The sequence below is a fragment of the Shewanella sp. 3_MG-2023 genome (assembly GCF_030548765.1).
GTDB lineage: Bacteria > Pseudomonadota > Gammaproteobacteria > Enterobacterales > Shewanellaceae > Shewanella.
In genome coordinates, this window is sequence record NZ_JAUOSH010000014.1 from 1 (window position 1) to 108,500 (window position 108,500).

The 108,500-nt window shown below is 39.4% G+C and carries 84 protein-coding genes and 1 pseudogene; 34 read left to right on the forward strand and 51 right to left on the reverse strand.

All coding sequences use genetic code 11. The features are described 5' to 3' along the window. Positions 1–234: tyrosine-type recombinase/integrase (locus tag Q4591_RS09660; RefSeq protein ID WP_303460788.1), on the forward strand; the 234-nt coding region annotated here is incomplete at its 5' end. Between the two features lie 278 nt (positions 235–512). Here Q4591_RS09660 and Q4591_RS09665 read toward each other — a convergent pair. From Q4591_RS09665 to Q4591_RS09680, 4 genes are all read right to left on the reverse strand, one after another. Beyond that, positions 513–1,280 carry a ThuA domain-containing protein gene (locus Q4591_RS09665; protein ID WP_303460790.1) on the reverse strand — a complete coding sequence of 256 codons (768 nt, stop codon included), beginning with the start codon at positions 1,278–1,280 and terminating at the stop codon, positions 513–515. A 47-nt stretch (positions 1,281–1,327) separates the two neighbouring features. After that, the gene (locus Q4591_RS09670) at positions 1,328–3,040 is read right to left on the reverse strand and encodes a GMC oxidoreductase (protein ID WP_303460793.1); all 1,713 of its coding nucleotides are present in this window, start codon (positions 3,038–3,040) and stop codon (positions 1,328–1,330) included. A 25-nt stretch (positions 3,041–3,065) separates the two neighbouring features. After that, complete coding sequence (locus Q4591_RS09675) at positions 3,066–3,599, reverse strand: gluconate 2-dehydrogenase subunit 3 family protein (RefSeq protein ID WP_303460795.1); 534 nt, start codon at positions 3,597–3,599, stop codon at positions 3,066–3,068. Positions 3,600–3,743: 144 nt separating this feature from the next. After that, the gene (locus Q4591_RS09680) at positions 3,744–4,514 is read right to left on the reverse strand and encodes an IclR family transcriptional regulator (protein WP_303414159.1); all 771 of its coding nucleotides are present in this window, start codon (positions 4,512–4,514) and stop codon (positions 3,744–3,746) included. Positions 4,515–4,729: 215 nt separating this feature from the next. On the opposite strand from Q4591_RS09680, the gene Q4591_RS09685 reads away from it, so the two are divergent. Next, the gene (locus tag Q4591_RS09685; protein WP_102519611.1) at positions 4,730–5,485 is read left to right on the forward strand and encodes a phytanoyl-CoA dioxygenase family protein; all 756 of its coding nucleotides are present in this window, start codon (positions 4,730–4,732) and stop codon (positions 5,483–5,485) included. Between the two features lie 549 nt (positions 5,486–6,034). Here Q4591_RS09685 and Q4591_RS09690 read toward each other — a convergent pair. Both Q4591_RS09690 and Q4591_RS09695 read right to left on the reverse strand, forming a co-directional pair. Next, entirely contained in the window at positions 6,035–6,844 is an 810-nt protein-coding gene (locus tag Q4591_RS09690) for an alpha/beta hydrolase family protein (RefSeq protein ID WP_303460798.1), read from the reverse strand. 48 nt (positions 6,845–6,892) lie between these two features. After that, positions 6,893–8,002: an alcohol dehydrogenase catalytic domain-containing protein gene (locus Q4591_RS09695; RefSeq protein WP_303414164.1), complete on the reverse strand. Its 1,110-nt coding sequence runs from the start codon at positions 8,000–8,002 to the stop codon at positions 6,893–6,895. A gap of 35 nt (positions 8,003–8,037) precedes the next feature. On the opposite strand from Q4591_RS09695, the gene Q4591_RS09700 reads away from it, so the two are divergent. Then, entirely contained in the window at positions 8,038–8,889 is an 852-nt protein-coding gene (locus tag Q4591_RS09700; protein WP_198589992.1) for a helix-turn-helix transcriptional regulator, read from the forward strand. A gap of 35 nt (positions 8,890–8,924) precedes the next feature. Here Q4591_RS09700 and Q4591_RS09705 read toward each other — a convergent pair whose 3' ends face one another. The 9 genes from Q4591_RS09705 to Q4591_RS09745 form a co-directional block, all read right to left on the reverse strand. After that, positions 8,925–10,253, reverse strand: coding sequence for an NAD(P)/FAD-dependent oxidoreductase (locus tag Q4591_RS09705; RefSeq protein ID WP_303460806.1), 1,329 nt, complete (start codon positions 10,251–10,253; stop codon positions 8,925–8,927). A 21-nt stretch (positions 10,254–10,274) separates the two neighbouring features. Continuing rightward, entirely contained in the window at positions 10,275–10,583 is a 309-nt protein-coding gene (locus Q4591_RS09710; protein WP_303460809.1) for a 2Fe-2S iron-sulfur cluster-binding protein, read from the reverse strand. A gap of 244 nt (positions 10,584–10,827) precedes the next feature. After that, positions 10,828–12,018 (reverse strand): cytochrome P450, encoded by a 1,191-nt coding sequence (locus Q4591_RS09715; protein WP_303460812.1) that lies wholly within the window; start codon positions 12,016–12,018, stop codon positions 10,828–10,830. A gap of 197 nt (positions 12,019–12,215) precedes the next feature. Next, positions 12,216–14,567 carry an agarase gene (locus Q4591_RS09720; RefSeq protein WP_303460814.1) on the reverse strand — a complete coding sequence of 784 codons (2,352 nt, stop codon included), beginning with the start codon at positions 14,565–14,567 and terminating at the stop codon, positions 12,216–12,218. 104 nt (positions 14,568–14,671) lie between these two features. Further along, on the reverse strand, positions 14,672–18,133 hold the full coding sequence (locus Q4591_RS09725; RefSeq protein ID WP_303460817.1) for a TonB-dependent receptor: 3,462 nt from the start codon (positions 18,131–18,133) through the stop codon (positions 14,672–14,674). Positions 18,134–18,648: 515 nt separating this feature from the next. Then, on the reverse strand, positions 18,649–21,021 hold the full coding sequence (locus Q4591_RS09730) for an alkaline phosphatase D family protein (RefSeq protein WP_303460821.1): 2,373 nt from the start codon (positions 21,019–21,021) through the stop codon (positions 18,649–18,651). Positions 21,022–21,228: 207 nt separating this feature from the next. Beyond that, positions 21,229–22,347, reverse strand: a complete 1,119-nt coding sequence (locus Q4591_RS09735; protein ID WP_303460823.1) for a family 43 glycosylhydrolase — start codon at positions 22,345–22,347, stop codon at positions 21,229–21,231. A 122-nt stretch (positions 22,348–22,469) separates the two neighbouring features. Beyond that, entirely contained in the window at positions 22,470–23,411 is a 942-nt protein-coding gene (locus tag Q4591_RS09740) for a sugar kinase (protein WP_303460825.1), read from the reverse strand. Between the two features lie 2 nt (positions 23,412–23,413). Continuing rightward, entirely contained in the window at positions 23,414–25,018 is a 1,605-nt protein-coding gene (locus Q4591_RS09745; protein ID WP_102519600.1) for a sugar porter family MFS transporter, read from the reverse strand. A gap of 420 nt (positions 25,019–25,438) precedes the next feature. On the opposite strand from Q4591_RS09745, the gene Q4591_RS09750 reads away from it, so the two are divergent. The 4 genes from Q4591_RS09750 to Q4591_RS09765 all read left to right on the forward strand — a co-directional run bounded on the left by Q4591_RS09750 (position 25,439) and on the right by Q4591_RS09765 (position 33,346). Then, positions 25,439–27,799: a beta-galactosidase gene (locus Q4591_RS09750; protein WP_303460828.1), complete on the forward strand. Its 2,361-nt coding sequence runs from the start codon at positions 25,439–25,441 to the stop codon at positions 27,797–27,799. A 338-nt stretch (positions 27,800–28,137) separates the two neighbouring features. Then, positions 28,138–28,755, forward strand: a complete 618-nt coding sequence (locus tag Q4591_RS09755; protein ID WP_102435810.1) for a GntR family transcriptional regulator — start codon at positions 28,138–28,140, stop codon at positions 28,753–28,755. Positions 28,756–29,370: 615 nt separating this feature from the next. Next, a complete protein-coding gene (locus Q4591_RS09760; RefSeq protein ID WP_303460831.1) occupies positions 29,371–31,800 on the forward strand; it encodes an agarase in 2,430 nt (809 codons plus the stop codon). A 175-nt stretch (positions 31,801–31,975) separates the two neighbouring features. Then, positions 31,976–33,346, forward strand: coding sequence for an RICIN domain-containing protein (locus Q4591_RS09765; protein WP_303460833.1), 1,371 nt, complete (start codon positions 31,976–31,978; stop codon positions 33,344–33,346). Between the two features lie 157 nt (positions 33,347–33,503). On the opposite strand, the gene Q4591_RS09770 is transcribed toward Q4591_RS09765, so the two are convergent. The 8 genes from Q4591_RS09770 to Q4591_RS09805 all read right to left on the reverse strand — a co-directional run bounded on the left by Q4591_RS09770 (position 33,504) and on the right by Q4591_RS09805 (position 46,168). Next, the gene (locus Q4591_RS09770; RefSeq protein WP_303460834.1) at positions 33,504–34,298 is read right to left on the reverse strand and encodes a SapC family protein; all 795 of its coding nucleotides are present in this window, start codon (positions 34,296–34,298) and stop codon (positions 33,504–33,506) included. Between the two features lie 11 nt (positions 34,299–34,309). Then, positions 34,310–35,950: a tryptophan halogenase family protein gene (locus Q4591_RS09775; RefSeq protein ID WP_303460836.1), complete on the reverse strand. Its 1,641-nt coding sequence runs from the start codon at positions 35,948–35,950 to the stop codon at positions 34,310–34,312. Positions 35,951–36,055: 105 nt separating this feature from the next. Beyond that, positions 36,056–38,839, reverse strand: a complete 2,784-nt coding sequence (locus Q4591_RS09780; protein WP_303460915.1) for a TonB-dependent receptor — start codon at positions 38,837–38,839, stop codon at positions 36,056–36,058. 301 nt (positions 38,840–39,140) lie between these two features. Next, complete coding sequence (locus tag Q4591_RS09785) at positions 39,141–41,561, reverse strand: agarase (protein ID WP_303460838.1); 2,421 nt, start codon at positions 41,559–41,561, stop codon at positions 39,141–39,143. Between the two features lie 222 nt (positions 41,562–41,783). Then, positions 41,784–43,235, reverse strand: coding sequence for an aldehyde dehydrogenase (gene aldA, locus Q4591_RS09790; RefSeq protein ID WP_102519619.1), 1,452 nt, complete (start codon positions 43,233–43,235; stop codon positions 41,784–41,786). 4 nt (positions 43,236–43,239) lie between these two features. Further along, positions 43,240–44,004, reverse strand: a complete 765-nt coding sequence (locus Q4591_RS09795; RefSeq protein WP_102435830.1) for an SDR family NAD(P)-dependent oxidoreductase — start codon at positions 44,002–44,004, stop codon at positions 43,240–43,242. 12 nt (positions 44,005–44,016) lie between these two features. Next, a complete protein-coding gene (locus Q4591_RS09800; protein ID WP_102435832.1) occupies positions 44,017–45,048 on the reverse strand; it encodes a zinc-binding dehydrogenase in 1,032 nt (343 codons plus the stop codon). Between the two features lie 10 nt (positions 45,049–45,058). Continuing rightward, on the reverse strand, positions 45,059–46,168 hold the full coding sequence (locus Q4591_RS09805; RefSeq protein WP_102519592.1) for a mandelate racemase/muconate lactonizing enzyme family protein: 1,110 nt from the start codon (positions 46,166–46,168) through the stop codon (positions 45,059–45,061). 239 nt (positions 46,169–46,407) lie between these two features. On the opposite strand from Q4591_RS09805, the gene Q4591_RS09810 reads away from it, so the two are divergent. Beyond that, positions 46,408–48,402 carry a CRTAC1 family protein gene (locus tag Q4591_RS09810; protein ID WP_303460845.1) on the forward strand — a complete coding sequence of 665 codons (1,995 nt, stop codon included), beginning with the start codon at positions 46,408–46,410 and terminating at the stop codon, positions 48,400–48,402. Between the two features lie 102 nt (positions 48,403–48,504). Here Q4591_RS09810 and galK read toward each other — a convergent pair whose 3' ends face one another. After that, positions 48,505–49,662, reverse strand: coding sequence for a galactokinase (gene galK / locus Q4591_RS09815; RefSeq protein ID WP_303460847.1), 1,158 nt, complete (start codon positions 49,660–49,662; stop codon positions 48,505–48,507). A gap of 20 nt (positions 49,663–49,682) precedes the next feature. Further along, positions 49,683–50,732 carry a UDP-glucose--hexose-1-phosphate uridylyltransferase gene (locus tag Q4591_RS09820; protein ID WP_303460849.1) on the reverse strand — a complete coding sequence of 350 codons (1,050 nt, stop codon included), beginning with the start codon at positions 50,730–50,732 and terminating at the stop codon, positions 49,683–49,685. A gap of 297 nt (positions 50,733–51,029) precedes the next feature. Between Q4591_RS09820 and Q4591_RS09825 the strand changes: the two genes are divergently transcribed. From Q4591_RS09825 to Q4591_RS09840, 4 genes and pseudogenes are all read left to right on the forward strand, one after another. Then, a complete protein-coding gene (locus Q4591_RS09825) occupies positions 51,030–52,067 on the forward strand; it encodes an SMP-30/gluconolactonase/LRE family protein (protein ID WP_303460851.1) in 1,038 nt (345 codons plus the stop codon). Between the two features lie 2,947 nt (positions 52,068–55,014). Next, positions 55,015–56,031: a cytochrome-c peroxidase gene (locus Q4591_RS09830; RefSeq protein ID WP_303460853.1), complete on the forward strand. Its 1,017-nt coding sequence runs from the start codon at positions 55,015–55,017 to the stop codon at positions 56,029–56,031. Then, positions 56,021–58,333 (forward strand): response regulator, encoded by a 2,313-nt coding sequence (locus tag Q4591_RS09835; RefSeq protein ID WP_303460855.1) that lies wholly within the window; start codon positions 56,021–56,023, stop codon positions 58,331–58,333. Before Q4591_RS09830 ends, Q4591_RS09835 begins: the two co-directional genes overlap by 11 nt. 146 nt (positions 58,334–58,479) lie before the next feature. Then, a pseudogene (locus tag Q4591_RS09840) lies at positions 58,480–58,764 on the forward strand (NADH oxidase); the annotation flags it as partial. Between the two features lie 122 nt (positions 58,765–58,886). Here Q4591_RS09840 and Q4591_RS09845 read toward each other — a convergent pair. Next, positions 58,887–59,339 carry a PACE efflux transporter gene (locus Q4591_RS09845; RefSeq protein WP_102439293.1) on the reverse strand — a complete coding sequence of 151 codons (453 nt, stop codon included), beginning with the start codon at positions 59,337–59,339 and terminating at the stop codon, positions 58,887–58,889. A gap of 129 nt (positions 59,340–59,468) precedes the next feature. Here Q4591_RS09845 and Q4591_RS09850 point away from each other — a divergent pair, with 129 nt between their 5' ends. Further along, positions 59,469–60,371, forward strand: coding sequence for a LysR family transcriptional regulator (locus tag Q4591_RS09850; protein WP_303460859.1), 903 nt, complete (start codon positions 59,469–59,471; stop codon positions 60,369–60,371). A 62-nt stretch (positions 60,372–60,433) separates the two neighbouring features. Here Q4591_RS09850 and Q4591_RS09855 read toward each other — a convergent pair whose 3' ends face one another. Further along, on the reverse strand, positions 60,434–62,230 hold the full coding sequence (locus Q4591_RS09855; protein WP_303460861.1) for an acyl-CoA dehydrogenase C-terminal domain-containing protein: 1,797 nt from the start codon (positions 62,228–62,230) through the stop codon (positions 60,434–60,436). Positions 62,231–62,761: 531 nt separating this feature from the next. Between Q4591_RS09855 and Q4591_RS09860 the strand changes: the two genes are divergently transcribed. From Q4591_RS09860 to Q4591_RS09900, 9 genes are all read left to right on the forward strand, one after another. Then, on the forward strand, positions 62,762–65,209 hold the full coding sequence (locus tag Q4591_RS09860; RefSeq protein WP_303460863.1) for a TonB-dependent receptor: 2,448 nt from the start codon (positions 62,762–62,764) through the stop codon (positions 65,207–65,209). Between the two features lie 107 nt (positions 65,210–65,316). Continuing rightward, a complete protein-coding gene (locus Q4591_RS09865) occupies positions 65,317–65,979 on the forward strand; it encodes a nitroreductase (protein WP_102439297.1) in 663 nt (220 codons plus the stop codon). A gap of 36 nt (positions 65,980–66,015) precedes the next feature. Next, entirely contained in the window at positions 66,016–66,981 is a 966-nt protein-coding gene (locus Q4591_RS09870; RefSeq protein WP_303460865.1) for an alpha/beta fold hydrolase, read from the forward strand. A gap of 21 nt (positions 66,982–67,002) precedes the next feature. Continuing rightward, positions 67,003–68,133, forward strand: a complete 1,131-nt coding sequence (locus Q4591_RS09875) for a DUF2855 family protein (RefSeq protein ID WP_303460867.1) — start codon at positions 67,003–67,005, stop codon at positions 68,131–68,133. Positions 68,134–68,193: 60 nt separating this feature from the next. Then, the gene (locus tag Q4591_RS09880; protein WP_102439300.1) at positions 68,194–69,105 is read left to right on the forward strand and encodes a bile acid:sodium symporter family protein; all 912 of its coding nucleotides are present in this window, start codon (positions 68,194–68,196) and stop codon (positions 69,103–69,105) included. Positions 69,106–69,142: 37 nt separating this feature from the next. Beyond that, a complete protein-coding gene (locus tag Q4591_RS09885; protein ID WP_303460869.1) occupies positions 69,143–69,751 on the forward strand; it encodes a glutathione S-transferase family protein in 609 nt (202 codons plus the stop codon). A 103-nt stretch (positions 69,752–69,854) separates the two neighbouring features. Further along, a complete protein-coding gene (locus Q4591_RS09890; RefSeq protein WP_303460870.1) occupies positions 69,855–70,547 on the forward strand; it encodes a crotonase/enoyl-CoA hydratase family protein in 693 nt (230 codons plus the stop codon). Between the two features lie 10 nt (positions 70,548–70,557). Next, positions 70,558–71,412, forward strand: a complete 855-nt coding sequence (locus Q4591_RS09895) for a crotonase/enoyl-CoA hydratase family protein (protein ID WP_102439303.1) — start codon at positions 70,558–70,560, stop codon at positions 71,410–71,412. A gap of 138 nt (positions 71,413–71,550) precedes the next feature. Beyond that, positions 71,551–72,336, forward strand: coding sequence for an alpha/beta fold hydrolase (locus tag Q4591_RS09900; RefSeq protein WP_303460873.1), 786 nt, complete (start codon positions 71,551–71,553; stop codon positions 72,334–72,336). A gap of 208 nt (positions 72,337–72,544) precedes the next feature. On the opposite strand, the gene Q4591_RS09905 is transcribed toward Q4591_RS09900, so the two are convergent. The 19 genes from Q4591_RS09905 to Q4591_RS09995 all read right to left on the reverse strand — a co-directional run bounded on the left by Q4591_RS09905 (position 72,545) and on the right by Q4591_RS09995 (position 92,639). After that, entirely contained in the window at positions 72,545–73,192 is a 648-nt protein-coding gene (locus Q4591_RS09905) for a DUF4386 family protein (RefSeq protein ID WP_102476798.1), read from the reverse strand. Between the two features lie 38 nt (positions 73,193–73,230). Then, the gene (locus Q4591_RS09910; RefSeq protein WP_102476797.1) at positions 73,231–73,791 is read right to left on the reverse strand and encodes a hypothetical protein; all 561 of its coding nucleotides are present in this window, start codon (positions 73,789–73,791) and stop codon (positions 73,231–73,233) included. A gap of 105 nt (positions 73,792–73,896) precedes the next feature. After that, positions 73,897–75,069: a VWA domain-containing protein gene (locus tag Q4591_RS09915; protein WP_303460875.1), complete on the reverse strand. Its 1,173-nt coding sequence runs from the start codon at positions 75,067–75,069 to the stop codon at positions 73,897–73,899. A gap of 24 nt (positions 75,070–75,093) precedes the next feature. Then, the gene (locus Q4591_RS09920) at positions 75,094–75,927 is read right to left on the reverse strand and encodes a MoxR family ATPase (protein ID WP_303460877.1); all 834 of its coding nucleotides are present in this window, start codon (positions 75,925–75,927) and stop codon (positions 75,094–75,096) included. Between the two features lie 63 nt (positions 75,928–75,990). Then, positions 75,991–76,740 carry a DUF1295 domain-containing protein gene (locus Q4591_RS09925; RefSeq protein WP_303460917.1) on the reverse strand — a complete coding sequence of 250 codons (750 nt, stop codon included), beginning with the start codon at positions 76,738–76,740 and terminating at the stop codon, positions 75,991–75,993. 6 nt (positions 76,741–76,746) lie between these two features. Continuing rightward, positions 76,747–76,908, reverse strand: coding sequence for a hypothetical protein (locus Q4591_RS09930; protein ID WP_303460879.1), 162 nt, complete (start codon positions 76,906–76,908; stop codon positions 76,747–76,749). A 20-nt stretch (positions 76,909–76,928) separates the two neighbouring features. Next, complete coding sequence (locus Q4591_RS09935; protein WP_303460881.1) at positions 76,929–79,031, reverse strand: molybdopterin-dependent oxidoreductase; 2,103 nt, start codon at positions 79,029–79,031, stop codon at positions 76,929–76,931. Between the two features lie 87 nt (positions 79,032–79,118). After that, a complete protein-coding gene (locus tag Q4591_RS09940) occupies positions 79,119–79,778 on the reverse strand; it encodes a hypothetical protein (protein ID WP_241903547.1) in 660 nt (219 codons plus the stop codon). Positions 79,779–79,976: 198 nt separating this feature from the next. Beyond that, on the reverse strand, positions 79,977–81,635 hold the full coding sequence (locus tag Q4591_RS09945; RefSeq protein WP_303460885.1) for an AMP-binding protein: 1,659 nt from the start codon (positions 81,633–81,635) through the stop codon (positions 79,977–79,979). A 32-nt stretch (positions 81,636–81,667) separates the two neighbouring features. Next, positions 81,668–82,849, reverse strand: a complete 1,182-nt coding sequence (locus Q4591_RS09950; RefSeq protein ID WP_303460887.1) for an acetyl-CoA C-acyltransferase — start codon at positions 82,847–82,849, stop codon at positions 81,668–81,670. A 117-nt stretch (positions 82,850–82,966) separates the two neighbouring features. Next, on the reverse strand, positions 82,967–83,884 hold the full coding sequence (locus Q4591_RS09955) for an SDR family NAD(P)-dependent oxidoreductase (RefSeq protein ID WP_303460890.1): 918 nt from the start codon (positions 83,882–83,884) through the stop codon (positions 82,967–82,969). Positions 83,885–83,940: 56 nt separating this feature from the next. Further along, on the reverse strand, positions 83,941–84,402 hold the full coding sequence (locus Q4591_RS09960) for a MaoC family dehydratase (protein WP_303460892.1): 462 nt from the start codon (positions 84,400–84,402) through the stop codon (positions 83,941–83,943). A 272-nt stretch (positions 84,403–84,674) separates the two neighbouring features. Further along, positions 84,675–86,480: an acyl-CoA dehydrogenase gene (locus Q4591_RS09965; RefSeq protein ID WP_303460894.1), complete on the reverse strand. Its 1,806-nt coding sequence runs from the start codon at positions 86,478–86,480 to the stop codon at positions 84,675–84,677. A 95-nt stretch (positions 86,481–86,575) separates the two neighbouring features. After that, positions 86,576–87,337, reverse strand: a complete 762-nt coding sequence (locus Q4591_RS09970; RefSeq protein WP_102476789.1) for an SDR family NAD(P)-dependent oxidoreductase — start codon at positions 87,335–87,337, stop codon at positions 86,576–86,578. 54 nt (positions 87,338–87,391) lie between these two features. Continuing rightward, a complete protein-coding gene (locus Q4591_RS09975) occupies positions 87,392–88,423 on the reverse strand; it encodes a phosphotransferase family protein (protein ID WP_303460896.1) in 1,032 nt (343 codons plus the stop codon). Positions 88,424–88,527: 104 nt separating this feature from the next. Next, a complete protein-coding gene (locus Q4591_RS09980) occupies positions 88,528–89,739 on the reverse strand; it encodes an acyl-CoA dehydrogenase family protein (protein WP_102439462.1) in 1,212 nt (403 codons plus the stop codon). A 78-nt stretch (positions 89,740–89,817) separates the two neighbouring features. Continuing rightward, positions 89,818–90,996, reverse strand: coding sequence for an NADH:flavin oxidoreductase (locus tag Q4591_RS09985; RefSeq protein WP_241903548.1), 1,179 nt, complete (start codon positions 90,994–90,996; stop codon positions 89,818–89,820). A 98-nt stretch (positions 90,997–91,094) separates the two neighbouring features. Next, a complete protein-coding gene (locus Q4591_RS09990; protein ID WP_303460898.1) occupies positions 91,095–91,865 on the reverse strand; it encodes an SDR family oxidoreductase in 771 nt (256 codons plus the stop codon). A 39-nt stretch (positions 91,866–91,904) separates the two neighbouring features. Further along, positions 91,905–92,639 (reverse strand): histidine phosphatase family protein, encoded by a 735-nt coding sequence (locus Q4591_RS09995; protein WP_102439464.1) that lies wholly within the window; start codon positions 92,637–92,639, stop codon positions 91,905–91,907. Between the two features lie 323 nt (positions 92,640–92,962). Between Q4591_RS09995 and Q4591_RS10000 the strand changes: the two genes are divergently transcribed. Further along, positions 92,963–93,862, forward strand: a complete 900-nt coding sequence (locus tag Q4591_RS10000) for a LysR family transcriptional regulator (protein WP_102520578.1) — start codon at positions 92,963–92,965, stop codon at positions 93,860–93,862. Between the two features lie 219 nt (positions 93,863–94,081). Here Q4591_RS10000 and Q4591_RS10005 read toward each other — a convergent pair whose 3' ends face one another. Together Q4591_RS10005 and Q4591_RS10010 are read right to left on the reverse strand one after the other, a co-directional pair. Further along, positions 94,082–94,294 carry a hypothetical protein gene (locus Q4591_RS10005; RefSeq protein ID WP_102439466.1) on the reverse strand — a complete coding sequence of 71 codons (213 nt, stop codon included), beginning with the start codon at positions 94,292–94,294 and terminating at the stop codon, positions 94,082–94,084. A gap of 78 nt (positions 94,295–94,372) precedes the next feature. Then, the gene (locus Q4591_RS10010) at positions 94,373–94,831 is read right to left on the reverse strand and encodes a hypothetical protein (RefSeq protein ID WP_303460900.1); all 459 of its coding nucleotides are present in this window, start codon (positions 94,829–94,831) and stop codon (positions 94,373–94,375) included. Positions 94,832–95,102: 271 nt separating this feature from the next. Between Q4591_RS10010 and ccoN the strand changes: the two genes are divergently transcribed. The 11 genes from ccoN to ttcA all read left to right on the forward strand — a co-directional run bounded on the left by ccoN (position 95,103) and on the right by ttcA (position 104,990). After that, positions 95,103–96,536 carry a cytochrome-c oxidase, cbb3-type subunit I gene (gene ccoN, locus Q4591_RS10015; protein WP_102439468.1) on the forward strand — a complete coding sequence of 478 codons (1,434 nt, stop codon included), beginning with the start codon at positions 95,103–95,105 and terminating at the stop codon, positions 96,534–96,536. 11 nt (positions 96,537–96,547) lie between these two features. Continuing rightward, positions 96,548–97,162 (forward strand): cytochrome-c oxidase, cbb3-type subunit II, encoded by a 615-nt coding sequence (ccoO, locus tag Q4591_RS10020; RefSeq protein ID WP_303460902.1) that lies wholly within the window; start codon positions 96,548–96,550, stop codon positions 97,160–97,162. Between the two features lie 10 nt (positions 97,163–97,172). Continuing rightward, the gene (locus Q4591_RS10025; protein WP_102439470.1) at positions 97,173–97,349 is read left to right on the forward strand and encodes a cbb3-type cytochrome c oxidase subunit 3; all 177 of its coding nucleotides are present in this window, start codon (positions 97,173–97,175) and stop codon (positions 97,347–97,349) included. After that, the gene (ccoP, locus tag Q4591_RS10030; protein WP_102439471.1) at positions 97,349–98,305 is read left to right on the forward strand and encodes a cytochrome-c oxidase, cbb3-type subunit III; all 957 of its coding nucleotides are present in this window, start codon (positions 97,349–97,351) and stop codon (positions 98,303–98,305) included. The genes Q4591_RS10025 and ccoP overlap by 1 nt, the downstream gene beginning before the upstream one ends. A 116-nt stretch (positions 98,306–98,421) precedes the next feature. Then, positions 98,422–98,901 carry a FixH family protein gene (locus Q4591_RS10035; protein WP_076536711.1) on the forward strand — a complete coding sequence of 160 codons (480 nt, stop codon included), beginning with the start codon at positions 98,422–98,424 and terminating at the stop codon, positions 98,899–98,901. A gap of 8 nt (positions 98,902–98,909) precedes the next feature. Further along, positions 98,910–101,288: a heavy metal translocating P-type ATPase gene (locus Q4591_RS10040; protein WP_303460904.1), complete on the forward strand. Its 2,379-nt coding sequence runs from the start codon at positions 98,910–98,912 to the stop codon at positions 101,286–101,288. After that, a complete protein-coding gene (gene ccoS, locus Q4591_RS10045; RefSeq protein ID WP_102435391.1) occupies positions 101,285–101,458 on the forward strand; it encodes a cbb3-type cytochrome oxidase assembly protein CcoS in 174 nt (57 codons plus the stop codon). Before Q4591_RS10040 ends, ccoS begins: the two co-directional genes overlap by 4 nt. Then, complete coding sequence (locus Q4591_RS10050) at positions 101,455–102,144, forward strand: sulfite exporter TauE/SafE family protein (protein ID WP_303460906.1); 690 nt, start codon at positions 101,455–101,457, stop codon at positions 102,142–102,144. The genes ccoS and Q4591_RS10050 overlap by 4 nt, the downstream gene beginning before the upstream one ends. A gap of 55 nt (positions 102,145–102,199) precedes the next feature. After that, the gene (gene etrA / locus Q4591_RS10055) at positions 102,200–102,952 is read left to right on the forward strand and encodes an electron transport transcriptional regulator EtrA (RefSeq protein WP_102435395.1); all 753 of its coding nucleotides are present in this window, start codon (positions 102,200–102,202) and stop codon (positions 102,950–102,952) included. A gap of 99 nt (positions 102,953–103,051) precedes the next feature. Beyond that, positions 103,052–103,981 (forward strand): universal stress protein UspE, encoded by a 930-nt coding sequence (gene uspE, locus Q4591_RS10060; protein WP_303460908.1) that lies wholly within the window; start codon positions 103,052–103,054, stop codon positions 103,979–103,981. Between the two features lie 70 nt (positions 103,982–104,051). Beyond that, positions 104,052–104,990 (forward strand): tRNA 2-thiocytidine(32) synthetase TtcA, encoded by a 939-nt coding sequence (ttcA, locus tag Q4591_RS10065; RefSeq protein ID WP_198589347.1) that lies wholly within the window; start codon positions 104,052–104,054, stop codon positions 104,988–104,990. Between the two features lie 92 nt (positions 104,991–105,082). Here ttcA and Q4591_RS10070 read toward each other — a convergent pair whose 3' ends face one another. The 3 genes from Q4591_RS10070 to Q4591_RS10080 form a co-directional block, all read right to left on the reverse strand. Continuing rightward, complete coding sequence (locus Q4591_RS10070; RefSeq protein WP_303460910.1) at positions 105,083–105,718, reverse strand: DUF2987 domain-containing protein; 636 nt, start codon at positions 105,716–105,718, stop codon at positions 105,083–105,085. A 3-nt stretch (positions 105,719–105,721) separates the two neighbouring features. Beyond that, the gene (locus tag Q4591_RS10075; protein WP_303460912.1) at positions 105,722–106,528 is read right to left on the reverse strand and encodes a glucosaminidase domain-containing protein; all 807 of its coding nucleotides are present in this window, start codon (positions 106,526–106,528) and stop codon (positions 105,722–105,724) included. Positions 106,529–106,731: 203 nt separating this feature from the next. After that, a complete protein-coding gene (locus Q4591_RS10080) occupies positions 106,732–107,925 on the reverse strand; it encodes an amino acid aminotransferase (RefSeq protein ID WP_102435403.1) in 1,194 nt (397 codons plus the stop codon). Between the last annotated feature and the right edge of the window lie 575 nt (positions 107,926–108,500).

The window sequence follows — 108,500 nt, forward strand, 5'->3', positions numbered from 1 at the left end:
CTATTTGGCTCAGGCCTAAGATTAAAGGAAGCCCTAAAACTTAGGGTAAAAGATATTGATCTAACCACTAAATCTATTTTTGTGTACCGAGGTAAAGGGCAAAAAGATCGAGTTTGTATGCTTCCTAACGGATTGATTGATACTCTAAAGTCACAAATGAAACTGGTAAAAAAGCTCCACGAGACGGATTTGTCAGATGGCTTTGGACTTGCTTCATGCCCATCTCTCTCATAGCCAACTAGAATGGGTGGCCTTGTTATTGCTATTTAAAACTAAACAAATAGTGCCCTATTTAACAAGGGGATTCAGATACGGATTTGGTAGCCAAGCCAATAATCGATTCTAATATAAAGACCACATTTGCACATAAAAAGTGGAATGCCACATGAAAAAATATGTACATACAATGAAGTGTCAGTAATAACTTAAGATGGCCTGTGCTATTTATAAATTATAAGTTAATGATGACATAGGCCAACAATGTTAAACATATAAAATACCAACAGGCTTCTTTAAAAACCTTTGCCAGTGGCAGCCCAATAAATACCACCATAAAGATGATTCAAGAAAATTGCGTCTTGGTAAGTCGCAGGTAAATGACCTAATGCGGTATAAAATGAACGTCCACCATCAAACTCTTGATACCAAGACACCGGGTGAAAATCGCCCATACCACTGACCTTTACATTTCCCCATTGAGCCGCAGGCTCGTAAGTTGACTCATCAACGGTTAAAATATATTGCAAGTTTCTGGTGTAAGGCTCGCTAAAATGATAATACTCATCTGTCCATAAAAAGGAATTGGGTAAGATGGAGCTTCCTGGAAAATCGGTTTTAACAACATCCACCTTACCGGTTTGAATAGCTGGATGGATAACAAACATTCTCCCCACTAGTTGTTTGTACCACAGCCATTGATATTCAGTGTCAGAAGCTGAATGTACCCCGACAAAACCTTTACCAGATTGAATAAACTGCTCCATCGCCTTTTGCTGCTCATCATTAAGTACATCACCCGTAGTATTTAAGAAAACAATTGCGTCAAAACGTTCTAAATTTTTAGGGTTAAATTGATTAGCATCTTCATGCCATTCATAATCAAAGTGATGCTTTTCAGCCAACACCTTCATGGCATTCACTCCCTCTAAAATACTTTGGTGATGCCACCCGGCTGTTTTAGTAAATAACAAGACGTTAAATTGCTTGGCTGATAATGTATGGTTATTCAAAAGCATCAAGCTAAAGCCAATAATTAACAAAAAATAACGAGATAAAACCATACTACTTCCCACCCTAAATAATTCTATTAACCTCTTGTTTTAATAGCTTAAAGCAACCCAGCCTTTAACTGTTTATCTGCATAATCAACAGCTCTAGCAGTCATCGCCATAAAAGTAATAGAAGGATTAACACAAGACGTTGATGAAAATGCAGCGCCATCGGTCACAAACAAATTGGCCACTTCATGACATTGATTCCATTTATTAAGATAAGAGGTTTTAGCCTCTACCCCCATACAACATCCGCCCATTTCATGAATTGCACCACCTGGCGGTGCATATCCTTCAAATCCTTTAATATCTTCAAGACCCGCCGCGGTTAAAATTTCAACTGCCGTAGCGGTCATATCATCTACCATGTTTATTTCATTTTGCTGGTAAGTCACGTCTGTTACCAATAAAGGCAAGCCCCACAGGTCAGTTTTAGTCGGATGCAAAGTCACGCGATTCTCATAGCGTGGCAAGACTTCACCAAAGCCCCACATACTGAAATACCAATTACCCGGCTGGCTGACTTTCGCTTTAAAGTCAGCACCGATCCCTTGACCATTCTTAGCCCATTGCCAACCACTGCGACTGGCACCGCCTTGAAAACCATAACCACGTAAAAAACCGTTTTTAGTCTGGTTATTGGTAGATTTAGTAATTGATAACGTATTTTCAAGGTTTCTAAACCGCGGTATATATACCCCTCCTGGACGGCGACCTTTATAATAATCGTCTAAATAACCAGGTATTTTGCCGCTGGCGCCACCGCCGCCACAATGATCCATAATGTAACGTCCCAGAATGTCATATCGATTACCAATACCATTGGGAAATGTAGTCGATTTAGAATTGAGTAGGATTTGAATTGAGCCTAAGGTAGAAGCACACATAAATACGACTTTCGCATTGATACTGTGCGATTTTCCTGTTTTATTATCAACATAACGAACCCCTGTTGCTCTACGGTCTTCGTCATCATAGAGCACCTCTTGCACTTGAGCATTGGCGATAAGCGTTAGGTTTCCAGTCCGTTTTGCCGCAGGTAAGGCCGCCGAGTTAGAAGAGTAATAACCCCCAAAAGAACACCCTCTAGGGCACTCACTTCTGGCTTGACACTGCCCTCTCCCTAAGTCGGTATGAATCTTACTTGCTTGGGTTAAATTAGCCATTCGTGCAGGAATAAATTTCCGTTCAGGAAAGGCTTCCTCAACCTTGGCTTTCATATCTCGTTCAACCACATTTAAAGGCTGAGGCGGTAAAAATTTACCATCTGGTAGTTGAGGCAAATTTTCATAGCTACCTGAGATACCAACAAAAGGCTCTATATAGTCATACCAAGGGGCGATATCACGGTATCGTATAGGCCAATCTACACCATAACCATCTTGCTTATTTGCTTTAAAGTCCTGTTCGCACCAACGGTAACTCTGTCTACCCCAAATTAATGATTTACCTCCGACAGTGGCACTGCGATACCAAATAAATGGTTGTTTTTGGATATAAGGATTTTCAAGATCATTAATTAAATGGTGCTTGGTAAAGTCACTATAGATGTATATATTTTTCTGTATGTGCTGCTGTAATTTAAACTCTTGCAACACTTCCCCCCGAAAAGCCATTTGCCAAGGTGCTAACCCTTCCGTTTTATATTGACCATGTTCAATAGGTTCCCCCCGATCCAATACCAAAGTTTTATATCCTTTCTCACAAAACTCTTTTGCCGCAATTCCCCCAGACATTCCTGAGCCGACAACAATGACATCATAATTCATTAATTTTTCCTGATTTTGTCAGCAGTTAAAACCAAACGCCGCCAACTTGATTTAACTTAATTTCTTGATATGGCCCGGGAATGGGATCGAAGTTTAACGCCTGAGTAGCACCGATTTTTGAAGTGTAATAACCAATTACAATCAGTTGTTTAAGCTTACGATAGAATGTACTTTGCTCAGAACCTTGGTACATATCACCATCAATTGTTTCTATTAAGTTAACCTGTTGATTGGCTGACAGATCTAAGAAACTTGGATTAGCATTAAATAAATTATCAAACTGGCCAACAAATTTATTTTGTTCATCAGGGGTCATAAAATGATGAACGTAATAGTCAACATACAAGTGCGCATCGGCTTCGCTAGCGCTGGGTGTATCCGTATGAGGAATAATGATATCGCTTATTAACTTAATACATTCCAATTGCTTTTCAGTAAAACCTGCCTTCATTGTTTCACGATCAAACGCAGATGTAGCCGCAACAACCATGTTCTCGATTGAAACAACACTACAACCTAAAGCAACAGAAAGGTTGATTAAAAATTGTCGCCTATTCATATCAATACCATCCATGAAACACAGATAAGAATTCAGAAAGCGTTATCAGCTATCTAACAGCAACTCTTATAACCTAGTAAAATAATAATGTGATAATACCATAACGTTTAAATTGTTTATTGTCTACAATGTCGCAAGCGTGTTTTATTCCGCAATCAACCTAGTAATTTGACTGGCCGTTTTAAATAGTGATTCAAGCAGGTCATGCGAACGATTAACTTCATCAGTTTGCATTTCAAAAGTGGACATACTTAAAGCCGCAATGACTTTTGCATTTGGTTGGCCAATAAGTACGGAATAATCTTTTACTCCTGTCAGTAAACTGTTTGGCTGCACAATAAATCCAGATTGTCTTAAAGCTGCTAACTCTGTCGTTAAATAACTTCGTTCAGACGGGCCCCAGTGGCAAAATGTCGGATCATGCTCAATTAACATCGTCTGTACTTCTTCATTACTATTGGCTAGTAGTAATTTTCCCGCTGTTGATTGGCTAAGGCGAAACATTGCACCTTCTGCAATGCTTAAGTGAATAGCACTGGTGCTTCTAGCATAAACAATTACCATCGCTTGGCTTTGATACAGCATACTTAAATAACAAGACTGACCAGAACTTACAGCTAGATCTTCCATATACGGTAACGCCGATTGTCGAACTCTATCCATAGGCGAAATGTTTCTAGAGAGATGATACAACTTTAGCGATAATTCATATCGACCTGTTGTGGGGTGGCGTTGAACGTAACCACGCTTTTCCAATCTAACAAGTACTCTATAAATCTCATTTGGGCCACGCCCAACACCCGCCGCTATCTCACTTTGGTTGCAAGGCATAGCATGACTAACCAAAAACTCAAGTATATCCAACCCTTTATCTAATGCCGGTACTGCATATTTTTGGCTTGTTTTATCTTTCACTTTGGCTCCTTTAATCACATATTCTAATATGAACAAAAAAATATTTTCAGCACTAAGAAATAACAATAAACAAATAAAACAGTGACTTAATAGAACCATAAATATTCATATATAAATGTCATATTTTTATATAAATTCTAGTTGAAATCTTCAACATCATCCATGATTATTGTTAACAATAATCATTAACCACAATCAGTTATGGACAATAGCATATGACAATAACCGCCGAACAAATTACGCAATTTAATCAAAATGGATATTTGATTATGAAAGGCTACTATTCGCAGGAAGAAATTTCTCGATTACAACAAGCCGCATTTAACGATGAGTCATTGTATAAGCGAGCATGGGATAAAAAAGATGCACAAGGCGCTATCAGTAAAGTGTGTTTATGGCAAAAAACCGGCGACGATTTTTACAGCATGTTTTCTCGCGGCCGACGCTTAGTGGATGTATGTCAAACGTTAATAGGTGAAGAGGTTTACCACACTAGTACAAAAATTATGATGAAGGAGCCCTTTGTGGGCGGCGCATGGGAATGGCATCAAGACTTTGGTTACTGGCACCGCGACAACTTCATGCTTTATCCCAAAGCGATCAGTTGCATGATTGCTATTAATAAGGCAACCCAAGAAAATGGTTGCTTACAGGTACTAAAAGGCTCACATCACTTAGGTCGTTTAGACCACAACAAAACCGGTGACCAAAAAGGCGCGGCAATGGAATTCGTAGAAGAAGCGATGAAATATCATCCTCTTGTTAATGTCGAACTTGAACCTGGAGATGTATTATTCTTCCACTGTAATTTATTACATAAATCCAACCAAAACCGTTCAGCACAACCTCGCTGGAGCATGATTAGCGCTTACAATGCTATCAGTAATCAATCGTTTATTGAAAACGAAGCAGTCTACTACCCATTAAACCGAGTAGAAGATGATGCCATTTTGAATTGGCAAGCCAGTTAATCCATTTGTAGCCTTTCAGATAAATTAATCCAAACCGCTTAAAACATTATTTGAGCGGTTTTATCATAAGAATAAACCAAGACTGCAAACCAGACGCTTACTCAACATGCCATTCCCATTAATGGACTGGCCCTTCACGGCAAAATTATTGGTCACGGAGAGTTTACATTCTAGGTGGATGCACATTGGGGCAAGCTTAACCCAGCCCAATACCCAGTCTAATTTGTCATGGATATGCTATGGATGCCAAGGAGCGCCGCTTCATGATGTTTCATAACAACATCAATAATATCTGGGTATATAGTCCGCAAGGTGAATTACTCAATACATAATTGAGTATTACTATCAGTTCAGGGTCCATCAATATGATGTAGGCTAACATCCAGCCACACAGGACGAATATTCTGGTTAAACTCTAAGAGCATGGCCAATATCGGTTGACCACAACAAAAGGTAAAGGCAGCCCCTTGATTAAAGATCTCAAGGGTGACTGTTAGGAAAACTCGAGGGTAGCGGGTATGGAAACCTTAAGGGTGCCTGATATGAATTTCAAGCATTATTGCTTTTCTCTATATGGGCAAAAAATTCAAACGTCTTTACCACATGCTGATGCCAATACTCCCAACTATGTCCGCCATCAAATATTTCGAATGTATGGTCAATATTGGCCATAATAAGTTGCCTTACTAATCGGCTATTAGCAGTAAAAAGCGGGTCTTCTTTACCGCAATCTAACCTCAAAGGTGCTAATGTCGAGTGATTTTCATTTAATGTGGTGAATACATCTCCGCCATATATATCCGTGGTTTGTTGCAATGAATTTAATGTCTCACGGTCAACAAACTCAGTAAAATCTTCAATATTGGTAATTGATGAATGAGCCGATATACCACTAAACACTTTAGGATACTTCGCTCCTAGACGTAATGCGCCATACCCGCCCATTGATAAGCCACAAATATAAATTTTTGATTTATCAGAACACATAGGCAGAGTGTCAATAACAGCTGAAATGACATCTTCAACAATCCAAGCCTCATAATCCGCATGATTAAATGGTAAGTAACCACTGCCTTCATAGTGACCTCCGTCTGATGGCATCACCAGCACAAACTCACTCAAGCCTTTCTGCCGTAGGTTTGTATATACCTGCTCTACTCCACCTAGCTGGCTCCACACCCAATGACTTCCATACACCCCATGTAACAGTATGATAATAGAGACATTGGTACTCTTTGTTGTTTGGCGATAAACACTAATATCACCTCGGCCATTCAGGTGGCTGCTATAAGCCGTAATCGTGTCAAAATTATCACCGTAGAAATTAATGGGTGACACTTCTAAACGCTTGACAGTCATTAATCATTCCCTACATAAATAAATAATCCATTAACTAGATTGGCTAAGTTAATCATCAAACACGATAACGCCTTTGGCAATCCGTCCTGCCAACATGTCATCGAAACCTTGTTGTAATTCGGCTAATGAATAGGTTTTAGTGACCAACTCATCTAGCTTCATTTTACCTGCATCATACAATTGAATAATTTGACCAAAATCTAGCTTGGGATTGCACTGACCATACAGCGGATTAATGTAAATTTTGTCCCATTCAAACAACTCACAATCAAAATCAATTTTTTGCTCAATACCACTGACCTGTACAGCTACACCGGCACTTCTTATTAATGCTAATGGCGCTGAACCTAAAGCTGGAACAGCGGTACATTCAAAGCCATAATCTGCGCCACGACCTTGTGTTAAGGCTTTAACTTGAGCAACCATTTCAGTCAAGTTAGGGTCATCTTTACTGGCCACTATAATATCAGTTGCACCAAATTGCTTGGCTTGTTGCAAGCGAGACTCTATTAAATCAATGGCGATGATTTTAGCCGCCCCCGCAATAGCAGCAGCTTGAATAACATTTAAGCCCACTCCGCCACAGCCTAATACCGCAACAGTGGAACCCACTTTTACTTTTGCAGCATTAACCACTGAGCCATATCCGGTCATCACACCACAGCCAACAATACTGGCACTTGGAAACGGTATATTACTGTCAATTTTTATCACTGCGGCTGATTTGACTATGGTGTATTCACTCATGGTGCCTAAATGAAATGAGCGACTTAAACTATTACCATTATGTTGGCAACCTTGCTCATGGGCATGTCCGCATAAGCCATCACCCGTTACAGGACTATTAACCTCACAAATATGTAAGTTACCTTCTTGGCACTGAAAACATTCACCGCATGGAATTGCCCAATTTAAAATTACCTTATCGCCAATAGCTAAGCCAGTTACATTGTCACCAAGCTCAACTACGGTGCCCGCACCCTCGTGACCAATGATGAACTTTTTATTCCAAGTTTTAATAGAGTCCAAATCGGTATGGCAAATACCGGAGGCCTGTATTTTTATTTTTACTTCACCTGCCTTTGGCTTACCTAAGGTTACTGTGTCAAAAAAGAACCCCCCTTTACCGTCTGCAATTGCAGCCTTTGCCTTGTACATGTAAACTCCTAATTGTTAACAATAAGTATAAAGATATGAAAAAACCTACTATTTACTGCGAACCTTATTCCATAAAAGACGGTTATGACTTTGAAATTCATTACGTCAGTTATCTGCAACACGATAGCTACTCATGCTTTTTGCACTTTCATCAGGTTCACGAATTTATATTTTTTGAACACATTGACGGTAGCTATTTTTATCATCAAGGAGAGAGTAAGCTTTCAGACTATGAAGCGGTATTTACTCCGTCAATGGAAAGCCATAACTTCGAACTAAATCCTCGCCCTAAATCTTGGTATATAGTCCAATTTATGCCTGAATGCCTCAATGCCCCATCGATAAGTCAGTGTACTGAGATACTAAAAACCGGTTTGCATTTGCGATTTCCCACAGAAGTACAACAGAAAATCCATCAATTACTAGGCTGGTTATTGACTGAATTTAATGAAAATCCCCAAAGTCATACCTGTAAACAGTTGTTCAATAGTCTTGTGACCATAGTGTGCGAATATGGCAAAAGTAGCTTAACCAGCAAGCAAACTCCGCTAAATGTGTCGAACAGTTACCAAAAACTCGCTCCATTAATGGCTAAATTAACTCAACCCACGGGTGTAAATTTGTCATTAGAAGACGCAGCCAAACAATGTCACCTATCGCCGTCTTATTTTTCTAGAGTGTTTAAAAATCACTTTAGAGTGCCCTATTCCGACTATATGATCCGTCATAAACTGTATAATGCGGCCCGTTTGTTAAGCCAAACGACCACATCAGTAACAGATATTTCTTATGAATTAGGCTTTTCAAGCTCGTCGTATTTCATCAAGCAATTCAAACAGCATTTTAATATCACCCCACATCAATACCGCAAACAATTAACCAGCTAATCGATTGCAGTATCGACTAATCAGCAGAGTAAATGTTAGTTAGAGTCAGCTAAAAACAGGGTTTCTTTGGATAGCGCATCCCGGCTTTGCAATGCCGCCTTATCAACTAATAGATTTTGCTTTATCGCCTGCGTACCTAACACATAAGCTTTGGCATAATTAACTGCCTCAACACAAAGCAACTTATCCGCCTTAAAATACCAAACCGAAAACTGCTGGGCTGATTCTTGCTTCACAAGGAGCTCATCATAGCCTTTAGACAAGCCGACAATTTGTAATTTACAGTTATATTGATCTGACCAGAACCAAGGGACGGTTTGCTGAACAGGCTCACCTTGGGGTAATTTCCCCGTTAAAAACTGCGCGGCAATCTTGGCTTGATCAACGGCATTTTGAACTGACTCAAGCCGAATCCATCTTTGATAAAGTGAGCTAAATTGCTGGGTGCAATCACCAATGGCAAAAATGTCTTCATTAGATGTTTGGCAAGCCTCATTCACTTTAATGCCCTGCTCAACGTCAACACCTGCCTCAAGCGCTAATTGGGTATTTAGCCTAACGCCGACACCAACAATAATAAAATTGGCACAATATTCACTGCCGTCACTGCACACCACAACTTGCTTATGTTGGTATTGGTGAGGGGGTTGGTGAGGATATTGGTGACTGAGTTGCTTAACTTCAATAACGTCTTTATCTGTCAGTAATTCAACACCTTTACTAAGATGTAATTCAGTTAAAAAGTCTGACATCACGGCTGACGTCACTCGAGATAATATCTTCGGCTGTTTTTCAATCACAGTCACTTTGGCACCCATTGCAATCAAGGATGCGGCGCTTTCAAGGCCAATATAACCACCACCAATAATAACCACCTGCTTATCGCTGCTGTTATTCAGTGCGGCCTTAATGGCTGTCGTATCAGCATAAGTGCGCATAGTAAAGATTAAGCGTTTATCAAAGGAATCAATCACTTCTAATCCTAAAATAGGCGGGATAAAGGCTCGACACCCAGTCGCTAACATTAATTTGTTATAGTGAATGCATTGACCATCATTGAGAGTAATCTGCTTGGCTGATTGATTTACTGTAGTCACCTCATAACCAAGTTTTAAATCAATATTGTTATCGCTGTAGGCTTTTTCAGCCTTCAAAGGTGTCGACTTCAACTCTGCTGATTGCAACGTTTTTTTAGATAACGGTGGCCTGTGATACGGTAACTCGGGATCACGTTCTATTAAAGTTATGCAGCCAGCCCACCCTTGTTGGCGCAGATGAAATGCAAAATTAACCCCTGCATGACTGGCACCAATAATCACTACTGCCCCATTGTTAGAATGAAATTCTTCAGCTGGAAATTGCATGGTTTAACCCTTTAATTGATATTAGTTGGCGACAACAAAAGTCATTCCATCAATTTGTTCAGATACTTCAATTTGGCAACACAAACGACTATATTCAGTCACCTGGTCATCTAATTCCAACATATCAGCTTCCACTTCTTCAGCAGACCCTACTTCGTCAAAGTCGGCTGGGTCTATATAAATATGACAGGTGGCACATGAACACACTCCGCCACAGTCACCATCAATACCAGCAACACCATTTGCCACCGCTAACTCCATTAAAGAGCCGCTGTCGCCTTCCACTTCCACCGAGCCGTTGTTTTGAGTAACAAAGATGACTTTAGCCATTGTAATTCCTTTATTGTTGGTTTTAGTTTTATTGCGTTATTAGTTAACCTGAGCAGCGCATAACAACTTGCTTTCTAGAGGCAATTTTTACTGATAACGGCGTTAAACTTGTTTGCAATAGACTCGCTATTGACGCAAAAAATTGCCTTGTTCTAAGCAAAAATATCTCTCTAGAAATGTAATTTAAATTCAATCTTGAATAAATTAGTCTGTTAGCTAATCTCTTATCCGCAGCACAGGTTAGTTATTTAGCTGACAGACTGACCACTAGGTGGTTAAAGCCCACTTTGCGTGAAAACTCGCCTAACTGTTCAATGTTTTCATCAGCGCTAACAACGTTAATGTCAGCCACCTTATTTGCCAGTGTCAGCACCAGCTGCCTTAAAATTTGCCTTGCATGAGTCGCCCCTAAACAATTGTGGTGACTAAAGCCAAAACTAACATGAGGGTTCACTTTGCGGTCAAAGTCGACTGAGTTAGGGTGACTGAATACTTTTTCATCACGATTTGCAGATGCCCAGCACAATGAAACTCGGCTATCGGCTTTAATGGCATGTTCACAAACAGTAGTATCTTCAGTTGCTACACGACCCATTTGGGTTAAAGGAGAAAAATAACGCAATAACTCTTCAACCGCTTGGTTAACAATGTCTGGCTCGTTAGCAATTCGCTGTAAGTCATTGATGTTTTCACTAAAGTAAGCAATGGTGTTGGTAATGGCATTAATCACCGTATCTCGACCACCAGCAAAGGTTAAAATCATCACACCTTTGACTTGTTCCTTAGTCAGTTTTTTACCATCAACTTCCGCATTAAGCAGTACCGAATAGAGGTCTTCTGTGGCGGAATCATCGGGTCTTGCCTTAGCCATTGTTTTATCAATTTCAGCATCTATGTAGTTATATAAAACATTGGCTTTATCTGCATCTAAGTTACTGGATTCACTTCTAAATACATGTGTTCCCCAATCAATCCAGGTTTGCGCTTTATTTATTGAAGTATTTAACAATAAGGACAATGCTTTAGATTGAAGCGGTAAGGCGAATTCAGCCACAATATCAACTGAATCTTTTTCTAAAGCATGTGCAATTGTTTGATCTATTATTTGCTGTAACTTGACTTGATAAACGGCAGCTAATGGACGTTTGAACCAGGGGTTAAGTAATTCACGAAAACCACTGTGCTCAGGAGGGTCAAGCTCAAATGGAATTTGACGAGTTTGTCTAATGGCGACTTCTGAAGGAATAACAATACGCCCGGGGGTTGCGCCAGACTGAAAAGTAGCACTATCATGCGCCGCTTTTCGTAGTGCCTTTAAGCCTAAAATCATCTTTACCGGGTCATTTTGATCGTCCATCTGCCCCAAACTCGATGTTGAACGCTTGTCGGAAAACGCATCGTTAAACAGGCTAATACCTTTGATTTTGGCTGTCATTGCATACCTTTTTATGGCTAGACTTAAAAAATGTTAATACGAAGTAACATTCTAGCGTGGCAATTAGCTGTAAAATACACATATTAGGTGCAGAAATATCACTTTGATGTCATTTTGATGCTTTAGGGGTATTTGTCAGCCACAAAAAAGGGCTAATGCTACCAAGCCATTAGCCCTATCACTTCAATCGGTAAAGGTTATTTAGTGTCTAGCCTCTGCTGATACATGGTTGAAGTCACCTCTTTAACCGCATCAATTAGTTGCGGATAAGGCATATCTGTCACCGTCACAAACCCAATATTGGCATTCTCGCCGTCAAAGGCTCGCCCAGTTAGCGGTTCATCAACATATTGAAACCAATGTGCGCCAACCATATATGGTTTGTCTAACACGCTTTGCATGTAGTTTTTGTACTTATTGGCTCTATCCTGTTGACCACTGGCATGCACAATCCCTGGATTAAACAGGCCTGACCCCTCTGTGCTGCCAATATGGAACTCACCAATGACCACCGGCAAATCAACCTGCTCTAAAAACTGCCAAAAGTGAGGTTGCATTCCTTCTTCATAAATATTGAAACTCAGTACATCAGAATATTTCAGTGAGGCCTTAATAATTTCATCTGGCATGCCCCAATTCGCCATTCTGGCCCCCATGTATAAATGATTAGGCATTTTCTCCGCTAGGGTGTTATGCACCACCTTAAAGTATTGCTCACCTAATAACTCCAGTAAACTCGATAAATCAGCTACTTGTGATTCACTGTATTGGTTAAAGGTAACGCCTTGGTTGAGCGAATCCCAATCGATAATGTCAGTTTGCCAAGCAGCATTTAACTGCTCGATTTGGGTATACTTTTGATGTAAAAATTCACTAAAGGCTTTTTTAGCAGGGCTTTCAGTTATGTTTTTAGACAAGGCATCTAAAATGACTCCATAGCGCGATTCAATTGAGCCTTCTCGCTCACCCCAGCTTTTTTCATTATCAATGAAAATGCCAGCACACCAAGGCGAGTCTTTTACAGAGTCTGAAATCTCATCAATGGTTATCTTAGCTCGACGGGCAAACTCCGGGTCAAAGGGATCTGGCATTAAGCCCCAATGATTAACTGAGCCAGATAGGGTTTTAAAATCACCAATAATCCAACCATTGGCAAAATATGGCACTTGTTTAGCACTATAGAAAGCTGGGTCTACCCAGTTACCAAATGAAGTAAAGCCCCAGTCTTTCATTCGAGATAATGTTACTTCATGCCATTTGGTTAAGTATGCACCATCAGGTTGATTACCGTATTTACGCTGTAAATTCGCCTGATAAAAACTAAAGGTTTCTCCATAAGGCATTGCGCCTTTGTGGGTTGAACGGCGGTAGCTGTAATGCTTAGCTAGGGGATCTGAATATTCCGGCAACCACTCAAACATATTGTGCCGTAAAGATGACGCCACATATCGACTGTCTTTTATGGCTTGTGGGATTTGCACCGTTCCCATTGAGTCTTCAGGGGTGGTTTCATTCGGGTCACGATAACGCACAGCATCATCTTTATAATCAATTCCCGTTAATGTCGACATATTGGCCATTCTCACATTAGCAGGGCCATGTGAAAAAAACACATGACCTTGTGGGTCAACCATCCACCACTTACCATCAACTTTTTCAGTTCTAAAAAAACCTGTGGCTTTTAACTTAGGCCCTTTAGTGTATCCACCATATATCGAGCGATTAGGCATACCTGATGATGCGTTAAGTTGAGCCAACTCCTCGGCGGTTTGCAGTGCTAATTGCTCATCGGAGGTAATTTTTAGCGGGTAATCAATAAGGGCATTTTGACCATATTGATCCACAATCTTATTAAGCCATTGCGGATCGGGCTCTGGATTCGCCCTTATGCGAATATCTTTAATTTCAATTGAGCGGTTTTCTAACAGGCCAATAGTAAAAAAATTCAATGCAGCAATTTGAGTTAAATCTACGTTATCGGCACGCCATGAACGCCAAACCATTAATGAATCGTCGGTTTTCCAAGGCATAGCATCGCCCCAAAAACCAGCTTCAGTAACAGCTTCTTTACCATCTAGCGGGAAAAATACCGTGCCTTTATAATGAGGTGCAATACTGATTGAGCGGCTTTGGTACTCACCTTGCTGATTTTCAACGGATAAATAAAAATGCACTGATTTATCTTGAGGGTTAGCCACATCAAATGCCAAGTTATATCGACTTAGTGACGATAAGTCCCATGGCTGTTCAGGTTTGATGCTGACGGTTGAAATATTATGTTGAGCTAAAAAACCAATTTGTAGTTGGTTTTTTAGCAACTGAAATTTTGCAGAACGGCTTTGTAGCCAAGTTTGCTGCTCAGCAGAAGCGAAATCGACTAAAGTCATTAAACTTGTGGTCTGTTCGCGCACTAAACTAGTGGATTCGATTGATGGTGCAGAATTATCGGTTGAGTTTTTTTGTGATTCAGGTGAAGCGACAGGCTGACAACCCGCCAGTGTTAATACACTTAGCAATAAGGCATTAGGATAAACGCAAGTCAGTTTCATATTACACTCCTTGTCATGGATTAATGACACAGTAAATATGGGCAATTGATGTTAATTTAATAAAAAAAAGGGCCACTAAAGTGACCCTTAATTGAGAAGCTAGATTAGAAGTTCATTCGAGCATTAAGGCGGAATGTTCGACCTGTTTGATATTGATTAACGGTTCTAGAATCGGTCGCGTTACCACTGATTGGGCTACCTTCGTCTAAAACATCTCCATTAACATTAAGGAAGCGACTAGTGTAATACTGACGAACACCTTCATCCGTTAAATTAACCGCTTGAAAGGAGAAAGTCACCATATCATTTAGCTTGTAACTCGCCGAAAAATCTAATGTTTGACGCCCTTCTTCCCATAATGAACCCGACTCCCAAGAACGTTTAGCTAGCTGATCTGTATTACCTCGGTAGGATAAACGCAACTGATGACCATTTTTCTCCCAAAATGCAGTTAAGTTATAACTATGCTCAGGTGTATAGGCAACTTGTAACTCAGGTAGTTGAACAGTGTCATCTATTGACGATACTTCTTGGTCATATTTACTGTCTTGATAGGTATAATTAGTTTGAATACCTAAACCTGAAAGCCAACCGGGTAGCATGTCAAAAGTTTGAATATACTGCAGTTCAACCCCTTTAATGTTCGCACCTTTACCATTTTTGATACGAGTTGTTTTGAACTGAGCACACATTTGCTCCAAGTCACCTGAATACATCCAATCTTCACGGAATTCATCATTACCCTGGAAGCGTTTAGGCATACATTGTTCAAGACTGTCTTGGCCTGCTACCAATACTAAATCATCAGGATTATAACCTTCGCCTTCTGTTAAGCCGACATCTCGTAGGTCATCCATATAAGTCACAACAGTTTCAGATTCTTCGAAATTAGTCATGTCTTTATAGAATAGGCCTGCAGACAACATACCTGATTCGTTAAAGTACCATTCGTACGATAAATCTAAGTTAATTGATTCTAATGGGTCTAATTTAGGTGTTGTGAGGGTAATGGTGTTATTACGATTGTAACCGCCCCACTGGGTTTCACGCACTTTAAAACCAGGACGTAATGAATCAATTTGTGGGCGTGCCATCGTCTTAGATGCTGCAAAACGTAGTACCGAATCGTCAGTAAGCAGATAATTCAAGTTTAGACTGGGTAAGAAAACGTCATAATCATGAGTACCAGTTACAGCAAAGCTACGCTTACTTCTATCTTCAGTTGCAACAAGCTGACCATTTTCGTCAAGTTGTCTATCACCATAACCATAGAATTTTTCAGTAGATATATCACTGTGACGCCATAACCACCAACCACTTTCGTTTGGATTACCACGTACAGCATTAGCATCAAAACAAGCACCTTCATCTGGTCGAGCAATATCATCAGTTAAATCGTTAGTACCATTAGTATCGTAACCATTGCCATCAACACGAGCCCAACGAGTTTCTGCGTTCCAATCAGTACCGTAAAATGGAATACCACTACATTCAGGCAGACTTGAATCACGTAATTCAGCCAATTTGAAAGGGTCCATTAACCGGCCAACGTTACCAGGATCATAAGCAAATTGAACACCTGAGTAACCTGATGTTTCTACTTCTGTTTTAACATAACGAACACCAACATCACCAGATAAACGACCGTCAAAAAAATCAAAGTTGGCTTTCAAGTAGGTAGCGAAATTTTCAAGCTCTGCAGAACGTGTATTTGAATTATCAGGCTCGAAACCAACAGAAGGAGAACCTAAAGCAACATCAAATGCTTTAAATGCTGAAAAGGTTGTCCAACCATCCGTAATCGCATCGCGCCCATAGCCATTACTGTCCATGAAATCATCTACGGGAAAGCTTTCCCCAGTTGCAAATAGATCACCACTTAACGAATTCAAACCATCATTTAAAACCGTAGGTGCTCCTGTATAAGGGTTATTAATAACTACACCTTCGCCGACACTATTAAATGCATTTTGCTGGTTATCTACGTATTTTTCACGGTTAGAGTACTTAGCACCAAACTCAATACTTGATAATGGCCCAGCGTCGACTATCCAGTCAAAATCGACGAAAGCTGATTTTTGTTCATCTTCAACGGCAACAACTGAGCGATTCAAAAAGGTTAAATGCTGGGCATTGAGCTCATCAACGTTAAAGCCTGTTGTGCCGTAGTTATCCCAAACATTTAATGGATCGCCAAATTCGTTATTCTCGCCATAATCAATCAGACCAGAACCACCCACTAAAGTACATGGGCCATTAGTGCAGTCATAACCAACAGGCTCAATATCAGTTTCTGGAACATTTTTTAATAACCAGCGGTTAATATTGCTAAAGTTTTGCATCGCAATATAAACTTGGTTTTCAGGAATACGTTCAGACTTTGAGTAACCTAGACCGGCATTTAAAATAAGATTGTCAGTAATATCATGTCTAACATCGAATGAGATAACGGTGTTTTCTTCATCATATTTATTTTCAGACTGGCTTAAACCACCATCACCAAATCGGTTTAAGTATTTAGTAAATGTATTGGTTTTTAAATCAATGGTATGCCAATCTTGCTGTGGATCCGTCCACTGTGATGGGCCGCCGCCTAAACCAGGGTCAATCCCTTCAATCATATTACCTTGTTGACCACTACGAACTTGAACGCCATGCATTGAACTTTCAAAAGACTGTTTGGTGTAATTGGTATTGAGATTAAACTCTGTTGAATCAGTTGGTGTCCACTGTAATCCCAAATTAAAGTTCATACGGTCTACATCATTATTATACAACTCATACCGTGAATTCTTATTGGTGATGCCCCACACATCTTCAACAAGATTCCCTTCTGTATCAGAAGCTAAATGAGAAAATTCAGATACCCAATTATCAGCACTATATTGATCTTTACGGTAAGAGTTAGTTTCTTTTACAGCGGTAAAAATCACCCCAAAAGTATCATCAAACATTTTTTCGGATATCGTACCTGAAACCTTATAGTTTTCGTCATCTAATAAATCGTTATAGCGGCCTTCAACCGTTACCGTTCTAATTTGATAATTTAAATCTAATGGTTTGTTAGTTATCAGGTTAATGTTTGCACCTAATGCACCTTCTTCATGATCAGCACTGGGTGTTTTAACCACTTCAATTTTAGATAAAATATCAGATGAGTACTGCGATAAATTAACACTTTGACTAAAATCAGTCGAACCGAGTTGGACGCCATTCATACTGACATTATTTTGTTGTGAATTAGCACCACGTACCGTAATACGAGAACCTTCTCCATCAACTGACTGAACAGTAACACCAGTAACTCGTGATAAAGCATCTGCAATGTTTTGATCGGTTGATTTACCGATATCTTCAGCATTAATTGAATCAGTCAGGTTTTCTGAAAAACGTTTATCGTTGATTGACTTCTTTAAACTACTTTTTAAGCCTTTAACTTGAATTACTTCAATTTCTTCTGCAGCTTCATCGGTTGCCTTTTCTTCAGCAACGACCTGCATAGACATTGCTGTTAACAATGCGAGATATACAGAGCTGTACTTATATTTTAATGTCTTAATTGGCATATCTACTCCCCCAAGAGCGTTTGTGTTTCTGCCTAACCCGAATTGCAAAAGTTAATATAATGTTGCAACCCTGTTTACAGACATTACTAACCAAGGGGATAACTGTCAACATAATTTTGTTAACAATCTTCAATAAACTTAAATCGATTTATTTAACTAATTCGATGAAACTCTTTCTCGTCTTTATCGCATTGTACCTCAACCAACATACCGTTAACTATTGTTCTTTCGATTGTTTATCATTGATTTTAAAGAATTTTACGCCAACAATTATTTACACAGTTAAATTATCTGACATTGCCGAATCGGTAGAAGATAACACTTTAATAAGAATGAGAAGCTAGAGATATATACTGATTTCTGAGGTTAATTATAAAAAAAGTTCAAATGTGGCATTTGAAATGTTAACAGATATATTTTTACAGCATGCAAATTGTTAATTAAATCATCTAATAGATGCTTAACATAAAAAAGCCATCCGAGGATGGCTTTAAACAAAGTATGGGTTTAACTGATTAAGATTCAAATTTATGAATATATGGCCAACCAGCAAATTGTTTACCCTGAGTTGGATCGGTATCCCACTCCCAACATTCAAATTCAAATTGTTCGGCATGATGATTTACTTTTACAATACCGTAGCCTTCACTCTTTAAACTTCTGTCAGCTAAAAAGTTACTCCAAGAATTATTCGTTTGCTGTTTAAAATCATCATAGGTCACTTTTGGATTAGCTACCGCGAATACTCGCATCTTATTGCCAAAGGTATCAGTAAAATCACCAGTATTCGGATCATTTTTGAATTGATTATCGAGCTTATCTAATCCTTCAAACCAACGTTGCCAAAAAGCGGCGCCTGCAGGGCCGGCATAAAATAATGGTCCATCTTCAAAGGTGTCTAACCCTTGTTTAGCCACCATGGCTAAATGTTGATCACCGCAAATGACTACTGCGCCTGCGTCTTTAATCAATTTGACTGCGCGAGTTCTACCGTCAGGTGGATAGCCGTTTGAGTCGTAATCTAACAATGGTTCTAAATTACTTTTCGTCTGAGGCGATCCCCACATGGATGCAGCAATACAGATTTTAGGCAGCGCTTGATCCATATCTGCCCATTCGCGTAAAAACTGCTCTTGCCTATGACCCAATAACTCACCTTGGGCATAAATCGGATCAATATTGATATTACGGCGGGATTTAAACTTTCTATCTTCTACCATGGCAAAACTGACACCACCATAAACAAAGGCACCATAAGTCACAGGTATACCGTGTTCTATTGGTGTTGGATCGTATGCATCAGGATTATGACCATGTTGCATTCGATAAACCATTTTGACCAAGGCTTTGGTTTGCATATAGCCACCGTCTTCTTCGGTGCGTTTATCACCTTCTAATACAACGGGATCGCGGCCACCTACTCCCCATAAGTTACCTTGTAGTACGTCATGGTCATCCGCTAACAATATTGCTGGTTTATCTCGAATAGAGTCTTTAAATGTCCAATACCAAAGATACCAGCGATAAAGCATGTCTAAGTGTGAGTCAGGTCGATTACGCCATACTTGTGTTGGCGTTGCTTCATAGAATTGATCACCACAAAATACATACATATCTGGTTCGTGCTTGTCGCAATTATTCACCAGTTCTGTATGAGGAAACAAAATATTCTCAGGACTAAAACGACCTAATTGCTTTTCTTGTTTTAATCGGGTCTTGAAATGTTCAATATCTAATGACTGATTGGTGGCCACAAGGCAAGAATATAAAGCGATAGATAATGGCTTGGTTTTACCTGGATCTTTTAGCACTTGGCCTTGGTATAACACGTCCACCTGATCTGATGCGCTATCGGTAACCACTCGATAATTGTGTGTTTGGGTGTTATCCCAGTTATCGACACGGTATTGAATGATGTAACCGGGCTCCATTTGGGATGAAGGCGCAGAGACCCACTCTTTACTGCCGGCGATTTGATATTGTAACTTTGCAGTTTGATACTCATCGTCAGCAACTGGCATAAACTGAGCACTGAGTTTTAATACCGACTTATTGACACTGTGCATACAGCCCATAACAGGCCCAATGGCTTGTTGATCAAGCTTCGATAGTTTTTCACCGCCGGTTTGAATATCTGAAAATGCCCAGCGCGCCCCACTTTGCTTAGGTGGCGTTGAAGATAACAACATCACCCCGCCTAGTAATTCATCATTAGGAACGCCAGTTCTCACAATAAACCCAAGCTCTTTACCGGTTTTACTGTCAATGGCAACTAAACGGACATCAAATGACGTTTTTGATACAGGATCAATATGGCAATCTAAGATAATCTCACGATCATGAACAGCGCCAATATTAACGCTATTGGTTCTGACGATTTTTTCATAAGCCAATGGTTTTTGTTTGTTAGTGAAGTCATTAAAACTAAGTTCACCTTTTTCATTAATGACAGCCATAAAGCCGCCATTTTCACCTGATGCCCTTTGGATCAAAGCGCTGGCTCGATAATCTAAACTATCCGAACCCGCCCCCAATAAAAAACCACAAAAGCCAGCTTTGTTAGGCGTTAAGTTTGAAACTTTTGCTTTAATACGAGCAGACTTAATACTGTTATTAAGTTGTCGCGTTAATATCGACACCGTGCGCATTTCAAAGCCACGCCCGTTTCGAATGCATTCAATCTTACCTGCATTCAATTGCCAATCTTGCAGGCGATTACCCCAAAAGGCAGAACCAAGCCAAGGACGTTTACTATTACTGACCAATGATTCCACTAAAGAAACATCAGTAACAGATAATCTATTGGCTGCTGCTCTAGCTGCTTGAGATGGGAATAACAATCCACCCGTTGCTAAAGCCGAAAGTTTTATAAAACTGCGTCTATCCATACCTTCCTCAGTTTTGTTTACAAGAGTCCATTTGTACTCAATAAAGCGATTAAGTGATGACAACACCAGCCTTTAGCCGAACATTCACTGTTATAACGCAAAAGTAACGACGCCAAATCATTAAGGGGTCGAAACCATATACGATAAAATTAGCATCGGCTTCATGCCCTAACGATTAGCTACTTACTGCTAACGACCAGTCATTTGCTAGTTACTATTTTGAAAAGTTCCAGCATCTAACACTTGTCGTTTGATACTAAAGCGACAAATAAAATTCCAGTTCCAAGAAGCATCATATTGATGACAAAGCCCCCAACTTAGGCCTGGTCTTCGGCTGTCATTCACACCTACATTTGAGCTATTTGCTGCAACACTATTAGGCTTAGTTGGTCTAAATAAACCAATGGCTTCTGGCGCCCCTTTTATGTGGGCTTTAATTTCAAAATTTAGACCATCATCTGCAAACTGAATGGTATTTTTTTCAGGGCCATCGGTTGTTAATAATGAAGCAATGCCGCTTTCAAAATTCCACACAACCACTTCATGACCACTGTTTGAAATAGGGTTTAACTCAGACTTGATATACGGGCCTTCAATGTTGTCAGCAATCGCAACGCCGTGCTTAATTTCACGGCCACCAAAGTTCATTTCTTCGCCCATGGTTTCGCCTTTGTAGTAAAGGTAAAACTTATCATTAAAAAACAGTAGGCAAGGATCATGCACTTTGTGACTGTCAAAACTCCCCTTACTGTTCACATGAAAACGGTTGTCTTCATCCCCTCGCCACTGACCATCTTTACTTGGACTTAGGATTGGCGATGCAGACTTGAGCCACGGACCATAAGGGCTGTCAGAACTGGCTAGTGCAATTTCTTCAAACTGCCTATTGGTATAAGGCGTGGTGACGGTTTGATATACAAGGTAAAAGCGCCCATTGTGAGCCAACACTTCTGGGGTAAAAATGGCGCGATCGTCATATTGACCAGCTTGACCACGTTCAATCGCAACGCCTTGTTCTTTCCACGTTTCGCCATCATTCGATGTCGCGTGCCACACTTCAGTCAAATCCCATGGAAAGACTTTATCCTCAAGGTTATCTGACCCAAACCCTACGGTTTCCCCTTGGCCTTTGGTGTACCAGCAATGCAATACACCATCGACGTCAATTACTGATGATGGATCTCGTCTAATAACCCCTTCTTCAAAAGCAAAATCTCCTTTTAGCGGTTTTACATCAAACTCGACCATCCATTCGGCATTGTTATCATCATAACCACGTTCGATAGCGCGTTGACTCGCGAGGCTCAATGGTTTCTGTACACTCATAAACTGTTTTTCCCTTACAACTTAAGCAACTAGAAGTGTTTAATAAAAAGTAAATGTTTTCGAGTAAATTATGACAACTGCACTCATTACTGATGATTTCTAACTGAACACTAAATTTAAGACTAATTACGCTTAGCGTATGTATTTATTGCTGCATATACGTCAATGTCTAATATTGCGCCTTTATGTTGGACGACTTCCCTTGCAACACTGCAAGCATCAATAAGCGCTGTCTCAATATCACAACCGATATTACGTGCAGCTAAATAAGTACCAGCAAAAGAATCTCCTGCAGCTGTTGAATCAATTTGAACTGGGGCAGCGACAAACGCTTGATGCGCAATAAGTTCGCCACATTCATATACAAATGTGCCGTCATTACCGCACTTAACGATAATTTCTTTAGCGCCTAATGACTGACAATATTGCATGATTTTTATAGGTGAAGTATGACCAAGTAATAACTCATGTTCTTCTATTCCGGGTAAAGCGATATCACAGTGCTGATATGCTAACTCAAGCCAATGAATAGCATGTTCTGGGCCTTTCCACATTGCGGGTCGGTAATTAGGGTCGAAGGCTATTTTTGTGCCATTTTCTTGGAGCCTCTTGGTCAATTCAAGTAATAGCCCTTTATCTTCATCAGATAAAATACCCAATGAAATTCCACTAAAAAAAGCGATATCAGCATGGCCGATTTGGTTGATTAATTCTGGTAATGGCTTTAAACGCATCATTTGTGTCGCTGCTGATTGTGAGCGCCAATAACTGAAACTGCGTTCACCTGTATCATCTGTTGATATTGCGTAAATCCCAATTGTTGCAGATGTTGATACCAGAGCGCAGTCTGTATTCAAGTTATGTTTCTTCCACGCGGACAACATTGTTTTACTCGTAGCATCACCACCTACAGCAGTAAAATAACGACAATCGGTTTGTGGGTTATAGCGTTTTGCATAAACCAAAGCATTGTATGTATCACCAGCAAATGATCGGTTTAATAAGGAGTCAGATTTTTCAATTAACTCCATCATGCACTCACCTATAGCAAGTATTGATTTCATGGTTACGCTTCTCTTTTTAGCAAAGTAACGTTTTCAGGTTCAGATTCTCTTGCTAGTAACATTTCAATTTCTTCAATCGTTTTGTTCTTAGTTTCTGGCATAATTTTATACAAGAGCACAAAACCAATCGCACCGCAGATGGCATAGAATAAGAATATTTCATCTGCGCCAAATACACTGAGTTGCCAAGGGAAAAACTGTTGTACTAAATAGCTAACAAAGCTGGTTATGAAAGCAAATACCGGAATTGCCACACCGCGAATGTGAGTAGGGAATATCTCAGAAAATAGCACCCACATGATTGGACCAATTGAAAAATGAAACGCAGCAATAAAGCCAATAATGCCGCCAATGATCAAGTTTGCATTAATACTGGCTGCACTTTGTAATATCTGACTTTCATAGAGCTTGGCATCCGCCTCACCCATTATTTGAATAAGGGCATCTTTAAACTCGACATCACTTTGATATACCACATTAGCCATTGACGATAAGTCGCCAATATTAATTTCAGCAGCTAGTGCAATTAAAGCTTGATCGGTTAATGTATATGTCGCGCTGTGAAATCCCCAAAAACAAGCGAACAAGCTTACCGTAGCGGTTGCTAAACCCCAGATCACTAAAGGTCTTCGCCCTAATTTATCGATAAGTAAAATAGCAACAATCGTAAATACAATGCTCACTAAACCCACAACAACAGCTTGGAAGAAAGCAGCATCCGTTCCAATACCTAATTGTTCAAATACCGTTGGGGCATAAAACATGATGGCGTTAATTCCGGTAATTTGTTGAACAATACCAATGGTTAACGCAATAATCATTACCGATCTAACTTTGGTATCAAATAGACTTTTAAATAGTTCAATGAACGAGGCTTTCTCATCGTGATCTTTAAGGCTTGCTTTAATCTGTGCGATTTCATCATCACAATGGGTCGTATTGTTGAATTGATTAATGATTTCTTTCGCTTTAACTTCTTTACGCTTCATGATTAACCAGCGTGGGCTTTGAGGAATATTCAGTAACAGTAAAAACCAAATGATGGCCGGTATTATTTCAACAGCCAACATCCAACGCCATGTGTGGGTATCGATTCCTAGTGAAGTCACCAATGGATGACCACTTTCTGAAAAAGACAATATTCCATAATTAACGAAATATGCTAATGATAAGCCCACAACGATATTAATTTGAATAATTGATACTAGCTTGCCACGTAGATGGGATGGTGCTATTTCGCCTATATACATAGCGGCGACAGATAAAGATGTAAATGCTAATCCACCTATAAACCTGGCAATAACCAGTGCTTCGAAACTGGTCGCAATAACAGATAACACAGCTGAGATAATGTAAATAAAAGAAATCAGTACGAGGGTTTTCTTACGCCCGATTTTATCACAAACAAAACCAGTAATGAGTAAAGCAAATATAACACCAAAACCTGGGGCACTTACGACGGTTCCTATTTGCATATCAGATAAACCAAATTCACTGGTAACAAATCTAACGGTCCCTGATATTAGTGCAGCATCGAGACCGAAGATAAATCCTCCGATAGCAACAACCAACGCACAATAGTAAACGCTGTGACTTCTAGCAATCATATGTGTATCCATCTTTTAGTAATAATTTGTAATGATGCCGCTTATGAGCTGTTAATTTTCCGCATTAGTCATCTTAATGACGGTTACAATTAGTCACTCAACGACCATTAACATTACAGTAGCATTAACAACAAAGATTTAGCAACTATTGTTAACAATTTACTATAGAGAATAATTGTCTCGTTGTTTCTTATCCACTTACTTAGCCAAACTTTTAATGTATTACACTGAATAATATGTATAATTTGTTGAAACGAATTATTTTATTAGTTGTATTAGTTAAATATTCCAATTTTCAAATATACGGCTTTTTAAATAAGAATCCTCGCAAACTATTAATAACTTATTGCGTCAACAGCATTCGCAATGTAGATTGTTAACAAAATAAATTTAACATTGTGTGTGGTTATGAAAAACAAAATGAGCTCGACCCTGTCAACAATAGAGTCAACCAAGCGTGCTTTATTAGTGACATCAATAATTGCTGCATTGAGCGGTTGTCAGTCTGAATCAGTGACATTTAATGTCACTCCGAGATCAGAAATAGATTCAACTGCTAGCCAAACTATCCAACTTATTGATTTTAATAAACAGCAGACCGATTTAATCAATACCGTTGCAGCAGATACGCAGATTAATGATGGCGCTATCGCAGTTAAGTTTAAATCTGAAAATAATAGTTACAGTAATATCAGTTTTAACCCTGATACGCCGTGGGATTGGAGTGCGTTAAAAGACTTTAATCTCGCATTTGATATTGCCAATACTGGTAAGCACAGTGTGCAGCTTTACCTTGATATCAGTGATATTGATGGTGCTAATTACACTCGCACAGTCAATATTCCTGTCGGCAGCACCTCAAATACCTATTATGCGAAAATGGCAGGTCATGATTTAGCCACTCCTGATGGCGATCATAAAGTTGAACTAAATTTTAATTCAGGTTTACGTTCAAACCCTGATACTTGGGAAAGTGACGAAGTACAATTTACCTCTATGTGGGGCAAGAAGAACCTCAACACCAAAGGCATCGCGAAAATTAGTTTAAGTGTGCAAAGTAACTTACATGATAAAGAAATTTTGTTGAGTAACATTAGAATTCGTCAAAACCCTGAGTTTAATAAACAGTTCTTAACTCACATCGTTGATCAATTTGGTCAGAACAACACAGAAGATTTTGTGGGTAAGATAAACAATGAAGTTGAATTAGAAAACCAACGCGTGGCTGAGGCAAAAACCTTATCTGGAAAAGTCGCTGATGGAAGGAGCCAATATGGTGGCTGGCTAGCAGGTCCTAAACTAGCCGCAACGGGCTATTTTAGAACCGAAAAGGTTAATGATAAGTGGTCATTAGTTGATCCCGATGGTTACTTGTATCTCGCCACTGGCCTAGATATCATTCGATTATCAAACTCATCAACCATGACAGGTTATGACTTCGCTCAACAAAATATTGTTCAACGCACTAAAGCTGATGTCACCCCAGAAGATTCACAAAAATTAAATCGGGTATCCGATGCTGCTATCGCCAGTCGTTTTAAAGCATCAGATACTCGCGCAAACATGTTCAATTGGTTACCTAAATATAACGAACCTTTAGGCAAACATTTTGGATATCGAAGAAGCGCACATTCTGGGCCATTGAAACATGGTGAAACTTACAGCTTTTATTCTGCAAACCTTGAACGTAAATACGGCAACCAGCCTCAAGGCTATATGCAAGCTTGGGAAGATACAACAATCAACAGAATGTTAGATTGGGGTTTTACATCTTTAGGTAACTGGACTGATCCACGATATTACGACAACAATAAAATACCCTATTTTGCTAACGGATGGATTATTGGTAACTACAAAACAGTGTCAAGTGGTGATGACTTTTGGGGGGCTATGCCAGATGTATTTGACCCTGAATTTGAAGTCCGAGCTTTTGAAACAGCGAAAGTGGTTTATGAAGAAGTTAAAAATAATCCTTGGTGTGTCGGCGTATTCATCGATAATGAAAAAAGTTTTGGCCGTTCAGATAGCGTCAAAAGTCATTACGGCATTGTAGTTAATACACTCACACGTGACGGCAAAGATGTTCCAACAAAAGCTGCATTCACCGCAGTCATGAAGCAAAAATATGGTGAGATTCAAGCACTGAATACTGTTTGGGAGAAAGAGTTCACCAGTTGGGAAGCATTTGACCGCGGCATTGATTCAAGTATCAATAACGAACGTCAAATAGCTGATTATGGCGTATTACTTTCAGCCTATGCTGACAAGTACTTCAGCACGGTAGATAAAGCATTACAAAAATACATGCCAAACCATATGTATTTAGGCTCTCGCTTTCCTGATTGGGGAATGCCTATTGAAGTCGTTAAATCTTCAGCAAAATTTGTTGATGTCGTGAGCTTTAATTCATATAAAGAAGGACTGACTAAAAATTCTTGGAAATTCCTCGAAGATATCGACATGCCAAGCATCATTGGTGAGTTTCATATTGGCGCTAAAGATTCTGGTTTATATCATCCTGGTTTAATTCATGCTGCAGATCAGCAAGACCGCGGCGTGATGTATCAAGATTATATGAATTCGGTTATTGATAACCCTTACTTCATCGGTGCGCATTGGTTCCAGTATATCGATTCACCTATTACTGGTCGCGCTTATGATGGCGAAAACTACAATGTCGGATTCATTTCAGTTACAGACACCCCTTACCCATTTATGGTTGAAGCGGCTAAAACCGTGAATGGCAATATGTATCAAAGAAGGTTTGGTAAACAAGAATGAAGAGAGTAACCGCGTTAATTTAATCTTTGTTTTATGAATGCTTCTTATCCCCAGGAAGCATTCAGTTTTATCCAATCTCGTTTTGATTGTTTGAAATCTGCTTAGTTCTCCAGAGTTGCCCTGTCAGTTATTTAACAACTATGTTTGTTGTTAACAATAAACGGTTTCAGAGCATTGTTTTTCATAAAATAACAGAAATTATTCTAATGAATCATTTAACATCAATAACTTACAGAAAATAATTCTGTATATTATTAACAATATGACATTTGACAATTGTAATGATTTCACTAAGTGTCTAGAATGTTAGTATATAATGATGAAAATTGGGTACAACAATGGCTGCAGCAAAACCGACAAAAATTCTTTCAGTTAAAGATCAAATTGCAGATCAACTGCGTTCAGATATTATTGCTGGTGATTTAGCGCCAAACACTAAGCTTAACGAGCAAGAGTTAGCAAAACGCTTTGGTTTATCGCGCGGGCCGATTCGAGATGTGATCTTACAGTTGACCAAAGAAGGTTTACTGATATCTAAAAATAACTGTGGTGCATCAGTTAACAGTGTTCTAGAGCCAAAGCTGCAAAAGCTGATGATTAACCTGCGTCGTAACATTGAAGTCTATGCTATCGAAAATTTCAAAAATAACCCATTAACTGAAGATGATGTAACCCAATTGGAAACGATTCTTGATGAGTTACAAGGAGCCTTTGATAGAGAAGATTTTACTGAAGTCACAAAAGTTGATATCTCGTTCCATAACTACCTAATATATAAAGCAGGTGGCGAAGATTTAGTTAATATCTGGTATCCATACGTCATGCGTATGCGCCTTAACTATAAACGTATTACCACTAGCTCAGAATGTGTAGAAGAGCACAGAGGCATTTTACAGGCATTACGCGATGACGACATCAGCAGCGCAGTTAAGGCCATCAAAGCGAATATCAAGTAACTCCCCCCAATTCAATCTAACAAAAGGACAGTTTGCCACTGTCCTTTTTTAATACGCTGAATTCAGTCGATTCACAGGCAAGCATTCATTTCATTGATTAAAATTATTAATGGTGTAACTTCCTCGCTACCACGATTATGTTTAACTCTGTTCATTAACTCTGTTCATCTACAGTGAAATCTTCCTCGCTTTCAATCGACTAAAATGTTTGCTCATCAGATTCACTATTAACTTCAATGGTCGTTGCAATGTATATATCGAATATTGTTATTGAAAACAATTTACTACATCGATATAAATCCAAATAAGTACTTTAATTACAAACCAATAAATAAAACTCACATGAATTAAATTCAACCCCCATAAGTATAATACAATTTTAAGTACATTTTTCAAGATCTTAAATGTAGCGAAGATATCTTAAAAGTTTACCTCTCAAAATCTATGGTTAATTGTTAACAATTCACCAAAAATAATGTTAGTGTATCTGTGTAACCTTTGGGATATTCATGTTTGTATCTAGTTCACAATCTATGATTTACATAATTAAGAATTAGATGGTCGTCTGCGTAGTCGTTGATCCCTTATTTTGTAATAACAATTGAAGTGACCACTATGAAACAAGACAATAAACATTTTTCCAACTATTCATTTATATATAAAGCCTTCGCTATATTGGTATTAAGTTCAAGTTTAATGGCCTGTACCGGCTCCTCAGATGAGCCTGCTAGCCCACCAACAGCCACGCCACCGGCAGCTACACCACCCGTAACCCCAGACACAAGCCCAGTTGAATTTAACTTTATCAACCAAACAGATGTAGCAGTTAACACCCTCATCAAGTCTAATACTGTTTCCATAACAGGCATTGATACTGACGTCGACATTAGTATTAGCAAAGGTAAATATTCCATTAATGGCGCTCAATTCACAGACACACAAGGCACAGTAAAAGCCAATGACACTGTGGCAATAGAGCTATTATCTGCAGAAACATCAAGCACAGACGTGCTAACAGAACTGACCGTGGGTACATTTACCACTACGTTTACTGTAACCACCCAAGCCGAAATAGAGCCTGAAAATGTAAAACTTTATTTCAACCTCGATACTGAGCATTCCGTTAACGGGGTTAATCAATTTTCGCGAGAAAAGTTTATCACCATTCATGCCTCACATACTGAAAACGATTGGTATAACGTAGGTGTCAATGAATCTGCCGATCTTATTACTGAATTTGTTGAAGACTACGATGTGTATTTTGGCCGTGATACTGGCGGTATGCGTTATCAACTCAGTCTATTGGCAGAATCAGCAATCAACAGCGGCTTTGTTGACCCGCAAATGGCCACCAACAATGGCGGAAATAGAAGATGGAACTATAGCACTGCAACCGATGCAAGATCAGAAACCCAACGCAAACATGAACACCGTAATCCAAATATGGTCGTTGCAGCGCAACAACACCCTTATTGGCCTGATGGCAAAGATACGGGGCAAGGTTGGTCATTTTCACAAAAGGACAGCGCCTCTGAGCCCTTTGGCACCGCTACCGGTGATTATATGGGGCAATTTGTTGCCAAATACTTTAACAAAAATGATGGCATTGATATCTACGGACAACCTAAGCCTAAATACATTGAAGTGATGAACGAGCCACTATACGACTTAGTTGATTATGCAGAAGAGCCAACCACAGTAACTAAAGTATTTGAATTTCATAGTAACGTTGCAAAAGCCATTAAAGCAGTAAAAGTCAATGAAGTCTTCGCTAACGATAATGTGCTGATTGGCGGCTATACGGTTGCGTTTCCTGATTTTGATAAACAAAATTTTGAGCGTTGGGAATTAAGGGATAAAGCCTTTATTGATGTTGCTGGCGCAGACATGGATTTTATTTCACTACACCTTTATGACTTCCCTTCTTTTCAAAACAGAGAAGAGTTAAGAACGGGCAGTAATATAGAAGCAACTTTCGATATGCTTGAGCAATATATGGCGATGTCTTTAGGAGAAGTTAAACCCTTTATCATTTCTGAGTATGGCGCTCAAATGCATTCTCTGTTTAACCAACCTTGGTTACCACAGCGTGACTGGAATCATTTAAAAGCGATTAACGGGCAATTGATGTCGTTTTTAGAGCGTCCAAACCAAATTGAAATGGCGATTCCGTTTATCCCAGTTAAAGCTGAATGGGGGCGCTTAAGTGAAACCGTCCCCTATTACACTCGGTTAATGCGTCAAAATAAAGAGGCGTCAGGTCAAACTGGTGATGAATACGTTTATACCGAAATGGTGAAGTTTTACCAATTATGGTCAGAAGTTAACGGAACCCGAGTTGATAGCTTTGCTACTGATGCTGATTTTCAGTTAGATGCATACATTAATACCAATGATGCGGGCAATAGCGATGCTTACCTTATTATTAATAGTTTGGAACAAACAGCACAACTTGTTGATTTATCACTACTGGGATTTGATGAAACATCCATAAGCGCAATTAGTATTAAACAGCTATCTCATGACAATCAAACCCCTGTGTTAACTGAAACTGAACCGCAGTTACTCGCCGATATTGCATCACTCACTATCGGCGCAGAAGCCACAACAATTATTAAACTCTCATTTAATAAGCTCATCACTCAAGGGCATAGCCAGAATGAAACCAAATACTACGCAGACATTTATAAGCAAAGTATTGTTGCCGATAGCCCACTGACTTTTAACCTTAATAATGTTGTTATTGCCGACAATGGTGAAGCGTCATTACGAATAGGCTTAGGACGCGATCACGGTAAATCACTACAACCGATCGTTACCGTTAATGGTAATCCCGTTGTTATCAATACTGATTACCGTGGCTACGATCAGTATGCTAATGGGGATGGTCGACTACAATTTTTCGGATTAATCGAAATTCCGATTAACAACAGCTATGTAAACCAAAACAATCAAGTAGAGATTACTTTTGATGATGATGGTGGCTTTGTTACCTCTGTTTCAATGCAATATTTTGAACAATCAAAAAAACTCATTCGCGAATAAAACACATAACAGACTAAACGATATTTTAGGTGCAGTGAAAACTGCACCCAAACTCATCTTACGATTGTGATATTACGTCGTTATCGCAGTGGTGAGATCTATTCCTGTTGGGGCAGGAATAGTCTTAAGGTCCAAACTTTACCCATAATAAAGATCCACAATGAAAGGGAAATATATGAAACATCATTTAAATCTCGTATGCGCAACAGCGTTAATAAGCACGAGTGTTTTATCCAGTTCAATTTATGCAGCTGATTGGGATGATATTCCACTGCCAGTAGTTGCAGGTAATGGGCTAGTTTGGCAATTGAATGATCAATATTCAGATTCATTTAACTATAACGGTAAGACATCGACATTTAACAGTAAATGGAATGACACCTATTTCAATGCATGGGAAGGACCTGGACTAACACGTTGGAACAGCGGAGAGTCTTGGGTGTCTGATGGTAATTTGATTATTAGCGCATCGCGCAAAGCACCAGACTTGGTGAATGCAGGTGTTATTACCTCAAAAACTAAAGTTAAGTACCCTATTTTCTTAGAAGCCAATATTAAGGTGAGTAACCTAGAGTTATCATCAAACTTTTGGCTACTAAGCGAAAATGATGAGCGTGAAATTGATATTTTAGAAGTATATGGCGGCGCACGTGAAACCTGGTTTGCACAAAATATGTCGACTAACTTTCATGTTTTCTTAAGAAACAATGACAATAGCATCAGAAGTGACTTTAATGATCAAACCCATAATACACCGGTATGGGGTAACAATTGGCGTGAAGGTTTCCATCGGTTCGGTGCATATTGGAAAAGCCCAACAGATGTTACCTTTTATATTGATGGCCAAGAAACCCCACAGGGTTCATGGGATGAAGTCGTCATGAAAGACAAAGACTACACTGGCGCGATAATGAACAAAAGCCAATATACAATGAACGAAGAAATGTTCATTATTTTGGATACTGAAGATCACTCTTGGCGTTCTGAAGCGGGTAATATTGCCACTAATGCAGATTTAGCTGACGCCAGTAAAAACAAAATGTATGTAGATTGGATCCGCGTCTATCAACCAGTGAGTGATGGTTCATCAGGTGGTAATACTGGCGGTGACATCAATCCTAATACTCAATATCAAGTCGTCGCAAAACATAGTAATAAATGTGTAGATGTTGTTGATAGTAAAAAATCAAACGGCAGTACTTACCAACAAACAGCTTGTAGTAACAACAATAGTGACCAACAATTTAGTTTTACTGAATTATCCAATGGTTTCTATTCTATTAAGGCTAAAGTGAGTAACCTTTGTTTAGATTTATCAGCGGGTTCAACCGCTAATGGCGCCAAAATTCAGCAATGGGTTTGTAACAGTTCAAACCAAAATCAAATGTGGGATCTAATCGACAAAGGCAATGACCAATATGAGATTCGCAATAAGGTCAGTAATAAATGTTTGGATATAGCGGGTAAAGTAACATCTGATGGTGCAAGCCTTACCCAATGGAATTGCTATGATGGCGATAACCAACGCTTTTCATTAACACAATAGTTTCTCAAGTAACCTATCCTAAAAAATGTGCACCCAATGTTTACTATAAATAACGAAGTTTGGGTGTTTACTCCATTAAACCATCAAGCATAAAAATACCCCGATAAAATCGAGGTATTCCGACTTAAATGCGTAAAACGTTAATTTACCTTAAGCATTAAGCATGATTTGCGCTATTCCGTAGTGTGATTAAATGTTGAATTTGTCCCATCGATGCCATCATTAAATGACAAGCCTGCAGATAACCATTTTGATGAAATTGCTCTAATAAGGCATCACTAAGACAAGCAAGTTTTTTTTCATTGATTACATACAAACCGTCAAAGTTAACCTTTTGGGTAGCTAAAGTTGAGTCCACTACTTGTTGTGAAGCCGATGGATTCGCTGCAGTTAATTTTTTATTGATAGTAACCTCCAATTGAATTGCTTCAATTAAATCGTTATCTGCAAGGGTTTGAATAAATGTCTCAGTGCGCAATATGCCGTGAGAAAGCTCAAAGACCATCTTACTCATTGCCGTTAAATAGGCTGTTGGCTTTTGGTTTTCATCAAATAATGCGTGGGCATTATCTGCTGTATCGCCTTCAATAACCCTCTTACTATTCATATCAATAGTTAATACCGTATTATCAGCACTAGCAGGCGATGAGCTTTCGCCAATTCGTCCGACCATAAAAGGCTGTCGACGAATATGAAGGGGAATATAGTGGCTGCTCCAGCCATCTGCAGTTAAAAATAGGTTCTCTCCGGATTCAAAGCCCAATAATGCATGCAAGCCAAATTGACCCGTTTGATTATCCTTTAGTAAACAGCAAGGGTATTCCAAAATCAGGCTACGTAACTCATCTGCTATGACAGGCACAAAGTGAATATTTTCGCCAAATTGATTACCATGGCCACTGCACACTTTAGTATTTTTATGGATGTTACTATCAACAATGATATTGTCCACGGTTGCTCCTTTTATACTCGTTGTAAACCGTATTGATTGATTAACTTTAATAGTTCTCGATTTGACATTAAATGAGCGGTTAATTGTGAGGTGTCAGATGCGACTTTTTGAAACAATAATGCAGCATCTTTTTGTGCTGTATCAGCTAAACCCCGATGAGACGCTTCAGTTTTAAACCCCATCCCATAAAGAACATATTGATAACTGGCAGCAGGAAAGACTTCTGTAGCATGGATAAAGTCATTATCACTTGGAATATGGTACTTCCATAAGCTCAGTAATGTTTTAAGGCTTTGTGGAATAGTGTCTGGGTGGCGATTATCTATCCAGAATTGGCTATCATCACGCTGAGTCAACATATAATGCAGCTTTAGAAAATCTATGATCCTCTCCCAGCGGTATGTAAAGGTTTGATTAAATCGCTTCGCTACAATATCCATACATGCACGATTAACAGGTAACTGCTGGGCTATCATGTTGGCTGAGATCTCTACTAACAACAGTGCTGATGCTTCTAATGGTTCTAAAAAACCTGCAGATAACCCCACCGCGACACAATTGCGATGCCAAAATTGCTCTCGATAGCCTGGATTAATCGGTATTTTACGAAATGTTAATTCATCAATATTGCTTACTGAAGGCGCAAGATATTGTTTAAGCTCAGCAATTGCCGTTTGCTCTGAAATATACTTACTGGAATAAACATGGCCTACCCCTCGGCGACTTGATAAACCTATGTCCCAAATCCAGCCTGCGGTTTGCGCTGTTGAAATGGTTTGTGAGGCAATGGGGCTTTGCTCGTTTTCATAGGGCACTTGAACGGCAATAGCATTATCAACGAATAATATGTCTTTACAGCTTTTAAATGGTATTTGGTAATGCTCCCCAAGCAGCAGTGATTTAAAGCCACTGCAATCTATAAACAACTCACCATATACATCACCAGATTTCGCCGTCGTCACACATTGAATATCCCCACTATCATCATTATTAATTGCAATAACATCATCGACAATATGGTTAACATTCAGTTGGCTAATACAGTGTTGTTTTAAAAACTTAGAAAAACGACCTGCATCTAAGTGATAAGCATAATTAGCAACAGCATCGTACTCTGCTGTAGTGATTAATTTAGGGGCTAATCCGGCTTGGCATATTGCTTCTTGAGGGCTTAAACACATTGAAAATGACAAAGCTTGATTAGGTACCCATTCCTCATTAGCCTGATGATATGGAAATTGAATATTGAACCAATGTACGGCCAGATTATCATGCTCACCACCTTCGGGAAGCATTAAAGGATGATAGTAGTAATCATCTTGCTTTCCGGTGACCCATTGGCAAAATTTAGCTCCTTGCTTAAAGGACACATGACATTGGCGGATAAAATCGGTTTCTCTAATTCCCATATTTTTTAGCGTTCGGCGCATGGTAGGCCAAGTACCCTCACCCACGCCAATGGGCGCCACATTAGCTGACTCAACCAATGTGATACTAAAGTTTTTTTCATGCTGCTTGTTTAGCTTTGCCGCTAACGTGCCAGCTGTTATCCAGCCAGCAGTGCCCCCACCTACAATAACGATATTCTCGATAGTTTTATTCTGCTGCTGATGCTGTTCGTCGATTGGATTGTTCGCTAAGGATTTAGACATGATTTACTCCAATTCTCGTTTTGTCATTTAAAATCTACTACAAGCTAAAAAGGCTGCTGCAAAAAGCAGCAGCCAGAGGCTCAATTAGCTAGGTACTCACCAAGATTAAAACTTGGCACTTATACCAAATGTAAAGCGAGGCCCGTATTGCTCTGCAGACAATAATTGCTCTTCAAAGCGGCCGAATCGACGTACCGTTTCATCGGTTAAATTAAGGCCATCTACAGATACAGTAAACGTGTCGTTGATATCGTAGGACACACTCATATCAAGTTGACCATAAGCTTCAGTAAACGTAGGTTCATTACCAAGCGCTAGCAAGAACTCATCACGCCAGTTATAAGCGATACGGGCTTGGAAGCTATCATTTTCATAAAATGCCACCAAGTTACCTGAATCGCTTAAACCGGTCAGTGCAATAGTTTGATCGAAGTTATAAGGGTCAAAGGACTCATCACTGTTTACGATTGTGTAGTTAGCCACGGCACCGAAGCCACTATCCCAAAACATGTATTGTGCATTTAACTCCCAGCCATCAACCTCACGGTTTTGTAGATTGTCAGGCGTAGCAACTTCCCAGGTAATCACAGGATCTTTCGCAACGCCTAAACATGCAGGATTTGGTATATCAGCAGCATCAGGACACCCTGCACGAGGGTTGACACTTGGGTCTGTTAATGGCTGACCATTAACATCATTAATCGAGCGGTTTTCAGTACCGGCACCGATGAAGTTTTCAACATACTTTTTAAAGTAACCGGCAGAAGCAAAGCTACCATCATCGAAGTACCACTCTAATGACAAATCAAAGTTATCCGATGTGATAGGTAAAAGGTTTGGGTTACCCTGAGATGCGTTAAATGGTCCACCCGGACGTGCATTAACGTTGGTTGCCGGGAACATGGCGCTAACACCAGCGCGTGATAATGTGCGGCTATAAGAAAAACGCGTTACTAGCTCATCAGTTACCGTCATATTGAAATCAAAATTAGGTAAAATTCGAGTATAGCTACCGCTTAATTCATCTGCTGTTGGGACATCATCATAAACAGGACGCAATTCTTGATCATGTCGATAATTCATCGCAACAATACCATTTTGAACCGAATAAGCTGACACATCGGTATCTTCGTAACGCACACCTACATTCATTTTGACTGGCATGTCATTAAACTCGGTATCAAAATCAAATGACAAATAAGCCGCTAACGTTTCTTCATTGACGCCATTGGTTTTAATATTCGGCTCGGCAAACTTACCTTCATTTTTGACAATATCGATGAATTGATTAACATCATATTGTGAAATCAACGGGAATAACTTATCTGCGCCGGGGAACTGATCCGCGGTATCCCCTAACGGCATAAAAGCTAAATCTAAATTCGCCAGTGGTACGTCTACAAACGAGAACACTTCACTGAGACGAGTATCAATGGTGTAATCGGTATTCATAATACCGAAATTGATTTTGGTTAATGCACTGTCTGATGCAGCATTTTCCCAACTACCTGAAAAACGATATTGCTTAACATTGTTTTTCATTGAGTAACCTCGTTTTTGATATAAATCAGAAACGATGTTGTCTTTGTTATAAGCCCCACCTGGTAAGTTTGAGTCATCAACAATAATTTCGGGAATATCGCCAATAAAATTAGCGCCAATTAAGCCAACTGAGCCAGATGGATTTTTTAAATTAGCTAATGTCTCTGCGGTTTGACCATCAGGATTAGACTCTGAAGTTGAATCATGAATATCAAGCTCAAAACTTAAAGTATCCGTTGCTTGCCATTCAATGTTCAGACCCAGTGAATCATTTTCTTTTTCTTCGTAATATTCCCACGCCCAAAAGTTTAACTCATCGTCTTGATCCCGAGGATTCCACAAGGTGCCATTAGCATCGGCAGATCCACTTGGATTATCGAACCAAAACGCTGAACGGTTGGTCACACTGGTTTGTTCAAAGCGAGAGATAGTGTAATCAAGTGTGGCAACAACTGAATCAATTGGCTGGATTTGTAAAACAGCTTGAGCATTTTGACGCGTTCTTTCGGTATCCAGTTGCTCTGTTTTAGCCGTCCACGGCGTCCAAATTGCTTGCTCTGGGTTTCTATCAGTATCAATGGCCGATAAATCTACATTGTCACGGCTACGGTTTCTAACCCAACCATCTGTCCCTACTAAATCGGTATGACTATTTCGTTCTGCGTGAGAGGCTGATAATAAGAAACCGACTTTATCATCAGCAAAGGTTTGGCTGATCATGCCTGAAACTTCTGGCGTGACTGAATCTCCTTCTTCAACGCTGGTATCGTAAATACCTTTGGCACTAACAAACGCCTTAAAACCATCATAGTCAAATGGACGCGCTGTAGCGATATCAATAGTCGCGCCAATACCACCTGAGGTGATGTGTGCTTTACCGGTTTTGTAAACGTTTACACCAGAAACACTTTCAGCAGCAATCTCACGAAAATTAAAACTACGTGAAACCCCTGCTGATTGCAGCGCAGATGAATTTGGCATTTGACGACCATTTAAGGTTACTAGGTTAAATTCAGGCCCAAAACCACGAACAGATACCTTGTTACCTTCGTTATTTGCACGGTCAATAGAAACACCAGCAATACGTTGCAGCGACTCTGCTAAATTAGTGTCAGGTAATTTACCTATATCTTCAGCACTGATTGCATCGACCACACCATCAGAATAACGCTTAGTTTGAGCTGATTTAGTCAGAGAACTTCGAATACCCTTAACTTGAATAACTTCCACTGCGGTTTCTGCACTATTGCCATCAACGCTGTCAACTTCCTCAGCTTGTGCCCCAACACTTGCTGCTATCAACATCGCACAATAAACAGAATTAAATCTGAAATTTTTATTTTTCATCATGAAAAACCTTCTTGTTATCGGATTTTAAGCCTTAATCCGACCGCATGCATTAGCGCACATTTGTGACCGAATTGTTAACAATCTAGCTATTTATTAACCACTCTGTCAATAGTTTTTTGAAGTTTGTTTATTGTTGACAATTTTTAATGCTTTTTAATGACGCTCAAAAATGCGTAGATAAGTGTTTTTATATCTATGAAAAAAAGAGATAAATAGCCATCTTTATCCGTAATAAGCACTGGTATTGGTATAGTTAGGATTGAAAATGTCAGTAGTATTTAACTTAGGGCGTACTGGGCTAATTTACGTCTTTTACTGACTTTATTTCTTCACTAAAACGCTTTTTATACAGAGTGCTATTAACAACTTTCGCGGCATCTACCAATTCGGTATAAGGTTTATCTGTCACCGAAACAAAACCGACATTATAGTTTTCGCCATCATAAGCTCTGCCGGTTAAAGGCGAATCAATATATTGAAACCAATGCGCACCGACAAAGTATCGATTCTCGATGACACTTTTCATATACTCTTGATACATCAGGCCCCTATCAGCTTGAGATTGTGCAGGCACTAGGCCTGGGTGTAACAAACCTGAGTCGAGTGAACCATTATGAAACTCACCAATAATGCTTGGCCGATTAACTTCCTCTAAGAAGGCCCAAAAGCCTTTATCTAAGCCTTCGTTATAATAGTTATAACTCATCACATCAGCATATTTAGCCGCTGCCGCGCGGATCTCTGGCGTCATCCCCCAACTGGCAAATCTCGCCCCCATATATAAATGGTTGGGCATATATTGCTTCAAGGTCGAACTCACTGTTTTAAAATATTGTTCAGCATATAAGGTAAGTAGCATCGATAAATCAGCGCTAACATCATCGTTGATATTCTTTAAACTCACGCCTTTTATGAGATCATCCCAACTGAACTTTTGCTCCCACGCCTTGTTTAAAGAGTCAATCGTTAAATACTTGCTCTTTAATGCATCAACAAACGCCGCTTTTGCTGGGCTGTCTTCAGTTGAACGACTTAGGGTATTGATCACAATTCCATACTGGCTTTGTGTACTGCCCATCATGCCCCAACTTTTTTCGTTATCAATAAATACCCCAATACACCAAGGGTTGTTATCGACTTCTAAGGCTATTTGCGCAATAGTGGCTCTAGCACGTACTGCAAAAACTGGGTCAAAAGGATCTGGTAGTGGGCTCCAATAATCATTACCACTGCTGACCGTTTTGAAGTCACCTATAATCCAACCATTCGCAAAATATGGTAAGCGATTCATTTGGTAATACCCGGGGTCTACCCAGTTTCCAAATGAGGTAAAGCCCCAGCTGTGCATACGATTAATAGTATTATCTTTCCATTTTTTAAATAATTTTTCAGGGTCATTTTCGGCAAATTTACGTTGTAAATTTGCCCGATAAAAACTAAAAGTCTCCCCAGAAAGTACCGGCCCAGTATGAACACTGCGACGATAACCAAAATTCTGCCCTAAGGGTTCATCATAACTTGGCAGCCAGCTAAACATGTCACTGCGTAGTGCCGAGACGAGTTTACGACTGGGTATGGCTTGATGGTCAACTTGGTTCAATCCTAGTGAGTCTTCAGGTGTTAAGTCAGTGGCTAACTTAATATTTATCAGCGCGGGATCAAAATCATAGCCGGTAATAGTTGAGGTATTAGCCATGCGTATATTGGCAATACCATTTGAAAAGAACAAATAGCCTTCGGGGTCAACTAAGGTCCATTTATCTCGATACTTATCCACTCTAAAATAGCCTGTTGCAGCTAGTTTAGGACCATTTATCCAGCCGTTAAATTGACTTCGATCGGCCAATCGTGGGGCTTTTTCAAGTAGGGCGATTTCTTTTGCACTGCGCTGTTGTAATGCTTCAACAGAATTCACCTTGCCGTTGAAATATTGTTTTGCGTTTTGACCAAACTGATCAACCAAGCCGACTAAATAATCACTTATTACCGCTTTAGGCGTTATTAAGCGCACATTATCAAACGAAAGATGTTTATCGACTAAAGAGCCGCCAACCTGAAACTCAAAGGCTGTTATGTGGTGTAAATCTAGGTCTTTTTTGCCACCCCGCCATTCAATTTGTTCATAGTCTGTGAGCCAATATTTAGGGTTTGAACGAATTCCGGTATTTTGGTCTAACTCATCACCACTTAACACAATGTAATAGGTTTTGGAGGAAGACGCCGGAATAACCGTACTGCGTGATTGGTGGTCGTTTAAGTCAAACGCTTTAACATAGAGTGGCGTTGATGCGTCGGCATGATTAGTAATGTCCACCGCAATGGCAACATCTTGGTGACCGCTTATATCCCATGGTGATGTTGCCTGTAAACTAATATTGGCTTTATAATTAACTTCAGATTGAAAGGTAACTTCAAGGGCATTATTGCTGCCGCTATTCACTATGGAAAACAGGGCATTTTTTCCAATGATGTTTTGTAATTGGTCAGCATTTTCAAAGTCGAACAGCGTACGTTCAAAATTGACATTATCCGCCTTAGAAACTGTATCTTTGGCTGTCTCAGACGTATTAGCTGTTGTGGCTTCTGCTGGAGTATGGCTATTGCAGCCCAATAATGTCGCTAGGCTCCCTAGTAAAAGCAAGCCACACACTGCACGCGCTTTATTTGAAATGTTATTTGAAACCTTTATTGGAACATTATTTAAAAATAGTTCAGGCATATCGCCTCCTGCAATATAGTCAGCAAAACGACTACGCTGATAATGGTTAATTAACGCCTTAAAATTTCACTTCATACCTGCCGAATACTAAATCACAGTTGCAACAATCGATTGCACTGGCTTGCCAGTGCAAAATGGTTAATGATGGAATACAACAGGATGAATTAACTCAAAAATTGAAGCCTTGAGGAGAACCCTCAAGGCTTGGTAACAAATATCACTTTATTCAGCTTCGTTCATATAAACGGTTTTCTTTTCAACATACTGCTCTAAACCATACTTACCGTCTTCACCACCAACACCACTCATTTTCCAACCATTATGGAAACCTTGATGTTGCTCCCCTAACCCACGATTAACATATACTTCGCCAACTTCCATTTCTGCAATAGAGCGGTGAATGTAAGCCAAGTTTTTGGTGTATAAATACGCCGACAAACCATACTCACTATCGTTGGTATAAGTAATAGCATCATCAATACTGTGAATTTTAATGATAGGTAATACTGGGCCGAAAGTTTCTTCATGAACCAAAATATTATTCTGCTCTACATCTACCAGCACTGTAGGCTCATACCAGTTTCCGCCTTCAAAACCTGCAACCTCAGCAATTTTCCCACCGGTAGCGAGTTTCGCGCCTTGTTTAATGCTTTTTTCAACCAAGCTGTGAATATTGTTAATCTCACTTTGATTAACTTTTGGCCCCATATCAGAACTTGGGTCCATTGGGTTACCTACTTTAAGTGCTTGCACTTTAGGGATGAATTTAGCAATAAAGGCATCATAAACATCGGCGTGAACATATAGACGTTCTGCGCAGGTACAAACCTGACCACAATTAGCAAAACGTGCAACTACGGCATCGTCGACGGCTTTATCTAAATCAGCATCTTCCATCACAATAAACGGCGCTTTGCCCCCAAGTTCTAGCATCACTGGCGTGAGATGCTTGCTACTGGCCTGATAGATAATTTGACCAGCACGGGTACTACCCGTCATGGTTATCAGCTCTGTAATAGGGCTTTCACATAAATGTTGGCCGACAATAGAGCCACTACCATTAATGATGTTCAGTACACCTGGTGGTATACCCGCTTCATTAGCAATACGACCTAACTCCATCGTTGCAAGGGGCGTTTCTTGAGTCGGTTTAACAACAATACTGTTACCCGTTATCAATGCTGGGCCAATTTTTCTGCCAGCTAATGCTAACGGAAAATTCCACGCGGTAATCGCAACCACAACACCTTTAGGTACTTTATGGATGTAAATCTTTTCGTTTTCATTATCAGAAGGTAAAATATCACCTTGTAAGGTCAACGCATTATCACAAGCATATTCAACAAATGTCGCAGTGGCATTCACCTCCATGCGGGCGACATCAATCAATTTACCTTGCTCTTTTACTAAGAGCTCTGCTAATGATTCGGCGCTAGCTCGTATACCATCAGCAAATTTACGTAAGATAACGGCACGTGCTCTCGGGGTCTTTTTCGCCCAAAGCTTTTGAGCCTGCTGAGCAATTTCTAATGCATCTTGCGCATCATCAACACATCCTTGCGGAATAACACCGACTAACTCTCCAGTACTAGGTGAAAATACTGAAATAGTGCCATCAGATTTTGACGGTACGTACTCACCATTAATAAAATTTACGTTATTTCTAATTTCCATGACTTTATCTTCCCATCCAACCGCCATCAACCAACAAAATACCGCCATTCATATAATCAGAAGCTGCGGAAGCTAAAAATACTGTCGGTCCTTTAAAATCATCAGGAGTTCCCCATCGCCCTTGTGGGATACGATCTAAAATAGATTTAGAACGCACAGGATCATCACGCAGTGCTTCAGTATTATCAGTGGCAATGTAACCTGGTGCAATAGCATTAACATTAACGCCTTTACCAGCCCATTCGTTTGCAAGTGCTTTTGTTAGCTGACCAATTGCACCTTTACTTGCTGCATAACCAGGAACAGTAATACCACCTTGAAATGTTAACAATGAAGCAGTGAAAATAATTTTACCTTCACCACGTGCAACCATTTCTTTGCCAATTTCACGGCTTAAAATAAATTGAGAATTTAGGTTTATCTCAATGATTTTATCCCAGTATTCATCACGATGCTCAGTTGCTGGCTCGCGTAATATAGAACCCGCATTATTCACTAGAATATCAATATTTGCATGCTGCGCTTTCACTGTTTCGATAAAGTGATAAAGACTTTGTCTATCTGAAAAATCACATTGATATGGATAGAATTTTTTACCAGCCGCTTGAACATTTTTTTCCACATCAGAACCTGATGCAGCAAGACTTGCTGATACACCAATGATATCAGCGCCAGCTTCAGCGAGCGCTTCTGCCATTGCTTTACCAATACCGCGACTGCAACCCGTGACTAAGGCAACTTTACCTGTTAAATCAAATTTATTAAGCATTTTGTTACCTTATTAACCGTTTAGTTTTTCTTCGCATGAAACCAGTGCTTTCATACCTATTGGATTATTATCCATACTAGCAAAAGCATTACTAATATTCTCTAAGTCACTGATAGATGTGATGAAAGGTTCTAAATCTATCTTACCAGCAGCAACAAGTTCAATCGCCATATCAAAATCAGCATGTTCGTATACTCGTGCACCTAGCAGCTCAAGTTCTTTCCAGAAGAATTGGAATAAATCAACTTGTGGTTTTTGAGCATGAATGGCCACCATGCAAATACGGCCTCTAACTGCCGCTACTTGAACCATTGAATCGACAGCAGGTTGTACACCAGAAACTTCAAAGACCACATCTGCGCCCTTTCCATTTGTCCAATCTTGTACGTATTCTGCTAAGTCTTGCTCGATTGGGTTAACCGTTGGGATATCAAATTTATTTGAAAAGCTGCGGCGACTTTCATTAGGCTCTGAAATGATCACTTCAGCCCCGACTGATTTAGCCACTAACGCAACAAGTTGACCAATAGGACCGCCACCAATAACAACCGCTTTTTCACCTGCTTTAAGACGTGAACGTGAAATATCATGACAAGCCACTGACAATGGTTCAATTAACGCGCCTTGCTTCAAACTTACGTTAGCGGGCAGTTTGTGCAAAGTGCGCGATTTAACAGTCCATGAATTTTGAAAAGCGCCCGGAGTATCAATCCCCATAAACTTAAGATTTTGACATACATGCGTATGGCCAGCATCACAGGCAGGACAATCACCACACCAATCTAACGGACGCACAACAACACGTTCACCGACGCTGTATCCACTGACATTTTTGCCTAACTCGGCGATGGTGCCAGATATTTCATGACCAATGGTATGCGGCGGATTAACACGTTGATCCATTACGCCGTGATAAATGTGCATATCAGTACCACAAATACCAACATAACCTACGTTCAATCGAACTTCATCGTCTGCAGGAGCAACTGGTGAAGCCTCAATAATTTTGAATGACTTGTTACCTATATATTGAGCAGCTTGCATATAATTTACCTTATGAACTCATTTTTAAATGGGGTGTTAATAACGCATCGTCAAAGACAACACCGGTACCAGCAATATTCGGCGCAACAGCTTTGCCGTTAACAATTTTTAGCGGTGTTGTGGTGTATTCATCGATGGGGAATGAATGGACTTCTAAATATCCAGAATGGGGTTGTGACGCTAACAAACTCACGTGTAACTCATGCATGCCATGACTACAAACAGGAAGATTATTGGCATAAGCTAACTGTGCCACCATCAAAAATCCGGTAATGCCGCCAATGTTAGAAGCATCTGGTTGTAAAAAACCTAATTTTGATTGTTGGATTGCATAGGTAAACTCATGAATAGTATGTAAGTTTTCTCCCATTGCGAGGGGGATACTAGTCGCATCAGCAATGTCAGCATAACCTTGATAATCATCTGGAATGGTCGGCTCTTCAAACCATTTAATGTCGCAATGAGTAATAGCATTAGAGAATCTGATTGCTTGCTCTTTCGTCATTGAGTAATTGGCATCAACCATGAAGATACGATCTTGACCTATTAGCTCTCGAACAGCTTCAACGCGCCTTACGTCTTCTTTGTAATCGGCTTTACCTACCTTGATTTTTACTGCTTCAAAGCCGCGATCTAAATAACTTTGAATATTATTAAGCAGTTTGGGCTGGTCAAAATTTAAGTCGATGCCACCAGCATAACAATTGACAGTATTACTATGACCGCCAGCGACTTTCCAAAGTGGCAAGTCTAAGTTTTTACATTTGATGTCCCATAATGCGATATCAACAGCTGAAATAGCGAAACTCAATAAACCACCACGACCGACATAATGAAAATGCCACTGCATTTCATCCCATATAGCCATGATATCTGCTGCGTCTTTACCTAATAACAACGGTTTCATTTCATCATTGAGTAATGAATAAATAGCCCTCCCGCCTTTACCACCTGTATAGGTATAACCTACACCTTCATAACCATCAGCGGTTCGAATACGCATTAGAATGAGTTCAAAGTGGGTATGATCACCATGCTTAGCGTCTGAAAGGACTTCAGCTAACGGCACTTGATAGTATTCAACATTTATCGCTTCAATTCTTGTCACTTCGTTGGTCATATAGAGACTCGCTATCAGATAATATTTTACGATTTATTGTTAACAATCTACACTTGTGTGGTTTTGATGTAAAGCTTAAGTTAACTTCAAAGGACAAATTAATTCACTCAGTAATCGTCGCATTTCAAACAAAACACTGCTTACTAATGAGCCATCACCAATTAAACATGAATGATTAATAGCCATTTACATTTACAGACAAATTGTTTAATGTTAACAAAATACGGAAAGGATACTTTATGAACAACAAACGACTTACTCAGCATCGGAATGGAATTTCAATTGTTGGGCTAATTAGCATGATGGCATTGAATAATCATTATGTACTTGCAGCTGCTCCACCTACACCGATGTTTACCAAGGTAACCCAAGAAAGTCGCTTAAGTTCTTTTCCAGCTTGGAAATATGGCGGCCCTGCAACGGTTGATTTAAATAGAGATGGCAATTATGACTTGCTGCTAACTAACCATGACCAATGGCCAACTCAGTTATTTTATGGCAGTAACAAGGGGACTTTTACCAGCGGACCGCATTTGTTTGCGCAAGCTGATGTCCATGGTATTTCCGCTGCTGATTATGACAATGATGGTGAGGTTGACGTCATTATCACTTTAGGTGGCGGTAATGGTACACAACCTAAACCACCGCGCTTATTCAAACAGCAGCAAGGTAAATTTGTTGATGTAACAGTACAAAGTGGGCTAGCAAATATGGGAGCAAGAGGACGCTCAGCCCGTTGGTTAGATGTCGATAACGACGGTGATTTAGACTTAATTCAAATTAACGCAGAAAAAATGATAACCGAAGATGTACCGCGTAATTTGTTATTTATTAATCAGGGGGATGGGCAATTCAAATATCATTCAAGTCCATTATTTGAAGACATTGATGCAGAAAAAATCTTGATAAGCCAATTAAATGATGATCAATATCCAGATTTAATTACCTTTAATGCTTATTCAGCGCTACAAATATGGCTAGGAAAAATCAATGGCCAATATGAAAATGCCACGAAACAGTATTTACCAGCTCACTTGCAAGATGTTGGCTTTGTTACTGCGATAGCCCAAACTGACATAGAAAATGATGGCGATACAGACTTATATTTAGCCCGAGGCAAGTCTTATTATCAAATAGCTAATAACGCGCTTTCTTTTGATAAAAAAACCACCCGCTTAGATATTCGTGATGAAGGTAATAAAAGCCAAGACGGTATTAGTTTTACCAGCCAAGGCCCCATTACATTAGGCGACTTTTATCATTTCCCTCGTGGGCCAAAGCTTATCAAGTTACCGGTGTTTATTGGCCAACATCATGCCCGAATCGATCCACCAAAAAAATCCATTACCTTGACGCCTGAATTAGCCAAAGGCAAACCGACAATAACCGAGTCTGGCTGGTACATCCATTATGTGGGGCAAATTCAACAAGGTGAAAATAAGGGCCAGCATCAATGGCGACTGGATTGGAAACTAAACGACAATCTTGCTTGGGATATCAGAGCTTCTATTACTGGAGTGACCTCCATTCAGCCTGATTGGCAGCCACAAGCGTTAGGGGTAGATGACATATTACTTGTTAATGATAATGGCCGCTTTGTAGACGCATCTTCAAGGCTTCCTCCTCAATCTAAGCATAACAATTGGGGAGTAATCAGCGCAGACTTTGACAATGATAGCTATTCAGACTTTTTTGTTTACCGATTTGGTGAACTTAATAAACGAGTTGAAGATATATTACTGCTTAATAATCAAGGTCAATTTACTCAGGTTGAAGGCCATGGCGCTACTGCATTAGGTTCTCAAGCCCATGGCGATATGGGCGCGGCGTTCGATATTGATAAAGACGGTTTTGTAGACATCATTAGTGGTGACGATGATAACGGTCAGTGGCAGGTGTTTAACAACCTAGGAGGTGTTGCGCAAGCTGCCAGTAAAGCCAACTTTATTAATGTGAATGTAGGTTACAGCGCTTCTGGTATTGACCCATTAGGGGCAAAAGTAGTGATTGAATATCATCAAAAGTCCGCCACTCAAGCGATAGAAAAAATAGACAAACAAGTATTTACTGTAGGCTCTATTAGCGCGGCACACTCTCAAAGCTTAATGAACATAGCTCACTTTGGTTTGGGTGAAGCAAATCAGGTAAAAACAATAACCGTGACGTGGCGAGATAACAGCCAGTTACAACAACATGACGTTGCCGCAGGTCAATGGATTAATGTGGGAAATTAATCGGTTAAATTTCCTATTTCATCAGTAATAAAACAGCCCGATAACTCAATGATTATCGGGCTGTTTAATGAATAACTATCTAACCCAAAGCCACAGAAAATACTAAAAACAAAGCTGTTGAGCCCCTTGCTCTGCTGTACAAATGAATATCGATGCCGTTAAATTACTGCGTTTTGTGTATTGTGCATTAACCGCTTCAACCACTTGTTCAATCATGTTTTCTGGTAATATTGAAACGACACAGCCACCGAAGCCGCCACCCGTCATTCTAACGCCGCCTAACTCCCCTAAAGCTGTTTTCATAATGTCTACTAATGCATCCACTTCAGGCGCTGTAATTTCAAAGTCATCGCGCATTGATGCGTGCGACTCTGCCATTAAACGCTGTAGTACAGGCATGTTGTTTTGACGTAATGCTTCAGCGGCATCTACAGTGCGTTTATTTTCAGTAATAATATGTCGTGCGCGTTTAGCGGTTATAGTGGCAAGACCTGGCTTACGCTGTTCAAATTGACTAATACTGACATCACGTAACGCTTTTACCCCAAAAAATGCAGCGGCCTGTTCACATTGCTGACGTCGAGTATTGTACTCGCTGTCAACTAAGCCACGTTTCTGATTAGAGTTAATAATTAAAATTCGCCAATTATCAGGGATCAATACCGACTGGGTTTCAAGTGAACGACAATCAATGAGCAAAGCATGGTCTTTTTCTGCCTGCGCTGAAATCAACTGATCCATAATACCGCAATTACAACCAACAAACTGATTTTCAGCTTGCTGGGCATTTAAAGCAATATCTTGCGCTGTTAACGGTAAATCAAATAACGACTTAAAAGTTAATCCAATAACCACCTCTAATGCAGCAGATGAACTTAAACCCGCCCCTTGTGGCACATTGCCGCTCACCACAATATCTGCACCATTAAAGGTTAAGCCTCTTAAGCGCAAATGCTTCACCACACCGCGAATATAATTAGCCCAGGTTTGTGGTGATTGACTAATATCGTCATCAATTAAAAACTCATCTACGGCATTATCATAATCAACTGATATCACTCGTACTCGATTATCTTCACGGGGACTCGCGGCCACTAGAGTGGCAAAATTAATGGCACTAGGTAAAACAAAACCATCGTTATAGTCAGTATGTTCACCAATCAAGTTCACTCTTCCTGGTGCTTGGAAAACATGGCTAGCTTGATATCCAAACACCTGTGAGAAAGTTTGTTTTACTATATTTATTAATTCATTATTCATGGTTAACCTGCAAATTATAACTAGTTAGATTTATAATGAACCGCAGACACGCTTCTTAATCGTTCTGCAGCCTGTTCTGGTGTAAGATCGCGTTGCGACTCAGCCATCATTTCATATCCCACCATAAACTTACGCACCGTCGCCGAGCGTAATAAAGGCGGACAAAAACTGCCATGCAAGGTCCATTCTGGATGATCTTTTCCATCAAATGGTGCACCATGCCACCCCATTGAATAAGGAAACGAGCAATTAAATAAGTTGTCATAATGAGTGGTAATTTGTTTAACAATATCCGCTAGACTAACTTGCTTCTCTGGGGATAATTCAGTCATTCTTTGTATAGAGAAACGGGGTAATAACAGGGTTTCAAACGGCCATGCCGCCCAATATGGCACCACCACAACCCAGTCATTGTTACTAACCACAACACGCGTTTTTTCTGCTAATTCACGTTCAACATAATCAGCAAGCAGATTGCTGCTATGATCGGAATAATACTGATTAAACGCGTTTTGCTTTTTTTGCGCCAAAGTCGGTAATTGATTTTGTGCCCATACTTGACCATGTGGATGCGGGTTAGAGCATCCCATCACAGCCCCTTTGTTTTCAAACACTTGCACCCATTGATAATGCTTACCCAACTCTTCAGTTTGATGCTTCCATGCTTCAACGACATGAGTTAACTCTTTGATAGATAATTGGGGTAATGTTTTACTGTGATCAGGTGAAAAACAAATCACCCTGCTAACACCTTGCTCGGTTTTCAGTTTAAATAGAGGATCATTTTGCTCAACCTTGACGGTATCTTTTTTTAAGGCTGCAAAGTCATTTTCAAATACGAATGTTTTAGTATATTTAGGATTAACTTCACCATTAATTCGTACATTACCCGCACACAAATAACATTTTGATTCATAGGCTGCTTTATCCTGCTCATCCACTTTTTCAACTTGGCCCTGCCAGGGTCTTTTGGCACGATGTGGAGACACAAGCACCCATTCATCAGTCATAGGGTTGTAGCGTCGATGAGGGTGCTCCGTTGGATCAAATAAGCTATTTTCTTGCTGCATGATGACCTTCTATAAAATTATCAATTAAAATAAAGCATTTAAAATAAGCGATTAATAAAGCAGCAAAAAATAGGTACTTGTCCTTATTCCCTGCCATGAATAATTAACCAATACATTTCCGCATCGGCTAATTCAATTCACTATTCAAATGTGATCATATTGTGATAAGTTATCACAGGTCGCATAAATTGTTAACAATTAACTTAATGCAATTAATACTGCTCACAAAATAGTGAATATCGTAAAAAACACAGCATCACCATAAAAAATAACAAAAGTTAAAATAGGAGAGTTTAGATGGGTAAAGGGACGTTTATCATAATAAGCAGCTTACTTTTAATGGCTTGCAGTTCAAATTCAAGCACCATTTCAGCCAATAAAGCGCATATCAACACACTAGAACAAAAGCCATTTTCTAAAAGTAAAGCATCAAAAATACAGTCTGATATTTATACAATTTACTCAAACGAAGCATTAAGTGTTTTAGATACCAGCCAACCAATTAACGTATTAGCCAATGGGTTTGAATGGGTTGAAGGACCAGTGTGGTCAGTCAGAAATAACGGGTTACTCTTTTCAGATATTCCTAAAAATATTGTATATCTGTATCATCACCAACATGGGTTAACTGAGTATTTAGAGAACAGTGGGTTTTCTAACGGATTAGTTATTAGCCAAAACAAAACCTTAATATTAATGCAGTCTCGCAGTCGCCAAATTGCAAAAATGCGCAGTACATTAAACATGCCGCGTAGTGAATACGAGGTTTTAGCCGATTCTTTTCAAGGTAAACGCCTGAATAGTCCTAATGACGGCGTGTTAGCCAGTAACGGTAGCTTATTATTTACCGATCCACCTTATGGTTTAGTAGGCAAACTAAATGACCCAGCCAAAGAGCTGAGTTTTCAAGGCGTGTACAAGTTAGATAAAAATAAACAGCTAACACTAATCGACGATAGTATCCTCTACCCTAACGGCATAGCCCTTTCAGCCGATCAACGCACATTATATGTTGCGGCATCTGATCCCAGCAAACCGACATGGTATCAGTACCAACTTGATGAAAACTTGCTGGTTATGAATAAAAAGGTGTTTTATGAGTTATCTGCTGTTAGAGATGACTCACACGGTTTACCGGACGGCCTAAAAATACACCAAAGCGGAATTATCTTTGCTACAGGGCCAAAAGGCATATTTTTATTTAACCCGTCAGGAAAATTACTGGCCCGTATAAATTTACCCAGTATTGCTGCCAATGTCGCCTTTAATGAAGACTACTCAATGCTTTATATAACAGCCCATCATCAATTATTAGCAATCAAACTTAATCAATAACCACAGTTTATTAACGCTAAAACTTAGCTGATCGCCAGCAACAGAACTTCATAAAGCCCAGTTCTGTTGCTGGCTTAATCGATTACGCCCTGCGTTTCTTAAACACATACCTGCCCGACCCCAAAACGATTTTAAATACCACACTCAACGCACTTTATTTAGGAACGCTCTCTTTACCGGCTGTTAAAGGTCACATTTGGTGTTAATACCAGTTCAAACCAAAGCTATTATGTCTAATGCAGGCTTACCAGTTGCCTGTCCGGTCAGGGGCATTCCATAAGTTGGCTTTGCAATTAATTCATTGGTAAGTCTGAATCGACGGCCATCCTTCGTGCAATACCAATAAGGTCTGTTGCAGAGTTATTTAAAGCTTTATTCATCGCTGGCGAACTACGAAGACTACCTTTGACTAGAAGTGGAGCACGCACCAGTTTTCTAACTTTTCCATATAGTACATAAAATAAGCCTCACGTTTACAAGCGTTTGTCTCTCAATGCTAGGTGGTATTTTTAGAGCGCATTATCGCATAAGGATTAGGCTAAGCAGATACGTGTGTAGTACACGTTATTGGGGGCTCTGCTAATGTAAAAAGCAGGTACATTGTCTGAGTCAATCCTGTTGGAAAGCCTCTCTAACGCCAAAAACAAAAAAAGCCGTAGATAATCAACGGCTTTTTTCATATTTAATATGGCGGAGGGATAGCTTGCTTGTAATAAAGAGGAACCCTAGTTCAAATGCTACAAATATAAAAAAGCCTTATCATTTCTGATCAAGCTTACTCGTTCAATATGGCAAAGGGATAGTGCTCTTATAAACAGGAACCCTGGGTTCAAATGCTACAAATACAAAAAAGCCTTATCATTTCTGATAAGGCTTTCTCATTTAATATGGCGGAGGGATAGGGATTTGAACCCAAGGCTTCCGTATTAAATTTAAAGTTAGTCGTTTAGTTTCAATTACTTGCAATTAAATAGTGTAAATAGAAGCTGCAATTGCTAACTAAGATTGACTATATTTCTGAATGGCAAAAAAGTCAACTTTCTTAATGATTAAACATGGTAATTCCGTGCATAGAATTCTTTAAATTAGTCAAGCTACTAACTCATTTATGGACATTTCCGAGTTACTAATTAATGTAATCTTGAAAAATTTACGATAAGTTTTCTATTCTAAGAGTGCGTTCAACTGCAAATCAGTGGCCAGATTCACTATGCCACTACACACTCCTTAAAAAAATACATGTTTTATGTAACACATTTTATGTATTAGCTTAAAACCTCATTAATGTAATGACTTAACAGAATGTAGTGGCTTATCAAATCTGGCCATTCAATTGGAGGTGGTAATCTATTTTTGAGGGGGAAACACAACCAGTGTTACCCAAGGAATATCAATCTTAAACACGTTTTGGGGGGAATAACGCGTTACGCCTTAACTTACTTCTGGACATTTTCGTGTTAGGACTTTGGGTAATCATGGCATTTCAGCTTACCCAAAGTATGGATAAGCTCTATACCTGTGGCCAATTTCAATTGGCCACTACAGACAATCAACCGATTTCATCGTGAGGGAGAACTAGATTAATTAGTTTAACTAATGTTAGGCTTTGAGTGCCTCTTGCTTAAGGAGTTAAAAATCAATCAAATAGAGCGATACATAATAGAATTCATCACAATTCATCACGAAGTAGTGAAAAATATGACTAATACGAGAAGAGTTAGTTGTTTACTATTTCAGCATTATGAGTTGTGTTCGCCTTTCCAGCATTTAGTTCATGAACTACTACCGTTAGATCCATGATTAAAATGCTCACTACATGCAAGTTCATGAACTTTATGATCATTTATTAATTTAAATATAAAATTAATTTGTATATAAACAATGCTTTGGAACTTTATTGCTACTATGAAGCAGTCATCAAAGTCATATAAGTTAAATAGCATTTAAACGTTTAGTTATAATAAAAAATTTTTTCAAGCCCTGCCACTTAGATCGAGATTTTACTGCGCAATGAGATTTTTATTTGCCCTTGTACCAATAACTATGCCCTCAGCAAGATAACTACAGATCGAACTGAAAACATATAGTAAGCTGTTAACTCCGCATACATGTATTGATTTACTACACAAAAACTGACACTAAAGTTAATGAAGCATGTTTTCTGGTGTTCTTTATAAACTGAATATCATTACCTATTAATACTAGTTAACATTAAGTGTATGAAATTTATAGATAATAAATAACAGTTTAGTATTTAGATAAAAAGACAATTATTAAACAAGCTAACTCGAACAAGAAAATGCTTAATAATTAGGCGTCGCTACGTGAAATCTGCGACTTTTACTAAGGACTTGGCCTGTATAATTTAAACAGAGGTGCATAAATTGCCAAAACACATAGCCTCACAGACTCTCAGGAGTCATTTCCCTGGTACATAAAAATTATATAGCGCGACAAAGATACTCGTTAGTTTATTTTTTAAGTTATTACAGCATTCGTTTAATCATCTGTAATTCTATTGGGATTTTGATTACCTTAAATAACAGTATCAAAGCTCATCTCTAATCATATATTGTACAAAGTAATTAATTGGTTTTATTTCTATTTGTGTTGGGTCAAAGCAAACTGAAATTGACAATATTAGAAGCTAGCTTTTCGTGGAATGAATCAAACAATAACTGTTAAGTCCCCTAACCCCTTTGTACAAAATAGAGTGAGCGACTTAACTAAAAAAAGCAAAAGATAAAGGCTGATAACCTCATATCTATGGCTAAATGTATAGTGCCACTTCGGACTCATAGGTAATACAATTTATGAGAATTGGAGTAATTAATTTACCTTTTTTGATATGTATACAAACAATATTTCAAATATTGAACTATTATATAATAACGTTAGTGATAGCTTTTTGTTCTAGCTAAATACTTAAGGGATTAAGACACTCGTTATGTACAAAAAATATTATATATTGATAATTTCTGGCATTCTGATTTGCTCAGTAGTTCCTGCAACTGTGTACATGGCAACGATAGGAAAAAAAGCAGAAAAGTCACATACAAAAACTCACTACTATTTTGAGAAAGTTGATAGCCCTATTCAGCCAATTCCACGCAGACTAGAAATTGATAAACAGTGGTTAATCCTCGGTAAAGCGCTATTTCATAGTCCTTTGTTATCTAAAAATAATACAATCTCTTGCTCATCATGCCACTTATTGGACTTTGGAGGTGACGACAGTTTTCCTGTATCAATTGGAGTAAATAATGGGCAAGGTGTACGTAACTCCCCCACCGTACTTAATTCCGTATTTAATTTTAGACAATTTTGGGATGGTAGAGCTGCCTCACTTAGAGAGCAAATCGAAGGTCCAATTCATAACCCGGTTGAAATGGGTTCTACTTGGCCTGAGATAATTAAAAAGCTTAAACAAGATAGTTATTTTAGCGAAACATTTCAAGACTTAAGCTATGAGGGCATAACATCTGAAAATATTATCAAAGCAATTACTACTTTTGAAGAATCTTTAATTACACCGAATGCACCAATTGATAGGTATTTATTAGGGGATAAAACTGCCTTAACAGATCAACAAAAGAGAGGTTTAAATTACTTTATCAATTATGGCTGTAGTACTTGCCATCAAGGAAGAAATATAGGCGGTAATATTTTTCAGAAATTAGGAAGAATAAATACAATACCCAAAAAATTAACATTAGATTTAGGTAAATTTGAAGTCACGGGTCTTGATAAAGATAAGTATGTCTTTAAAGTACCTAGCCTCCGGAATATTACTGTAACTGGGCCATACTTTCATAATGGTGCAGTTGAAAGCTTAACAGAAGCAGTTCGTATTATGGCTAGCTCTCAGTTGGGCAGGCAGTTAACTGATTCAGAGCTTGACGATATAGTGGCACTATTACATGCATTTACCTCTCAAGTAATAGAGGTAAATTATGATGATTAATTTAAAATATATTCCTGAGTTTACATGCTTGTTTTTATTTACAATGTTTTCTACTTTATGGGTTATTTCTATTCAAGAAAACAAAGAAAAAGAAATAAAAGTAAAACCCTTACAACAACTTGAACTGTTAATACCTCAGCATAAAGTACAGCTACTAAATGCAAATTTTAGTGACCAGCAGCACTATGATAAACTAGCTCAAATACAATTTGAAATTGAATCTATACTATTAAAGGTGAGGCTTAATAATAAATTTGATGGCTTACTAAACGAGTATAAAGAAAACTCATTAGATTACATACAGTTAGCCAGTACGATGAAGACTTCTCTAAGATTAATAGCTCAAAAACCTAACGTAGATGATAAAAATATTATACAAATTATAAATGCTATACGTTTACAAATATTTTCGTTATTGACTTTACCAAATAAAAAAGATGAATCCTCACTTAGAAAATTATTAGATATTACAGAGGATGGCCAAGTTGAAAATTATCAATATTTAAAGTTAGTTAAGTTGCACAGTGTATTCATATTAGAAAACCACGAATTAACCGCTCATTATCGGCAAAGGCTTATTGATATGAGGGTAGTTGACTCGATTATAGAAGAGTTAGACCTACTAAATAAAGATATTGAAAATATACAATTCAATCAGATTGTTACCTTTTTTTGTTCTTTATTTCCTTTACTGTTCCTCTTTATAATAATTATTAAACGTCATCAATACGCTTTAGAAGAAACATCTGAATTACATCGCAAAGCTGTAGAAGTCAAAACACAATTTTTAGCTAATATGTCACATGAAATTAGAACGCCAATGACTGGCGTTATCGGTTTAGTTGAATTGACATTACAAACTGAGTTAAATCAAGAACAACGTAATTACCTTGAGAAAGTTAAGTTCTCAGCAGATTCATTGTTAGTAATAATTAATGACATTTTAGACTTTTCTAAAATTGAATCTGGTAAGTTAACAATTGAAAATATACCTTGGGAGCATAATAAATTAATCGATAATCTTATCATGATGCTTGGCATGGTAGCGGAAGACAAAGGTATCGAGTTGATTTTTGATATATCGCCGGATATACCATTAGAAATAATGGGTGACCCAGTCAGAGTGAATCAGATTTTATTAAACTTGCTATCAAATGCAATAAAATTTACTGAGGAAGGTCATGTTATTTTCAAGGCTTCATTGGGGAATGATAATGAGCAGTCACAAACAATTATTTATGAAATAAAAGATACTGGAATAGGTTTATCAGATGAACAACAGTCAAAACTATTCGAACGATTCTCACAAGCAGATCAATCGACTACGAGAAAATATGGCGGTTCAGGATTAGGTCTTGCAATTAGTAAATTACTTGTCGATTTAATGGATGGTGAAATAAATGTCTTGAGTAAACTAGCACATGGCTCAACATTTCGCGTAACCTTACCGTTAGGATTAGTCGATGAAAATAAAGGAAATTTAAACCTAATACAGCGGAATAGTAAACATTTATTATTGCTTGAAAATAATAAAGTTACACAAAATGTGATACAAAAAATGGCAGAAGCTATTGGCTCAACTGTTAAAGTTTCAAGTAGCGTAAAAGAAGCAATTAATCTTTGCCAGCAAAATAGATTCGATATAGCTTTGGTTGATTGGAGTTTAGATGGCGAAACTGGATTAGATTTTATTAATGAAATAAAGACTAAAAATTGTTGTCCGGAAACATTAGTTATATGCAGTGCCTATAGTCAAGCATACATCGAAAAACATGCACCAGTAGAGAGCACAATTTTATATTTAGCTAAACCGTTAACCTTTTTGTCATTAAGTAAAACAATTAATCTTAATAGTAACATTGATACCCCTCTATCGTTTTTAAAGGAAAATTCAGAAGCTTACAAAAGTGAAAGTAATCAGCTTGTTAAAGGTAAAAATAGTATTTTACTAGTTGAAGATAATAAAATAAATCAGTTGATAGCCAAAAAACTATTAACGAAGTTGGGCTTTCATGTTGATTTAGCAGAAAACGGTCGCTCGGCAATCGAATTGATAATGAAGAAAAATTATCGTGTTGTATTAATGGACATTCAAATGCCAATAATGGATGGTAAAGAAGCTACTATAGAACTACGTAAAAGCTATAGTGCAGATGATTTAAATATTATTGCCTTAACAGCAAATATCACAGAAGGTGACATTGAATATTATAAGAAAATAGGCATGAATGGTCATTTAGGGAAACCTTATGAAATTGAAAAAATACGAGAGGTATTATCCGATTTTTATTGTTTGATGTAATGAACGACTGATATTGGTTACATGCTTAGGCAGATTTTATCATTAAGTATTCGTCCTATGTAACTTCATTGGAGATTCTTAACCACTATACAGATTCAATTGGAACGTTTGCTGAAACAGCTATAAATTTCAATAAACTTAAAAATATTTACATTTACGGCGCATTAAACCGTGGACCTATTACGCTTAACCGTAACTTCGGTTTTGCTTGGGGTGTTAATGGATTTTTATTATTTAATGCACTGGGTAAACTCGGCACTGAAACGGTCGTCGCTATGCGTAAACGTGTCGCAGATGAAATTACTACAACATTTGCAAGTCACTACACACATGAAGTGACATTAGCTGAGGTTTTGAATTTAAAATCGATAGCTGGTTATGCTAAGCAAGCGACTGGTGAAAAGTACTTAATTACACCTCAAAGACAGTAATATTTAAGTAGATTATTTTGTAGATAAGTAAAAGCAGATACTGATTAGGGTATCTGCTTTTTTACCGTCTTATGGCAGTTAAACAGTAACTTAAGCATAATTATTTAACTAAATTTCATACTTTATGAAGATATAGAATGAGCTAACGATGCCTTTTTAGCTGCTTTATTTTTTAAGTAAAATGCTCTCAAATGATCGTAACTTAAGTTGAAAACAAATGCATAAATGGTAATAAAAATGGTAACCCCTAAATCAAGAATAAAAGCATCCCATAAGCTGATCTTGAGGATATAAGCCATCACTGGAATCGTGAAGAATAATAACCCAGCTTCAAACAAACCAACATGAATAATACGTGTTGAAAAGGTTCTTTTTTCTTTTTCACCCTTAACTATTCGGTCAAATGCCATATTAAAAATATAGTTCCAAACCATGGCAATTGAAGCGATTGTTATCATAGTTCCTGATAATGAACTAACCTCATGATCTGTAAATAAAGCCAATCCTGCAATTGACATTGATACCGCTAAAACTTCAAACAAAACCGAGTGAAAAACCCTTTCTAATGTACCCATAACTATCGCTCCAACAAGCATTACTGAATAAAACAAGTCGCTATTATGACTTTTAAAACCGCTAAACAAAGTTAACAGCCATCAGCTTTCGTGATACCTTGTGGTAATTAATTGATTCGTGGTCAGATTATGTATAGTTTTGAGCAATTAAAAGTCTTTGTAACTGTGTGTGAAACGGGTTCCTTTTCCGCGGCCGCGCGAAAATTAAAAAGAGCACAATCTGGCGTAAGTCAGGCTATTGCTAACCTGGAAATATCGGTTAACCAAGAGTTGTTTAACCGTGAAAAAAACATCCCTGTATTAACGGCAAACGGTGCAACTTTACTACCTGTAGCCCAATCAATATTGCATCAACAGCAGTATTTTGATCAAAAAGTGGAGTCCTTGACGAACAAGGATGAACACGAGTTAGTGATAGCGATAGATGAAAGTCTTGTTGACCGTAAACTGTTATCCGTTTTAGCCTCATTGGCCGACAAATTCCCTATTACAAATGTCGAAATTATCACTGCCTCTTCATTTGATATAGAAGAATGGATTCGAATAGGGAAAGTGCAAGTAGGTATCATATATGCTGATGGTGAACTAAAAGTTGATATGGATTTTTTCCTGTTGGGTCAAGCGAGGTTTTTTACCATTTCATCAAAAGATCACCACTTGGCTAATCTTGATATTGTTCAAGGAGCCGATTTAAAGCGCTATCGTCAATGTGTGCATCGTAGTTTTAAACAAAATGAACTGTGGTTTAGTTATGGTATTAGCTCAATGCTTTGGTATGCCAATACACACCAAACATTAATTGAACTAGTGCAGCAAGGCGTTGGTTGGGCAAATGTGCCAGCATTATTAGTTAAACAAATTCAATCGGATGATATTGTTTGTTTACCAGTAGCACATGAATACAAAGGCTGGATAACGCCTGTTGGTTGCTTAGTTTCTCGGCAACATCAATCAGGGCCAGTACTAAGCAGTTTAATTGCTTTATTGCAGCAACTTAGTTTTGAGGATGCTCATTGGGAAATGGCTGATTAGCCTTGTAAAACATATAACCCGCAAAACCTACTTTGCGGGTTATATGAATAAGGTCTCAAAGTTTAGAAAACAAAATCTTTGCTATCTAATGCCATCATCGAATCTACACCGTTCTGAATACAGGCGGCATGACCTTTAGCTCTTGGCAACATACGTTGGATAAAGAACTGTGCGGTTTTTATTTTCGCTTGGTAAAATGCTTTTTCAGATGTATCAGTCTTTAACTTTTCTTGAGCCACTTTTGCCATTCTTGCCCAGAAAAAGGCTAATGTAACGTAGCCAGCAAACATCAAGTAATCTACTGAAGCCCCGCCTATTTCATCAGGGTTCTTTGTTGCTTTAGCACCAATAGTAACAGTAAGTTCATGCCACTCTTTAGCGTATGCCATGATGGGTTGGATAAACTCAGCCATAGCTTGATCGTCCATATTTTGTTGGCAAAATAGCGTCACATCTTTTGAAAATGGTTTTAATATTTCACCTTGGGTACCTATTATTTTTCGCGCTAATAAATCCAGTGCTTGAATACCGGTTGTACCTTCATATAAACAGCTAATTTTAGTGTCTCGCATGAGTTGCTCCATGCCCCACTCTTTTATAAATCCATGACCACCAAATATTTGTACTCCATGACTGGTCGCTTCAAAACCAAGTTCAGACAAAAATGCTTTTGCAATTGGGGTTAATAAAGCCAATTTAGTTTCAGTTTCAGCTTTTACTGCTTCATTTTTTTCTGCATGGACAATATCAACTAGTTGGGCTAAATAAGATAATAAAGCGCGACCACCTTCAGCAATTGATTTTTGAGTTAATAGCATTCTTCGTACATCTGGATGCACAATAATAGGATCAGCTGGTCCTTGTGGATTTTTCACTCCGCTAATTGATCGCATTTGTAGGCGGTCTTTGGCATAGGCTAAAGCGCCTTGAAATGAAGCTTCTGCAGCAGCAACCCCTTCACTGGCAACACCTATTCTGGCTGCATTCATGAAGGTAAACATGCACTTAAGGCCACGGTTTGGCTCACCAATTAAGTGGCCAGTAGCAGCATCGAAATTAATCACGCAGGTGGCATTACCATTAATGCCCATTTTATGTTCGATAGAACCGCAGCTCACGCCATTACGATCTGAAATACTGCCATCTTCGTTTACATTAAACTTAGGCACGATAAATAACGAAATGCCCTTATTACCTTCTGGTGCGCCAGGTATACGCGCAATAACAATATGAACAATATTATCTGATAAATCATGTTCACCTGCAGAGATAAAGATTTTTGTCCCTGACAACGAATAGGTGCCATCTTCGTTAAGCTCAGCTTTGGTGCGCAACATGCCTAAATCAGTGCCACAATGTGGTTCAGTTAAGCACATGGTGCCAGCCCATGTTCCTTCAACAAGTTTTGGCATAAATTGTTGCTTTTGGGTTTCACTGCCATGGGCTTCAATCGTTGCCAAAGCGCCATGACTTAAGCCTGGATACATGGCAAAACTATGATTCGCACTAGAAAACATCTCGGCAATGTTCATATTTAATGAGTGCGGTAAGCCTTGCCCACCAAATTCAGGTGATTGCGATAACGTTGGCCATCCACCTTCGACATACTGTTTATAGGCATCTTTAAAGCCATCAGGAGTTGTGACGTTTCCGTCAGTCCAAGTACAACCTTGTTGGTCGCCAATTTGGTTTAATGGTGCCACGACTTGTTCAGTTAATTTAGCCGCCTCAGCAATGATGGCATCAATCATATCTATACTTGCATCTTCATAACCAAGACCTTGGTAATGGCTTTCACAGCTAAGTAACTCTTGCATCACAAATTTAAAATCGCGTATGGGCGCTTTGTAGTCAGGCATTGTCATTCTCCAAATAATTATTTTATTTAAGGTGGTAACTGACTATTTGGATGATAATTCACACAAATAACATTTCCGAATATTCGATGCTAAGTTAACTAAAGCTATTATCCAAATGCATAATACTTATGACGATCTATTAGTAAAAATAATATGGTATTGATTTATGCTATTTAGTTAATCGGGTCAGTGGGTATTTGTTGCTCGATGTAATTCCCATACCTTATACATAGACTGAGCCCTGCCTGTATTCCTTACATGAATAGTAATCTATTAAAACAATTGATTGGTTAAATACAGAAACTCCACATAGCATGATTTAGCGTTTAAACGTTCATAAAAGTGGTAGTTAGTTATATTCAGAAGCTTAGGTTAGCTTCTAATTTATTCCCTTGCAGTTATTGAATAACGCAAATAAAAACTAGATGTTTACAGGTTATTAATAGAGCACTTAAGTGCCACAAATAACTTAAGTAAATCAGTTTGTTGACAAGGTTACTTAATAACTATTAGTCATTATTGGGGATAAATATGAATGTAAAAAAATTACAAATCTTTAAGCACTCTTTAACAGCATTAGCAGTTTGTGGGGTACTTAATTCATCGGCTATTGCTGAAGAAGTAAACACCAACTCAGAAGAAAAAGATGATATCGAAGTCATCTATGTCACAGCCTCCAAACGTGTTAAAAGCCTGCAAGAGTCACCAGTGGCGGTAACCGTAGTGGACGGCGCTGCAATTAAACAGTCAAATACGCTTGATATGAACGATCTACAAACATTGGTGCCCACTTTACGGGTTACGCCATTACAGCGCTCTACCAATACTAACTTCTCAATTCGTGGATTTGGTAATGGCACCAATAATACCGGGATTGAGCCATCGGTTGGTGTGTTCATTGATGGTGTCTACCGCTCCCGCGCAGCGGCGCAAATAGGTGACTTACCGCGAGTTCAACAAATAGAAGTGCTCAGTGGCCCCCAAAGTACCTTATTTGGTAAAAATGCATCTGCTGGTGTGATCAGCGTAACTACCATGGAACCTTCATATGATTTAGAAGGCATGGTTGAATTAGGTTATGGCAATTACAATCAGCAAATAGTTAAAGGCTATATAACTAATGGGCTCTCTGATACGTTTGCCGTGAGTTTATCGGGCGGTTATAACGCTCGCGATGGTTATGCTGAAAGTATTGTTGGTCTGTCAGATGTTAATGACCGCGACCGTTGGAACATTCGAGGGCAAGCTTTATATGAACCCACTGAAGATGTTAAATTTCGCTTAATAGCCGACTATAGCGAAATTCAAGAGGCCTGCTGCGCTGTTGAAGATTCAATTAATGGTCCTACTACTGCTGCCGTTCGCGCATTAGGTGGCATTGTTATCGACGAAAATGATTCATTTTCTTATCAATCTGCACTTAATTCAAACCCTGACAATAATGTCGAAGATGGCGGTGCCTCACTACAAATTGACGTTGATTTTGATGGTTTTGCATTAACGTCAATCAGTGCTTATCGCAGTAATGATTCAGGATTTAAGAATGATGTTGATTACACGTCTTTAGATATTCTCACTGAAGGTGGTCACACAGAAATAGAAACCGTAACTCAAGAGTTGCGCTTAACTTCAACAGGCGAGCGAGACTTTGAATGGATGGTCGGTGCCTATCTGTTCCATGAAGAAGTGATTACTGGCGATACTTTATATTACGGTAATGATATTCGAAACTACTTTGATGTATTAACCGCTGCAGGCGGTGCCTCAGGGTTATTAGCAGGTGTTGAAGGAGTATATGGTCTTGAACCAAGAACATTTTTTTCAAACACCTCAGCCGTTAACTCAGAGTTTGAACAAAAAAATGATGCCTATTCTCTGTTCGCAAGCTTTGATTACCATATCACTGAACAGCTAACGGCTATTTTTGGTGTCAGTTATATTAATGACCAAAAAGACATCACCATAGAACAAACTAATACTGATGTATTTTCTGCAATTGATTTAGATAATGATCTTACCTTGTTTGGTGTGCCCATTGGTTCGATCCCCCAACTAGCTCCTGCAGTTCCAGTATTGAAAGGCTTACAATTTTTACCGCCAATGATGGAATTACCTAACGTGGTAGAAAACCATAAAACAGATGACAGCAAAACCACCTGGTCATTTCGCCTAGCCTACGAAATCAACAATAACGTCAATATATTTGCCACAGCTGCAACAGGCTTTAAAGCGACGTCATGGAATTTGTCCCGTTATAGTAGCCCTTTTGCATCAGATCAAGAGGCATTAGAAACTGCCGGTATTTCACAACCTAACCAAGCTTATGGCGGACGTTATGCCTCTCCTGAAGAAGCTACCGTTTACGAGCTTGGTATTAAAACACGTTTTGAAAATGGCGCTTTTAATGCCACATTTTTTGATCAAACTATTGAAGGATTTCAATCATCTATCTTTATCGGTACTGGATTTGTGCTAGCTAATGCAGGTAAGCAAAGTACTCAAGGGATTGAATTTGACTCCAAATATAATTTAAACAGTGATTGGTCAATCACCTTTGCTGGGACTTACCTTGACCCTGTTTATGATTCCTTTGTTGGCGCATCAGGTCTAGACGGGCCTGTGGATTTATCCGGTGAAAAACCAGCTGGTATCTCTGATTTAAGCCTGACAGCAGGACTTGCTTATAATTATGAAATCGGTGAGGACATATATGGCTACGCTAGAGTTGATTACTTATATGAAAGTGACACTAAATTAGCTGAAAACGTGCCTGATTCATTAACTCGCGAAGTTAATACCGTTAATGCCAGCACCGGATTAGCCTTTGGCAATGGTATCAATCTACAGCTTTGGGTACGTAATTTAACCAACGACGAATACTTATTGTCAGCATTCCCGCCTCCGATTCAAGCAGGTAGTTTTAATGGCTACCCAAATCAACCTCGTACTTTCGGTGCTAACATTTCCTATGAGTTTTAGTTAAGAGAAAGCCAATAGTGACAATGACTTACATTGTCGCTGTTGGCTTTAACCTTTAACGCAATTAATAACACTCTACATTTTTATACTAAGTAAAGAGTAAGCAAATGCCTATTGAAACGATTTTAAAACAACGCTATTCAGCACGTGCGTTTTTGAATAAGCCTGTACCACAAGAAACCTTAAAACACATTTTTGAAACGGTGCAATTATCCCCTTCCAATTGTAATGTTCAACCTTGGCAAGCCTGTGTGGTGTCGGGAAAAACAAAACACAAATTACAACATCAATTCATGGAATTATTAATGAGCGGCGCCAAGCCAAACCCAGACTTTAACTGGACGGCACAATACAGTGGCGTACACCGCGAGCGTCAGTTTGGATCAGCAAATGCGCTTTACACCGAATTAGGCATAGCCAGAGAAGATAAGAAAGCGCGTCAAATGGCAATGCTGCGTAACTGGCAATTCTTTGATGCTCCCCATGCGGTATTTTTTACCATGGATAAATATTTAGACATTATGGGTGCAGTAGATTTAGGTATTTACGCGCAAACACTTTCATTAGTTCTTGCTCAGCATGGCATATCAAATTGTATGCAAGGTGCCTTAGGTCAATTTCCTGATCCTGTGCGAGAAGCATTAAACCTACCTGAGGAACGCGGCATCTTATTTGGCATGTCTTTTGGCTTTGCTGATGACACTAATCCTGTAAATAAAACCAGAACAGACAGAGAGTTAATCGATAATGCAGTCAGTTTTTTCGAATAAATGCCTTTTTATATATGACATTAAAAGAGTATCACCATGCAGTTGGAGCATAAGTTTGCGTTAATAGATCAGACCAACATTCACTATGTTGAATCGAATCTTGTATCAGGCACAGAAGCAAAGCCAACGATCATTTTCCTTCATGGTTTTCCTGAATATTGGGGCGTTTGGCGTAAGCAATTAAGTTATTTCGCTGAAAATTATCGGGTTATAGCGCCTGATTTACCTGGGTACAACTTAAGTGATAAACCTACTGAAGTTGATTTTTACTCTGTCCCCAATTTAATCGCTTTCTTTTCAAAGTTTATTAAACACATTAGCCCAAATAGCGCAGTGATTTTAGTTGCCCATGATTGGGGCGGCGCCATCGCTTGGCCCCTTGCAGCCTTTCATCCACAACTAATATGTAAACTGATTATTTTGAATGCCGCGCATCCAAGTACCTTCACCCGAGAAATGGTTAACAACCCACTACAACGCCAAAAGAGTACCTATATTCATGACTTAATTAGTCAAAATGCAGAGCATTTATTACAGCAAAATAACTATCAATACCTAGCTGAGAACATCATGGTAAGTGCTTATAAAAGTACATTTAGTAATAAAACCAAATCTGAGTACCGTCAGGTTTGGAGTCAACAAGGCGGCATTAATGGCATGCTGCAATATTACCGTGCAATGCCGCAATTAGCGGCAAAAGAAAACACTAATCATTCAGCGCTAAAACAACAAAATAACTGCTCGTCAAAAAGTGAAGACTCGGGTCAATTGAGTCCAATTAAAGACATCGCGACAATAAAAATACCCAATATACGTATTAACCTTCCAACGCTTATTTTATGGGGTGAACGAGACCAAGCCTTTGTTAATGAGAATCTTACCGATATTAACCAATACGTTCCAGATTGCACCATAGTGCGTTTCAAAAATTGCAGTCACTGGTTACAACACGAAAGACCTGCAGAGATAAACCACGTCATGAATCATTTTATTAATACATAATCACAAAAATAAAGGCTTGTTATGACCCAATCACAAACGTTAACCCACAGTGCATTTGTTTTTGAAGTTTCAAAATCAAATTTAATCCAAACCCGAGTAGTACCACTTAATATTGAACAGCCTTTAGCTGAAAATGAATTACTGCTGAAAGTAGATAAATTTGCTCTTACAGCAAACAACATTAGTTACGGCGTCACCGGAGATGCTTTAGGTTATTGGCGATTTTTCCCAACGGCAAATAGCACTGAGCAAGCCCAATGGGGGCGACTCCCAGTAATGGGCTATGCAGATGTTATTGCTTCAAATTGCCAACATATTAAAGTGGGAGAAAGGCTTTGGGGATTTATGCCAATGGCGACTCATTTAACCGTTATTGCTGGCAATATCGCTACAACGGGATTTTCTGATATAAATCCATGCCGAGTAGGTCTTTCACCTGTTTACAGTCGCTTTGATCGGGTTAATACTAATCCTTATTATCAGATAAATAACGAAGAATTTGATATTTTACTTCGAGGTTTATTTACCACTTCATGGTTAGTTGATGACTTTATGTTTGATAATAATTACTTTGACGCAGCTCAATACCTCATCACCAGTGCATCAAGTAAAACCAGCATTGCCCTGGCCTTCTCAATTAAAGACAGAGGCGAACGCCCTGCTATTGGTATCACCTCTGAATCTAATCGTAAATTTGTTGAGTCATTAGCTTGTTATGATCAAGTTGTCAGCTACCAACAAATAGCGTCACTCGACAGCGGTGTCACATCAATTTTAGTTGATATGGCTGGCGGTCAATCAACACTTTCAGCAATACATTACCACTTTGCAGACTCACTGCGTTATTCGTGTCGAATAGGGGCAACTCATCACCAAGATATTGATATCTCGGATGGTTTTAACGTTGCTAGCTTGCCGGGCGCAAAACCAGAGTTCTTTTTTGCACCAAACCAGCTTAAAAAACGTGCTGCAGAATATGGTGCCACCGAAATGATGAACCAGATGAATTTAGCATTACTGCGTTACATTGAGTTTTGCCGTGTGAACATAACCATCAACACAACTCATAACGTTACTGAATTAGATGCCATTTACCAACAAGTATTAGCAGGTAAAGCCGATGCATCTGTGGGCCAAATTGTTTCTTGGTAATTAATAATATCAATTCATTTAAATTGGCCAGCAGCAAGGTCTGTTAAACCTGAGGTTCGTATGGAAAGTATTGAATTAGTCAAATTTGTAAACACAAAAGTGATTCCAATTTGTATATTTTTAATCATGATGGGAATGGGGCTTTCTCTTATTCCTAAAGATTTTAAGCGAGTGGTAAAGTACCCTAAAGCTGTATCTATCGGTTTGGTTAATCAACTCATACTTTTGCCGCTTATAGGGTTTGTATTGGCAAGTGTCATGCCTTTAGAACCAGAATATGCCGTAGGCGTCATGCTGTTAGTACTATGTCCAGGTGGTACGACTTCGAATATGTTTACCCATTTAGCCAAAGGAGATGTCGCGCTGTCAGTTTCGATGACAGCAATAGCCAGCATCATAACGGTATTTACCATTCCAGTGATACTTAACTTATCGCTTGAGCACTTTATGGGTAAAGGTACTGAGTTCTCATTACCGATTATTACCACCATGATAAGTTTAATGAAGCTGACAATATTGCCTATTGGCATCGGGATGTTAATAAAGCGATTTGCCCCCAAATTAGCTGACAGTACACAAGTTCATGTGTCTAAATTTGGTATTTTATTTTTAACCTTATTAATTATCTTTTTGACATACATTCAAAAAGACATTGTGGTTTCAGCCCTTATCGCTGCAGGGCCAGTTTCAATATTGCTCAATATTTCAACCATGGCGCTGGGCTACTATTCAAGTAAGTGGCTTGGTTTAAACCTTGCTCAGCGCACTTCAATTACCATCGAAGTAGGTTTACAAAATAGTACTTTATCCATGTTCATGGCGCTGACCTTATTGGCCAATTATAAAATGTCATTTACACCTGCTATTTATACGTTAACCATGCTATTTACTGCAGGTGTACTCGTCAGAATATTTAATTCAAAGTTTAATCGCGCCGATAAACCGAAAGTGCAGTTAGATATCGCGAAATGAAGCCCTTTAAAAAATTAACAACACGGAAGATACTCATATGATTACAGTTCACCATTTAGTTAAATCAAGATCTAAACGCGTTTTATGGTTACTTGAAGAGATGAAGTTACCCTATGAGTTAGTCATACATCAGCGTGATCCAAACACTAACCTCGCACCGAAGGCGTTATATGCCATACACCCTCTGGGTAAATCCCCCATCATGGTTGATGATGACATAACCATATGTGAGTCTGGTGCCATTATGGAATATATCTTAAACCAAGATTATTCAACGCATTTAAGACCAGACACAAATAGCAGCCAATATTATCAATACCTTGAATGGTTACATTTTGCCGAAGGCTCACTGGCTTTACCCGTTATCACGACTTTATTACTGCAAATGGAACCCCGTGCCGGTAGTTACCCACTAGATGGTTATATTGCCAAAGAATTAGCAATCGACTTTGCTTATATTGACCAATATTTAGCAAGCCACAGTTACTTTGCTGGCAATGACTTTAGCGCCGCCGATATCATGATGACCATAATGTTAGAGATAGCCATGAGTTTAAAATTACTCAAGGGACAAGACAATATCAAAGCTTACCTCAGCAAAGTTCAACAAAGAGCGGCCTATCAATTAGTGTTAAAACACGGATAGGACTTTTTATTAGAGTAAATACTGTATAAAGTAATTAACAGCAACAATATTGCAACCAACGATTGACAATAAAAACAGACAACTAAAACTAAAAAGGTAGCAAATGGAACTTATCAAGGTCGAAATCGACAACAATATACATGTAATTACGCTAAACAATGGCAAAGTTAATGCTATCTCGCCAGAGATAATTACAGAAATTAATGTCGCTTTAGATGCTGCTGAGCAGCAACAAGCCGTAGTTATTTTAACAGGCCAAGCCGGAATATTTTCAGGTGGCTTTGATCTTAAAACCATGAAGTCTAGTTCAGAGGCTGCAATAGCACTGGTAACCGCAGGCTCTAAGTTAGCCCGCAGAATGCTGGCGTTCCCGACCCCTATTATTGGGGCATGTACCGGTCATGCTATTGCCAAAGGGGCATTTTTATTACTCAGTTGTGACTACCGTATTGGCTGTGCGGGTGATTTTAAAATTGGTTTAAATGAAGTCGCTATAGGCATGACAATGCACAATGCCGGTATTGAGCTTGCGCGAAATCGTGTCCCACGTAATTATCTTACTCGTTCAGTTATAGTCGCTGAACTGTTTGCCCCACAAACAGCGGTTTCAGCAGGTTTTCTTGATCAAGTTGTTGAACCTGAGCACCTGATGGCAACTGCCTATGCAGTGGCTAAGCATATGCTATCTCTTGATATGAAATCACATCATGGCACCAAACTAAAAGAACGTCACGCAATCCTTGCCGCGTTAGATGCTGCGATAGAAATAGATGCTAAAAGCACGTTAGTTTTATAAGGTTAATACGATGAATAACAATGAAAAGTTTAACAGTTTGACTGTAGAAGTTAACGCTAAAATTGCCCATATCAAGCTTAATCGCCCTGATGAATTTAATTCAATGAATATTGATTTTTGGGATGAATTCCCAAAAGTGATTCAACAGATAAATGATCAAGCTGCTGCTCGTGTCATTGTTATTTCATCAACAGGTAAACATTTCTGTGCAGGAATGGATCTAGCCGTTTTTACCCAAAGTAATAATGATAAGAATATTGAATTAGGCCGTAAACATGAGCAATTACGTCGCTTAGTATTAAGGCTACAAGAGTGCTTCAACGTATTAGAAAGTGCCAGAATGCCAGTATTAATGGCCGTTCAAGGTGGTTGTATTGGTGGCGCGGTTGATATGGTCAGCGCTGCTGATTGTCGTTATTGTACCAGTGATGCTTTTTTCAGTATTGAAGAAACTAAATTAGGCATGACCGCTGACTTAGGCACATTACAGCGTTTACCTAAATTAATCTCAATGGGTTTAGTTAAAGAATTAGCCTATACCGGTCGCAGAATGCCAGCCAATGAAGCCAAAGATGCAGGTCTGGTTAATCAGGTATTTGAAGATCAACAAAGCATGTTAACAGGCGTAATGGCAATAGCAGCTGAAATTGCTGCTCGCTCACCATTGGCGGTAGCAGGCTGTAAAGAGATGATAAATTATGGCCGCGATCATTCTGTAGCAGACAGCTTAAATTATATGGCAGCTTGGCAAAGTGGTATGTTCCAACCGCAAAATGACATGATGGAAACTTTTACTGCCAAAGCGCAAAAACGAGCACCAGAGTTTCAAGAGCTAACACCAATTGATAATTCAAAAATATTCTAACTCGCTGTAGGGCTATTGCTCGATTGAATTAACCAAACAGTGTTTAAATCGACAATAGCCTTTTTATAAAAGCTTTTATAACAAGATTTTATAAAAAGATTTTAAACCAAAAGTAATCAAACATGGTATGAAGTAACTATGACCAAGCCACTGATTAACCTCGTTCACGCCAATGGATTTCCTGCAGGAAGTTATAAAACATTTCTCGGTGAATTTAATGAAAAGTTCAGTACCATTGCTCATGATCAATATGGGCATAATCATAAATACCCTATACACACTAATTGGCAGCACTTGGTTACTGAGTTGCTTGATTATTTAAAACAGCAAGATGAAAAAGTGATATGTATTGGTCATTCATTTGGTGGCATTCTGTCATTTCTTGCAGCATGCCAACATCCAGAGTTGTTTCGTGGTGTAATCATGTTAGATCCGCCTGTGGTGACAGGTCCTTTCAGTCATGTGCTTAAAGTTGTTAAAAAGACTCGTCTTATTGATAAATGGTCTCCTGCAGGCCGGGCACAAAACCGTCAACGTCATTGGCCGCTAAACACTAACTTAGTTGGTTACTTCGCACAGAAAAATTTATTTAAAAACTTTGATCCAAGGTGTTTAAAAGATTACGTTGACCATGGTGTAACCCAGCGCAATAAACGCTTAGAATTAAGCTTTACCCCCGAAGTTGAAGCCGATATTTTCAGACATTTACCTTGTAACTTAGCCAGATATAAAAACCAACTTAAGGTCCCAGCTGCACTTATTTATGGCGAAAAAACTGACGTATTCCCGGTTAAGAATTTCACTCGCTTTGCAAACTTAAACAACATTGAAGTTTCCATGATGCCCAATGGTGGTCATATGTTCCCCCTAGAGCAACCACAAAATACTGCCAATATGATTAAGGCCATAGTCAAAGACTGGTAACAACGCTAATGGTATTAATAATGTTATTACTTAATAGCAGCTAAATTAGTCAGCTATATTTATAAAGTAAAACTAACAATAGTCTTAGCTTCTGGCGGCCTATTTTTATTTACTACAAGGTGCGAAACTTTTTGCATATTTATCTTTAAAGTTAACTCCATAGTAATTTACTTAGTGACTGCAATGGTCATTCAGCCGTTTGAACGCCCTATTCGCTGTTAAGGTTTACAAGCATTGCCATACCTAGCCAAGAGAACCACACTATTTGGCTTAAGCCAAATATTTCAGTGAGGATTTCAGCAGGATAAATTGTAAGAACACCGACAGTTCCAATTAATAGTCCGAAATAGTGTAACCATTTCGGTAATTCAATCGCTTTTAACCCTGCAACACTCAATAATAGAACCCATAAGCCGCCGACAATTTCGTTGCCGCCTCCAAAAGCCTCAACGATTGTGTTTATAACCATTAAAAGGGTCATTGCTTGCTGTGGATTTTGGGCTGACAAATCGATAACAGCTGCTAATCCAACATTTGCAATCATGCCACTTGCGATGACAAGGCCAACCCAAATAATACCGAAGACTGTAGCCGTTTGTGACAAAAGAGGCGCTTTGGTTTTCATCCGTTGATGGATCGCTATAACTAATATGGCTAAAAAAAGCCCAAAAGCGACATACATAACAAAATTAACGATTGATAAAATTGATTGATGATGAATTAGATAACTGAGTTTTTGTGTATCACCTGCACTGACTGGGTAATCCCAACACGCACCAAAAAATATAAAAGCTGATATGTAAATAACAGCTTCAAAAAGTGCAGCAACGCCAGCTATTTTTTGTATGTTATTCACACCTAATCCTTATTCATAAAACCTTGTTGTTACAGCGGTTAGCTTCCGCTAGTGTTGTTGATTAACTGTACGGTCTGATATTCAAACGCTAGGCTAGTTTGTCTACCTTTAACGGTTAATGTATCACCTTTTTTTAACCTAAACCAAAGTGATTTAGGTACCCCGCATATACGGTCATTGCCGAATAATTGGTAACTTTTAATGTAAACAGCGCCAGTACAATATTGACTGCTATAGGCTGTACTCACATATTTAACAATGAACTCATGGTTAACATGCTCATATTTACCTAGCGTAGTCAGTAAAACATGACCATATCTTGCTGTGGCGAGTGGACCACAAAGGTAAATTGCAATAAACAGTAGACTATAAATACCTGTTTTTTTTAAACCTTGATGGTGAATTTTATTTTGTTTGTTGGGGCGGATATCTAGCCGATATAGGCTTAATATGATAACCGCTAAGGCTAAATACCAAAGATGGTTAGCGGCTAAGGTATGTTCATTAATGATAATGTCATTTAGAAAAACACTGACAACAATGGCGATTAAAAACAGCTCAATGGCTTTTTGGGTGATATTAATCTCTTTTATAATCATAATTTTAAATACGGTTTTTGTGATACCTCACAAAAGCCACTTATTTCTTCCTTGAATTATTTTAGCTCAATATGAAGCTGTAGTTTGTCGATTTTATATCGCGAGTTAACTCAGTTCCTTAATCGCCCTACCAATACCATCTACCGTTAGCGGGTACATTTTGTTTTCCATTAACTGCTGAATTATCGATATCGACTGATGATAAGACCAATGCTGCTGGGGTTGTGGATTTAACCAGGTCACTTTATTGAAGTGGCCTAATAGCCGATTCATATAATCACTGCCAGGTTTCTCGTTCCAGTGTTCAACACTGCCACCGCGGGCGACAATTTCATAAGGCCCCATTGTCGCATCGCCGACAAATATGACTTTATAATCTGATCCGTATGTTCTGATGACTTCTTCAAGGTCAATTGTTTGTTGATAGCGTCTGCTGTTGTCTTGCCATACTTTGTCATATAAACAATTATGAAAATAGAAAAATTTTAATTGTTTGAATTCAGTATGGGCGGCTGAAAAAAGCTCTTCACAGGTTTGAATGTAATCATCCATTGAGCCGCCAACATCAAAAAACATTAGCACTTTTACCGCATTGTGACGCTCAGGCTCCATGTGTACATCTAACAAGCCACCATTTTGAGCAGTGGAGCGAATAGTGGTGTTTATATCTAACTTTTCACTGGCACCAGTTCGGGCAAATTTACGTAATTTTTTTAATGCTAACTTGATATTACGGGTACCTAGCTCTCGGTCTTGGTCGAAGTTTTTAAACTCACGTTTATCCCAGACTTTAACCGCGCTGTTATTACGGTTACCCTCTTGCCCTACTCTTATTCCTTCAGGATTATAGCCATAAGCACCAAAAGGTGATGTTCCACCGGTACCGATCCATTTATTGCCACCAGCATGGCGTTTTTTCTGTTCTTCAAGTCGCTCTTTTAATGCCTTCATTAGCTGTTCGAGGCCACCTAAGGCTTTCAGCTGTTGCTTTTCTTCATCACTTAAATGCTTTTCAAATTCTTTACGTAACCAATCTTCAGGCAAGATTTGATCAAACACATCTATGCTTTCTATGCCTTTAAAGTATTCCGCAAAAGCGTTGTCATATTTGTCATAGTAAATTTCGTCTTTCACCATCACGATTTTGGCTAAGTTATAAAAATCTTCAACGCTTGCAAACACCACGCCTTTTTTTAATAAGGCAATAAGATCTAATAACTCCCGCAAACTGCAAGGTACGTTATGTTTTTTCAACGTAAGAAAAAAATCAATAAACATGATTTCACTACCTTTCTTTAGCGATTAGCGGTTTCTACGACTCATAAAAGCGAGTTTTTCAAGCAATGACACATCTTGTTCATTTTTAAGCAGCGCACCAAATAACGGAATAACGTCAGAATTTTTATCCAATAGACTCGCTTGAGAAATATCATCTGATATTAATAGCTTGATCCAATCAATCAGTTCAGAAGTAGACGGCTTTTTCTTAATGCCATTCACTTCTCGTAGGTAAAAAAATACTTCTAAGCTTTGCTTGAGTAGTTGTTGCTTAACATCTGGATGATGCACATCGATGATTTTTTCCATTTCGACTTTGGTGGGGAATTTAATGTAATGGAAAAAGCAGCGCCTTAAAAAGGCATCTGGTAGTTCTTTTTCATTATTTGAGGTAATGATGATAATCGGACGCTGTTTGGCTTTGATCACTTGCTGAGTTTCATATACATGAAACTCCATCTTGTCTAATTCTTGCAGTAAATCGTTGGGAAATTCGATGTCAGCTTTATCAATTTCATCGATAAGCAGAATGGGTCTTTGCTCTTCTTCAAAAGCCTGCCATAACTTACCTTTAACGATATAGTTTGAAATATCATGCACACGTGCGTCACCTAACTGACTGTCTCTAAGGCGTGACACCGCATCGTATTCGTACAATCCTTGCTGCGCTTTAGTAGTCGACTTAATGTGCCACTGATACAACTTACAATTTAAAGATTTAGCTAACTCTTCCGCTAATTGAGTTTTACCGGTACCCGGCTCGCCTTTAATCAATAACGGTTTTTCTAATACGATAGCGGCATTCACAGCCATAGTGAGATCGCTCGAAGCAATATAGTTGTCAGTACTTTTAAACATGCTTTTACCTATTGGTGATAGTTTTAGTTTTAGTTCTAGTGCTATTTTTAGTTAACGTTATATTTACTGTGTCTTATTCGGGCCCGGGAAAAAGATATTAGTTGTTTGTTGATAGGCCTTATATTCAGGGCGTTTTTGCACTGAATAGAACTCAGAAGGTACTGCGCCAGTATAAACAACTAAGGTGGTGTACATTATTTTGGAGGTAATCAGTAAACCTACACCTAATAATCCCCAAACAACCACTGTCTCTTGTTGGTATAAGGCTAGCCATGATGGAATAGCGGCAATGACTAATCCATTCCACACCATCCATTCAGCAAAATAATTTGGATGACGACTAAATCGCCATAAGCCCACATTACAAACCTGATTGTTAATCCCTGTCGATTTCATCGCTTTCAAAAAAGCTAACTTTTGTATATCGGCAATAGTTTCCATCGCAAATGCAGCCAGCCACACAATAATGCCGATAATTTCAAATATTGAAATTTGTGAGTCTGTATTGGCTGCAATAATAAATGCAGGTAAAGCCAAATAAGATGCATTGGCCAAACCTTGTATTATCGCCTCTATTTGCTGCGCTAACGCCACGTTAGTTTTACCTGCTTTTTGCCAGCGACGTTTTTGGTATTCATAACGTGGCAATTCTTTTTGCAGGTGACCTGATGTCCACAGTTTTAACGCCCCAAACCCCATTCGGCTACCAGCAAAAATATAAGCCATACTGACTAATGCGACACGGGTTGAATCGCCGTCACTGTAACACCAAGTCATAATACCAATGAGTGTGAGCCCCCATGGCCAACCTATATCAACCTAGGACATTCGGCCTGTACGCCATGTAGGAATACATACCACAAAGGTGAACATGAGTAATTGCAGCAAACCATTAACAAGACCAATTGTCGCCAAAGTATCACTAAATATTAAGAGTATCCAACCAGCAATAAAAACAAATAACGGTGTAAAGTATTTCATCTGTCATGTTTCCCCTACAGTTACGCAAGTTCAATAGCAACGGGTATACCATTAAGTACGGCATTACCTGTTAACGTGTCGACCTTACTTGCATCCGTTAAGTCATTCATACTGACACCCGCCTGTGTTGCTGCAACTGACATGCGTGTACCTTGTTGATTATGCCCCCAACCTTGAGGCATACACACCACGCCTTGGAGAATGTCATTGGTAATTGCGGCTTCTATGTGGATTTCACCCACCCGAGAACTCACCTTAAGCAATTGTCCTTGTTTAATACCGAGGGTTTGCGCATCTTGGGTATGGATCTCTAAGGTGCAGGGATTTTTACCTTTAACTAAACGCGCCGAGTTTTGCGTCCAGGTATTGTGACTTTTCACTAAACGGCGGCCAATTAAATCAAATGGATATGTTTGATCTCTTGGCGCAGTGGCCATCAGCGCATTTAAGCGTGATAAATCATCGAGATATATTCGCGGCGCTAAGTCTATTTTACCTGTAGCCGTTTTAATCCTTTGCTCAATACACGGCATCAATGGGCCCATATCAATCCCATGTGGATTATCAATCAGCTTTTGTAAACTCATACCTTCTTCGCCATAAGGCCCTTGGGTTAATTCCCTATCTAAGATCATCTCTGGTGTATAAGGATCCATAGGCGTATTGGTCATACGTGATGAAATTTCTTTTAAAATTTGCCAATCACTTCGCTGATTGGCATTTTTTTCAAATAGTGGCGGCGAGTATTTAACCGTGTTCCTTACTGAGAATGAGTTAAAGAAGATATCAAAATGGGAATTTTCAAAGCCTGTAGTGCCAGGTAAAATAATATTGGCGTGTTTTGTGGTTTCATTAAGGTAGATATCCACCGACACCATGTAATCCAAGTCAGTAAATGCATCAGCTATTTGCTTGCCATTGGGCGCAGACAGTACCGGATTACCCGCAATAGTAATTAAACTCTTAATTTGACCATCACCCGGTGTTTGTATTTCTTCAGCTAGGGTAGAAACTGGGAATTCGCCATTAAAAAATGGTAACTTTCTAACCCGAGAGTGATATTGGCCAAATGATGATTTATGCCCTTTTACGTGGTTTCTTAGTAAATCAAAAGCAGGCTGAGGAAACATAGCGCCACCAGCACGATCAAAATTACCTGTGATGATATTCAGTACATTGGTTAACCATTGGCATAAACCACCAAAGGTTTGTGTTGAGGCGCCCATACGGCTATAACAAACGGCTGAATCTGCGGCGGTCATATCAGCAGCTAGCTGGCGAATACTCTGTGCATCGATACCAACAAATTCAGCAACATCTTCAGGCGCATAGTCTTTTGCGACAGATTCAAGTGTCTCAACACCATCAGTCATGGCGGCTAAGTGACGTAAATTCACTTTGTTAGACGTAAATACACAATGGATCAGCGCAAATAGCAGTAAAGCGTCTTTTTCTGGGCGAATAAACAGATGCTGATCGGCAATTTTAGCGGTACGTGAACATTTAGGATCGACGACGACAACCTTACCACCTCTTTTTTGAATCGCCTTCATGCGCCCGATAACATTTGGCGCTGTCATCATGCTGCCGTTTGACACAACAGGGTTACCACCAATAATTAGCATAAAGTCGGTGCGATCAATGTCTGGTACTGGGATTAACATACCGGCACCAAACATGAAGTTAGATGCTACATGATGGGGTAATTGATCAGCCGAAGCTGAGCTAAAACGGTTTATGGTGCCCAAAGACTTTGAAAAGGGTTTTAGCATCATGGCATTGCCAAGGCTGTGGGCATTAGGGTTGCCCAAATAAACTGCCAATGCGTTTTTGCCATGTTTATGTTGAATCGCTTTGAATTTCTCGGTTATTTCATCAAATGCCTCTTCCCATGAGATATCAACCCAACCTGATGTAGTACGTTTAATGGGGGTTTTTAAACGATCTTTGTCGTAATAAAAATCTTCTAACGCGGTGGCTTTAGGGCAATTGTAACCTTTACTAAAAGGATCGTTTTGATCGCCCTTTATCGATAAGATTTGTTTGTCTTGATATTTAATTTCCAAGCCACACATGGCTTCACAAATATTACAATTTCGGTAATGGGTTTTGACTTCATTCATGTTCATCCCTGACTTGGTTAATCTTACTTTTAAAATTTCCATAAAAAAGAGCAAAGCTTATTCACTTTACTCTTAATAGCAGTGTGGTTAAAAAAGGTCTTCAAACCACTTTTTAACCGAACCAATAACCACCATGGTTTTTAATTTAAATAACGCCATACTGTCGCCAGATTCAAGTGCTTCTTCGCCGCAGCGAGGATCTGAGCGTTGCAGCGCACCCGTCATGCTGTGATCGATTGGAATGGGTTCACAACCATGATCTGATTCACAGATAAAGTCCCACTTATCGCGAGCAGGTAAATGACAAGTAAAACAATTGCCGCCAAAACGGTTATTGACATCAACAAAGCCGCGATTAACTATTTTTGAGCCGTCCTCACTGACTTCTAACTCAAAAAATTCCCAATCACCTGTGACAGGAGATGAACCCGCCTTGCCTTTTACCATCACTTCTGTTGGTACCAACTGTACTACTGAGCCTGGAGGATATTTTGCTCCCTCAGGGGCATTGGCTACTGCCAATGTTGCGTCAAGATCACCAAGTATGTTGTCCACATAAAAATGCCTTACTGGTGTCATATCGCGGATACAGCTAAAGCTGTTTTCATCAATATCAATAGCAGCTTTAGCTGCATCTAATTCAATACCCACCTCTGCTAAATCATTAGCTTGTAACGTTACTGAGCCTGCTAAAAATAGCATAATAGAAACTGACAGTTGGCTTATGGGCAGTTTTTTAAATTTCATATATTTGTTCCTGTATTTCTTGTTATTTTTCAGATGGGTCACACTAAGAAACTAAGCTTTGTCATTAATGAATATCTATAATGATTGCTAAATCATGGCAGCGGAAAACAGATCAGGTCATTATGCCCCTGATCTGCTATTAAAGTATTGAAATTTAAAACGTTAAATTCAAATGCAATCTTACTACTAGGTTATTGACTAAGAACGAAGCTCTTTTCTAAGTACTTTACCGACATTACTTTTAGGTAATTCATCTAAGAAGGTCACTTCTTTAGGGCGCTTATAATTAGTCAGTAATTCAGAGCAGTGCTCATATACCGCGGCTTCGTCTAAATCAGGATCTTTTCTAACCACAAACACTTTGACCATTTCTCCAGATGCATCACTTGGCGCTGCAACAGCAGCGGCTTCTAATATGCCTTCATGGCTAACGAGTACTTCTTCAATTTCGTTAGGGAAAACGTTAAAGCCGGAGACAATAATCATGTCCTTTTTACGGTCAACAATGGTAAAAAAGCCATTTTCATCCATGGTGGCAATATCGCCGGTTGCTAACCAGCCATCGATAAGGATTTCATCAGTAGCATCTTGGCGATTATGATAACCCTTCATCACTTGTGGGCCTTTAACCCACATTTCACCGGGCTCACCATTGGCAACGTCTTCACCATCGGGGCCTACTAAGCGGATATCCGTTGACGAGGCTGGCACGCCAATGGAACCGTTATAACTTTGTTGGTTATATGGGCTCATGGTGACTAATGGGGCGCATTCTGTTAATCCATAACCTTCTAATAAGCGAGTCTTAGTTACTTTTTCCCACAGTTCTGCGACGGGCCGTTGGACTGACATACCGCCACCAAAGCCCATTTTAAGAGAACTAAAATCTAGTTTGTCAAAACCTGGGGTATGTAATAAGCCATTGAATAAGGTATTCACCCCTGTAATAGCAGTAAAAGGATATTTAGCTAACTCTTTAACAAAGCCGTCCATATCACGTGGATTGGTGATTAGAATATTTTTACCACCAAAAGGCATAAAGGCTAGGCAGTTCGATGTAAGTGCAAAGATATGATAAAGCGGCAAAGCCGTAATCATGATTTCTTTACCTATTTCATAAACATTCTTAGTTACAGCTTTAGATTGCTCTATATTTGCCACCATATTACGGTGGGTTAACATAGCCCCTTTTGATGGGCCTGTCGTGCCGCCGGTGTATTGTAAAAAAGCTAAATCAGCACCGACAATTTCAACTGGAGTAAAAGATAATTTACTGCCTAAAGCTAAGGCTTTATTAAATTTTATTGCTTGAGGTAAGTTATATTCTGGGACTTGTTTTTTTACATGTCTTAGCGCGGTATTAATTAAAGCACCTTTAATTGTTCCTAAGCGGTCACCTACAGCAGTGATAATCACTTGTTCTACAGCGGTCTTATCAATAACGGCTTGTAGTACATTGGCAAAGTTTTCGAGAATGAGAATAGCTTTGGCGCCAGAATCCTTGAGTTGATGCTCAAGTTCCCGAGGAGTATAAAGCGGGTTAACATTGACGACAGTAAGCCCAGCTATCAGCGCACCAAACAGGGCTATGGGATATTGCAATAAATTAGGGATCATAATGGCAAATTTATCACCTTTTACTAGCCCTAGCTCTTGTTGTAGATAGGCCGCAAAATCAGTAGCCTGTTGCTCAAGTTCTGCATAGCTAATAGCAACATCCATATTAACGAAGGCGGTGTTGTCTTTATATAACTTGGTATATTTAAAAAACAACTCAGCTAATGAACTGTATTTATCTGGATCAATCTCAAATTCAACCCCAGGTGGATAACTTTTTTCAAGCCAAATCTTTTCCATAATACTTGCCTCTTATTTATTATTGTTAAACCTTAAAGCACTTCAAACAAGCCCGCTGCACCTTGTCCGCCACCAATACACATACTTATGACTACGTATTTAACCCCACGACGCTTACCTTCAATTAATGCATGCATTACCATTCGAGTGCCACTCATACCATACGGGTGGCCGATAGAAATTGCACCACCATTAACGTTTAACCGGTCTTCTGGAATATTTAAGTATTCTGCGCAATACAACACTTGAACAGCAAAAGCTTCGTTTATTTCCCACAAACCGATGTCATCCATGGTTAAGCCGTGACGCTCGAGTAATTTAGGAATGGCATAAATAGGACCAATACCCATTTCATCGGGTTCACAGCCTGTCACCACTAAACCGCGATAAACCCCTAATGGTTCAAGACCTCGCTCTTTGGCGAGTTCACGCTCCATAACAACCACTGCAGCAGCGCCATCTGATAACTGTGATGCGTTACCGCCAGTTATGGAGCCATTGTCTTTAACGACTTTTAAACCCGATAAACCCGCTAAATTGGTTGATGGACGATTGCCTTCATCTTTAGACAAAGTGACTTGTTGCTGAGTAATGGCGCCAGTTTGTTTATCCATGACTAATTTAGTGCAAGTTACTGGCACTATCTCATCATCAAACTTTCCAGCTGCTTGCGCTGCTGCAGTACGTTGTTGTGATAATAAAGCGTAGTGGTCTTGTTGTTCTCTAGAAATGTTATAACGTTTTGCGACTACTTCAGCAGTATCAAGCATCGGCATATAAATGGCGGGGCGATAAGCTTTTACGTTTGGATCAACTACCCTGTAGCTATTTATTTTATCGTTTTGCACTAAACTCAGTGATTCACAGCCCCCTGCGACAACGATTTGCGAACCATCACAGACAATTTGGTTGGCCGCGATTGAAATCGACATTAAGCCTGAAGAACATTGACGATCAATTGTCATTCCGGGAACTGAAACGGGTAAATTAGCCGCCATGGCAACCTGACGGCCAAAATTCATTCCTTGATTGCCCTGAGTTAACACCACGCCAAAGATGCAGTCATCAATATCACTTGGCTCAATTCCAGCTCGTTCTATGGCGGCGGTGACCGTAGCAGCTGCTAAAGTCGGCGCAGAAAGATCGTTAAAAGCGCCCCGATAAGCTTTGCCTATCGGTGAACGTGCAGCTGAAACTATGACGGCTTCTCTCATAAATCCCCTCTCTTATTTTAATTATTTTAGTTTTTATATTGTTAGGTTCGGTATAAAGCAAACAAAACTGAGTCGCTAAATTTATTATGATTGTATGTAAAATTATTAGTTTAAGAATTAGTGCTGAGATTGCATAAACGCCATTGCTTTCATAACAAATTTCTCACCTTGCTTGGCGCCTGAAGTGAGTTCTGTTTGGCTTTCTTGCGCCGTTAACTCATCCCAATGAGCACGGACTTGTTCTGGGGTTTGTGAAGATTGAGGTAAAAAGCACCCGTCCGTTTCAAAGATGCTTGCGCTAGAATACCCGCCAGCTCCGGCACATAAAATGAATCGATTAGGCGCTTCATCATCACATAAGGTTAGCATCCCAGCAGTTACCGCCTCAGGTGCGAATGCTTTTACAATTTCTTCTGGCATTAAATCTTCCGTCATTCGTGTACCTGCAGTAGGCGCTAACGCATTAACTCGAATGTTATTTTTAGCGCCTTCAAGTACTAAGGTATTCATTAAACCTAACACCGCCATTTTTGCAGCGCCATAATTTGATTGGCCAAAATTACCGTACATGCCACTTGATGATGTGGTCATGACAATACGGCCATAATTTTGCTGTTTCATGATTTCCCAAACAGCTTTAGTGCAGTTCACGGAGCCCATAACGTGGACATCCATCACTAACTTGAAGTCATCGAGGCCCATTTTAGAAAATGATTTATCACGCAAGATACCCGCATTATTAATTAGAATATCAACCCGGCCCCACTTCGCCATGGCCAGCTGCACCATATCTTCAACTTCGCTAAAATCAGCCACGTTTGCACCATGGCTTATGGCTTCTCCGCCCATAGTCTCAATCAATTTAACCACTTCTTGAGAGGCTGCACTTGAAGCGCCGCTGCCATCTCGAGCGCCGCCTAAATCGTTAACCACCACCTTGGCACCTCTTCTGGCTAACTCTAATGCGTGCGAACGGCCCAAACCATTTCCAGCTCCAGTAACTATAGCCACTTTTCCTATAAAACTAATCGTCATACTGTTTTCCTAATTTTCAATTTCACTATTGTTATTATTGTTTAAAGGAAAATCCTTTATATAACCATTTGCACAGATATCCATTGAGCAACCAGCGCTGGTGTATCACAGCCTTCTATTTCTATTGTTACTTCGGTAGATAATCTAAATTGTCCTGGTTTTTTCTCTTCAATAGATAAGGTTTTTGCAAAAGCACGAACACGACTGTTAACCGTTACAGGTTGTAAAAATCGCACTTTATCGAAACCGGCATTTAAGCCCATATAAAAACCATCGATGATGACGCTGAAGTCTTCGGCAAAATGAGACAACATAGACAAAGATAAAAAACCGTGAGCAATGGTGCTGCCGAAGGGGGTCGATTTGGCTTTTTGTTCATCTACATGGATAAATTGATGATCGAGCGTGCAATCTGCAAATTGGTTTATTTGCTCTTGAGTAATGGTATGCCAATCAGTAGCCTCAGCTTGAAAGCCGATATACTTTCCAATGTCTTCTCTATTAATTACTGTTGGCATTATGTTGTCATTCCCTTGTCACATTTAATTAATGAATAAAAATTAAGCATTAACTCATGCTAATGTGAGCAACAAGATTAAACAAATGAATAGTTTTGATACCTTCACATTCCCGTAGCGAATAGTAGATGTGGAAGTTAAAAAGATAAATTGAATGAAAATTTACCCTGATAATAAAAAAGCATGACTGATAAAATCAATCATGCTTTTGAGGGGGTTATAAATTAATTTATAAGTTAAGCTTCAAAATCACCAGATACACAATACAACCTTTAAAACCAATCAGGTTGCATATCAAAACTTGTACTGTCAGAGGTTAACAAAATGGTTGACCAGTGCTCAATTTTCGGTAGTTCAAATCGATAAAAATATTGCTGAGCCTGCAGCTTACCTTGATAAAAGTTTTCATCTGCTTGATGCGGCTTTTTACTAAGTGCTTCTGTGGCTACTATCGCTTGTTTTAACCATAGCCATGCAATAATAATGTGGCCAAACAATTCCAGATATTTAACTGAGTTGGCTAATGCTAAGTCTATATTTTCAGTCGACATTGCCGTTAATACTGAGTCAGTAGTAATTTTTAATAACCTTACTGCATCACTTAACTGACTCGAAAACACTTTTAAATTTGGGTGTTTTTTTGCTACAGCAATGATTTTAGTTATTTCGTCCAATGTTGCTATATAACCCTGCATCTTGTTCATAGGCACTTTGCGGGTCATTAAATCTAATGATTGAATGCCTGTTGTGCCTTCGTGTATCGGATTAAGACGGTTATCACGATAGAACATTTCCACAGGATGCTCATTAATATAACCATGGCCTCCCATTACCTGAATCGCATAGGAGTTGGCTTTAGGCCCATATTCAGATGGCCAGGTTTTAATGATGGGGGTTAAAAAGTCTAATAGCGTGTGAGCATATTGTCGTTGCTCTATGGTTGGCGCTGTTTTCTCGTCATCACTTAATTGGGTGCCGTATAACACTAATGATAAAGCACCTTCTGCAATGGCCTTTTGCGCTAATAGCATACGTTTTACATCTGCATGCTCAATAATATTGACCATAGGGGATAACGGGTCTTTACAAGAAGGTAAACGACCTTGTGGACGGTTTTTGGCATAATCAACTGAGTACTGATAACCGGCGACAGCAAGTACAGCGCCACTCATGCCGACCATGATGCGGGCTTCATTCATCATGTGAAACATGTATTTCAAACCGCAATGTTCTTCACCCACCAAGTAACCTATTGAACCATTTTTTTCACCAAAACTCAGCGCCGTTGAGGTTTGCGCCCGGCCGCCCATTTTATGAAATAATCCTGCCAATGCCACTTCATTATCGTTACCGATTGTGCCGTCTTCATTTAATAAAAATTTAGGGACGACAAAAAGTGAAATACCTTTTACCCCTTGCGGTGCGCCACGGAGACGGGCAAGCACCAAATGGACGATATTTTCACTGAGATCGTGATCACCGCCCGAAATAAATATTTTATTACCCGTTATGCGATAACTGCCATCTTCAGCTTTAATCGCTTTGGTGGTTAAATCCCCTAAACCAGAGCCACTTCCCGGTTCAGTCATCGCCATGGTACCCATGAAGCGACCTTCACGCATTGGTTTAACCCAGGTTTCAATCAGTTCATCACTGCCGTGGGCTTCAAGTAAATTGGCGTTTGCCGTTGTTAGCATGTTGTAACCCATACCTACGCCCCCAGCCACACTAAGATAAGCGCCAGCTGCACTGGCGACAATTGGCGGCAGTTGCATTCCACCGACATCGTAATCTGCGGTGGCTGCAGCAATACCTGATTCATTGACGGCATCAATAGCAGGTTTTAATTCAGGTATGAGATGCACTTTAGTGCCATCAAATGTCGGTTGATGTGTATCTAACTTTTGGCGAATGGGAAGAAAATGCTTCTCTGCAATGGCTTTAGCGGTATTAACGACTTCATTAAATGTTTGTCGATCATGATCTTGGTAACGCTCACGAGTAATCAAAGCCTCACTATCAAACAGTTCATAAAGCATAAATTCAAGATCGCGTTGATTCATTAAACTAGCTGGCATAATTTGTTCTCTTTATTGGTCAAAAACTCGCTGTAAATCCTGTAAAACAGTGATTCCCTAAGCGTGACTAACTCACTCTGGCTAAAAGTTGCCTTTTAAAGGGCTGATACTCCGCCATCTACTGCGATACATTGGCCTGTCATATAGGTATTTGCTGGCGATAGCATCATCAACATCACCGCGACTATTTCTTTGGGCTCACCGAGGCGTTTCATAGGTGCGCCGCGGCTCATTTTTTGTTGCTGCTCAGCATCTGCAAAATTGGTGACCATAGGGGTTAGCGTAAAGAATGGACAAATTGCATTAACCCGTATATTGGCGCGGCCATATTCAACCGCAGCGGTTTTGGTTAAGCCAATAACCGCATGTTTTGCCATTGAATAAGCACTGCCTAATGCCGCGCCGCCAATACCCGCCATAGAACTGACATTAAGAATGACCCCTTCTCCTTGGGTCAGCATTTGTTGTATTTGATGACGCATGCCAAATTGCACACCTTTAACGTTTACCGCAAATTGGCTATCCATAATAGATTCATCTATCTGATGAAACGGCATAAACTCATGGGCAACCCCGGCGTTATTGACTCCAATATCTACACGACCAAATACCTCCATGGCAGTGTCTACCATTAATTTACACTGGTCATTTTTTGAAACATCGCATTTCATGGCTAGAATTTCTGCGCCTGTTGCCGCAATATCATCTGCCACTTTATGAACACCTGCTTCATTGATATCGCTGATCACTAGTTTAGCGCCGCGATTTGCTAGTTCTTGGGCAAGTAGTTGTCCAAAACCTTGTGCCGCCCCGGTTATGATGGCGACTTTACCGCTAAAATCTAATAATGGATCCATGAGATAACTCCTGTAATTCGTGGTTTATTTGGTTATAGCAGTGAAAGCTGCAAGTTATTTTTGGGCGATTACTTGTAGGGCCATTTTTGCTAACGGTTCGACAAATGCGCCGACTTTATTAGCATTTTCGTTTGATGCATTGCCTTGGGATGCGCGTTTAGCAACGCCTTGAGCAATAGCGGCTAACCTGAAGAAACTAAATGCGAGATAAAACACCCAATTTTCAATGCGCTCGATACCCATTCTTTGGCAATATCGGGCTACATATTCCTCTTCGGTAGGGATACCTAAACTAGTACGATCGACACCTTTCAATCCGTCGATGCTACCCAAACCTGCAGGCATTCTTAGTTGCATACATTGATAAGCTAAATCAGCATACGGGTGGCCTAACGTTGATAATTCCCAATCCAGCAGTGCAATGACCTTGGCTGAGTCTTTGGCAAACATCATATTGTCTAGGCGAAAATCGCCATGGACTAGACAGCTTCGACCGTCATCATTAGGTAAATTCGCTTCTAGCCATTGGCTTAGATCATTCATCGCTTTAATGGTGGTAATTTCAGTCTGGCGGTATTGAGAAGTCCAACGGGCTAATTGACGCTCAAAATAGTTACCTGCTTTACCATAATCACTTAACCCTACCTGCTCGACATCAACACTATGCAGCGCTACCAATACTTTGTTCATTTCATCATACATTGCTGTACGTTGCTCATTCGTGGCTATGTCAGATAAAGATGCACTCCAATACACAGTGCCATCGCAATACTCCATCACATAGAACATCGAGCCGATGATGTTTGGGTCCTCACATAAGTGATATACCTTTGCGACTGGCACCTTAGTATCTTGCAATGCTTTGATCACTTTATATTCGCGATCCACAGCATGGGCTGACTTTAGCAACTTGCCAGGTGGTTGCCTGCGCAGCACATAGTTACCTGTTGCCGCTTGCAATTTAAACGTCGGGTTAGACTGGCCACCGGCAAACTTTTCAAGCGTAATGGGACCCTTAAAACCCGCAATATGGCGCTCTAGATACTGAGTTAATTGTTTAAGGTCTATTAAATTATCGTCTAACATTGGCAATTCTCTTTTAGACCACTTAGGGTCAATAGTTAACTTAATTTAGTGTCGCGAATCAAAACCACTTCACCCTTTTGATTACAGTCAGGTGATGCCAGATGTTAATTCGCTACCTTCTTAACTAAGTCACGTCCCAGTTGCATCATATGCACCTGATCGGGTCCATCAGCTAAACGTAAGGTTCGTTGCCCAGCCCAAGCATGAGCTAAAAATGTATCTTGGCTAACACCCACAGCCCCATGGCATTGGATTGCACGGTCGATGACATCAAGGGACATATTCGGGGCAACAATTTTAATCATGGCGATTAAATCTTTAGCGGCTTTATTGCCTTCGGTGTCCATTTTTTGGGCTGCTTTTAACGTCATCAATCGCGCTTGTTCAATCTGACAGGCTGACTTTGCAATATCTTCACGTACCGATTGTTGTTTTATCATCGGCTGACCAAACACAATGCGTTCACTGACACGTTTACACATTAAATCTAAAGCCCGCTGGGCGATGCCAACTGAGCGCATGCAATGATGTATCCGCCCAGGGCCTAAGCGACCTTGAGCGATTTCAAAACCTTTGCCCTCACCAACAATAATGTTTGCAACAGGTACACGGACATTGTCAAACATGACTTCAGCGTGGCCTTCTGGCGAGTCATCAAAACCAAATACCTTCATCGGCCTGACTAAAGTCACACCAGGGGTATCCATTGGTACCAGCACCTGTGACTGCTGTACGTAGCGATTGCTATTTGTTGGATCCGTTTTACCCATCACAATCATAATTTCACATTGCTTGCGGCATGCGCCACTGATATAGAATTTACGGCCATTAATGACATATTCATTACCGTCACGTTCTATACGTAATTCAATATTGGTCGCATCACTTGAAGCGACTTCTGGCTCTGTCATCGCAAAAGCTGAACGAATTTTGCCTTCTAGTAATGGTTCTAACCATTGTTTCTTTTGGGCTTCGTTACCGTAACGAGCTAATACTTCCATATTGCCAGTGTCAGGTGCAGCGCAGTTAAATACTTCAGGCGCCCACATGACTCGGCCCATTAACTCTGCCAGCGGTGCATATTCAAGGTTGGTTAACCCTGCACTATATTTGCCATAGGTAACCGGTAAAAATAAATTCCATAAGCCTTCCGCTTTTGCGATTGCCTTGAGCTCTTCCATTAAAGGAGGGGTTGACCAAGGTTCAAGTTCAACTTGTTTATGCATTGCTGCTTCGTTAGGAAAAATATGTAAATCCATAAATTTGCTGACACGTTTCATTAGCTGCTGAACTTTAGGACTGTATTCAAAATCCATTTTATTCCCCTTTCAATCTGAACATCATTTTTTGCATTACAAACAGTGCAGTACGCAGGTCATGTCGTCAGTTAACAATCAACTAAGCGACATCAGTGATTTTTTGTTAAATGGTTTAATCTCGTCTATCGCATTGGACTTAATCTTATTTACCCACTGCGGATCAACGAGTAAAGCGCGGCCAATACCCACTAAGTCAAACTCATCGTTATTTAAACGGATCAGTAATTCATCAATACCCGTTGGGTTAGATGTGCCAGAAAGATCGGCGTTACCTTCACCGATAAAGTCAGCATCTAAACCAACATTACCCACTGTAATAACGGGTTTATTGGTAAGCTTTTTAGTCCAGCCCGCTAAATTAAGATCTGAACCTTTAAACTCAGCAACCCAAAAGCGTCGGGTACTTGCGTGGAATATATCGACACCGGCATTGCTGAGTAAACATAAGAAAGTTTCTAATTCCTCAGGGGTTTGGCAAAGCTTGGCGCTATAATCTTGTTGTTTCCACTGAGAAAATCGGAAAATAATTGTAAAGTCTGCACCTACAGCTGCACGTATGGCTTTGACAATCTCAACACCGAAACGAGTGCGATTTTCAAGTGAGCCACCATATTTATCATGGCGTTGGTTGGTGCCTTCCCAGAAAAACTGATCAACTAAGTAACCATGTGCCCCATGCACTTCGATAGCATCAAATCCAATATTTTTCGCATCCAATGCTGCTTGGGCAAATGAAGCAACAACGTCATCAATATCGGCCTGAGTCATAGCGACACCATTTTCTGCGCCAGGTTTGTATAAACCAGACGGACTATGGGCAGGCGCTTCTTTATCTGGACCTATGCCTAATTTTCTGACAGACCCCACATGCCAAAGCTGAGGGGCAATTTTTCCGCCAGCGGCGTGTACTTCATCTACCACATGCTTCCAGCCTGCAAGGGCCTTCTCTCCATAAATCGCGGGCACGTTTTCATAACCGTTAGCCGCTTTATGGGAAATAAAGGTACCTTCGGTAATAATTAAACCTACATCACCTTCTGCGCGGCGACGATAGTAAGCCGCAACATCTGCAGTAGGTACATAGTTTGGCGAAAAGGCACGTGTCATTGGTGCCATCACGGTTTTATTTTTTAATGACAAACTTTTGCTGCTGAAAGATTCAAATAGTTTATCGATACTATTATTGGTGTTATTCGGAGTGCTGTTGTTAGAAATAGTGCTGTTGCTTGAAATAGTGCTGTTTTGACTGCTCATAATTTTTTTCCTAACACGGGTTTTTATTGGTTATTGTTTTTAGTTATTTGATGCGAATTGACTGCTATTAATAACGGCTTTTGCCATAATCTCGTTAATTAACCGATTAAATAGCCACCATCCACATTAATCGCGGTGCCTGTGGTATAGCTAGAAGCGTTAGAGACGAGATACAATACTGTGCCGGCCATTTCGTCTGGCTGCGCCACACGTTTCATTGGCACGTGATGCATCATTTGTTTGAGGATTTTAGGGTTGTCGACTAATGCCGAGGCAAATTTAGTATCTGTGCCGCCAGGTAGTAACGCATTAACTCGAATATTAAACTGAGCACATTCTTTGGCAAAAGCGTGCGTCATTGAAATTACCGCAGCTTTGGTTATCGAATATATACCTTGATAATCACCCGGGATAACGCCATTAACGGATGCCACATTGACAATAGATCCACCGCCACTTTGCTTCATCAATTTAGCGCCTTGGGTAGACATAAAGAAATAGCCACGAATGTTAACGTCAACAGTTTTTTGAAAGGCACTTAAATCAGTATCCATAATGTGGCCGAAATATGGATTAGCGGCGGCATTGTTCACTAAAATATCTAACTTGCCATGCTTTTGTGTAATAGCGGCAAACAGCGAGTCTATTTGTTCCATCTCACCAATATGACATGCAATTGCCTCTGCACTGCCGCCAGCGATAACAATGTCATCGACCACTTTATTACACGCATCAAATTTTCGACTTGAAACGATAACATGCGCGCCGTACTGGCCTAAAAGTTTCGCAATACTTTCACCAATACCACGACTCGCGCCAGTGACTAATGCTACTTTCCCTGTTAAATCAAATAAGTTGATCTCTGCCATGCTTAATCCCTATCTATTTTTAAGTTGTTTTATGCGGCGTTATCTAAAGGTTACCCAGTCTTCTCCTGCTTGCTCTAAATGACTATAATTATTTAAATAATCGATACTTAGCATCTGTTCTGAAAATAATAATTTAGTAACACTGGTATTTCTAACCTGCTGATTTATCATCAATAATTCTTTATTGGTTAATTTAAGGATATGTTGAATGATGACTGAAATTGTTCCGCCGGAAGTAAATACCAATATATCTTTTGATTTTTTTGCATTGTCATCATTAGCACTAAGCTGGCGTTTAGTGGCCAACTCTTGATCTATTATATTTTGTAGCGCACGGATGCAGCGTAACTTGAACTGCGGCCAGCTTTCTTTATATTCGTCATGTTTATCACTGAACATCCAGCGTTCTAACGCCAGTGCAAATTCTTTTTGAAAGGTTTTATTGGGGTGCTGCAATTTATTGATATCTTCACTCATCTTGGGGAAGTTTTGCCATTGAGGGTGGTGTTTTTTTAAAATATCAACATGGTCAAATTCATTAAAGCCCGAGTGAATAATCATCGGTACTGTGCTGGTTTGATAACCTTTATTAAATCCAGATAATGTTTGCCCATGGCGTAACAGATCGCCACAATAAAACTTACTTGGCTGGGCTCTTGCGCGCCAATATTCACCAAGAAGCTGTGCTTGTTGTTCACCTTTTTTTGACAGCTGATCGTAATCAGCACTTCCAAAAGAAGCTTGCCCATGTCTTATCAAATATATTGCAGCCATATAAATACTCAGTGTGATATTGGGTTTTAAGCAGCGAAACAAAAAACGTTTATTGATGCTTCAATTTGTTTATAGCTTTTAATTACCACCTGCACGTTTATTGACTAACAACTGCTGGTGGTTTAGTTACCTTTGTAATCGGGCTGTTTAAAATCGACTTGACTATGCTAAGGTTGCAACCTAGATTAAACAAATGAATAGTTCTTATACCCTACTATTTATATTTTAAATAGTTAGGCTGATAAATTTTGACCAGCGTAGGTTGAATTTTTTTGATTAAAGTTAGCAGTGTAGATTTTTAGCAAGGATGCAATGGTGTCAGCATGAAAATAGATTTAAATTTGTTTGTGGTTTTTGATGCAATTTATTGTGAGGGAAATATAACAAAGGCGGCTTCTGTACTGAATTTGTCTCAACCCGCAGTCAGTCATTCCTTAGGTAAGTTGCGTGCTCACTTTGATGATGCTTTATTTGTGCGACAAGGTAATGAAATGAGACCGACGCCGGTGGCAAAGAATGTTATTGCGGATGTGCGTGAAGCCTTACATCAGCTACAGGTTTGTTTGGTGCAATCAAGGCAGTTTGAGCCGTCAACCTCCCGTGAAAATTTTTCACTGTCATTGCATGGTTCATTAGAACCCTACTATTTACCGCCACTACAGCAAAGTTTATCTAAAGAGTCTCCGACGATAAATCTACGCAGTAATAAACGCGTAAGGCGTAGTGATTTAGAAAATAAATTAGCCAGTGGCGATATCGATTTAGCCATTGATGCACTTATTCCTGTTAGCAATAATATTTTGCATACCCAACTAGAACTAGATCAAGTGGTGGTGGTGGCACGCAAGGAGCACCCAACTATTAATAGCAGCTTAGATTTGGATACTTATTTACATCTTCAACATGTTTTAGTGTCTTCGCGCTCAACAGGGCCAGGACTTGAAGATTTTGAATTATCACGCTTAGGCTTACATCGTAAAATATCATTACGTTGCCAACATCCTTTTTCGGCATGCCGTATTATCACCAATAACGATATGTTGCTCACATTGCCTAGAAGAGCAGCTGAGATGTACAGTGAATTGTTTGATATCAACATTTATCCGATGCCTGTTGAATTGCCGGGCATTGACGTGCATTTATATTGGCATGTGAATGTCGATAAAGAGCCCGCTAATAAGTGGCTTCGTAATAAAATGATTATGGCGGCATCAAATAACTAAACTAACAATTAATTGGCCCGTTAAAAGCTTGTCAGTAACTGAACCTAGACTTAATCAATAATACTGGCTTTGATTTGAAAGTTTGATGCAAGCTGTAGTTAAGCACTGTTAACGTTTTGAGGTACCAACTCGTCATCTACTAATGAAGTTTGACATTCACTATGTCGGTAGTACTAACTTGGTTTAAAGAAGGTGATTTTAGTTTTCATAATGCTTAAATCACCCTAACTCAGAAAACATTTCTATTAAGTTGTTAGGGTTATCGGCAGGATGCTGGCAGTGTATCCGTTCTTTACAACTGAGCAGACATAATTGCCATAACTGTTGCTTTGTTTGAGTGTCTAAACTTCTAAAGTCAGCAACGCACAATTGGCCTGATTGAATTAACTTAGCAAGTTTATCGATGGATATTGAAATGTTTAATTGGGACATACTATTTTCTCAATTGATTTTTTGGCTATTATAACTAATTGAGAATGATTATCAATAAGATTCAGCCTTTATCTTTGACTATTTATTGTCAGCTAAAAAATCAAACCATGTTGATTGCGGCTTTCCGTCAATTGAATAGTTAACTAGCGCGCGCCAAACCATATAATTACTACTACAGGAACCGTAAATAGCACTACCTTTATAGTGGTTAGGATTACTGTTTTTTTCTGCAGTAAGATTTACCGGTATTACCCCCATAAACATGTCTCTTCCTTCGATTCGCATTTTTACATCAGTGACAGGGACGGAAAAGTGTAAATCGATACTCAAAGGTTTTTCACTTGGTGTGAAAACGGGGTTAATCATCAGCATAATGTCGATACCGTTAACATTTAACTTACATGCCCCTTGTTGAAATTGGCACAAACTGCTGTCTATTACATCAGATGTTACTGTTTTAGTGTTTGATTGAGGATTACATCCACCTAAAAACACTATAAAAAAAGAGCCAACAATCCATTTTGTTAAAAACTGCACAACTTTTAACCTCTCGATTCATATTGATAACATTATCTTTAGGAAATTGATCTAGATCAAGTTTACACCTAGCTCACATATATCTTTTTTGACTTAGCTCAAGTATCATTGCATTGCCTCGTGATAGTTATAAAAAACATGAGGTAACACCTTGACAATAATTAAAAAAGCAACTCTAAAACAGATACTTTTTTAACCACCTGTCACCCTAAACAGGTAAAGATCTTTCTTTACTAATTTTAAAGTAAAAGTAATAAGCCGTGGAAGCATTATGATGAACCATTCCCAGCCTACAGGCGCTGATTACAATTACACCGTTGTTCGCCAATTTGCATTAACCACAGTATTGTGGGGAATCGTTGGTATGGCAGTTGGTGTATTGATTGCGGCCCAGTTAATCTGGCCACAACTAAACTTTGAAACTCCATGGTTAACGTATAGTCGTTTACGACCTTTACATACGAATGCCGTGATTTTCGCGTTTGGTACTTCAGCCCTTTTCGCAACATCCTACTATATCGTACAACGCACTTGTCAAACCAAACTGTTTGCACCTAAATTAGCTGCTTTCACGTTTTGGGGATGGCAAGCCATTATCCTCTCTGCTGCAATTACATTACCAATGGGTTTCACCTCTGGTAAAGAATATGCAGAACTTGAGTGGCCAATTGATATCGCCATTACCATTGTCTGGGTGAGTTATGCAATTGTGTTCTTTGGTACCATTATCAAACGAACAACATCGCATATTTACGTTGCAAACTGGTTCTTCGGTGCTTTCATCATTACGGTTGCAGTATTGCACATTGTTAACTCAATGGCGGTACCAGTAAGCTTATTCAAATCCTATTCAATGTATTCTGGCGCAGTAGATGCCATGGTGCAGTGGTGGTATGGCCATAACGCTGTTGGTTTCTTATTAACAGCAGGTTTCTTAGGTATGATGTACTACTTTGTACCTAAGCAAGCTGGTCGTCCGGTATATTCTTACCGTTTATCAATTGTTCACTTTTGGGCATTGATTGCGTTATATATCTGGGCAGGTCCGCATCATCTTCATTACACTGCTTTACCTGATTGGACACAAACATTGGGTATGGTGATGTCGCTAATTTTATTCGCACCTTCTTGGGGCGGTATGATTAACGGTATTATGACACTGTCTGGTGCTTGGCATAAACTGCGTACAGATCCAGTATTACGTTTCTTAGTTGTTTCATTATCTTTCTATGGTATGTCTACCTTCGAAGGACCAATGATGGCAATTAAAACCGTAAACGCACTGTCTCATTACACTGACTGGACTGTTGGTCACGTTCACTCTGGTGCGCTTGGTTGGGTTGCGATGGTTTCAATTGGTTCTTTATACCATTTAATTCCTGTGCTATTTGGTCATGGCCGTATGTACAGTACTAGCCTAGTTAACGTCCATTTCTGGTTAGCGACAATTGGTACAGTTTTATACATAGTATCAATGTGGATCTCTGGTGTGATGCAAGGTCTAATGTGGCGCGCAGTTAACTCTGACGGTACTTTGACTTATAGCTTTGTTGAAAGCTTAGAAGCATCTTATCCGTTCTACTTTGTTCGCTTTATTGGTGGTGTGTTCTTCTTAACGGGTATGTTTATCATGGCGTATAACGTGTTGCGTACCGTTAATGCCCCTAAAGACACCCTTCCAGCATTAGCTGAAGCCAAAGCATAAGGAGCAGAACGATGAAATTTAATCATGAAATAATCGAAAAAAACATCGGCCTGCTTGGTATTTTTACTGTAATCGCAATTAGTTTCGGTGGTCTAGTACAGATCACCCCTTTGCTTTTCCAAAAAGATACTACTGAACCAGTTGAAGGTTTAAAGCCGTACAATGCTTTGCAGATTGAAGGTCGTGATATTTATGTCCGTGAAGGTTGTTACAACTGTCACAGCCAAATGATCCGTCCTTTACGTGCCGAAACTGAACGTTACGGTCACTACTCTGTTGCTGGCGAATCAGTTTGGGACCACCCATTTCAGTGGGGGTCTAAACGTACTGGTCCTGACTTAGCCCGTGTTGGCGGTCGTTACAGTGATAAATGGCATGAAGTGCATTTAATCGACCCACGTAGTGTAGTGCCTCAATCTAATATGCCTGCTTACCCTTGGTTAGCAGATACCAAATTAGATGGAAAACTAACGGGCAATAAAATGCAAATCTTAAGTAATTTCCACCCGGATCATAATTTGTATACCGCGGAAGAAATTGCAAGTGCTGAAGCTGCTGTTAAAGGCAAAACTGAACTTGAAGCGTTAATTGCTTATCTTCAGTCTTTAGGTCATGCACTGAAATAAGGAGGCAGTTATGGATTATGGAACATTACAAGGCATTCTAACCATTATTGTTATGGTGGTATTTGCCGGTATTTTCTATTGGGCTTATAGCTCAAAAAGCAAAGCCAAATTTGATGAAGCTGCTAATCTGATTTTTTCTGAAGAAGAAATCGCGACACGCGCTAATAATTCAGGAGATAATAAGTAATGAGTATCTTTTGGAACGTTTGGATTATTTTTCCAACATTATTAGTTATCGCCGGTTGTTTTTTCCTGCTTAGAGCTTGCTCTAAGAACAACACAGGAATTGATGAAGGGGAATCAATGGGTCATAGCTTTGACGGCATTGAAGAACTCAATAACCCACTACCAAAGTGGTGGTCTTATATGTTCTACATCAGTATCGTGTTTGGTTTGATTTATCTAGCACTTTACCCCGGTCTTGGCAGCTATCAAGGGCTATTTGGTTGGACAAGTTCGAACCAAAGTGTTCGTTCAATCGAAGAGTCTAAAGCAGCGGTTGAGTTAGCTACTGCAGAGCAACGCCTTTCTCAGTACGATCGTGAAGTCGCAAGTGCTGACAAGCAATACGGCCCTATCTTTGCTGCTTATTTAGCTACGCCAATTGAAGAGCTAGTTAAAGACGAAGAGGCACTTAAAGTTGGTGGGCGTTTATTCCTACAAAACTGTGCTCAATGTCATGGTTCGGATGCTCGCGGTAGTGTTGGCTTCCCAGATTTAACCGATGGTAATTGGTTATATGGTGGCGATCCTGCAACTATTAAGACAACGCTGATGAATGGTCGTAACGGCATGATGCCTCCTAAAGGCGGATTACCCATCGAAGATAGTGAAATTCGTGGCTTAGCTGAATACGTGTTTAAATTATCAGGACGTGATCATGACGCTACGTTAGCAGCTCAAGGTCAAGGTTCATTCATGAAAGGCTGTTTTGCTTGTCATGGTATGGATGGCACTGGTAATAAGTTTATGGGCGCACCTAATTTAACTGATGATGCTTGGTTATATGGCGGAAGCCGTTTACAAGTTATGCAATCAATTGCAAATGGTCGTTCAGGTGTTATGCCAGCGTGGAAAGATATCCTAGGTGAAGAAAAAGTTCATGTAGTATCTGCATACGTTTATAGCTTATCAAACAAATAGTTACAGCTTGATAACAAAAAAGGCCTCGTTTAAACGAGGCCTTTTTTTTAAGTGATTATTAATGGTTTTCAGGTTAAAATAGATTAATAATAAAAGTTAATAATTAGGACCGTTTTATGTCTGCTCCTCTTCCCTGGTATAAGCACTTTTGGCCTTGGTTTATCGTTGTTCTTCTTTTTGTTGTTGTCCTTAAAAGCATGGTTGCGATGAGTATCGCCATTGATAATGCTGACTCCTTGGTTTCAGATGATTATTACAAAGAAGGCAAAGCCATCAATATGGATTTGCGTAAAATTAAGCAAGCTAAAAACTTAGGCATGCAATACTTAATTGAAGTTGACGATCACGAACTTAAAATATCTCAACATGGCGGTCCTGCATACCAAGCCGTATTGAAAGTCAGTTTTATTCACCCAACCCTTGAAGAAAAAGATTTCAACATAAATGCCACTGCTGATGGCAACGGCACATATCGAATTGGTTTATCAGAAGCGATTTCTGGGCCATGGAATGTCCGACTTGAAGGCTTTGATGCAAGCTGGAGAATCCAGCAACGTATTGAAATTCATGATGATGTCGAATACTGGTTGAATTAATATATATAATGCAAAACTGCTATCACTGTAATGAACCTGTTTTAACTGGCAATGAATTCACCACTTTTATCGACAACCAAGATCAGCTTATGTGCTGTCCTGGTTGTCAGGCGGTTTCACAAGCTATTATTGATTCAGGTCTGGCGAGTTATTACCAATATCGAAGTGAACCGGGTAGCAAACAAACTGCCCTGGTCCCAGCTGAATTAGCGCAATACTCAGCTTATGATATCCCTGAAGTTCAACAAGACCTTACCCACAAAGTTGATGGTATCAATACCATTTCAGTTTCGATTGACGGTATAACCTGTGCGGCATGCGCATGGTTAATTGAACATAAGCTAAAACAATTAGCGGGTATTACTAACATAAGCGTAAATTCTACCACGCAGCGCGCTTTAGTTAGTTGGCATGAAGAGTCACTGAAACTCAGTGAAATTCTTGCGGCGATAAGCCGTATTGGCTACCAGGCTGCGCCTTATCAAGTGGATGAGCAAGAAAAGCAAAGTAAAACAGAAGGCCGAAAGTTTTTATTACGCTTAGGCTTAGCTGGTTTTGCTACCATGCAAGTGATGATGTTTGCATTGGCCTTGTACTCTGATTACTTCACCCTCCAAGATACTCAAATGCGCGATTACTTTCGCTGGGTCAGTATGACCTTGGCCGCGCCAGTGGTATTTTATTCTGCTCAGCCTTTTTATTTCAGCGCCATAAGAAGTTTACTTAGCGGTAAACTCAATATGGACTTATCGGTATCAATTGCAATCGCCGGAGCTTATATTGCCAGTTGTTTTGCAACGATTAATGGCAATGGAGAAGTGTATTTTGAATCTGTCTCCATGTTTACTTTCTTCCTATTACTTGGCCGCTATTTTGAACAAAAAGCCAAACAAACTGCATCCGTCAATTCAAGTAATCTTCATAAACTGGTGCCATTAACAGCTCATTTAAAACTTGATGGTGATATTTCAGAAATACCTGCCAAGCGATTAAAATTAGGCGATATTATCCTTGTTAGACCGGGCGATATCGTTGCCGCTGATGGGGATATTATTGAAGGGAAATCGGGCCTTAATGAATCAATGCTCACAGGTGAGCAAATGCCTCTCATTAAAACCATTAATGACAGTGTATTTGCTGGCACAATTAATATTGATCAAGCCCTGACGGTAAAAGTCACCGCTTTAGGACAAGATCAACTCGTCGCTGAAATTATTCGCTTGCAAGAAGTGGCTTCAAACACCAAACCTGCTATTGCGAAACTGGCTGATAGGTTAGCGCGTTATTTTTCAGGTACGATTTTAGCAATTGCGTCGTTAACCTATGTGGTGTGGTTACAAATTTCACCAGAAGATGCTTTTTGGGTGACATTATCGGTATTAGTGGCAACCTGTCCTTGTGCCCTCGCCCTTGCTACGCCAACTGCGATTACTTGCGCGACGGCTATTTTTACCAAACTGGGTATAATCACCCGAAAAGCTGGGGTATTTGAAAAACTGCCTCGTATCAACCATGTCGTATTCGATAAAACCGGTACCTTAACCTGCGGCACTATTTCACTTGAAAGTATTGTATTAACCGATAGCCAAAATGAACAAACCGTTTTAGCCTATGCCGCCGCATTAGAAACTGGCTCACTTCACCCAATTGCCAGTGCATTTAAAGCCCATGCTCACAGTGATATTTGTGCCACCGACATACAGCATCACGTTGGCTTAGGCATATCAGGTAACATTAATACTGATGTCGTTAAAATTGGTAATGCTGAATTTGTGGGAGTCGATGCCAATCAGTGCAACGGCAAACTGTTGTGGTTGTCTGTGAATGGCATTATTACAGCCTGTTTTTCCCTAAAGGATGCTCTCAGGGTAGATAGTCTAGAAACCATAAAACAACTTCAACATCAAAATATCGATGTTAGTATTGCTAGTGGTGACTGTGCCAGCCATGTGAACGCTATCGCGCAGCAGCTTAATGTTAAAAATAGTTATGCAGGACTTAACCCTAAAGATAAACTAGATTTGATAAACAAATTACAACAAACACAAGATGTGGCAATGTTTGGAGATGGCATTAATGATGCTCCCGTTTTAGCCGGAGCCAATTTATCCGTCGCGATGGGAAGTGGCAGCGCTATCGCTAAAAATAGTGCCGATTTGATTTTACTTGGTGATCAACTATCTAAGTTTAATCAAGCAATTACAGTTTCAAAGTTAACAAATAAAATAATAAAACAAAACTTAATTTGGGCGTTTGCTTACAATGTCATTATTCTACCGCTAGCGGTTACCGGTCATGTAGTACCGTATATTGCAGCGATTGGAATGTCAGTTAGTTCGATTATCGTCGTATCTAACAGCTTACGCTTACTCAGGATAAAAATATGAGTATCATCTACGTACTAATTCCTATCGCAATGCTATTTGTTGCAATTGCTGTTGCCATCTTCTTTTGGGCAGTCAAAAGTGAACAATTCGACGATTTAGACCGTCAAAGTGTTTCTATTTTATTTGATGAAGATAAACCAAGTGAAACAGAATCAGAGAAAAAGAATTGATTGAATACAATGTATGGGGTGCTTTTTTAGTTGGATTAATGGGTGCGGCACATTGCTTTGGCATGTGCGGTGGTTTAGTTGGCGCATTTGCATCTAACTTACCCAATACAGCATCGAATCAGCTCGCCAATCAGTTAAGTTTTTTATTAAGCTACAATCTAGGCAGGATACTCAGTTATACCCTAGCAGGTGCATTAGCTGGAGCCAGTACCGCAGCCTTAGGTTATATGTTTGACCTTGATAACTATCTTATCGGCCTGCGTATTTTTGCTGGCATTATGATGATAGCCACAGGGCTTTACATCGCCCAGCTTTGGTTTGGTATTGTGCAAATCGAAAAAGTAGGCAAAATGTTATGGCGTTTTTTAAAGCCATTGGCTAACAAATTGTTACCCATTAAACATAAACATCAAGCCGTCATGGCTGGTATAATATGGGGTTGGTTACCATGCGGTTTAGTCTATAGCACCTTAACTTGGGCTGTTGCGGCTGGTAATGCCCTTGATGGCGCCTTAATCATGTTAGCTTTTGGTTTAGGTACATTGCCCGCGTTACTCAGTGCCGGTGTAGCGGCGAAAACGTTAGCTCAATGGGTACAAAAAAAGCAGGTCCGAATGACAAGTGGGATCTTGATTGTAGTATTTGGGCTACAAACTATATATATCGCCATCATGCAGCTAAACTAGCTGTAACTTTGTTATTAGTTTAACATGGCTAAGTAGTAATTAATTGAGAGTACATATGCCTATAGACCCAACTAAACAACTTCGAGCATCAACCGGAGGTTGTGCGATACATTGTCATGATTGCAGTATGGAATCATTATGTATCCCCTTCTCGCTTAATAACAACGAGTTAGATAGACTCGATGAGATTATTGAGCGTAAAAAGCCAGTGCAAAAAGGTGACCAAATATTTAAGTCTGGTGATCCTCTCAAGTCTTTATTTGCTATTCGATCTGGCACAATTAAAAGCTACACCATCACAGAGCAAGGCGATGAACAAATCACTGGCTTTCATTTAGCTGGTGACGTTATCGGCTTTGATGGTATTCATTCTCAAATTCATCAGAGTTTTGCCCAAGCATTAGAAACTGCAATGGTATGTGAAATACCGTTTGATACTTTAGATACCTTAGCGGGCAGTATGCCAAAACTTAGACAACAGATAATGCGTCTCATGAGTAATGAGATCATGAGCGATCAAGAAATGATTTTGTTGTTATCTAAAAAGAATGCCGAAGAACGCCTAGCCGCATTTATCAGCAATCTGGCTAACCGTTTTGGTAGCCGCGGTTTCTCACCTCATGAATTTAGATTAACCATGACCCGTGGTGATATTGGTAATTACCTTGGGCTAACAGTTGAAACAATTAGCCGCTTACTTGGCCGTTTTCAAAAGTCAGGCTTTATTGAAGTTAAAGGCAAATACATCACTATTGTTGATCATAAAGCACTGAGTCAGTTAGCGGGTAATTCGCGGATTGCAACCTAGGCTTAATAACTTTTCAAAGTTTGATCTCTCTCAAAGTATTTTATGGCAATAACAGTGATAGTTAATTAACAGAGTTTAACATTTTAGCTTGGAGGTTTTATGAAGGATTATAATAAGATACTCGTTGTCATAAACCCTATGACAGATCATCAACCTGCGTTAGCTAGAGCTGTTGAGCTAGCGATTAAGTCCAACGCAACTATCACTGCATTTCTCACTATTTTTGACTTCTCCTACGAGATGACATCAATTTTATCCAGTAATGAGCGTGAAGCTATGCGTCAAGGCGTTATAGCTCAACGTGAAACCTGGTTAAATGAAGCCATCGAAAGTTATACTAAGTCTGGAATGTCTATTGATGCGAAAGTAGTTTGGCACAATCGCCCATTTGAAAGTGTTATTAAATACGCTATCGATGAACAATTTGATTTGTTGGTCAAAAGCACCCACGAGCACGATAAACTCAAATCAATTATTTTCACCCCTACTGATTGGCATTTATTACGTAAAGCGCCTATTCCTGTTCTTATGGTTAAAGAACACGATTGGCCAGTAGCAGGTAATATTGTTTGCGCAATAAATGTAGCGTCTGAAGATGAAGATCATCAGACTCTTAATACCAAAGTTATTAAAAACGCCTTAAATTTAGCCGATAAGTTTTCAGCTAAAGTGCATTTAGTTAATGGCTATCCAGGTACCCCAGTCAATTTAGCCATAGAATTGCCAGAGTTTGATGCCGCAAGTTATAACGACACGGTCCGAATGCAGCATGAACAACGGATCCAATCTATCGCCCATAGCTTTGATATTCCATTAGAAAATTGCCATGTTGAAGAAGGTCTGCCTGAAGATATTATTCCTGAATTAGCCACAAAGTTAGACGCTGAGTTAGTTATTTTAGGTACAGTGGGTCGTACAGGTTTTTCTGCCGCACTAATTGGTAATACAGCAGAACATGTTATTGATAGCATTAACTGTGATCTACTCGCTATCAAGCCAGATGGGTATAAGTCACCTCTAGAAGAGTAAATCCTTTACCCTAAGGCAGAATGCTGGAATAATACGCGCCCTGAAACAAATGGTTACTGGGCGCTTTTTTATGTCGCAAATGCAACAACAAAACAAACTACAATTGGATCGTCAAAATAAGCTCGAAAAAAAGCTCCGCCATGAAGTTGGTCGTGCTATCGGCGATTATCAAATGATTGAAGAAGGTGACATTGTTATGTGTTGCCTTTCAGGCGGCAAAGACAGTTATGCCATGCTTGATATTTTATTAAATTTACAAAAACGTGCCCCGATTTCTTTTGAAGTTGTCGCGGTAAATTTAGATCAAAAGCAACCTGGGTTTCCAGAAGATATTCTACCTGCCTATTTAGATAGTTTAAAAGTGGCCTACCATATCTTAGAAAAAGACACCTACTCGATAGTCAAAGATAAGATCCCTGAAGGTAAAACCACTTGCTCTTTATGTTCTCGCCTTCGTAGAGGAACCCTATATGGTTTCGCACAGCGGATCGGAGCCACTAAAATTGCCTTAGGTCACCACCGTGATGACATCATTGAAACATTATTCTTAAATATGTTCTTTGGTGGCAAGATGAAAGCAATGCCACCAAAATTACTTTCGGATGATGGGGCTAACATGGTGATCCGTCCATTAGCTTACTGTAAAGAAAAAGACATCGCTGAATACGCAGAATTGAAACAGTTCCCGATTATTCCATGTAACCTTTGCGGATCACAAGAAAATTTAAAACGTGGTGCAGTTAAAGACATGCTAAAACAGTGGGATGTGGATTTCCCTGGTAGAATCGAATCCATCTTCACGGCGATGCAAAATACCTCGCCGTCACAAGGTGTTGATCGTAACCAATTTGATTTCTTATCACTTGAAAGAAATGCTGACGCACCTATGTCTGGCGCTGTGGCTGAATCAGAGCTACCTGCATTTGATTTTCTTGATATGAGTAACAACGGCCATATTAATCTTGATGCTGCAGCAAGAATTGATGTTGTGAGTACCTACAAGCCGTAATCACATAACGTTCGATTATACAGCACTTTAATAAGTGCTGTAGATATACAAAAGCCCTCTATTGAGGGCTTTTTCAATCTATCTAAAAAGTTTTACTCGACAAACGGGCTAATGACTGCAGGAGTAACAGAAAAAGAAATCTCATTTAATTCATTGAGTGTAAAGTTAGCCAATTGTAGCGGCTCACTAATAAGCTGCTGTTTATTATCAATGCTAACAGTTACCGGATAGTCAGTATCGTTAAAACTGAATGTAACACCAGATATTGACTTTCTAAAATACTTCATTGGAAAACCTTGCTGGCCATCCAATAACGCATCCATATCATCTTTTACCGCAATGATTTGCTGCTGATTATATGATTTAAGCTGTTGCTTCGCCCTCACCTGCATTGCTATGCCACATCCTGTGGGATCACCCTTCATGGTTAAGTTAATTAAACCGCGATCAGATTTTAACTGAGCATCATAAGGTAAAAAAAGCCGCTGCTGCTCATTAAAAGTTAATGGATATTGGTTTTTCTCAGTACTGATATCCCCGCTTAAAATAGTGCAAGCTTGAGTTTTAGGCACACTAAACACAATTTCAACTAACTGATAGTTGGCTTTGTTGACCTGCTTTAATCTTTCGTAAAAACCGGCATAAGGAATAGATACCGTATCGGCAATTGAAAAAAAGCTTACCGAGAAAGCCACTGTAGCCATTGCTAATCTTGTTGTTATTTTCATTAACTATAATCCAGCTAAATAATTTTTATTATGACGCATCATTAGAAGTAATTCGTCGATATATTCATGTTTACGTTCTGAGTAATGTAACAGGCCAAAGACCAATTCTTCTGCAGTGGGCTCAATATCTTGGGCTCTTAGATCCGCCCTGATTGAACGTAATAAATGGTAAGCCGAATTAGTATTCAAATTAAGCAGGTATGCAGCTATTGAGTCCTCTGGGGTATCAAACGATGCAACTTCATGATTAAGCCCTGGGGTTCTTGATTGCGGCACTAAACCACAGCCTTTAGAAAAGCACCATTGCCCAAAATAATTATTACCTTCTGTAGCGAAGCGAGAGCTGCCCCAACCAGTTTCATTGGCGGCTTGAATTAGTACCATTTTAACTGGCAAGGTATCGACGCGTTCAAGTAACGGTGTCAGAGTGATTAAATCAAACTTTTTTACTTGATATCGATATTTTTGAGTTAGCTTTTGCAATTTAAAAATATCAGCATCAGTAAGCGGTTGCCCATTACGAAGGTTATTGAGAATAACAATTAAAAATTTTCTTTCTGCACTAATAATTGCATTTTGATGTTTGACTGCAGGCGTCATGTAATCAAAAAACGTTTGTTTCTTAGTTGGGATATCTGAAATGCTCGAAAAATCTGGCACTTGATTTGAAAGCTGTGGGTTTTCTTTTATATCAGGAGTGGTTATCAAGATTTGTTCAATCGTTGGTACTAGCCAAGCTCTGATAAAAAACATAACAATGATGACCGCCGCTAAAGCAAGGGTAAACTTTCCAATTCTACCTGTTTTCAATTAAAAGCCTTTATGTAATTTTTTTAGTGATTATACCGAGATTTGCACGTAATAGAAGGTATGACTTAAAGCGATTAATCGCTATTTTAACAGACTGAAATATTTCAATAATAGAGATTAAAAATGGACTACCTTAAGCGCTTTTATATCAAGTTTAGATAACTGATTAAGTAAAAATAATGGGCCTTTAAGGCCCATTATCGTTAAAGCACCTGTGCAATCGCTTTACAAATCACAGGGATATTTTGTTTTGTCATTCCTGCAACGCTAATACGACCTGAGCCTACAATATAAACACCAAACTCTTCTTTTAAACGAGTTACTTGTTGCTTATTTAAACCAGAAAAACTAAACATACCGTTTTGACGTGATATAAAGCTAAAGTCTTGTGATACGCCTTCTTGCTTTAAGGTATCTACAAATAAGGTTCTCATTTCTGCGATACGTTGACGCATAGCACTAAGCTCTGATTCCCATTCTTTACGTAAGCCATCATCAGATAAAATGGTACTCACAATTAAGCCACCATGAGCTGGAGGGTTTGAGTAACTCGCACGGATAGTCTTTTTGATTTGGCTAAAACTTTTTTGTGCTACAACTTCTGTTTCAGCAACAACGGTTACTGCACCGATACGCTCATTATAAAGACCGAAGTTTTTTGAGAATGAGTTAGCGACTAATAATTCAGGCACTTTGGCAGCTACAGCACGTAACCCTTGTGCATCTTCTTCAATGCCGGCGCCGAAGCCTTGATAAGCAAAATCAAATAAAGGAACCAATTGCTTGTCGCTACATAGTTGACCGATGATTTGCCACTGCTCAATAGTCAAATCAATGCCTGTAGGGTTATGACAGCAGCCATGTAAAAGCACCATGTCACCAGCTTGCGCAGTATTTAGATCGGTGACCATAGCATCGAAATCCATGTCATGTGTTTCAGCTTTGTAATAACCGTATTCTTTTATCTCTAAACCAGCAGTTTGAAAAATATTTTGATGGTTTGCCCATGTCGGGTTACTCACCCATAAGATATTTGAGTCAGTGTTGTTTACTAAAAACTCAGCTGCAACTCGTAAAGAACCTGTTCCGCCAGGTGCTTGGGCGGTAAATGCTCTTTTGTCACGAATGATGGCACTGTCTTTACCAAATAATAAGCTTTGAACCACTTGGTTATAACGCTCCACACCTTCAATTCCAAGATAGTTCTTTGTTTTCTCAGTCTCTAATAAAATGGCTTCAGCTTTTTTTACCGATGTCAGTACAGGAGTTTGACCTGCTTCGTCTTTGTAGATCCCAACACCTAAGTTAACTTTGTCTGTACGAGTATCTTTTTTAAAGGCATCGGTTAAACCTAAGATAGGATCTGCTGGCGCTTGAGGGATTTGAGAAAATATCATTACATCTTTCCTACTATTGAAGTGAACAACTTTTTTTCTATTTATACCATTGTATGACTTTAGGAAGTAGTCACAAAAGACATTCTGGTAATAATTAGATCACAGTTTGAAGATTCATTAAAAATATTCCCATAAAACCAAATATTCTTGATAAAAAGAACTCTAACTTAGTTCATGGTTCAGTATTGTGTGTTTTTTATTTCAGATAGTCTTAATTGAGTACATCGAATAAAGAAAGACCAGCTAAAGTTTAACTGATGTTGTCTATTTAAAAACGACGAGGGATTATGAGTAATATGTTTTATTAAAATAAATTTTGGATACAAAAAAGCCCCAACTAATGTTGAGGCTTTTTTGCACCATACTTACGTATGTAAGTTCTCATCATTGCTAAGCAAAGACTAAGAATAATGGTACCCGAGGCCAGACTTGAACTGGCACGCCTATTTAAAAACGACGAGGGATTATGAGTAATAAGTTTTATTTAAACAAATTTCAGATACAAAAAAGCCCCAACTAATGTTGAGGCTTTTTTGCACCATACTTACGTATGTAAGTTCTCATCATTGCTAAGC

Coding starts and splice junctions, on each gene's coding strand:
- Q4591_RS09705 (WP_303460806.1), bottom strand. CDS start 10,253: ATGCAATTTCCAGCTGAAGAATTTCATTCTAACAATGGGGCAGTAGTG.
- Q4591_RS09965 (WP_303460894.1), bottom strand. CDS start 86,480: ATGCCAGCTAGTTTAATGAATCAACGCGATCTTGAATTTATGCTTTAT.
- ccoP (WP_102439471.1), top strand. CDS start 97,349: ATGAGTATCTTTTGGAACGTTTGGATTATTTTTCCAACATTATTAGTT.
- Q4591_RS09940 (WP_241903547.1), bottom strand. CDS start 79,778: ATGAAATTTAAAAAACTGCCCATAAGCCAACTGTCAGTTTCTATTATG.
- Q4591_RS09685 (WP_102519611.1), top strand. CDS start 4,730: ATGACAATAACCGCCGAACAAATTACGCAATTTAATCAAAATGGATAT.
- Q4591_RS09800 (WP_102435832.1), bottom strand. CDS start 45,048: ATGCAAGCTGCTCAATATATAGGTAACAAGTCATTCAAAATTATTGAG.
- Q4591_RS09870 (WP_303460865.1), top strand. CDS start 66,016: ATGCAGTTGGAGCATAAGTTTGCGTTAATAGATCAGACCAACATTCAC.
- Q4591_RS09725 (WP_303460817.1), bottom strand. CDS start 18,133: ATGCCAATTAAGACATTAAAATATAAGTACAGCTCTGTATATCTCGCA.
- Q4591_RS09920 (WP_303460877.1), bottom strand. CDS start 75,927: ATGTTTAAAAGTACTGACAACTATATTGCTTCGAGCGATCTCACTATG.
- Q4591_RS09980 (WP_102439462.1), bottom strand. CDS start 89,739: ATGGATTTTGAATACAGTCCTAAAGTTCAGCAGCTAATGAAACGTGTC.
- Q4591_RS09730 (WP_303460821.1), bottom strand. CDS start 21,021: ATGGATAGACGCAGTTTTATAAAACTTTCGGCTTTAGCAACGGGTGGA.
- Q4591_RS09835 (WP_303460855.1), top strand. CDS start 56,021: ATGATGATTAATTTAAAATATATTCCTGAGTTTACATGCTTGTTTTTA.
- Q4591_RS09935 (WP_303460881.1), bottom strand. CDS start 79,031: ATGAATGAAGTCAAAACCCATTACCGAAATTGTAATATTTGTGAAGCC.
- Q4591_RS09785 (WP_303460838.1), bottom strand. CDS start 41,561: ATGCCTGAACTATTTTTAAATAATGTTCCAATAAAGGTTTCAAATAAC.
- Q4591_RS09715 (WP_303460812.1), bottom strand. CDS start 12,018: ATGACAGCCAAAATCAAAGGTATTAGCCTGTTTAACGATGCGTTTTCC.
- Q4591_RS09975 (WP_303460896.1), bottom strand. CDS start 88,423: ATGTTAGACGATAATTTAATAGACCTTAAACAATTAACTCAGTATCTA.
- aldA (WP_102519619.1), bottom strand. CDS start 43,235: ATGGAAATTAGAAATAACGTAAATTTTATTAATGGTGAGTACGTACCG.
- Q4591_RS09915 (WP_303460875.1), bottom strand. CDS start 75,069: ATGTTTATTGATTTTTTTCTTACGTTGAAAAAACATAACGTACCTTGC.
- Q4591_RS09690 (WP_303460798.1), bottom strand. CDS start 6,844: ATGACTGTCAAGCGTTTAGAAGTGTCACCCATTAATTTCTACGGTGAT.
- Q4591_RS09820 (WP_303460849.1), bottom strand. CDS start 50,732: ATGCAGCAAGAAAATAGCTTATTTGATCCAACGGAGCACCCTCATCGA.
- Q4591_RS09885 (WP_303460869.1), top strand. CDS start 69,143: ATGATTACAGTTCACCATTTAGTTAAATCAAGATCTAAACGCGTTTTA.
- Q4591_RS09995 (WP_102439464.1), bottom strand. CDS start 92,639: ATGGCTGCAATATATTTGATAAGACATGGGCAAGCTTCTTTTGGAAGT.
- Q4591_RS10040 (WP_303460904.1), top strand. CDS start 98,910: ATGCAAAACTGCTATCACTGTAATGAACCTGTTTTAACTGGCAATGAA.
- Q4591_RS09930 (WP_303460879.1), bottom strand. CDS start 76,908: ATGAAATACTTTACACCGTTATTTGTTTTTATTGCTGGTTGGATACTC.
- uspE (WP_303460908.1), top strand. CDS start 103,052: ATGAAGGATTATAATAAGATACTCGTTGTCATAAACCCTATGACAGAT.
- Q4591_RS09775 (WP_303460836.1), bottom strand. CDS start 35,950: ATGTCTAAATCCTTAGCGAACAATCCAATCGACGAACAGCATCAGCAG.
- Q4591_RS10080 (WP_102435403.1), bottom strand. CDS start 107,925: ATGATATTTTCTCAAATCCCTCAAGCGCCAGCAGATCCTATCTTAGGT.
- Q4591_RS09740 (WP_303460825.1), bottom strand. CDS start 23,411: ATGAAATCAATACTTGCTATAGGTGAGTGCATGATGGAGTTAATTGAA.
- Q4591_RS09950 (WP_303460887.1), bottom strand. CDS start 82,849: ATGAGAGAAGCCGTCATAGTTTCAGCTGCACGTTCACCGATAGGCAAA.
- Q4591_RS09880 (WP_102439300.1), top strand. CDS start 68,194: ATGGAAAGTATTGAATTAGTCAAATTTGTAAACACAAAAGTGATTCCA.
- Q4591_RS09985 (WP_241903548.1), bottom strand. CDS start 90,996: ATGAGCAGTCAAAACAGCACTATTTCAAGCAACAGCACTATTTCTAAC.
- Q4591_RS09990 (WP_303460898.1), bottom strand. CDS start 91,865: ATGGCAGAGATCAACTTATTTGATTTAACAGGGAAAGTAGCATTAGTC.
- Q4591_RS09945 (WP_303460885.1), bottom strand. CDS start 81,635: ATGGAAAAGATTTGGCTTGAAAAAAGTTATCCACCTGGGGTTGAATTT.
- Q4591_RS09850 (WP_303460859.1), top strand. CDS start 59,469: ATGTATAGTTTTGAGCAATTAAAAGTCTTTGTAACTGTGTGTGAAACG.
- Q4591_RS09875 (WP_303460867.1), top strand. CDS start 67,003: ATGACCCAATCACAAACGTTAACCCACAGTGCATTTGTTTTTGAAGTT.
- Q4591_RS10025 (WP_102439470.1), top strand. CDS start 97,173: ATGGATTATGGAACATTACAAGGCATTCTAACCATTATTGTTATGGTG.
- Q4591_RS09805 (WP_102519592.1), bottom strand. CDS start 46,168: ATGACCAACGAAGTGACAAGAATTGAAGCGATAAATGTTGAATACTAT.
- Q4591_RS10005 (WP_102439466.1), bottom strand. CDS start 94,294: ATGTCCCAATTAAACATTTCAATATCCATCGATAAACTTGCTAAGTTA.
- Q4591_RS09890 (WP_303460870.1), top strand. CDS start 69,855: ATGGAACTTATCAAGGTCGAAATCGACAACAATATACATGTAATTACG.
- galK (WP_303460847.1), bottom strand. CDS start 49,662: ATGAATAATGAATTAATAAATATAGTAAAACAAACTTTCTCACAGGTG.
- Q4591_RS09825 (WP_303460851.1), top strand. CDS start 51,030: ATGGGTAAAGGGACGTTTATCATAATAAGCAGCTTACTTTTAATGGCT.
- Q4591_RS09960 (WP_303460892.1), bottom strand. CDS start 84,402: ATGCCAACAGTAATTAATAGAGAAGACATTGGAAAGTATATCGGCTTT.
- Q4591_RS09865 (WP_102439297.1), top strand. CDS start 65,317: ATGCCTATTGAAACGATTTTAAAACAACGCTATTCAGCACGTGCGTTT.
- Q4591_RS09895 (WP_102439303.1), top strand. CDS start 70,558: ATGAATAACAATGAAAAGTTTAACAGTTTGACTGTAGAAGTTAACGCT.
- Q4591_RS10035 (WP_076536711.1), top strand. CDS start 98,422: ATGTCTGCTCCTCTTCCCTGGTATAAGCACTTTTGGCCTTGGTTTATC.
- Q4591_RS09955 (WP_303460890.1), bottom strand. CDS start 83,884: ATGACGATTAGTTTTATAGGAAAAGTGGCTATAGTTACTGGAGCTGGA.
- ttcA (WP_198589347.1), top strand. CDS start 104,052: ATGTCGCAAATGCAACAACAAAACAAACTACAATTGGATCGTCAAAAT.
- Q4591_RS09695 (WP_303414164.1), bottom strand. CDS start 8,002: ATGTACAAGGCAAAGGCTGCAATTGCAGACGGTAAAGGGGGGTTCTTT.
- Q4591_RS09750 (WP_303460828.1), top strand. CDS start 25,439: ATGAGCTCGACCCTGTCAACAATAGAGTCAACCAAGCGTGCTTTATTA.
- Q4591_RS09710 (WP_303460809.1), bottom strand. CDS start 10,583: ATGGCTAAAGTCATCTTTGTTACTCAAAACAACGGCTCGGTGGAAGTG.
- etrA (WP_102435395.1), top strand. CDS start 102,200: ATGCCTATAGACCCAACTAAACAACTTCGAGCATCAACCGGAGGTTGT.
- Q4591_RS09665 (WP_303460790.1), bottom strand. CDS start 1,280: ATGGTTTTATCTCGTTATTTTTTGTTAATTATTGGCTTTAGCTTGATG.
- Q4591_RS09900 (WP_303460873.1), top strand. CDS start 71,551: ATGACCAAGCCACTGATTAACCTCGTTCACGCCAATGGATTTCCTGCA.
- ccoO (WP_303460902.1), top strand. CDS start 96,548: ATGAAATTTAATCATGAAATAATCGAAAAAAACATCGGCCTGCTTGGT.
- Q4591_RS09735 (WP_303460823.1), bottom strand. CDS start 22,347: ATGAGTGTACAGAAACCATTGAGCCTCGCGAGTCAACGCGCTATCGAA.
- ccoN (WP_102439468.1), top strand. CDS start 95,103: ATGATGAACCATTCCCAGCCTACAGGCGCTGATTACAATTACACCGTT.
- Q4591_RS09810 (WP_303460845.1), top strand. CDS start 46,408: ATGAACAACAAACGACTTACTCAGCATCGGAATGGAATTTCAATTGTT.
- Q4591_RS09845 (WP_102439293.1), bottom strand. CDS start 59,339: ATGGGTACATTAGAAAGGGTTTTTCACTCGGTTTTGTTTGAAGTTTTA.
- Q4591_RS09855 (WP_303460861.1), bottom strand. CDS start 62,230: ATGCCTGACTACAAAGCGCCCATACGCGATTTTAAATTTGTGATGCAA.
- Q4591_RS09745 (WP_102519600.1), bottom strand. CDS start 25,018: ATGATTGCTAGAAGTCACAGCGTTTACTATTGTGCGTTGGTTGTTGCT.
- Q4591_RS09860 (WP_303460863.1), top strand. CDS start 62,762: ATGAATGTAAAAAAATTACAAATCTTTAAGCACTCTTTAACAGCATTA.
- Q4591_RS09760 (WP_303460831.1), top strand. CDS start 29,371: ATGAAACAAGACAATAAACATTTTTCCAACTATTCATTTATATATAAA.
- Q4591_RS09700 (WP_198589992.1), top strand. CDS start 8,038: ATGAAAAAACCTACTATTTACTGCGAACCTTATTCCATAAAAGACGGT.
- Q4591_RS09910 (WP_102476797.1), bottom strand. CDS start 73,791: ATGATTATAAAAGAGATTAATATCACCCAAAAAGCCATTGAGCTGTTT.
- Q4591_RS09795 (WP_102435830.1), bottom strand. CDS start 44,004: ATGCTTAATAAATTTGATTTAACAGGTAAAGTTGCCTTAGTCACGGGT.
- Q4591_RS10070 (WP_303460910.1), bottom strand. CDS start 105,718: ATGAAAATAACAACAAGATTAGCAATGGCTACAGTGGCTTTCTCGGTA.
- Q4591_RS09670 (WP_303460793.1), bottom strand. CDS start 3,040: ATGAATTATGATGTCATTGTTGTCGGCTCAGGAATGTCTGGGGGAATT.
- Q4591_RS09780 (WP_303460915.1), bottom strand. CDS start 38,839: ATGAAAAATAAAAATTTCAGATTTAATTCTGTTTATTGTGCGATGTTG.
- Q4591_RS09720 (WP_303460814.1), bottom strand. CDS start 14,567: ATGAAACTGACTTGCGTTTATCCTAATGCCTTATTGCTAAGTGTATTA.
- Q4591_RS09970 (WP_102476789.1), bottom strand. CDS start 87,337: ATGGATCCATTATTAGATTTTAGCGGTAAAGTCGCCATCATAACCGGG.
- ccoS (WP_102435391.1), top strand. CDS start 101,285: ATGAGTATCATCTACGTACTAATTCCTATCGCAATGCTATTTGTTGCA.
- Q4591_RS09675 (WP_303460795.1), bottom strand. CDS start 3,599: ATGAATAGGCGACAATTTTTAATCAACCTTTCTGTTGCTTTAGGTTGT.
- Q4591_RS09755 (WP_102435810.1), top strand. CDS start 28,138: ATGGCTGCAGCAAAACCGACAAAAATTCTTTCAGTTAAAGATCAAATT.
- Q4591_RS09830 (WP_303460853.1), top strand. CDS start 55,015: ATGTACAAAAAATATTATATATTGATAATTTCTGGCATTCTGATTTGC.
- Q4591_RS09765 (WP_303460833.1), top strand. CDS start 31,976: ATGAAACATCATTTAAATCTCGTATGCGCAACAGCGTTAATAAGCACG.
- Q4591_RS10000 (WP_102520578.1), top strand. CDS start 92,963: ATGAAAATAGATTTAAATTTGTTTGTGGTTTTTGATGCAATTTATTGT.